Annotated in this window: 96 protein-coding genes, 2 tRNA genes, 1 other RNA gene and 1 riboswitch (1 of these 100 cut by a window edge); of the genes, 66 read left to right on the top strand and 33 right to left on the bottom strand. The window is 71.3% G+C overall.

Annotated features, from left to right (window positions below):
• On the bottom strand, positions 1-185 hold the start of the coding sequence (locus ACIQM4_RS32875) for a GNAT family N-acetyltransferase (protein WP_401598974.1). The gene continues 427 nt to the left of window position 1, outside the view; 185 of the gene's 612 nt are visible here — the first part of the coding sequence; the start codon lies at positions 183-185; its stop codon lies beyond the left edge, outside the window.
• 303 nt (positions 186-488) lie between these two features.
• Here ACIQM4_RS32875 and secA point away from each other — a divergent pair, with 303 nt between their 5' ends.
• Positions 489-3308 (top strand): preprotein translocase subunit SecA, encoded by a 2820-nt coding sequence (secA, locus tag ACIQM4_RS32870; RefSeq protein WP_401598972.1) that lies wholly within the window; start codon positions 489-491, stop codon positions 3306-3308.
• 216 nt (positions 3309-3524) lie between these two features.
• Here secA and ACIQM4_RS32865 read toward each other — a convergent pair whose 3' ends face one another.
• Positions 3525-3956 (bottom strand): Rv3235 family protein, encoded by a 432-nt coding sequence (locus ACIQM4_RS32865; protein WP_401598970.1) that lies wholly within the window; start codon positions 3954-3956, stop codon positions 3525-3527.
• Positions 3957-4304: 348 nt separating this feature from the next.
• Between ACIQM4_RS32865 and ACIQM4_RS32860 the strand changes: the two genes are divergently transcribed.
• The 3 genes from ACIQM4_RS32860 (at position 4305) to ACIQM4_RS32850 (ending at position 11424) form a co-directional block, all read left to right on the top strand.
• Entirely contained in the window at positions 4305-4814 is a 510-nt protein-coding gene (locus ACIQM4_RS32860; RefSeq protein ID WP_401598968.1) for a DUF6912 family protein, read from the top strand.
• 86 nt (positions 4815-4900) lie between these two features.
• Positions 4901-5557, top strand: coding sequence for an HAD family hydrolase (locus ACIQM4_RS32855; protein WP_401598966.1), 657 nt, complete (start codon positions 4901-4903; stop codon positions 5555-5557).
• Positions 5558-6489: 932 nt separating this feature from the next.
• Entirely contained in the window at positions 6490-11424 is a 4935-nt protein-coding gene (locus ACIQM4_RS32850) for an NAD-glutamate dehydrogenase (protein WP_401598965.1), read from the top strand.
• Between the two features lie 88 nt (positions 11425-11512).
• Here the strand turns inward: ACIQM4_RS32850 and ACIQM4_RS32845 are convergent, their stop codons facing one another.
• Together ACIQM4_RS32845 and ACIQM4_RS32840 are read right to left on the bottom strand one after the other, a co-directional pair.
• The gene (locus ACIQM4_RS32845) at positions 11513-12301 is read right to left on the bottom strand and encodes an ABC transporter ATP-binding protein (RefSeq protein ID WP_401598964.1); all 789 of its coding nucleotides are present in this window, start codon (positions 12299-12301) and stop codon (positions 11513-11515) included.
• On the bottom strand, positions 12294-13310 hold the full coding sequence (locus ACIQM4_RS32840) for an ABC transporter permease (protein ID WP_401598962.1): 1017 nt from the start codon (positions 13308-13310) through the stop codon (positions 12294-12296). The genes ACIQM4_RS32845 and ACIQM4_RS32840 overlap by 8 nt, the downstream gene beginning before the upstream one ends.
• 126 nt (positions 13311-13436) lie before the next feature.
• Between ACIQM4_RS32840 and ACIQM4_RS32835 the strand changes: the two genes are divergently transcribed.
• From ACIQM4_RS32835 to ACIQM4_RS32825, 3 genes are all read left to right on the top strand, one after another.
• Positions 13437-14162 (top strand): TetR/AcrR family transcriptional regulator, encoded by a 726-nt coding sequence (locus ACIQM4_RS32835; RefSeq protein WP_401598960.1) that lies wholly within the window; start codon positions 13437-13439, stop codon positions 14160-14162.
• 95 nt (positions 14163-14257) lie between these two features.
• Complete coding sequence (locus ACIQM4_RS32830) at positions 14258-14983, top strand: methyltransferase domain-containing protein (RefSeq protein ID WP_401598959.1); 726 nt, start codon at positions 14258-14260, stop codon at positions 14981-14983.
• A gap of 211 nt (positions 14984-15194) precedes the next feature.
• Positions 15195-16031, top strand: coding sequence for a TylF/MycF/NovP-related O-methyltransferase (locus tag ACIQM4_RS32825; RefSeq protein WP_401598958.1), 837 nt, complete (start codon positions 15195-15197; stop codon positions 16029-16031).
• Here ACIQM4_RS32825 and ACIQM4_RS32820 read toward each other — a convergent pair.
• From ACIQM4_RS32820 to ACIQM4_RS32800, 5 genes are all read right to left on the bottom strand, one after another.
• The gene (locus tag ACIQM4_RS32820; protein WP_401598956.1) at positions 16021-18540 is read right to left on the bottom strand and encodes a CDP-glycerol glycerophosphotransferase family protein; all 2520 of its coding nucleotides are present in this window, start codon (positions 18538-18540) and stop codon (positions 16021-16023) included. The genes ACIQM4_RS32825 and ACIQM4_RS32820 overlap by 11 nt on opposite strands.
• A gap of 227 nt (positions 18541-18767) precedes the next feature.
• On the bottom strand, positions 18768-19649 hold the full coding sequence (locus tag ACIQM4_RS32815; RefSeq protein WP_401598954.1) for a carbohydrate ABC transporter permease: 882 nt from the start codon (positions 19647-19649) through the stop codon (positions 18768-18770).
• Positions 19646-21001 (bottom strand): carbohydrate ABC transporter permease, encoded by a 1356-nt coding sequence (locus ACIQM4_RS32810; RefSeq protein ID WP_401598953.1) that lies wholly within the window; start codon positions 20999-21001, stop codon positions 19646-19648. Before ACIQM4_RS32810 ends, ACIQM4_RS32815 begins: the two co-directional genes overlap by 4 nt.
• Before the next feature lie 4 nt (positions 21002-21005).
• Positions 21006-22424 (bottom strand): ABC transporter substrate-binding protein, encoded by a 1419-nt coding sequence (locus ACIQM4_RS32805; RefSeq protein WP_401598951.1) that lies wholly within the window; start codon positions 22422-22424, stop codon positions 21006-21008.
• A 232-nt stretch (positions 22425-22656) separates the two neighbouring features.
• A complete protein-coding gene (locus ACIQM4_RS32800; protein ID WP_401598949.1) occupies positions 22657-26652 on the bottom strand; it encodes an FtsK/SpoIIIE domain-containing protein in 3996 nt (1331 codons plus the stop codon).
• Positions 26653-27236: 584 nt separating this feature from the next.
• Here ACIQM4_RS32800 and ACIQM4_RS32795 point away from each other — a divergent pair.
• The 4 genes from ACIQM4_RS32795 (at position 27237) to ACIQM4_RS32780 (ending at position 32985) form a co-directional block, all read left to right on the top strand.
• The gene (locus tag ACIQM4_RS32795) at positions 27237-28934 is read left to right on the top strand and encodes a serine/threonine-protein kinase (RefSeq protein ID WP_401598948.1); all 1698 of its coding nucleotides are present in this window, start codon (positions 27237-27239) and stop codon (positions 28932-28934) included.
• Positions 28935-29166: 232 nt separating this feature from the next.
• The gene (locus tag ACIQM4_RS32790; protein ID WP_401598946.1) at positions 29167-30420 is read left to right on the top strand and encodes a serine/threonine-protein kinase; all 1254 of its coding nucleotides are present in this window, start codon (positions 29167-29169) and stop codon (positions 30418-30420) included.
• Between the two features lie 140 nt (positions 30421-30560).
• Positions 30561-31667 (top strand): peptide chain release factor 2, encoded by a 1107-nt coding sequence (prfB, locus tag ACIQM4_RS32785; RefSeq protein WP_401598944.1) that lies wholly within the window; start codon positions 30561-30563, stop codon positions 31665-31667.
• A gap of 340 nt (positions 31668-32007) precedes the next feature.
• Positions 32008-32985, top strand: coding sequence for a hypothetical protein (locus tag ACIQM4_RS32780; RefSeq protein WP_401598943.1), 978 nt, complete (start codon positions 32008-32010; stop codon positions 32983-32985).
• Between the two features lie 196 nt (positions 32986-33181).
• Here ACIQM4_RS32780 and ACIQM4_RS32775 read toward each other — a convergent pair whose 3' ends face one another.
• Positions 33182-33376 (bottom strand): hypothetical protein, encoded by a 195-nt coding sequence (locus ACIQM4_RS32775; RefSeq protein ID WP_401598942.1) that lies wholly within the window; start codon positions 33374-33376, stop codon positions 33182-33184.
• A 267-nt stretch (positions 33377-33643) separates the two neighbouring features.
• On the opposite strand from ACIQM4_RS32775, the gene ftsE reads away from it, so the two are divergent.
• From ftsE to ACIQM4_RS32700, 15 genes are all read left to right on the top strand, one after another.
• A complete protein-coding gene (ftsE, locus tag ACIQM4_RS32770) occupies positions 33644-34333 on the top strand; it encodes a cell division ATP-binding protein FtsE (protein WP_401598941.1) in 690 nt (229 codons plus the stop codon).
• A 10-nt stretch (positions 34334-34343) separates the two neighbouring features.
• On the top strand, positions 34344-35264 hold the full coding sequence (ftsX, locus tag ACIQM4_RS32765; RefSeq protein WP_401598940.1) for a permease-like cell division protein FtsX: 921 nt from the start codon (positions 34344-34346) through the stop codon (positions 35262-35264).
• 98 nt (positions 35265-35362) lie between these two features.
• Positions 35363-36532, top strand: a complete 1170-nt coding sequence (locus tag ACIQM4_RS32760) for a S41 family peptidase (protein WP_401598939.1) — start codon at positions 35363-35365, stop codon at positions 36530-36532.
• An 18-nt stretch (positions 36533-36550) separates the two neighbouring features.
• Positions 36551-37042 (top strand): SsrA-binding protein SmpB, encoded by a 492-nt coding sequence (smpB, locus tag ACIQM4_RS32755; RefSeq protein ID WP_401598938.1) that lies wholly within the window; start codon positions 36551-36553, stop codon positions 37040-37042.
• 187 nt (positions 37043-37229) lie between these two features.
• Positions 37230-37599: a transfer-messenger RNA gene (gene ssrA, locus ACIQM4_RS32750) on the top strand.
• Between the two features lie 358 nt (positions 37600-37957).
• The gene (locus ACIQM4_RS32745) at positions 37958-38860 is read left to right on the top strand and encodes a hypothetical protein (RefSeq protein WP_401598937.1); all 903 of its coding nucleotides are present in this window, start codon (positions 37958-37960) and stop codon (positions 38858-38860) included.
• A 100-nt stretch (positions 38861-38960) separates the two neighbouring features.
• A complete protein-coding gene (locus ACIQM4_RS32740; protein WP_401598999.1) occupies positions 38961-41087 on the top strand; it encodes a bifunctional polysaccharide deacetylase/glycosyltransferase family 2 protein in 2127 nt (708 codons plus the stop codon).
• Complete coding sequence (locus ACIQM4_RS32735) at positions 41084-43027, top strand: acyltransferase family protein (RefSeq protein WP_401598936.1); 1944 nt, start codon at positions 41084-41086, stop codon at positions 43025-43027. The genes ACIQM4_RS32740 and ACIQM4_RS32735 overlap by 4 nt, the downstream gene beginning before the upstream one ends.
• Before the next feature lie 149 nt (positions 43028-43176).
• Positions 43177-43806, top strand: coding sequence for a CGNR zinc finger domain-containing protein (locus ACIQM4_RS32730; RefSeq protein WP_401598934.1), 630 nt, complete (start codon positions 43177-43179; stop codon positions 43804-43806).
• A gap of 233 nt (positions 43807-44039) precedes the next feature.
• Complete coding sequence (locus tag ACIQM4_RS32725; RefSeq protein WP_401598933.1) at positions 44040-44633, top strand: sigma-70 family RNA polymerase sigma factor; 594 nt, start codon at positions 44040-44042, stop codon at positions 44631-44633.
• Positions 44630-45394: an anti-sigma factor family protein gene (locus tag ACIQM4_RS32720; RefSeq protein ID WP_401598931.1), complete on the top strand. Its 765-nt coding sequence runs from the start codon at positions 44630-44632 to the stop codon at positions 45392-45394. Before ACIQM4_RS32725 ends, ACIQM4_RS32720 begins: the two co-directional genes overlap by 4 nt.
• A gap of 107 nt (positions 45395-45501) precedes the next feature.
• Positions 45502-47907, top strand: coding sequence for a HelD family protein (locus ACIQM4_RS32715; protein WP_401598929.1), 2406 nt, complete (start codon positions 45502-45504; stop codon positions 47905-47907).
• A gap of 390 nt (positions 47908-48297) precedes the next feature.
• A complete protein-coding gene (locus tag ACIQM4_RS32710; protein ID WP_401598927.1) occupies positions 48298-49743 on the top strand; it encodes an NAD-dependent malic enzyme in 1446 nt (481 codons plus the stop codon).
• Positions 49744-50106: 363 nt separating this feature from the next.
• Complete coding sequence (locus ACIQM4_RS32705; RefSeq protein WP_003954777.1) at positions 50107-50388, top strand: HU family DNA-binding protein; 282 nt, start codon at positions 50107-50109, stop codon at positions 50386-50388.
• 429 nt (positions 50389-50817) lie between these two features.
• Positions 50818-52455 carry a hypothetical protein gene (locus ACIQM4_RS32700; RefSeq protein ID WP_401598926.1) on the top strand — a complete coding sequence of 546 codons (1638 nt, stop codon included), beginning with the start codon at positions 50818-50820 and terminating at the stop codon, positions 52453-52455.
• Positions 52456-52557: 102 nt separating this feature from the next.
• Here the strand turns inward: ACIQM4_RS32700 and murA are convergent, their stop codons facing one another.
• Positions 52558-53898 (bottom strand): UDP-N-acetylglucosamine 1-carboxyvinyltransferase, encoded by a 1341-nt coding sequence (gene murA / locus ACIQM4_RS32695; RefSeq protein ID WP_401598924.1) that lies wholly within the window; start codon positions 53896-53898, stop codon positions 52558-52560.
• A 266-nt stretch (positions 53899-54164) separates the two neighbouring features.
• On the opposite strand from murA, the gene ACIQM4_RS32690 reads away from it, so the two are divergent.
• The 10 genes from ACIQM4_RS32690 to ACIQM4_RS32645 all read left to right on the top strand — a co-directional run bounded on the left by ACIQM4_RS32690 (position 54165) and on the right by ACIQM4_RS32645 (position 67160).
• Positions 54165-54779: a YqgE/AlgH family protein gene (locus tag ACIQM4_RS32690; protein WP_401598922.1), complete on the top strand. Its 615-nt coding sequence runs from the start codon at positions 54165-54167 to the stop codon at positions 54777-54779.
• Between the two features lie 29 nt (positions 54780-54808).
• Positions 54809-55111, top strand: a complete 303-nt coding sequence (locus ACIQM4_RS32685; protein WP_399442716.1) for a DUF3039 domain-containing protein — start codon at positions 54809-54811, stop codon at positions 55109-55111.
• Between the two features lie 331 nt (positions 55112-55442).
• Positions 55443-56753 carry an extracellular solute-binding protein gene (locus ACIQM4_RS32680; RefSeq protein ID WP_401598920.1) on the top strand — a complete coding sequence of 437 codons (1311 nt, stop codon included), beginning with the start codon at positions 55443-55445 and terminating at the stop codon, positions 56751-56753.
• A 58-nt stretch (positions 56754-56811) separates the two neighbouring features.
• A complete protein-coding gene (locus ACIQM4_RS32675) occupies positions 56812-57786 on the top strand; it encodes a carbohydrate ABC transporter permease (RefSeq protein ID WP_401598918.1) in 975 nt (324 codons plus the stop codon).
• Positions 57783-58640 carry a carbohydrate ABC transporter permease gene (locus tag ACIQM4_RS32670; RefSeq protein WP_401598916.1) on the top strand — a complete coding sequence of 286 codons (858 nt, stop codon included), beginning with the start codon at positions 57783-57785 and terminating at the stop codon, positions 58638-58640. Before ACIQM4_RS32675 ends, ACIQM4_RS32670 begins: the two co-directional genes overlap by 4 nt.
• Positions 58641-58648: 8 nt before the next feature.
• The gene (locus ACIQM4_RS32665) at positions 58649-60280 is read left to right on the top strand and encodes a beta-N-acetylhexosaminidase (protein WP_401598915.1); all 1632 of its coding nucleotides are present in this window, start codon (positions 58649-58651) and stop codon (positions 60278-60280) included.
• Between the two features lie 278 nt (positions 60281-60558).
• The gene (locus tag ACIQM4_RS32660; protein ID WP_401598913.1) at positions 60559-61452 is read left to right on the top strand and encodes an FAD binding domain-containing protein; all 894 of its coding nucleotides are present in this window, start codon (positions 60559-60561) and stop codon (positions 61450-61452) included.
• Positions 61449-63557 carry a 2Fe-2S iron-sulfur cluster-binding protein gene (locus ACIQM4_RS32655; protein ID WP_401598912.1) on the top strand — a complete coding sequence of 703 codons (2109 nt, stop codon included), beginning with the start codon at positions 61449-61451 and terminating at the stop codon, positions 63555-63557. The genes ACIQM4_RS32660 and ACIQM4_RS32655 overlap by 4 nt, the downstream gene beginning before the upstream one ends.
• On the top strand, positions 63554-65857 hold the full coding sequence (locus ACIQM4_RS32650; RefSeq protein ID WP_401598910.1) for a xanthine dehydrogenase family protein molybdopterin-binding subunit: 2304 nt from the start codon (positions 63554-63556) through the stop codon (positions 65855-65857). Before ACIQM4_RS32655 ends, ACIQM4_RS32650 begins: the two co-directional genes overlap by 4 nt.
• A gap of 97 nt (positions 65858-65954) precedes the next feature.
• Positions 65955-67160, top strand: coding sequence for a lactonase family protein (locus ACIQM4_RS32645; RefSeq protein WP_401598908.1), 1206 nt, complete (start codon positions 65955-65957; stop codon positions 67158-67160).
• Between the two features lie 55 nt (positions 67161-67215).
• On the opposite strand, the gene ACIQM4_RS32640 is transcribed toward ACIQM4_RS32645, so the two are convergent.
• Positions 67216-67290 (bottom strand) — tRNA-Cys (locus ACIQM4_RS32640).
• 170 nt (positions 67291-67460) lie between these two features.
• Positions 67461-68057 (bottom strand): alpha/beta fold hydrolase, encoded by a 597-nt coding sequence (locus ACIQM4_RS32635; protein ID WP_401598907.1) that lies wholly within the window; start codon positions 68055-68057, stop codon positions 67461-67463.
• Positions 68058-68205: 148 nt separating this feature from the next.
• On the opposite strand from ACIQM4_RS32635, the gene ACIQM4_RS32630 reads away from it, so the two are divergent.
• The 6 genes from ACIQM4_RS32630 (at position 68206) to ACIQM4_RS32605 (ending at position 74300) form a co-directional block, all read left to right on the top strand.
• Positions 68206-69669 (top strand): MFS transporter, encoded by a 1464-nt coding sequence (locus ACIQM4_RS32630; protein WP_401598906.1) that lies wholly within the window; start codon positions 68206-68208, stop codon positions 69667-69669.
• A gap of 45 nt (positions 69670-69714) precedes the next feature.
• Positions 69715-69915 carry a CopG family transcriptional regulator gene (locus ACIQM4_RS32625; RefSeq protein WP_401598904.1) on the top strand — a complete coding sequence of 67 codons (201 nt, stop codon included), beginning with the start codon at positions 69715-69717 and terminating at the stop codon, positions 69913-69915.
• A complete protein-coding gene (locus ACIQM4_RS32620) occupies positions 69912-70298 on the top strand; it encodes a type II toxin-antitoxin system death-on-curing family toxin (RefSeq protein WP_401598902.1) in 387 nt (128 codons plus the stop codon). Before ACIQM4_RS32625 ends, ACIQM4_RS32620 begins: the two co-directional genes overlap by 4 nt.
• A gap of 151 nt (positions 70299-70449) precedes the next feature.
• On the top strand, positions 70450-72231 hold the full coding sequence (locus tag ACIQM4_RS32615; RefSeq protein ID WP_401598900.1) for a DEAD/DEAH box helicase: 1782 nt from the start codon (positions 70450-70452) through the stop codon (positions 72229-72231).
• Between the two features lie 535 nt (positions 72232-72766).
• Positions 72767-73408 carry an IclR family transcriptional regulator gene (locus ACIQM4_RS32610; protein ID WP_401598898.1) on the top strand — a complete coding sequence of 214 codons (642 nt, stop codon included), beginning with the start codon at positions 72767-72769 and terminating at the stop codon, positions 73406-73408.
• An 82-nt stretch (positions 73409-73490) separates the two neighbouring features.
• A complete protein-coding gene (locus tag ACIQM4_RS32605) occupies positions 73491-74300 on the top strand; it encodes a hypothetical protein (protein WP_401598896.1) in 810 nt (269 codons plus the stop codon).
• 1 nt (position 74301) lies between these two features.
• On the opposite strand, the gene ACIQM4_RS32600 is transcribed toward ACIQM4_RS32605, so the two are convergent.
• The 7 genes from ACIQM4_RS32600 to ACIQM4_RS32570 form a co-directional block, all read right to left on the bottom strand.
• Positions 74302-74529: a hypothetical protein gene (locus tag ACIQM4_RS32600; protein ID WP_401598895.1), complete on the bottom strand. Its 228-nt coding sequence runs from the start codon at positions 74527-74529 to the stop codon at positions 74302-74304.
• A gap of 110 nt (positions 74530-74639) precedes the next feature.
• Positions 74640-75260: an ArsR/SmtB family transcription factor gene (locus ACIQM4_RS32595; protein ID WP_401598891.1), complete on the bottom strand. Its 621-nt coding sequence runs from the start codon at positions 75258-75260 to the stop codon at positions 74640-74642.
• 103 nt (positions 75261-75363) lie between these two features.
• Positions 75364-76341 carry a glycine betaine ABC transporter substrate-binding protein gene (locus tag ACIQM4_RS32590; RefSeq protein WP_401598889.1) on the bottom strand — a complete coding sequence of 326 codons (978 nt, stop codon included), beginning with the start codon at positions 76339-76341 and terminating at the stop codon, positions 75364-75366.
• Entirely contained in the window at positions 76338-77213 is an 876-nt protein-coding gene (locus ACIQM4_RS32585) for an ABC transporter permease (protein ID WP_401598888.1), read from the bottom strand. The genes ACIQM4_RS32590 and ACIQM4_RS32585 overlap by 4 nt, the downstream gene beginning before the upstream one ends.
• Positions 77210-78406, bottom strand: coding sequence for a betaine/proline/choline family ABC transporter ATP-binding protein (locus ACIQM4_RS32580; RefSeq protein WP_401598886.1), 1197 nt, complete (start codon positions 78404-78406; stop codon positions 77210-77212). The genes ACIQM4_RS32585 and ACIQM4_RS32580 overlap by 4 nt, the downstream gene beginning before the upstream one ends.
• On the bottom strand, positions 78399-79046 hold the full coding sequence (locus ACIQM4_RS32575; RefSeq protein WP_401598884.1) for an ABC transporter permease: 648 nt from the start codon (positions 79044-79046) through the stop codon (positions 78399-78401). The genes ACIQM4_RS32580 and ACIQM4_RS32575 overlap by 8 nt, the downstream gene beginning before the upstream one ends.
• A gap of 62 nt (positions 79047-79108) precedes the next feature.
• Positions 79109-79579 carry an Lrp/AsnC family transcriptional regulator gene (locus tag ACIQM4_RS32570; protein WP_401598998.1) on the bottom strand — a complete coding sequence of 157 codons (471 nt, stop codon included), beginning with the start codon at positions 79577-79579 and terminating at the stop codon, positions 79109-79111.
• A gap of 124 nt (positions 79580-79703) precedes the next feature.
• On the opposite strand from ACIQM4_RS32570, the gene hppD reads away from it, so the two are divergent.
• Positions 79704-80852: a 4-hydroxyphenylpyruvate dioxygenase gene (gene hppD, locus ACIQM4_RS32565; RefSeq protein WP_401598882.1), complete on the top strand. Its 1149-nt coding sequence runs from the start codon at positions 79704-79706 to the stop codon at positions 80850-80852.
• Positions 80853-81014: 162 nt separating this feature from the next.
• Here hppD and ACIQM4_RS32560 read toward each other — a convergent pair whose 3' ends face one another.
• On the bottom strand, positions 81015-82643 hold the full coding sequence (locus ACIQM4_RS32560; protein ID WP_401598881.1) for a tetratricopeptide repeat protein: 1629 nt from the start codon (positions 82641-82643) through the stop codon (positions 81015-81017).
• A gap of 100 nt (positions 82644-82743) precedes the next feature.
• Between ACIQM4_RS32560 and ACIQM4_RS32555 the strand changes: the two genes are divergently transcribed.
• Both ACIQM4_RS32555 and ACIQM4_RS32550 read left to right on the top strand, forming a co-directional pair.
• Complete coding sequence (locus tag ACIQM4_RS32555) at positions 82744-84120, top strand: FAD-binding oxidoreductase (RefSeq protein WP_401598879.1); 1377 nt, start codon at positions 82744-82746, stop codon at positions 84118-84120.
• A gap of 237 nt (positions 84121-84357) precedes the next feature.
• Positions 84358-84765 (top strand): VOC family protein, encoded by a 408-nt coding sequence (locus ACIQM4_RS32550; protein ID WP_401598878.1) that lies wholly within the window; start codon positions 84358-84360, stop codon positions 84763-84765.
• Here the strand turns inward: ACIQM4_RS32550 and ACIQM4_RS32545 are convergent.
• Complete coding sequence (locus ACIQM4_RS32545; RefSeq protein WP_401598876.1) at positions 84762-85193, bottom strand: SsgA family sporulation/cell division regulator; 432 nt, start codon at positions 85191-85193, stop codon at positions 84762-84764. The two genes, ACIQM4_RS32550 and ACIQM4_RS32545, sit on opposite strands and share 4 nt — an antisense overlap.
• Positions 85194-85418: 225 nt before the next feature.
• On the opposite strand from ACIQM4_RS32545, the gene ACIQM4_RS32540 reads away from it, so the two are divergent.
• Positions 85419-87221 (top strand): RDD family protein, encoded by a 1803-nt coding sequence (locus ACIQM4_RS32540; protein ID WP_401598874.1) that lies wholly within the window; start codon positions 85419-85421, stop codon positions 87219-87221.
• A gap of 101 nt (positions 87222-87322) precedes the next feature.
• Entirely contained in the window at positions 87323-88042 is a 720-nt protein-coding gene (locus ACIQM4_RS32535; protein ID WP_401598872.1) for an RDD family protein, read from the top strand.
• Between the two features lie 29 nt (positions 88043-88071).
• On the opposite strand, the gene ACIQM4_RS32530 is transcribed toward ACIQM4_RS32535, so the two are convergent.
• Positions 88072-88425: a hypothetical protein gene (locus tag ACIQM4_RS32530; protein ID WP_401598871.1), complete on the bottom strand. Its 354-nt coding sequence runs from the start codon at positions 88423-88425 to the stop codon at positions 88072-88074.
• 436 nt (positions 88426-88861) lie between these two features.
• On the opposite strand from ACIQM4_RS32530, the gene ACIQM4_RS32525 reads away from it, so the two are divergent.
• Entirely contained in the window at positions 88862-91261 is a 2400-nt protein-coding gene (locus tag ACIQM4_RS32525; RefSeq protein WP_401598996.1) for an immune inhibitor A domain-containing protein, read from the top strand.
• A 154-nt stretch (positions 91262-91415) separates the two neighbouring features.
• A complete protein-coding gene (locus ACIQM4_RS32520) occupies positions 91416-91721 on the top strand; it encodes a hypothetical protein (protein WP_401598870.1) in 306 nt (101 codons plus the stop codon).
• Between the two features lie 42 nt (positions 91722-91763).
• Here the strand turns inward: ACIQM4_RS32520 and ACIQM4_RS32515 are convergent, their stop codons facing one another.
• Together ACIQM4_RS32515 and ACIQM4_RS32510 are read right to left on the bottom strand one after the other, a co-directional pair.
• Positions 91764-92348: an isochorismatase family protein gene (locus ACIQM4_RS32515; RefSeq protein WP_401598868.1), complete on the bottom strand. Its 585-nt coding sequence runs from the start codon at positions 92346-92348 to the stop codon at positions 91764-91766.
• A 121-nt stretch (positions 92349-92469) separates the two neighbouring features.
• The gene (locus ACIQM4_RS32510; RefSeq protein ID WP_401598866.1) at positions 92470-93798 is read right to left on the bottom strand and encodes a nicotinate phosphoribosyltransferase; all 1329 of its coding nucleotides are present in this window, start codon (positions 93796-93798) and stop codon (positions 92470-92472) included.
• 99 nt (positions 93799-93897) lie between these two features.
• On the opposite strand from ACIQM4_RS32510, the gene clpS reads away from it, so the two are divergent.
• The 10 genes from clpS to ACIQM4_RS32460 all read left to right on the top strand — a co-directional run bounded on the left by clpS (position 93898) and on the right by ACIQM4_RS32460 (position 101872).
• Entirely contained in the window at positions 93898-94212 is a 315-nt protein-coding gene (gene clpS / locus ACIQM4_RS32505; RefSeq protein WP_401598864.1) for an ATP-dependent Clp protease adapter ClpS, read from the top strand.
• The gene (locus tag ACIQM4_RS32500) at positions 94212-94811 is read left to right on the top strand and encodes a DUF2017 domain-containing protein (protein ID WP_401598862.1); all 600 of its coding nucleotides are present in this window, start codon (positions 94212-94214) and stop codon (positions 94809-94811) included. Before clpS ends, ACIQM4_RS32500 begins: the two co-directional genes overlap by 1 nt.
• 360 nt (positions 94812-95171) lie before the next feature.
• Positions 95172-96626: an amino acid permease gene (locus ACIQM4_RS32495; RefSeq protein WP_401598860.1), complete on the top strand. Its 1455-nt coding sequence runs from the start codon at positions 95172-95174 to the stop codon at positions 96624-96626.
• A gap of 144 nt (positions 96627-96770) precedes the next feature.
• Entirely contained in the window at positions 96771-97187 is a 417-nt protein-coding gene (locus ACIQM4_RS32490; protein ID WP_401598858.1) for a Mov34/MPN/PAD-1 family protein, read from the top strand.
• Between the two features lie 47 nt (positions 97188-97234).
• Positions 97235-97382: riboswitch (cobalamin riboswitch) on the top strand.
• Between the two features lie 38 nt (positions 97383-97420).
• A complete protein-coding gene (locus ACIQM4_RS32485; protein ID WP_401598856.1) occupies positions 97421-98413 on the top strand; it encodes an ABC transporter substrate-binding protein in 993 nt (330 codons plus the stop codon).
• 7 nt (positions 98414-98420) lie between these two features.
• Complete coding sequence (locus tag ACIQM4_RS32480; protein ID WP_401598855.1) at positions 98421-99467, top strand: FecCD family ABC transporter permease; 1047 nt, start codon at positions 98421-98423, stop codon at positions 99465-99467.
• A gap of 109 nt (positions 99468-99576) precedes the next feature.
• A complete protein-coding gene (locus ACIQM4_RS32475; RefSeq protein ID WP_401598854.1) occupies positions 99577-100350 on the top strand; it encodes an ABC transporter ATP-binding protein in 774 nt (257 codons plus the stop codon).
• Positions 100351-100419: 69 nt separating this feature from the next.
• The gene (locus ACIQM4_RS32470; protein WP_401598852.1) at positions 100420-100521 is read left to right on the top strand and encodes a putative leader peptide; all 102 of its coding nucleotides are present in this window, start codon (positions 100420-100422) and stop codon (positions 100519-100521) included.
• A 114-nt stretch (positions 100522-100635) separates the two neighbouring features.
• Positions 100636-100920, top strand: coding sequence for a MoaD/ThiS family protein (locus tag ACIQM4_RS32465; RefSeq protein ID WP_401598851.1), 285 nt, complete (start codon positions 100636-100638; stop codon positions 100918-100920).
• A gap of 1 nt (position 100921) precedes the next feature.
• Positions 100922-101872 (top strand): PLP-dependent cysteine synthase family protein, encoded by a 951-nt coding sequence (locus ACIQM4_RS32460; RefSeq protein ID WP_401598849.1) that lies wholly within the window; start codon positions 100922-100924, stop codon positions 101870-101872.
• Positions 101873-101959: 87 nt separating this feature from the next.
• Here the strand turns inward: ACIQM4_RS32460 and ACIQM4_RS32455 are convergent, their stop codons facing one another.
• The 3 genes from ACIQM4_RS32455 to ACIQM4_RS32445 all read right to left on the bottom strand — a co-directional run bounded on the left by ACIQM4_RS32455 (position 101960) and on the right by ACIQM4_RS32445 (position 105458).
• The gene (locus tag ACIQM4_RS32455; protein ID WP_401598847.1) at positions 101960-103159 is read right to left on the bottom strand and encodes a glycosyltransferase; all 1200 of its coding nucleotides are present in this window, start codon (positions 103157-103159) and stop codon (positions 101960-101962) included.
• 200 nt (positions 103160-103359) lie between these two features.
• On the bottom strand, positions 103360-104538 hold the full coding sequence (locus ACIQM4_RS32450) for an acyltransferase family protein (RefSeq protein ID WP_401598845.1): 1179 nt from the start codon (positions 104536-104538) through the stop codon (positions 103360-103362).
• A 434-nt stretch (positions 104539-104972) separates the two neighbouring features.
• Positions 104973-105458, bottom strand: a complete 486-nt coding sequence (locus tag ACIQM4_RS32445; RefSeq protein WP_401598843.1) for a type II toxin-antitoxin system PemK/MazF family toxin — start codon at positions 105456-105458, stop codon at positions 104973-104975.
• 397 nt (positions 105459-105855) lie between these two features.
• Here ACIQM4_RS32445 and ACIQM4_RS32440 point away from each other — a divergent pair, with 397 nt between their 5' ends.
• Entirely contained in the window at positions 105856-106608 is a 753-nt protein-coding gene (locus ACIQM4_RS32440; RefSeq protein WP_401598841.1) for an MBL fold metallo-hydrolase, read from the top strand.
• Between the two features lie 96 nt (positions 106609-106704).
• Here the strand turns inward: ACIQM4_RS32440 and ACIQM4_RS32435 are convergent, their stop codons facing one another.
• Together ACIQM4_RS32435 and ACIQM4_RS32430 are read right to left on the bottom strand one after the other, a co-directional pair.
• Positions 106705-107976: a PTS transporter subunit EIIC gene (locus ACIQM4_RS32435; protein WP_401598839.1), complete on the bottom strand. Its 1272-nt coding sequence runs from the start codon at positions 107974-107976 to the stop codon at positions 106705-106707.
• A 291-nt stretch (positions 107977-108267) separates the two neighbouring features.
• Complete coding sequence (locus tag ACIQM4_RS32430; RefSeq protein WP_401598837.1) at positions 108268-109563, bottom strand: PTS transporter subunit EIIC; 1296 nt, start codon at positions 109561-109563, stop codon at positions 108268-108270.
• Positions 109564-109797: 234 nt separating this feature from the next.
• Here ACIQM4_RS32430 and ACIQM4_RS32425 point away from each other — a divergent pair, with 234 nt between their 5' ends.
• From ACIQM4_RS32425 to rdgB, 4 genes are all read left to right on the top strand, one after another.
• Positions 109798-110031 (top strand): glucose PTS transporter subunit EIIB, encoded by a 234-nt coding sequence (locus tag ACIQM4_RS32425; RefSeq protein WP_401598835.1) that lies wholly within the window; start codon positions 109798-109800, stop codon positions 110029-110031.
• Between the two features lie 123 nt (positions 110032-110154).
• Complete coding sequence (rph, locus tag ACIQM4_RS32420) at positions 110155-110907, top strand: ribonuclease PH (RefSeq protein WP_401598834.1); 753 nt, start codon at positions 110155-110157, stop codon at positions 110905-110907.
• Positions 110908-110980: 73 nt separating this feature from the next.
• Positions 110981-111370 (top strand): hypothetical protein, encoded by a 390-nt coding sequence (locus ACIQM4_RS32415; RefSeq protein WP_401598832.1) that lies wholly within the window; start codon positions 110981-110983, stop codon positions 111368-111370.
• A gap of 10 nt (positions 111371-111380) precedes the next feature.
• A complete protein-coding gene (rdgB, locus tag ACIQM4_RS32410) occupies positions 111381-111986 on the top strand; it encodes an RdgB/HAM1 family non-canonical purine NTP pyrophosphatase (RefSeq protein WP_401598831.1) in 606 nt (201 codons plus the stop codon).
• A gap of 62 nt (positions 111987-112048) precedes the next feature.
• On the opposite strand, the gene ACIQM4_RS32405 is transcribed toward rdgB, so the two are convergent.
• The 3 genes from ACIQM4_RS32405 to bcp all read right to left on the bottom strand — a co-directional run bounded on the left by ACIQM4_RS32405 (position 112049) and on the right by bcp (position 114337).
• Positions 112049-112132 (bottom strand) — tRNA-Leu (locus tag ACIQM4_RS32405).
• Positions 112133-112181: 49 nt separating this feature from the next.
• On the bottom strand, positions 112182-113678 hold the full coding sequence (gene proP / locus ACIQM4_RS32400) for a glycine betaine/L-proline transporter ProP (protein WP_401598829.1): 1497 nt from the start codon (positions 113676-113678) through the stop codon (positions 112182-112184).
• A 191-nt stretch (positions 113679-113869) separates the two neighbouring features.
• Positions 113870-114337, bottom strand: coding sequence for a thioredoxin-dependent thiol peroxidase (bcp, locus tag ACIQM4_RS32395; protein WP_401598827.1), 468 nt, complete (start codon positions 114335-114337; stop codon positions 113870-113872).
• 130 nt (positions 114338-114467) lie between these two features.
• On the opposite strand from bcp, the gene ACIQM4_RS32390 reads away from it, so the two are divergent.
• Both ACIQM4_RS32390 and ACIQM4_RS32385 read left to right on the top strand, forming a co-directional pair.
• Positions 114468-114788 (top strand): DUF3618 domain-containing protein, encoded by a 321-nt coding sequence (locus ACIQM4_RS32390; protein ID WP_401598825.1) that lies wholly within the window; start codon positions 114468-114470, stop codon positions 114786-114788.
• A 103-nt stretch (positions 114789-114891) separates the two neighbouring features.
• Positions 114892-115188 carry a GroES family chaperonin gene (locus ACIQM4_RS32385; protein WP_401598995.1) on the top strand — a complete coding sequence of 99 codons (297 nt, stop codon included), beginning with the start codon at positions 114892-114894 and terminating at the stop codon, positions 115186-115188.
• The last annotated feature ends 155 nt before the right edge of the window (positions 115189-115343 follow it).

The raw sequence follows: 115343 nt of genomic DNA, 5'->3' as shown, positions 1-115343 counted from the left end.
GTGCGCAGGCCCTCGCCCGAGATCTGCTCGACGAAGAAGACGGCGTCCTCGCGCGCGTAGGGCGAGGGAATCGTCGTCCAGCGGAGGATGTCCGGGTCCTGGACGGCGTGCAGGACCTCGTCCGTGTCGTCGGTGGCGAAGGGCCGCAGTTCGAGGCGCCCGGTGGTCAGCACGAAGGGTTCCATGAACAGATTGTGGTCGGGGCGGCGGCCGCGGGCGAACACTTTTCGAGAAGCTCCGGCACCTTCGGCACGTGCCGTGCGTTGACGGGACACGTGCACCGCGCGTGCACGTGGTGCGGGCGCCGCGCGTGCACCTCGGGAGCGCGGGTGCGCCTTCGTGGTGACGGACCTCCCGAGGCGGCCGGGTCCTCGCTTACGATGGCCGTTGCGGTGGGGCCCGCCTGCCGTGCCCGCGCCGAAGTCAGTACCGACCAGCAGTCACACCGACCCAGTGCACAGGCCCGACCGGCAAGGAGACCAGCCTCAGTGTCCGTCTTCAACAAGCTCATGCGTGCAGGCGAAGGCAAGATCCTGCGCAAACTGCACCGCATCGCGGACCAGGTCAACTCCATCGAAGAGGACTTCGTCAACCTCTCCGACGCCGAGTTGCGCGCCCTGACCGACGAGTACAAGCAGAGGTACGCCGACGGCGAGAGCCTCGACGACCTGATGCCCGAGGCCTTCGCGACCGTGCGGGAGGCCGCCAAGCGCGTCCTCGGTCAGCGGCACTACGACGTCCAGATGATGGGCGGCGCCGCCCTCCACCTCGGGTTCGTCGCCGAGATGAAGACCGGTGAGGGCAAGACCCTCGTCGGCACGCTGCCCGCCTACCTCAACGCCCTTTCGGGCAAGGGCGTGCACCTGATCACGACCAACGACTACCTGGCCGAGCGTGACTCCGAGCTGATGGGCCGGGTGCACAAGTTCCTCGGTCTTGAGGTCGGCTGCATCATCGCCAACATGTCGCCCGCCGAGCGCCGCGCGCAGTACGCCTGCGACATCACGTACGGCACGAACAACGAGTTCGGCTTCGACTACCTCCGCGACAACATGGCGTGGTCCAAGGACGAGCTCGTCCAGCGCGGCCACAATTTCGCGATCGTCGACGAGGTCGACTCGATCCTGGTCGACGAGGCCCGTACGCCGCTGATCATCTCGGGACCCGCCGACCAGGCCACCAAGTGGTACGGCGACTTCGCCAAGCTGGTCGTCCGGCTCAAGAAGGGCGAGCCGGGCAACCCGCTGAAGGGCATCGAGGAGACCGGCGACTACGAGGTCGACGAGAAGAAGCGCACCGTCGCCATCCACGAGCCCGGCGTCGCCAAGGTCGAGGACTGGCTCGGCATCGACAACCTCTACGAGGCCGTCAACACGCCGCTCGTCGGTTACCTCAACAACGCCATCAAGGCCAAGGAACTCTTCAAGAAGGACAAGGACTACGTCGTCATCGACGGCGAAGTCATGATCGTCGACGAGCACACCGGCCGTGTGCTGGCCGGCCGCCGCTACAACGAGGGCATGCACCAGGCGATCGAGGCGAAGGAAGGGGTGGACATCAAGGACGAGAACCAGACCCTCGCCACGATCACCCTGCAGAACTTCTTCCGCCTCTACGAAGGCCTGTCCGGCATGACCGGTACGGCGATGACCGAGGCCGCCGAGTTCCACCAGATCTACAAACTGGGCGTCGTGCCGATCCCGACCAACCGGGACATGGTCCGCATCGACCAGTCGGACCTGATCTACCGCACCGAGGTCGCCAAGTTCGCGGCGGTCGTCGACGACATCGTCGAGAAGCACGAGAAGGGGCAGCCGATCCTGGTCGGCACCACCTCGGTCGAGAAGTCCGAGTACCTCTCGCAGCAGCTCGCCAAGCGCGGCGTGCAGCACGAGGTGCTCAACGCCAAGCAGCACGACCGTGAGGCGCCGATCATCGCCCAGGCCGGCCGCAAGGGCGCCGTCACCGTCGCCACGAACATGGCGGGACGCGGTACGGACATCAAGCTCGGCGGCAACCCCGACGACCTCGCCGAGGCGGAGCTGCGCCAGCACGGCCTCGACCCCGAGGAGCACATCGAGGAGTGGGCGGCCGCGCTGCCCGCCGCCCTGGAGAAGGCCGAGCTCGCCGTCAAGGCGGAGCACGACGAGGTCAAGGCGCTCGGCGGGCTGTACGTACTGGGCACCGAGCGGCACGAGTCCCGCCGTATCGACAACCAGCTGCGCGGTCGTTCCGGCCGTCAGGGCGACCCGGGCGAGTCCCGGTTCTACCTGTCGCTCGGCGACGACCTCATGCGGCTGTTCAAGGCGGCGATGGTCGAGCGCGTCATGGCGATGGCCAACGTTCCCGACGACGTGCCGATCGAGAACAAGATGGTGACCCGGGCGATCGCGTCCGCGCAGTCGCAGGTCGAGCAGCAGAACTTCGAGACGCGTAAGAACGTCCTGAAGTACGACGAGGTGCTCAACCGCCAGCGCGAGGTCATCTACGGCGAGCGCCGCCGCGTCCTGGAGGGCGAGGACCTGCACGAGCAGATCCGGCACTTCATGGACGACACGATCGACGCGTACATCCAGGCGGAGACCGTCGAGGGCTTCTCCGAGGAGTGGGACCTGGACCGGCTGTGGAGCGCGTTCAAGCAGCTCTACCCGGTGAAGATCACCGTCGAGGACCTGGAGGACGCGGCCGGGGACCGCGCCGGGATCACCGCGGAGTTCATCTCGGAGTCCGTCAAGGACGACATCTACGAGCAGTACGAGGACCGCGAGAAGCAGCTCGGCTCGGAGATCATGCGTGAGCTGGAGCGGCGCGTGGTGCTGTCCGTGCTGGACCGCAAGTGGCGCGAGCACCTCTACGAGATGGACTACCTCCAGGAGGGCATCGGCCTCCGTGCCATGGCGCAGAAGGACCCGCTGGTCGAGTACCAGCGCGAGGGCTTCGACATGTTCAACGCCATGATGGACGGCATCAAGGAGGAGTCCGTCGGCTACCTGTTCAACCTGGAGGTCCAGGTCGAGCAGCAGGTCGAGGAGGTGCCGGTGCAGGACGCGGGCCCCTCGCTGACCAAGGAGGACGCGGTGCCGGCGGGTGCCGGGCGCCCGGAGATCCGCGCCAAGGGCCTCGAAGCGCCGCAGCGGCCCGACCGGCTGCACTTCTCCGCGCCCACCGTGGACGGTGAGGGCGGGGTCGTCGAGGGCGACTTCGAGAACACGGCGGACGGGCCGACCCGCTCCGAGTCGGACGGGATGACCCGGGCCGAGCGCCGCAAGGCGCAGAAGACGACGGGTGGGCGTCGCCGGAAGAAGTAGTTCCGCCGGTTCCGGTGTGACTGTGGACGGCACCGGCCGGACGTCTGTCCGCAAGCGGTACCGGCCGGGCGTGCATCCCTTGGGGTGCGCGCCCGGCCGTGTCTCTGGGGCGTATGTGCTCTCGGCGTGTCCGTCGTACTTGGCGTGCCCGTCGTGCTCGGCGTGTTTCCGAGGGTTCGCCCGGCCGGATGTCCGACGAGGTGTGTCAGGGCCGCCTCAGACGCCCGTCGGTACGCGTTCCCCGCCCAGTTCGATGGCTGTGCAGCGCCAGCGCTGGTCGGCGCTCTGCTCAAGGCGGAATGCCATGGCGCGGAGCTGTTCACCCGCACCGATCCTGGCGAAGGCCTCGATGACGTCTGGCCGTGGACGGAAGCCGCCGCAGTTGCGTACGACGGGGCGGCTGCCCCTGGTGCGGAACGGGGTCCGCGGCGCCAGTTCCAGCAGCTGGTCGTAGGCCCCCCTGAACATCAGGTTGAGCATGCTGTGCGCGGGGCGCTCGCCGGTCAGTACGGCGAGCAGTCGCTCGGCGAACTGGTGCTGGGGAGTCGCCGGGACACGGGGTCTGCGCACGGCCGTGGCGGAGCCTCGGCGGGCGGGCCCGACCGCGTCGCGTCGGGTGGTGCCGGGCCGGGTCGTCGTCCTGGTCATGCTGTTCGCCCCGCTCTGCCTGGCCGGTGGAGTACCGGACGGTAACTTGTCGCTGGAGATCTTGTACGGGGCCGCGGGGAGGCCTCGCAAGGGGCGCGCGTGCCAGTGCCGCGGGGGCCGGGGAATCACCTATCAGAGTGGTCCCGGCCCCGGGCCCGGCTGCCGGCCCGGGGGGCGCGCGGCGCGAGGTGGACGCCGTTACGGGGGGAGCGCGGCCCCGATGGGGGACCCGGAAGTACCCTTGAGGCCCTGTCGGGAGGCACTTCGGCCGGCGGGGCCCCGGCCCCGAAGACCTCCACGATCCGTCGACCCCGACCTCTCGATGCACCCGACGAAAGAGCGGCAGTCATGCGCGTCTACGTACCCCTGACCCTTCCCGGCCTCGCAGCGGCGTACAAGGCCGGCGAGCTGGCTCCCGGCCCGCTCGTCGCGTACGCCGTCACTCCCGGGCTGCGCGAGTGGTACGTCTCGGACGACATCGAGGAGCTGGAGTACGCGGCGCTCGGCCGGGCGGCGGCGGCCTCGCTGCGGCTGGTGGCGGGTGACCCGGCCGTCGAGCGCCGCCGGGTGGTCCTGGCCGTCGACGTGGCTGACGGGGCGGTGACCTCGGATCCGGACGGGCGCGGGATGGACGCGGGGGCGATCGGTGAGGTGCGGATCGAGGGTTCCGTACCGGCGAAGAGGTTCGCGGCGGTGCACGCGGACGCCGACGACGCCAAGGACGACGTGACGGCTGCCGCGGCGGCGCTGGGGGCGGCGGACCTCGGGGACGACGACGCGCAGTTCACGGTGGACGGGGCGGAGGACCACGAGCTGCTGTGGTTCGGGGTGCAGGAGATTCCCGGCCTGGTCGGCTGACCTCTGCTCGACCCGGGCACAACCCCCTGAGCAGGGAACTTCGCCCGCCCGGCCGCGTTGTCAGACCCGGTGGGTACCGTGCTGCCATGAGGACGCACCTGGTGTGGGACTGGAACGGCACGCTGCTCGACGACAACCACGCGGTCATCGGGGCGAGCAACGCAGCCTTCGCGGAGATCGGGCTGCCGGCCATCACCCTGGAGCGGTATCGCGAGCTCTACTGCATACCCGTCCCGCGCTTCTACGAGCGGCTGATGGGCCGGATGCCGACGGACGCCGAGTGGCTGCGGATGGACGCCGCCTTCCACCGGCACTACGTCTCGCTGCGCGCGGCCTGCGGACTGACCGAGGGCGTCGAGGAGCTGCTCACCGAGTGGGCCGCGGCAGGGCGCAGCCAGTCGCTGCTCAGCATGTACGGGCACGACGAACTGCTGCCGGTGGTGCGGGGGTACGGCATCGAGCGGCACTTCGTGCGGGTCGACGGCAGGACCGGGCCGTCGGGCGGCACCAAGGCGGCACACATGGTGCGCCACATCGCGGCACTTGAGGGCGTCGACCCCCGACGGGTCGTGGTGATCGGCGACGCCGTCGACGACGCACTGGCCGCCGCGCACGTGGGAGCGAGCGCGGTGCTGTACACCGGCGGATCACACAGCCGGGCGGCCCTGGCGGCGGCGGGAGTGCCGGTGGTGGACTCCCTCACGGACGCGGTACGGGTCGCCGAGGAGATATCGGAGGCCTGAGCGGAGGGCCGGCCGGACGGGTACGGGCCGTGCGGGTACGGGCCGGGCGGGTACAGGCCGGGCGGATACGGGGAGCGACTTGGGCGGGGCCACCTTCGGGACGTCCTGAGCGGGCCGTCCCTGGGGCCGTCCGCAGGTGGGGCGTCCCTGGGCCCGTCCGTAAATGGGTCGGCCACCCCCTGGGGCCCGTCCGTAGGTGGGGCGTCCCCGGGCCCGTCCGTACGCGGGTCGCCCCCCGGCCCGTCCGTACGCGGGTCGGCCGCCTCTGGGCCCGTCCGTAAGCGGGTCTGCCATTCCCGGGCCCCACCTGGAGTGGGCCGAGACCGCGCAGCGCGCGCCCGGGTGGAAGGCGGTCCGGGACCGCGTAGCGCCGGCGGACAGCTGTCCTGCGGACGTGCCACCGACTGCGGGCGGACGCCGGTCCGGCCGACGTGCCACCCGGACGCCGGTCCGGCCGACGTGCCACCCGGACGCCGGTCCGGCCGACGTGCCACCCGGACGCGACCCCCGCCCGGGGGCGTGCGAGGGGACTGTGCGCCCCCCCGGTGCCCCGGCACGACCGCCGAGGCACCCGTGCACCACGACGGCCCCACGCCCCGGGGTGGACAAAGCGTCGAACTTCTCCCCGAGATGTCCAACGGCCGGCGAATAACGCCACCAGGGCCAGGGGGGATAGCCTGGACCCGTGATCAGCGCGATACGCCTCGGGGGCGGTGCAGCCCCCGGCCCTCGCCCGGCGCACCACCGTGCCCGGGTCCTCGCTGGTTTTCCGAAGCCGGACGCGACGCCGAATATGCCGAAAATCGTCATGGGTGTCACCGGTATCTCTCATCGCGGCATAACGTCGTCCTCGACCGGAAACCCCGCGTCGTGGCGTTGTGTCTCCTTCTTCACCTACGTCACGCAACGGCGCGCGACAGGAGCCAGAGGACATGCAGACCAAGCTGGACGAAGCCAAGGCCGAGCTGCTCGCACGGGCCGCCCGGGTAGCTGAGAACAGCCCGGCGGGGGGACTAACTCCGACTGGGTCCGAGAGTGAAGGGGCGCCCGACCGGGACGCCCTACTCGCGTACCTCCAGCGCTACTACCTGCACACCGCCCCCGAGGACCTCGGCGACCGCGATCCGGTCGACGTCTTCGGTGCGGCGCTCTCGCACTACCGCCTCGCGGCCAACCGCCCGCAGGGCACGGCGAACGTACGGGTGCACACGCCGACGGTCGAGGAGAACGGGTGGACGTGCAGCCACTCCGTCGTCGAGGTGGTCACCGACGACATGCCCTTCCTCGTCGACTCGGTGACCAACGAACTCTCCCGGCAGGGCCGCGGCATCCACGTCGTGATCCACCCCCAGGTGCTGGTGCGCCGCGACGTGACCGGCAAGCTCATCGAGGTGCTCGCCAAGCAGATCACCGGCGAACTGCCGCACGACGCGATCGTCGAGTCCTGGATCCACGTCGAGATGGACCGCGAGACCGACCGCGCCGACCTCAAGCAGATCACCGCCGACCTGCTGCGCGTCCTGTCCGACGTCCGCGAGGCCGTCGAGGACTGGGAGAAGATGCGCGACTCCGCGCTGCGCATCGCCGACGAGCTGCCGAACGAGCCCAAGGCCGCCGACCTGCCCGACCAGGAGGTCGAGGAGGCCCGCGAGCTGCTGCGCTGGCTGGCCGCCGACCACTTCACCTTCCTCGGCTACCGCGAGTACGAGCTGACCGGCGAGGACTCGCTGGGCGCGGTGCCCGGCACCGGCCTCGGCGTCCTGCGCTCCGACCCGCAGCACCACGAGGACGACGAGACGCACCCCGTCTCGCCCTCGTTCAGCCGGCTGCCCGCCGACGCCCGCGCGAAGGCCCGGGAGCACAAGCTCCTCGTCCTCACGAAGGCCAACAGCCGCGCGACCGTGCACCGCCCCTCGTACCTCGACTACGTGGGCGTGAAGAAGTTCGACGCCGAGGGCAACGTGGTGGGTGAGCGCCGCTTCCTCGGTCTGTTCTCCTCCGCCGCGTACACCGAGTCCGTGCGCCGGGTGCCCGTGATCCGGCGCAAGGTCGCCGAGGTCCTGGAAGGCGCCGGCTTCACCGCCAACAGCCACGACGGCCGCGACCTGCTGCAGATCCTGGAGACCTACCCGCGCGACGAGCTCTTCCAGACGCCCGTCGACCAGCTGCGCTCCGTCGTCACCTCCGTGCTGTACCTCCAGGAGCGCCGCCGGCTGCGGCTGTACCTGCGTCAGGACGAGTACGGGCGCTACTACTCGGCGATCGTCTACCTGCCCCGCGACCGCTACACCACCGGCGTGCGGCTGCGGCTCATCGACATCCTCAAGGAGGAGCTCGGCGGCACCAGCGTCGACTTCACCGCGTGGAACACCGAGTCGATCCTCTCCCGGCTGCACTTCGTCGTCCGGGTCGAGACGGGCACGGAGCTCACCGTCCTCACCGAGGCCGACGTCGAGCGCATCGAGGCCAGGCTCGCCGAGGCGGCCCGGTCCTGGTCCGACGGCTTCTCCGAGGCCCTCAACGCCGAACTGGGCGAGGAGCGCGCCGCCGAACTGCTGCGCCGCTACGGTCACGCCTTCCCCGAGGGGTACAAGGCCGACCACTCGCCGCGCTCCGCGGTCGCCGACCTGGTCCACCTGGAGCAGCTCGGCGCGGGCACCAAGGACTTCGCCCTCAGCCTCTACGAGCCCGTCGGCGCCGGCCCCGGCGAGCGCCGCTTCAAGATCTACCGGACCGGCGAGCAGGTCTCCCTCTCCGCCGTCCTCCCGGTCCTCCAGCTGCTCGGCGTCGAGGTCGTCGACGAGCGCCCCTACGAGCTGCGCTGCGCGGACCGCGCGCACGCGTGGATCTACGACTTCGGGCTGCGGCTGCCGCAGCACCTGATCGGCGGCGACTACCTCGCCGACGACGCCCGCGAACGCTTCCAGGACGCCTTCGCGGCCGTCTGGACGGGCGCCGCCGAGAACGACGGATTCAACTCCCTGGTGCTGCGCGCCGGGCTGAGCTGGCGTCAGGCGGTGGTGCTGCGCGCGTACGCGAAGTACCTGCGGCAGGCGAAGTCGACCTTCAGCCAGGACTACATGGAGGACACCCTCCGCAACAACGTCCACACCACCCGGCTGCTGGTCTCCCTGTTCGAGGCGCGCATGTCGCCCGAGCGGCAGAAGGCGGGCACCGAGCTCATCGACGGGCTGCTGGAGGAGCTCGACGGCGCGCTGGAACAGGTCGCGTCCCTCGACGAGGACCGCATCCTGCGCTCCTTCCTCACCGTCATCAAGGCGACGCTGCGGACGAACTTCTTCCAGCGGGCGCAGGACGGCAAGCCGCACGCGTACGTCTCGATGAAGTTCGATCCGCAGGCGATCCCGGACCTCCCCGCCCCCCGCCCCGCGTACGAGATCTGGGTGTACTCGCCGCGCGTCGAGGGCGTGCACCTGCGCTTCGGCAAGGTCGCACGCGGCGGCCTGCGCTGGTCGGACCGGCGCGAGGACTTCCGTACCGAGGTGCTCGGTCTGGTCAAGGCGCAGATGGTGAAGAACACCGTCATCGTGCCCGTCGGCGCCAAGGGCGGCTTCGTCGCGAAGAACCTCCCGGACCCGTCGGCCGACCGCGACGCGTGGCTGGCCGAGGGCATCGCCTCGTACCGGACGTTCATCTCGGCGCTGCTCGACATCACCGACAACATGGTGGCCGGCGAGGTCGTGCCGCCGAAGGACGTCGTACGGCACGACGAGGACGACACGTACCTCGTGGTCGCCGCGGACAAGGGCACCGCGACCTTCTCCGACATCGCCAACGAGATCGCCGTGGCGTACGACTTCTGGCTCGGGGACGCCTTCGCGTCCGGCGGCTCGGTCGGCTACGACCACAAGGGCATGGGCATCACGGCCCGCGGCGCCTGGGAGTCGGTGAAGCGGCACTTCCGCGAGCTCGGCCACGACAGCCAGAGCGAGGACTTCACCGTCGTCGGCGTCGGCGACATGTCGGGCGACGTCTTCGGCAACGGCATGCTGCTCTCCGAGCACATCCGGCTCGTCGCGGCCTTCGACCACCGGCACATCTTCATCGACCCGAACCCGGACGCGGCCCTCTCGTACGCCGAGCGCCGCCGCCTGTTCGAGCTGCCCCGCAGCTCCTGGGCCGACTACAACAAGGAACTGCTGTCGCAGGGCGGCGGCATCCACTCGCGCGGCGCCAAGTCCATCCCGGTGAACGCGGCGATGCGCGGGGCGCTGGGGCTGCCGGCGGGCGTCTCCAAGATGACCCCCGCCGACCTGATGCAGGCCATCCTCAAGGCGCCGGTGGACCTGCTGTGGAACGGCGGCATCGGTACGTACGTGAAGTCGTCCGTCGAGTCCAACGCGGACGTCGGCGACAAGGCCAACGACTCGATCCGCGTCAACGGCGAGGACCTGCGGGTCAAGGTCGTGGGCGAGGGCGGCAACCTGGGTGCGACGCAGCTGGGACGCATCGAGTTCGCCCGCACCGGCGGCCGGATCAACACCGACGCCATCGACAACAGCGCCGGCGTGGACACCTCCGACCACGAGGTGAACATCAAGATCCTGCTCAACGCCCTCGTCACGGACGGGGACATGACCGTCAAGCAGCGCAACAAGCTGCTCGCCGCCATGACCGACGAGGTCGGCACCCTGGTGCTGCGCAACAACTACGCGCAGAACACCGCCCTGGCGAACGCGGTCGCCCAGTCGCCTTCGCTGCTGCACGCGCACCAGCGCTTCATGCGGCGCCTCACCCGGGACGGCCACCTGGACAGGGCCCTGGAGTTCCTGCCCAACGACCGTCAGATCAGGGAGCTCCTGAACAACGGCAGGGGCCTCTCGCAGCCCGAGCTGGCCGTGCTCCTCGCGTACACGAAGATCACCGTCGCGGACGAGCTGATCTCCACCGGTCTGCCGGACGACCCGCACCTGCGGGTGCTGCTGCACGAGTACTTCCCCGCCGCGCTCCGCGAGAAGTTCGCCGCGCAGATCGACGCGCACGCGCTGCGCCGCGAGATCATCACGACGGTGCTGGTCAACGACACCGTCAACACCGGTGGCTCGACCTTCCTGCACCGGCTCAGGGAGGAGACCGGCGCCTCCATCGAGGAGGTCGTACGGGCGCAGTTCGCGGCCCGCGCGATCTTCGGTCTCAGCGACGTCTGGGACGCCGTGGAGGCCCTCGACAACAAGGTCTCCGCGGACGTCCAGACCCGGATCAGGCTGCACTCGCGGCGCCTGGTGGAGCGCGGTACCCGCTGGCTGCTCGGCAACCGCCCGCAGCCGCTGGAGATCGGCACGACCATCGAGTTCTTCCGCGCGGGCGTCGCGCAGGTCTGGGCGGACCTGCCGAAGCTCCTGCGCGGCGCCGACCTGGAGTGGTACCAGGGCATCCTGGCGGAACTCACCGAGGCCGGCGTGCCGGAGGACCTGGCGCTGCGCGTGGCGGGCTTCTCCTCGGCCTTCCCGATCCTCGACGTCGTGGCGATCGCGGACCGCGTCCAGAAGGACCCGATGGACGTCGCCGAGGTGTACTTCGACCTCGGGGACCGGCTCGGCATCACGCAGCTGATGGACCGCATCATCGAGCTGCCGCGCGCCGACCGCTGGCAGTCCATGGCCCGCGCCTCCATTCGCGAGGACCTGTACGCCGCCCACGCGGGGCTGACCCAGGACGTCCTGTCCACCGGGAACGGCGGCTCCACGCCGGAGCAGCGCTACAAGGCGTGGGAGAGCAAGAACGCGGCCCTGCTGGGACGTGCGCGCACCACCCTGGAGGAGATCCAGGGCTCGGACGCCTTCGACCTGGCGAACCTGTCGGTCGCAATGCGCACGATGCGCACCCTGCTGCGCAACAGGGTCTGACCCCGGCCGCCGGGTGCGGAACCCGGCCGGAGCATGACACGCAGGGCCCCACCGCGACAGCGGCGGGGCCCTGCGCCGTACGGACGTGTCAGGGACTGCCTCCGGTGGTTTCCTCGTAGGCGGCCACCACCTCCTTGGCGGGCCCGTCCATCCGCAGCGTGCCCGCCTCCAGCCACAGGGCCCGGTCGCAGGTGTCGGTGATCGTCCTGTTGTTGTGGCTGACGAGGAAGACCGTGCCCGCCTCCTCGCGCAGCGCGGTGATCCGCTCCCGGCTGCGCCGCTGGAAACTGGCGTCGCCCGTGGACAGCGCCTCGTCGATCATAAGTACCTCGTGCGACTTGGCCGCGGCGATGGCGAACTTGAGCCGGGCCGCCATGCCGGAGGAGTACGTCCGCATGGGCAGCGACACGAAGTCGCCCTTCTCGTTGATGCCGGAGAAGTCCACGATCGAGTCGTAGCGCTCCCTGACCTCCCGGCGCGTCATGCCCATGGCGAGGCCGCCCAGGACGACGTTCCGCTCGCCCGTCAGATCGTTCAGCAGGGCGGCGTTGACGCCGAGCAGTGAGGGCTGGCCCTGGGTGAAGACGCGTCCGCCGTCCGCGGGCAGGAGCCCGGCAACGGCCTTGAGGAGGGTGGATTTGCCGGACCCGTTCGAGCCGATCAGCCCGATCGCCTCGCCCCGGTGCGCGACGAAGCTGACGCCCTTGACGGCGTGCACCTCGACCACGGACGGCGCAGGCGCCCGGGAGGCGAGCCGGCGGAACGCGGAGAGCGCGCTGCCGCGTCCCGTGCTCGCGGTGTGCACCCGGTAGACGACATGGAGGCCGTCGACGACGACGGTGGGGGACTCCTGCGAGGACTCGCTCCGCTCAGCCACGTCCGTACCTCTCCTCGGCCGCCCAGAAGTAGACGAACCCGCCGACGCCCGCGACGAGGGCCCAGCCGGCGGCGAGCGCCCAGACGTGCGGCGGGAGCGCGCCGGCGTCGTAACTGTCGATCAGGGCGTAGCGCATCAAGGAGATGTAGACGGCCGCCGGGTTGCACTCCAGGAGGAGCCGCACGGCCGCGGGGATGCTGTCGTCCCTGAGCACGTTCGCCATGCTCCACATCACCCCCGATGCGTACATCCAGGTCCGCAGCAGGAACGGCAGCAGTTGCGCCAGGTCCGGGGTCCTGGCCGCGAGCCGGGCCAGTACGAGCGACAGACCGGTGCTGAAGAGGGTCTGGAGCAACAGCACGGGCGCCGCCAGCAGCCAGGAGGGCTGCGGGAACTGGCCGCAGCACACGAGGATCGTGGCCAGCACGGCGAGCGAGAACAGCAGCTGCTGGAGCTGGAGCAGGGCGTACGAGACGGGCAGCGCGGCGCGCGGGAAGTGCAGGGCGCGCACCAGTCCGAGGTTGCCGCTGATCGCCCGGGTTCCCGCCGTCAGGGTGTTCTGCGTGAACGTCCAGACGAAGACGCCGGTGACCAGGTACGGGACGAAGTCCGCGACGTGGTCCTTGGTGTGCATCAGCTCGCCGAAGACGAAGTAGTACACGGCCGCGTTGAGCAGCGGGGTCAGCACCTGCCAGAGCTGGCCGAGCCGGGCCTGGCTGTACTGCGAGGTCAGCCGGGCGGTGGCGAAGGCCGTCACGAAGTGGCGGCGGGACCACAGCCCCCGGAGGTACTCACCGAGCGGGGGGCGGGCGCCGCTCACGGTGAGCCCGTGCCGGACGGCGTACGCGTGCAGGTCGGGCGGCAGGGCCCCGGGTCGGACGGCGTACGCGTGGGGGTCGGGCGGGAGGGCCCCGGACCGCGCCGTGCGCGTGACGGGCGGGCCCGGGTGCACGTCGGGTGGGCCCGTACGGCGGGGCGGCGGGCTCGTACGCGTGACTGGCGGGCTCATACGTGCTGCTTTCTCCGGGGCAGAGGCAGAGACGACGTCGGGACGGGCCCGTATCATCGTGGCGACGACAGTAGGACGACCGGACGTCGAAACGCAACCGTTGCGTCGTGACGCTAGGATGCGGACATGACGACCGACCGACCCGGCCCGCCGCCGCCTCACACCGCTCCGGGTCCCGGCCCGGCCAGGCCGCCCGCCCCCCACTCCGGCCCGGCCCGGCCGCCCGCCTCCGGAGCGGACCCGGCGCCGCCGGCCGTCGCCAGGAGGGCGCCCGCGGGGGCCGCGGTGCTGCGGGAGGACGTGACCGACGCCATCCGTACCGCCGTCTTCGACGAACTGGCCGCGGTCGGGTACGCGCGGATGTCCATCGAGGGCATCGCCCGCCGCGCGGGGGTCGGCAAGACCGCCGTCTACCGGCGCTGGCGTTCCAAGCTGCATCTCGTGCTCGACCTGGTGCAGGCCTTCGCCGCGCAGGGGCTCCCCGCCCCCGCCACCGGCTCGCTCCAGGGCGATGTACGCGCGCTGCTCGAAGTGGCCTCGCACGCGCTGCGTCACCCTGTCGCCTCCCAGGTCATCCCCGACCTCCTGGTCGAGGCCGTACGCAACCCGGAGATCGCCCAGGCCATCAGAGCGGCCCTGCTCGACCCCCAGCACGGGGTCGCGGCCACGGTCGTCCGGGACGCCGTCGCACGCGGGGAACTGCCCGAGAGGGCAGACGTGGACCGGGCTCTGGACCTCATCGTGGGACCGCTCTACTGGCGACTGGTGGTCGTCCGCACCGAGCCGGCCGAAGGGCACGCCGCCTACCTGGACGGCCTCGCCGCCGCCGCCGTCGCCGCACTCACCACCTGAACGGGTGCGATGTCCGGCAATACGTTGACAACTGGGGTGAAGAAGCCGCCCTGTTGCGGGATCCTCCTTGGGCCGACGTCACAGGGAGAGAAACCATGCACCAGTCCGCTTACGACCAGATGGCCCTCTGCGTGAAGGAGTACATGCCCGCATCGAAGCGACACCGGGTGGTGGACCTCGGTTCGCGCATCTCGCCCGGCCAGAGCCTCACCCACCGCACCCTGCTGGCCGACCACAAGGTCGACTACGTCGGGATCGACGTCCTCGACGGGCCGAACGTGAACCGCGTGATGGAGGACCCGTACCGGATCCCGCTCAGGTCGCGCAGTGCCGACATCGTCCTCTCCGGCCAGGCCTTCGAGCACATCCCGTTCTTCTGGGCCACGATCATGGAGATCGGCCGCGTGCTGCGCCCCGGCGGGCACGCCTTCATCACCGCCCCCTCGCGCGGCAACGCGCACGACGCACAGGACTGCTGGCGTTACTACCCGGACGGTTTCCGGGCGATGGCCGCGTACTGCGGACTCGAACTGCGCGAGGCTTTCACGGACTTCCCGCCCGCCAAGGGCATCCGGCACGACTACCGGGCCATCGACGCCAAGCACGCCTACTGGGGCGACTCGGTGGGCGTCTTCCGCAAGCCCGACCGCGCGCCCCACCTGTCGTACCGCGTCTCGCGCGCGATCGTGCGCGAGGTGACGATCCGCTGGGCCAACCACATCGGCGGCGTCGAAGGGATCCCGGCCCCCGGCTCGATCGCCGGACGCGAACTGGCGGGCAGGCCCAAGCAGGTGCCGGCCCCGGCCGAAGCGACCAAGTAGGCACCGGCGGGCAGGCGCCAGGCAGTCGCGAGGCGCGGCCGGTCCCACGGCCGCGCGTCCCACGGTCGGCCACCCCACGGCCGACCGGTCACGGCAGGAACGCGCCGCGTCCGGCGCGGTCCCCACGGGCGGTCGACGACCCGCGAAACCAGTGGCCAGATGTTGACGAGATGCGGGCAGACCGCCTCATTTGCGCGTACTGTCCGTGCGCATGGTGTGGCGTAACGCCGTGAACGGCGTCCTTCAGCAACTGACCGGGTACCAGCTGCGACGCGTCCCGGTACCAGGGCAACGTCCCCGACGGGCGGCGCGTCCGGTGCCGGTGATCCCGGCACCCGCGGCCAGGCCGAAGCCGAGCCCGAGCCCCGGAATCAAGTTCCCCGCCGACTACGACGACGGTGCGAAGGACATCATCCGGGCGGTGAAGCCGTATTCGATGACCTCTCCCGAGCGGCTCAACGCCTTCATCCTGGCGACCAGGCACATCGTCAAGCACAGCATTCCCGGCGCGATCGTCGAGTGCGGCGTGTGGCGCGGCGGCAGCATGCAGGCCTGCGCGAAGACCCTGCTGGCAGCCGGTGTCGAGGACCGTGAGCTGTACCTCTTCGACACCTTCGAGGGGATGACGCCGCCCACCGACGAGGACAGGCGCCTCGACGGGAGGTCGGCGCAGGAACTCCTCGACATCCAGGGCAAGGACCGGCCGATCTGGGCCGTCGCGACGCTGGAGGACGTCAAGTCCGGCTTCGAGAAGGTGCCTTACCCGGAAGAGCGCATCCACTACGTGCAGGGCAAGGTCGAGGACACCGTCCCGGGCGAGGCTCCCGAGCAGATCTCCATCCTGCGCCTGGACACCGACTGGTACGCCTCGACCAAGCACGAGCTGCAGCACCTCTACTCGCGCCTGGTGAGCGGCGGCGTGCTGCTCATCGACGACTACGGCTACTGGCAGGGCTCCCGCCAGGCCGTCGACGAGTTCCTGGAGGAGACGGGGGAGCAGTTGCTGCTGCTGCGCATGGACGAGGGGCGCATCGCGATCAAGCCGTGAGACGGGACGCGGGCTGCGCGCTCGCGTCCGTACCCGCGTGCACCGGTGTCCGGGCGTCCTGCTGGCCCGGCAGTACGGACGGGGGCCCGGCCGGGCAGGCCGCCGGGGCAGGGGTGCGCTCCGCCGGCGGGACGAACCCGGGCAGGTCCTCCGTCTGGCCCAGGAAGACCCGGCGTACGACACGCTCCGCCGCGAACCCGTCGTCGTACGGGCAGAACCTGGCGCGGAACGCCGCGCGCAGCTGGGCCGAGCGGGAGCCGCGCCAGTGGCCGGTCCGGAAGATGTCGATCAGCTCGTCGTCGTTGCGGGCGATCGCACCGGGCGGGAACTCGCGGATGTCGAAGTAGGTGCCCCGGGCGGCCTCGTACGCCTCCCAGTCGTCGATGTGCAGGACGATCGGCCGGTCGAGGTTGGCGTAGTCGAACATCAGGGACGAGTAGTCCGTGACCAGGGCGTCCGACGCCAGGCAGAGCGACTCGATCGAGTGATGTTCGCTGACGTCGACGATCTGGGCACTGCTGTGGGAACTCGGGCGGTGCAGCGGTCCGTTGGTGAAGTAGTGGGCACGGGTGAGGATCACGTGCCGGGGCCCGAGGGACCGGGCGATGCGTTCGAGGTCGAGCGTGAGGCGCTGGGTCCGCCGGTAGTCGCGGTGCGTCGGGGCGTAGAGGACGGCGGTGGTGCCTTCGGGGATGTTCAGCGACTCGCGGATCCGGGCGACGTCGTCGGCGGTGGCGCTCTGGAAGACGTCATTACGCGGACAGCCGAGTTCGAGGGTGGTGTAGGCGGAGGGGTAGGCCCTTCCCCAGACGAGGGAGGAGTGGCGGTTGGAGGAGAGCAGGTAGTCCCACTTGTCGGTGTTCGCGAGCAGCCGCTCGAAGTCCATGTCCGCGGCGGGGCGGTCCTGGAGGTCGAGGCCCATCGACTTCAGCGGGGTGCCGTGCTGGGTCTGCAGGAGGACCTGGCCGGGGCGCTTGACGAGTCGGTGGTCGAAGTTGACGTTGTTCACCAGGTACTTGGCGCGGGCCAGCGCGCTCCAGTAGGCGGCCGAGCCGGGTCGCAGCCGGCGGGTGGCGGTCGGGACGGTGTGGGCGTGCGCGGGGGAGGCGATCCACGACGTGCGGATGTGCGGGGCGAGTTCGCGGACCTTGGCCTCCAGCGCGGCCGGGTTGCAGGAGTAGCCACGGCTCCAGTACGCGGAGAACACCGCCTGGTCCTTGCGGACCGGAAGCCGCAGCTGGACGCGGTAGTGCAGCTGCATGGCGGCCGACCGGGCGATGCGCAGGACGGCGCGGGCCCGTCCGGTGACCGAGCGGCTCAGGAGCTGGCCGAGGGCCAGTGCCCGGTACGTGCGGTGGCGGCCCAGCCGGACCAGCGCCTGCCGGAGCCTGGTGCGGGACGAAGGGTCGGCGACGTGGGGAGCGACGGACACCCCGGTGCCGCCCGATCCGGCGACACCGGCGGCGTGCTCGGCGGCGAGCCGGAAGGCGGCTTCGTCCTCGGCGGGGGTGCCGGGGCGCTGCGCGGTGGCGTCCGGGCCGGCCGGGTGGGTACCGGTGACCGGTCCTGCAGTCGGGTGGGCTCCGGTGACGGGTCCTGCTGCCGGTCGGGCTCCGGTGGCCGGTCCTGCTGCCGGGGTGCGGTACTTGCGGCAGTGTGCGCGGGCCCGGCGGAAGAACTCGGCGCGGCAGCCCTTGGGCAGGCGGCCGGGCCGGGTGAAGACCGTGCCGAAGTGGTCGATCATGCGGCGGTAGATCACCGGCCGCCAGCCCGCCAGTTCCGGGTGGGCGTCGAGGAACGCGAAGACCCGGTCGTACTGGTCGAACAGGTCGAAGTGCTTGCGCGAGACGGTGGAGAGGATGTTGCCCTGGCGGCGCTGGCGGTAGTGGACGCAGACCTCGTCGAGGGTGGCGAGCGAGGACGCCGACATCAGGACCGGATAGGTCCAGGGGGTGTCCTCGTAGTAGCCCGGGGGGAAGCGGAAGCCTTGGGCCTCGATGAACTCGCGGCTGTACGCCTTGTTCCAGGCAACCATCAGGACCCGCAGCAAGCCGGGACGGTCGGCGAGGACGAAGGAGGCGGGGCCCTGCTCGTGCAGTTCGGCGCTGAACGCGTTGCGTTCGGCCTCGCCCGTCCAGAACGTACGGGCGTAGTCGAAGACCAGTACGTCGGGGGAGTCCGACTCCTTGAGGCGGTCGGAGATCGACTGGAGGGCGCCGGGGGTGAAGGTGTCGTCGCTGTCCAGGAAGAGCAGGTAGTCGCCGTGTGCGCGGTCGATGCCCATGTTGCGGGCGTTGCCCAGACCGGCGTTCTGCGTCAGGTGCACCGGAACGACCCGTGGGTCCCGGGCGGCGTACTCGTCGATGAGGTCGCCGCACGCGTCCGGCGAGCAGTCGTCCACCGCGATCAGCTCGAAGTCGTCGAAGGACTGGGCCAGTACCGAGTCCAGGCACTCCTCCAGGTATTCCTGGACCTGGTAGGCGGGCACGATCACGCTGAACCGGGGCACGGCACATCCATGGGGTCGACGCGGGCAGAACGGGCCGCGCCGACAGGCGGACGGGCCGTATGCCCGGCAACGGGCCCCGGACGGGGTCGGTTACGCCGGATGGGCCATACGGGGGAAGTTCCGAAAAGGGCTGACACGCAAGGGTGGTTCGGAGACAGATCTCCGAACCACCCATATCAGGCACTGAGTTGACACGGCCGAACCCACGGCCTGGGGTCGGTCGGCGGTTACTTCACCGCGCCCGCCATCACGCCCGACACGAACTGCTTCTGGAACGCGAAGAACACGATCAGCGGGATCACCATCGAGATGAACGCCCCGGGCGCCAGCACGTCGATGTTGTTGCCGAACTGACGGACCTGCTGCTGGAGTGCCACCGTGATCGGCGGGTTGGTGGCGTCGGCGAAGATCAGCGCGATCAGCATGTCGTTCCACACCCACAGGAACTGGAAGATGCCGAGCGAGGCGATCGCCGGGCCGCCCAGCGGCATGACGACCCGGGTGAACAGCCTTATCTCGCCCGCCCCGTCCAGCCGCGCCGCCTCCAGGAGTTCACGGGGGATCTCCGCGAAGAAGTTGCGGAGCAGGAAGATCGCGAAGGGCAGGCCGAAGGCGACGTGGAAGAGGACCACGCCCATCGTCGTCTCGAAGATGCCGATCACACCGAACAGCTTCGCCACCGGTACGAGTGCCACCTGCACCGGCACCACCAGCAGCCCCACGACCGCCATGAACCACCAGTCCCGGCCGGGGAACTCCATCCAGGCGAAGGCGTATCCGGCGAACGCGCCGATCACCACGACGAGCACCGTCGCGGGCACGGTGATCAGGGCCGTGCTGAGCAGCGAGTTGATGACGGTGTCGTTCTCAAGGATGGACGAGTAGTTCTTGAGGGTCAGCTCGGCGGGCGCGGTGAAGACCTTCCACCACCCGCTCGCGGCGATGTCGGACGCGTCGCGCAGTGACGAGATCATCAGCCCGACGGTCGGCATCAGCCAGAACAGCCCGACCAGGACCAGGAAGATCCGCATCAGACCGCCGCCGGCTCCGGCCGCGATCCGGGCCGGAAGGGACCGCTTCGCCTTCACGATGTCGGCGGTGACTGTCATCGGCCCTGCTCCTTCCGCATGCGCCGGATATTGAAGAGCATCACCGGGATCACCAGCAGCAGCAGCAACACCGCGATGGCGCTGCCGATACCGAGGTCCGCGTCGTCCCCGAACGACGACTGGTAGAGCTGGAGCGCGAGGACGTTCGCGTCGTCCAGCGAGTCACCCGGCGCGATGATGAAGACCAGGTCGAAGATCTTCAGGACGTTGATCATGAGCGTGACGGTGACGACCGCGAGAACGGGCGCCAGCAGGGGCACCGTGATGCGGCGGAACACCTGCCACTCGTTGGCCCCGTCCACCCGGGCCGCCTCCAGGAGTTCCCGGGGCAGACTCGCGAGGCCCGCCGCGATCAGCACCATCGCGAACCCGGCCCACATCCACACGTAACTGCCGATGATGGCGGGGGTCACCACGCTCGGTCCGAGCCAGTTGACGCCGTTGTACTGCTCGCGGAAGTTGCTTGCGGGCAGCCGGAGTTCGGCGCCCTCCGCCTTGGCGGACAGCGAGAAGGAACCGTCCGCGGCGGCCTCGGTGGAATCGACCACCTTGCCGTCCTTGACCGCCTCGATCTTGAGCCCCTTGAGGCCGGACTCCTTGCTGTCGATGACGTTCGGCTTGCCGCCGCCACCCTTGGTGAAGTCCAGCCACGCCGTCCCGGTGACGCGGTCGGGAGCCGTCGCCGGTGCCTTCGCGAGCCCCACGTCGGCCGGCATCTGGGCTGCGGCCACGCCGATCAGCGGCAGATTCACCTGCGTCCCGGCCCGTACCGGCTGCTTGGTGATGTACGCACCGCCGCCCGCCGCCTTCAGCGGGTGGACCGGCAGCGGCCGGGCCCTGGGGTAGACCGAGGACTCGGCGAACGTGTCGTGCACGCCCACCCAGACCGCGTTGGCCACCCCGCGGTCCGGGTCCTGCTCGTACACCAGCCGGAAGATGATGCCGGAGGCGAGCATCGAGATTGCCATCGGCATGAAGACGACCAGCTTGAACGCGGTGCCCCAGCGGATCCGCTCGGTGAGCACGGCGAAGATCAGGCCGAGCGCGGTGGAGACGGTCGGGGCGACGACCACCCAGATCAGGTTGTTCTTGATCGCGGTCAGGATGGTGTCGTCGGTGAAGAGGCTGACGTAGTTGTCGAAGCCGGCGAAGCCGGTGCCGGCCTTGTCGAAGAAGCTGCGGTAGACGGAGTACCCGATGGGGTAGACCACGAGCGCGCCCAGCAGGACCAGTGCGGGCAGCAGGAAGCCGACCGCGACCAGTTTGCGTGTGCCTGTCACGCTCTTGTGCTTGCCAGGGGTGGCGGGGGGCGGCGTCACGCTCGCCGCGCCCCCCGCTGTCGCGGATGTCATCGCGTCAGTTCTTGTACGCCGCGGCCGCGTCGGTCTCCAGCTTCGCCTGCGTGCCCGCGATGTCCTTCGGGTTGCGCAGGAAGTCCTGGAGGATCTTCCACTCGCCCTTGCCCGGCGTGCCGCCGAACGACTGCGGCGCCTGGTCCGACATGTCGAAGCGGAAGTCGTCGCCCGCCCCGATCAGGGCCTTGGCGATGTCGCGCAGCGTGTCGTTGGGGTAGGCGGACATGTCCACGGACTTGTTGGGGGAGATGAAACCGCCCGCGCCCGCCGAGATCTTCGCGGAGTCGGTGGAGGCCAGGAAGGTCATCAGCGCCTTCGCCGCCTTGGTGTCCTTCAGCGCCACCGCCACGTCACCGCCGGTCACCACCGGCGACTTGTCGCCGACCGCGGGGAACGGGAACACCTTGGCGTCGGTGCCGAGCTTGGCCTTCGTCTGGCCGATGTTGACCGCCACGAAGTCGCCCTCGAAGACCATCGCACCCTTGGGGGTGTCACCACCGGTGAAGGTCTGCTCCACCGACTTGGGGAACGGCGTGCCGACCGCGCCCTTGGCCCCGCCGACCAGGTAGTTCTCCTTGCCGAAAAGCTCGGCGAGGGTGGTCAGCGCGGCCTTGACGGACGGGTCCGTCCACTTGATCTTGTGCTGGGCGAGCTGGTCGTACTTCTCCGGGCCCGCCTGCGAGAGGTAGATGTTCTCGAACCAGTCGGTGAGGGTCCAGCCGTCGGAACCGCCGACCGAGACCGGGGTGACACCGGACTGGGAGATCGTCTCGGCGGTGGCGAGGAAGTCCTTCCAGGTCTTGGGCTCGGAGGCGCCCGCGTTCTCGAAGGCCTTGGCGTTGTACCAGATCAGGGACTTGTTGGCGGCCTTGTAGTACACCCCGTACTGGGTGCCGTCGACGGCCGCGATGTCCTTCCAGGCCTTGGAGTAGTTCTTGTCCAACTGGGCCTGGGTGCCGGCGTCGAGGGGCTTGAGCCACTTCTTCTCGACGGCCTGCTTGAGCGCCCCCGGTTGCTGGAGGAGGGCGACGTCCGGCGGGGTGCCGCCGGAGATCTTCGAGCCGAGGTACGTGAGCATGGCGTCCTGGGTCGGCACATAGCTGACCGTCGCCCCGGTGCGGTTCTCGAACTCCTTGAGCACCTTCTTGAAGTTCTCGCCCTCGGGACCGGTCCAGACCGCGATGACCTGGAGCTTCTCTCCGTCCAGCTTGGGCAGTTCCAGGGACTGGGCGGGGGGCTGGGCCGGTGTGCTCCCCCCGGTCTCCTTGGCGTCCCCCGGCTTGTCCTCGCCGCCGCAGCCGGTGAGCGCGAGAGCACCCACGGCGGCGAAGGCCACGGCGGCCCTGCGGGCCTGCCTGCCCGGCCTGCCGGCGGCCTTCCGCCGGACCTCTTGGTTTCGCTGGCGAGAAGTTGTGCGCATCACTGGCCCCGTCTCTCCTGTGCACGTCCGGCCGGCCCGACCGCCGTTGTGCACTGTCCCGTTCACGTGCTCGTGGGTCAGTCCTACGCCCGGCGATGGTGCCCCGCAATAGTGCCTTCGGTGTCAACTGGGCTTTTGTGATGGGCTCGTGACGTCAGGTCAGCGGACTTGTGGGGCAAGTCAGGGGTCTCGTGACATCACGGAGCCTGCCGGGCGGACCCGGCCGGCCGGGTCAGCGCACCTCCTGGGGAGCGTCCAGCGGGGGCAGTGGGGCCGCGTTGACCGTACGGGCCGCGCGGTCGAGGGCGCTGGCGAGCAGGGCGAGGTCGGTGGGGCCGTTGCCGAGCTCGCGCACCGGGCGGCGGGCCGGTGGATCGCCCATCCGCTCCCACTCCAGCGGCACCACGGTGGGCCGCTGGGTCGCCGTGCGCGGGATGCGACCGGTGACCCGGCCCCCCTGGAACGGGGTGACCGTGCCGTCGGCGTACAGCAGCCGGCCACGGCCGGGGGCCGGTTCCTCCGGTGCGGGCGCCGCGGGCGGCGGGTCCAGGACCACCCGCAACAGCCGCTCGCCCTTGGCCAGTTCGGTCTCGGACGTACGCTCGGGGCGGGCCGTGGCCGCCACCAGGTGCACACCGAGCCGCGCGCCGTGCCTGGCCACGGCCTCCAGCGCGCGGACGACGGAACCGGCGGACGGCCGTCCCGTGCTGCCGAGGGCGGGGGCCACCAGGGCGTCGAAGTCGTCCACCAGCACCACCAGCCTGGGCAGCGGCGAAGGACCGCCGCCGCCGGCCTGTGCCTGCCGCTCCCGCGTGGCGGCGGGGCGCAGTCGCAGGGTCCCGGTCGCGGCGGTCTCGACGTCGGCCGCGCGGGTGTCCGTGCGCTGGGCGCCGATGGAGGCGTACGGAAGGGGACCCCGGCCGAAGTCCTGTCCGCCGCCCCCGGGGGCGGCCTGCCCGGCGTCCGGGTAACCGCCGCCGCCCGCACGGGAGACGGTGCTACGGCTGTCGGAGGCATCCAGGTCGGCGCCGGCGGACGGTCCGGTGCCGGCGGACGGTCCGGTGCCGCCGGGCGGCGCGGTCTGTCCGGACGGCGCGGTCTGTCCGGGCGGTGCGGTACTTCCGGAGGGCTGACCGGTGCTTGCGGACGGTCCGGTACTGCTGGCCGGGCCGGTGCTTGCGGACGGTCCGGTACTGCTGAACGGGCCGGTGCTTGCGGAAGGTCCGGTACTGCTGAACGGGCCGGTACTTGCGGACGGCCCGGCACTCCCCGCCGGTCCCGATGTGCTGGTGCCGGTACGGGAAGACTCCGGGGCCCTGCGCTGGCCCACGAGATGGCCCGCGACGCTTCCCGGTTCCGGGGCGGGCGAGGGGAGGGGGGCCCTGCCCGCGTGCCAGTCGGCGAAGTCCAGGGGGCCCAGGAACTCGTCGCGGCGCTTCAGCTCGGCACCCAGCGCCTGCGCGAACTCGCGCATCCGCACCGGGTCCGAGGCCACCAGGTGCGTGGAGACGTGCGGGAGTTCGGTGCAGGCTCGCAGACCGTCGCCGCGCTCGCCGCCCGCACCGTCGACCAGGATCAGAGCGAGCCGGTCCGGCCTGGCCGCCGCCGCGAGCGAGGCCGCCGCCGAACGCAGCAGTTCCGTACGCCCACTGCCCGCCGGGCCCTCCACCAGCAGATGCGGTCCGTCGGTCGCCAGGTCCGCGCAGACCGGACCGCGCGGCCCCGCTCCCAGTACCGCCCAGGCACGCGTGGCGCCCGGGGCCTGCCCGTCGTCGGCAGCGGCGGCCCAGCGGGCCATCAGGGAGGCGGGAGTCGCCCTGGCCAGGCCCAGTTCGTCCAGCAGCCGTGCGGTCGGCGGCAGCGCGGCCGCCGTGAGCCGGCCTGTCCTGGCGCCGGCCGCCGGGCCGCCGGACCGGGGCCCCTGCCCCGCGGTGTCCGCCGCGTCCGAACGCAGCGGGGCCAGGGCGCGCGCGAAGCGCTCCGCCCACGGCGCCGACACCGCGTCCACGGAGGCGAGGGTGCCGTGCCCCGCGGGCTGCCCGCCGGCGGTGCGCAGCACCCGTACCGCCGTGGCGACGTCGCCGCTGAGCAGCGCCACCGCCCCGCACTCACGGAAGGCGGGCGCCGCCGCGCAGGCCGCGCCGTACGTCGCCTCGACCGGCGAGAGAGGGGATGCCGCGGCGGTCTCCGCCAGGCACAGCAGGTGGATGCCGTGCACATGGCCCCGCGCGGCGAGCCGGGCGGTCGCCTCCCGCAGACCGGCCGAACCGGGATCACCGTCGACGATCACCACCGTGCGCGGGCCGTCCGGGTCGAACGGGCCCTCCTCGGTGCGCCGTACGAGCTCGGCGACGCGGGCCGTGGCCTGATCGCGGTCGTAGGCGAGCAACAGCCGGCAGTCCTGGCCGTGCGCGGGACGCAGATGCGGCAGCCAGCCGAGCCAGCCCCACTCCTGGGAGCGCTGCCCGGCGGGGCGCGCACGGTCCGCGCTGATCAGGACGATCTCCAGGTCGGTCGGGGAGTGCAGCGCGGCGAGCTGAGCCACCACCGAACGCGCCAGTCCGGCCAGCCGGGCACGCGGCCCGGCCATTCCCAGCGAGCCCGCCTCCCGCAGTCCGACCGTGACCGGCACGGCGGGCAGGGTGCCCGCGCCGCCGGGCGCCGACCGGTCGGCGGTGCCGAGCCGCAGCACCAGGGACTCCGGGTGGGCGGGGCCGCGCTCCCAGAGCCGGGGCCCCGGCTGGAGCGCGGTGAGCAGCAGCGTCGCCGCGTCGGGCCAGGCGTCGGGGGCCACAGCGCCGGCGGGCCCGGAGGCGCTGTGGTGGGCGCCGACGGCCGCGGGGCCGGGCGAGGGCGCGAAGGAGAGCCCCCCGCCGGTGGCAGCGGTGCGCGGCGGCGGGCCGTCGGTGCTGTCGTCCGCGTATCCGTGGCCGCTCTCGCTGCGGCCTCCGGTGAGGCGCCGGGCCCAGCCTCCTATGCCCCCGCGCCGTCGGGGTTCACCGCCGCGGTCCTGGGCGCGGTCGCCGTCGCGGCCGTGCCCGCGGCCTTCGACAGGGGCGCTTGTGCCCCCGCGCTCGTCCTGGCGGCCTGCCGGGGCGCCGGGAACCGCGCCCTGGGCCGAGCCGAAGTCGTTGGACCCGATGACCCGTCCCGCTCCGTGCGTACGGTCGGGGTGCCCACCGAAGGCCCACTGCCCGCCGCCCGGGGCGGGGGAGGGGGCAGCCGGGTAACCACCGGGGGGCGGGACGGACGCGCCGGAGCCGTAGCCGCCGGTGCCGTAACCATCGGAGTCGTAACGACCGTCGCCGGAGCCGTCAGAGTCGGAGCCGTGACCACCGGAACCGTAGCCATCGGCACCCGCCCCCTGGGCCGGCGCCGCCCCGTGGCCCCCCTGGCGGGGGACGTCGGCGTGCTCCGCCGCCGCTCGGCCGCTCACCCTGTGGTGCGCCGCGCTGCCGCCGTACCGCCCCGCGGAGGGCGCGGGGGCAGCCGTGCCCGTCCTGGCCACCCGCAGATGGCCCTCGCCGTCCGGGGCGGTGGGCAGCGCCGGGCCGTGCGCGCCCGCGGGCGCGAGGCGCAGGGCGGATTCGCCGACCCGCAGCAGGGCGCCGGGGGCCAACCTGATCTCCCGGGCGCCGACGTCCACGCCGTCCAGCGTCGTGCCGTTCGTGGAGCCGAGGTCGGCGACCGTGATCCGGCCGTCGTCGGCGAGCGTCACCGTGCAGTGCAGCCGGGACACATCGGGGTCGTCCAGCGGCACGTCCGCCTCGTCGGAGCGGCCGATCCGGATCCGGCCGCCGTGCAACAGGTGCACGCCACCCGCGTCGGGGCCCGCCACCACCTGGAGCTGCGCCAGGTCGGACAGCTCGGGGGCCTCCTCGTCCGCCGGGGTCTGGAGCGAGAGGACCGCGCCGTCCACCAGCGGGGGCTCGCCCAGGGCGCAGCGCTGTGCGTCGAGGCGCTCGCGCCCGGCGTACACCACCACCGCGCCCGTCGTCTCCTGGCTGCCCTGGCCCTGCACCGCGGCGGCGAGCCCGGAGGCGACGGCTTCCAGCGCGGTCCCGGCGGGCGCGGTCACGAGCACGTCGCAGACCGCGGGGGCGCGTGTCGCGGAGCCGGGGGCGCCCGGCGCGACGGCGCCCGCAGCGGCCCCGGGCACCGGGGCCCCCGTGGTGGTCACTCTGCTCTGGCCGCTGCGCGGCGCGAGGACGGTCAGCCGGATCTGCATCGCGTCAGCGGTCCCTTCTGCGCGCGGTGCCCGGCGGCGGGGCCGAGAGGGAGCCGTCCAGCCGCCGCCCCCGCGAAGTCCCCCACCCGGCACGGACGCGTCGTCCGGTACAGGTCGGCACCCACCGCCGGGTGTTGAGGGACTTGTGCGCCCTCGCCTACCCCAGAGGTCTGTGCTGATGGCATCCTCGCACCTGCCACTGACAACCCGCCCGCCGCCCGTCACCAAGTGATCTTGAATGGTCGGCTGTGGGCGCAAAAGATCCTGTATGAGGCATGCTCGGACAGGGCGGCGCCGTGCACGGAGCGCTGCCGGGGCGGCCCGCCGAACGACAGTGACCCACCCCGCACGGGCGTGCGGCAACCATCCGCCCGGCGCACGCGTCTTCCCCGGGAACACGTGTGCGGTGCGTGCGGAACGCCGTCCGCCGCCCGCTGCCGGAACGCGGGACGCGGGCCCGGCCGGTGCTCCGTTCGGCGGCACTAGAGTTGGGCAACCGGAAAGAAGACCGGCGGCGCAACACCAGCAGTCCGATACGCGAACCACGATCAGGGTCAGTCACCGACCAGCAGGGAGTGCATGACGTGCGGCCGGTAGGCAGCAAGTACCTGCTTGAGCAGCCGCTCGGGCGCGGAGCCACAGGCACCGTCTGGCGGGCCCGCCAGCGGGAGACCGCAGGGGCCGAGGCGGCCGTCGCGGGCCAGCCCGGCGAGACCGTCGCCATCAAGGTCCTCAAGGAGGAGCTGGCGAACGACGCGGACGTGGTGATGCGCTTCCTGCGCGAACGCTCCGTACTCCTGCGCCTCACCCACCCCAACATCGTGCGCACCCGCGACCTCGTCGTCGAGGGCGATCTGCTCGCCCTCGTCATGGACCTGGTCGACGGGCCCGACCTGCACCGTTACCTCCGTGAGAACGGACCCCTCACGCCCGTCGCAGCCGCCCTGCTGACGGCACAGATCGCCGACGCCCTCGCCGCGAGCCACGCGGACGGAGTCGTGCACCGCGACCTCAAGCCCGCGAACGTACTGCTCGACGAGCGCGACGGTGCGATGCACCCGATGCTCACCGACTTCGGCATCGCCCGCCTCGCGGACTCCCCGGGGCTCACCCGCACCCACGAGTTCGTCGGCACGCCGGCGTACGTGGCGCCGGAGTCCGCCGAGGGCCGCCCGCAGACCTCCGCCGTCGACATCTACGGCGCGGGCATCCTGATGTACGAGCTGGTCACCGGCAGGCCCCCGTTCGCGGGCGGCACCGCCCTGGAGGTGCTGCACCGGCACCTCAGCGAGGAGCCGCGCCGTCCCACCACCGTCCCCGAACCCCTGTGGACGGTCATCGAGCGCTGCCTGCGCAAGGAGCCCGACGAGCGGCCGAGCGCCGAGAACCTGGGCCGCGCGCTGCGCACCGTCGCCGCCGGGATCGGTGTGCACTCCACGGCCGCGCAGGTCGAGGCGGCCATGGGGGTCGGCGCGCTGCTCGCACCCGACCCGGCGCCCGCCCCCGTGCCCGAGACCGGCGCCACGGGCGACGCGGACCCCACCCAGGTGCTGCCGAGCAACGCGGGATCGTACGACCCCCAGGGTGCGACGAGCGTGCTGCCCGCCACGGGCGCGGGCAACGGCCCGCGCGGCGCCGCCGACCCGACGGCCGTCATGCCGCCGGTGCCGCCGCGGCCCGGCGGTGCGCCCGCCGGCTCGCCCTCCGGGGCCGGGCCCGAGGACCCGCACCCCTGGCAGAACCAGCTGCGCGCGGCCCGTGACCGCAACGAGCAGACGTCCGTGCAGTACCTGGACCCCAGCCAGGACCCGCTGCGCCGCCGCCCGCAACGCCAGCAGCCCCAGCAGCCGCCCCAGCACCAGCAGAACCAGCAGCAGTACCAGCCGCAGCAGCAGCGCCCGCCCCAGCGGCAGCAGCGCCAGCAGCCGCCGCAGCAGAACTACGCCCCGCAGCAGCACCAGCCCCAGGCGCCGCCCCCGCAGCAGCGGTACGCGCCCCAGCCGCCGCAGCCCCAGCAGCCCCAGGCGCCCGCGCCGCGAGAGCCCCGCCCGCCGAGGGAACCGCGCCGCCGCAGCGCCAACCCGATGCGGATCCCCGGACTCGGCTGCCTCAAGGGCTGTCTGTTCACCGTCGTCCTGCTGTTCGTCGCGGCCTGGCTGATCTGGGAGCTGACGCCGCTCCAGGAGTGGATCGGCACCACCCAGGGCTTCTTCGCGCAGATCGGCGACCTGTGGAACAGCGCGGTGAAGTTCTTCGAGGACCTGGGCGGCTCCAAGCCGTGAGGAAACCGGCGGCTCCCCTCCGCGGAGGGCGTCGCGGAGGACGCCGGGGAAGCCGTCGGTCATCCCGCCGGTAGGCCCGCCCCGGGCACCGACTGAAGAGACATGTCGACTTCCGGGGGTGGATTTCACCCCCGGAAGTGCGGAGTGACACCGTTCAGGGGCCATCCTGGGCTCTCAACGCTTCGTCGGCGGCGTACTTTATGGGCCGACGCCAGCCGCTGAGGGAGCAGTCTTGGCACGGAAAATCGGCAGCCGGTACACCGCCCACCAGATCCTGGGGCGCGGCAGCGCGGGCACGGTATGGCTCGGCGAGGGGCCCGAGGGGCCCGTCGCCATCAAGATGCTGCGCGAGGACCTGGCGTCCGACCAGGAACTCGTCGGCCGCTTCGTCCAGGAGCGCACCGCGCTCCTCAAGCTCGACCACCCGCACGTGGTCGCCGTCCGCGACCTCGTCGTCGACGGCAACGACCTCGCGCTCGTCATGGACCTCGTACGGGGCACCGACCTGCGCACCCGCCTCGACCGCGAGCGCAGACTCGCCCCCGAGGCCGCGGTGGCCATCGCCATCGACATCGCGGACGGTCTCGCCGCCGCGCACGCGGCCCAGATCGTGCACCGCGACGTCAAGCCCGAGAACGTGCTCCTGGACATGCAGGGACCGCTCGGCCCCGGCGGGGCCCACCCCGCGCTGCTCACCGACTTCGGCGTCGCCAAGCTGATCGACACCCCGCGCCGCACCAAGGCCACGAAGATCATCGGTACGCCGGACTACCTGGCCCCCGAGATCGTCGAGGGCCTGCCGCCGCGCGCCGCCGTCGACATCTACGCACTGGCGACCGTGCTGTACGAGCTGCTGGCCGGGTTCACGCCGTTCGGCGGGGGGCACCCGGGCGCGGTCCTGCGCCGGCACGTGACCGAGACGGTCGTGCCGCTTCCGGGCATCCCCGAGGAGCTGTGGCAGCTGATGGTGCAGTGCCTCGCCAAGGCGCCCGCTTCGCGGCTGCGGGCCTCCGAGCTGGCGGCCGGGCTGCGCGAGCAGTTGCCCTCGCTGGCCGGGATGGCCCCGCTGGACGTGGACGAGCCCGACTCCGAGCCGGGCGCCCCGACCGGGCCGACGACGTACGAGACGCCGGCGCCGGGCCGCGAAGAGGCCCCGCGGCCACGCCGGGGAGCGGTTCCGCTCGTCCCCGGCACCCCGCTGGACTCCTCCAACAGGGACACGCACACCTCGATGCGGGTGCCGGGCCCCGACGAACTGGCGGGCGGTCCGCTGGGAACCGCACGGGTGCCACGGGCGACGGGCGACCGCCGGCCCGGCTCGGCCAGGCACCGGTCCGAGGTGCGCAAGCGACGGCTCATCATGACCACGGCGGCGGTCGCGCTGCTGGCCGCCGTGGGGGTCGGCGGCTGGCTGGCCGCCTCCTCGGGGGACGAGGAGAAGGCGCCGTCGCCGGGGACGAGCCGGACGGGGACGGCCCAGCCGTAACGCCGGGCGCCCGGCGGCACGGGCCGCGGGACGGGCGGGGTGAGTCGCGGGCAGGAGCATCGTGGCTGGTCGCGCGCTTCCCGGCGGCCCGTCCGGGGCGCACGGACGGGGGTCCGGCGCGTACCGGTTACGCTGGTGCGGTGGCAGTCGTCGATGTATCCGAAGAGCTGAAGTCCCTCTCCTCGACCATGGGGTCGATCGAGGCCGTCCTGGACCTCGACAGGATGAGGGCCGACATCGCCGTGCTCGAAGAGCAGGCCGCGGCGCCGTCCCTGTGGGACGACCCGGACGCCGCGCAGAAGATCACCAGCAAGCTCTCGCACCTCCAGGCGGAGCTCCGCAAGACCGAGGCCCTGCGCGGCCGGATCGACGACGTCGCGGTGATGTTCGAGCTGGCGGCCGACGAGGACGACGCGGACGCCCTCGCCGAGGCCGAGTCCGAGCTCGTCTCCGTACGCAAGGCGCTGGACGAGATGGAGGTCCGCACCCTCCTCTCCGGCGAGTACGACGAGCGCGAGGCCCTCGTCAACATCCGTGCGGAGGCGGGCGGCGTGGACGCCTCCGACTTCGCCGAGCGCCTTCAGCGGATGTACCTGCGCTGGGCCGAGCGGCACAACTACTCCACCGAGGTCTACGAGACGTCGTACGCGGAAGAGGCCGGCATCAAGTCGACCACCTTCGTCGTCAAGGCTCCGTACGCCTACGGCACGCTCTCGGTCGAGCAGGGCACGCACCGTCTGGTGCGCATCTCGCCGTTCGACAACCAGGGGCGCCGGCAGACCTCCTTCGCGGGCGTCGAGGTGCTCCCGGTCGTCGAGAAGACCGACCACATCGAGATCGACGAGACCGAGCTGCGGGTGGACGTGTACCGCGCGTCGGGCCCCGGCGGCCAGGGCGTCAACACGACCGACTCGGCGGTGCGCCTGACGCACATCCCGACCGGCATCGTCGTCTCCTGCCAGAACGAGCGCTCGCAGATCCAGAACAAGGCGAGCGCCATGAACGTCCTGCAGGCGAAGCTCCTTGAGCGCCGCCGCCAGGAGGAGCAGGCCGCGATGGACGCCCTCAAGGGCGACGGCGGCAACTCCTGGGGAAACCAGATGCGTTCCTACGTCCTGCACCCGTACCAGATGGTCAAGGACCTCCGTACGGAGTTCGAGGTCGGCAACCCGCAGTCGGTGCTCGACGGCGAGATCGACGGCTTCCTTGAGGCCGGCATCCGCTGGCGCAAGCAGCAGGAGAAGTAGCCGGGCGAGCAACGGGCAGGCGCCGGAATCCCCTTGGGGTTCCGGCGCTCTCGCGTTCCGGGGCGGGGACGGACATGTCAGGGTGCTGTGTACATCGTGCGGGCAAGTGTTCGTAAATCCGGCACAACGCCCGGAACGACCTTGACGTCATTCTTATGGCTGGGGGAGTGTGGCGGGCAGCATGCGTATGTCTGGGGCGGGTGTGAACGGGGGCGAGCGGGCGGCCTCTTGAGAGGCGGTCCCGTGAACTGACATCCCCGCCGAAGCCGTTGCCCCTGCATAGCTGCTCCATCGACTCGTTCTTCGAAGAGTTCAGCCAGCTACTGGGGGTAGCAACCAGATGACCAACAAGATGCGCGTCCGCGTCGCGCGGATCGCCGCGGGCGCCGTGATCGCCGCCGGCGCCTCGCTGACCGTCGCGGGCGTCGCCCAGGCCGCAGGCCCGGGTACGGACGCACAGGGCGGCATAGGCCTGGAGATCAACGCGGGTATCGACGCGGCGGACCCGGGCGACGACAGCGCAGGCCTGGTGGGCGGCGCCGACGCGGGCGGTGGCGACACCGGCGGCGAGGGCGCCGGGGGCGCCGACACCGGCGGCGAAGGTGCCGGGGGCGCGGACACGGGCGGTGAGGGCGCCGGGGGCGCGGACACCGGCGGCAACACGACCGGCACCCCGACCACGGGTGGCAACACCACCGGCAACCCGACCACGGGCGGCAACACCACGGGAAACCCCACCACGGGCGGGAACACCACCGGCAACCCGACCACGGGCGGCAACACGACCGGTGACCCGACCACGGGCGGGAACACCACCGGCAACCCGACCACGGGCGGCAACACGACCGGTGACCCGACCACGGGCGGGAACACCACCGGCAACCCCACCACCGGTGGCAACACGACCGGTGACCCGACCACGGGCGGGAACACCACCGGCAACCCCACCACCGGTGGCAACACCACGGGTGACGCGTCCACGGGTGGCGCGGCGAACGGCAGCGGGTCCGGCGGCGGCGAGACGGGCGGTGCCGCCACGGGTGGCGGCGACGACACCGCCCCGACGGTCCCGCCGGTCGAGTCCACGGCCGGCACCACCGGTTCCAGCGGCTCGGGCACGGGCGGCGTCTCGGACAACACCGACGTCGACTCGGTCGCCAACCGGCCCGTCGAGCAGGCCCAGGCCAAGGACGAGCTGGCCGCGACCGGCGCCGGCGACACCACGCTCCTCATGGTCGGCGCCGCGACGATGATCGCCGGTGGCATCGCCTTCCGCTTCCTGCCCCGCCTGAGCGGACGCGGCGGCAACGCGGCCTGATCCGCAGCCGCACCGCCGCAGCGCACGACGGCCGCAGCGCACGACAGCCGCGCCGCGGCAACGCAGCACGGCCGTCGCGGCGGCTGCACACAGGTGAGGGGCCCGGGACACATACGTGCCCCGGGCCCCTCTCACGTGCGATGCGACCCCCTGGGCCCGTGCGAACACGAACCCCCGGGGTCTGCGATACGAACCCCTAGGCGGCCTGGTGGGCCACCAGGGCCATGGCCGCCACCAGTATCAGCAGCAGCGCCACCAGCGACGCCGGGCTGAGCTGGGAGAACGGGTTCTGCTGCTGCTCCAGGCGCTGCCTGCTCGCCCGGCACGTCGGGCAGCGGCCCTCGGCCACCGGTCCCGCGCAGCTCGCGCACACCAACCGGTCATAGGTCATGCGCTCTCCTTCTCCGGTCACCGGCCGCACACTCCGAGCAACGTTCCTCGACACTTCGCGTTCTCTCCCCATAACGCCCGGGGAAACGCATCCGTTCCCCTCCACTGTGCCAGCTGGGCGTCCGATCGGCGCGGCCCGAGGCTCCCTGCGGGCTCCGCGCGACCGGCAAACCGGAGCAAAGGCCTCATCGCGGGGAAGCAGCCTGCGGGCGTACTGCCGGGTCGCGTATGGTCACGCTCACCTACTCCCGGCGACCGTGGTGCACCTGTGATCCGATTCGACAACGTGTCCAAGTCCTATCCGAAGCAGAACCGGCCCGCCCTGCGGGACGTCTCCCTGGAGGTCGAGAAGGGCGAGTTCGTCTTCCTGGTCGGTTCCTCCGGCTCCGGCAAGTCCACCTTCCTGCGGCTGCTGCTGCGCGAGGAGCGCGCCAGCCAGGGTCAGGTGCACGTCCTGGGCAAGGACCTCGCGCGCCTGACCAACTGGAAGGTGCCGCAGATGCGCCGCCAGCTCGGCTGCGTCTTCCAGGACTTCCGGCTGCTGCCCAACAAGACCGTCGCCGAGAACGTCGCCTTCGCGCAGGAGGTCATCGGCAAGCCCAAGGGCGAGATCCGCAAGGCCGTCCCGCAGGTGCTCGACCTGGTCGGCCTCGGCGGCAAGGAGACCCGGATGCCCGGCGAGCTCTCCGGCGGTGAGCAGCAGCGCGTGGCCATCGCGCGGGCCTTCGTCAACCGCCCGATGCTGCTGATCGCCGACGAGCCGACCGGCAACCTCGACCCGCAGACCTCCGTCGGCATCATGAAGCTGCTGGACCGCATCAACCGCACCGGCACCACTGTGGTGATGGCGACCCACGACCAGCAGATCGTCGACCAGATGCGCAAGCGCGTCATCGAACTTGAGAAGGGCCGTCTCGTACGCGACCAGTCTCGCGGCGTCTACGGCTACCAGCACTGAAAGGACGCCGATGCGCGCCCAGTTCGTCCTGTCGGAGATCGGTGTCGGTCTCCGCCGGAATCTCACGATGACCTTTGCCGTCATCGTCTCCGTCGCTCTCTCACTCGCCCTGTTCGGCGGGGCTCTGCTGATGCGCAACCAGGTCAGCGAGATGAAGAGTTTCTGGTACGACAAGGTCAACATCTCCATCTACTTCTGCAACAAGAACGACGCCGAGACGGGCGTGCCGCAGTGCGCCAAGGGTGCCGTCACCGCCGAGCAGAAGAAGCAGGTCGAGACCGACCTGAAGAAGATGGACGTCGTCGAGAGCGTCTTCTACGAGAACGCGGATCAGGCGTTCAAGCACTACAAGGAGCAGTTCGGCAACACCCCGATGGCGAACGTCATCACGCCGGACCAGATGCAGGAGTCCTTCCGCGTCAAGCTCAAGGACCCGCAGAAGTACAAGGTGGTGGCCACCGCCTTCGCGGGCCGTGCGGGGGTGCAGTCGGTCGAGGACCAACGCAGCATCCTGGACCAGCTCTTCGAGCTCATGAACGGCATGAACGTCGCGGCCCTGGTGCTGATGGGACTGATGCTCGTCATTGCGCTGATGCTGATCGTCAACACCGTGCGGGTGTCTGCGTTCAGCCGAAGGCGCGAGACCGGCATCATGCGGCTGGTCGGCGCGTCCAGCTTCTACATCCAGGCACCGTTCATCATGGAGGCCGCGGTCGCCGGTCTCATCGGTGGCGCCTTCGCCTGCGTACTGCTCGTGCTGGGCCGGTACTTCCTGATCGACCACGGCATCGCGCTCGCCGACAAGATGGAGCTGGTGCAGTTCATCGGCTGGGACGCGGTCCTCACCAAGCTGCCGCTGGTCCTCGCGATCAGCCTTCTGATGCCCGCACTTGCCGCGTTCTTCGCCCTGCGCAAGTACCTGAAGGTGTAGTCGGCCGCCTCTCGGTGTGACAACTGCCCCACCCGAACCCCGCGTTCCCTACGGCATCCCGCCGTACGGGGCGCGGGGTTTGTCCTAGACTCGTCGCCATGCCAGACCCGGAGTTCGGTATCCGGCCCCGCGGACTCTGCCGTGGGGCAGCCCTGACATTGGTCTTCGCGGGTGCGCTCGCCACCGTCTCGGCGACCGGTTCATGGAGCGACGAGGACCGGCCGCAGCCGGCTTCGGCCATCAGGCCCGCCGGCGCAGTCGCCACCCGCGAGGCGGTGACCCGGGCGGCGGCCGAGGCGGTCGCCGACGGGAAGTCGGGCAAGGAGGCCGCCCAGGAAGAGGTCAGCCGCAGCGGTGACCGGTGGGGCGCGGTCTACGACCCGGCGGAGTACCGGGAGTTCACGCGTTCGCTCGACGGCGAGTACACCGGCGTCGGCCTGGTGGCCGAGCGGTGCGCCGACGGCCAGGTCCAGGTCGCCAGGGTGCAGCCGGGCAGCCCGGCGGCCAGGGCGGGCGTACGGAAGGGCGACGAGCTCCGCACGGTCGACGGACACCGGGTCGACCGGCGGCCCGTCACGGAGGTCGTCGCCCTGCTGCGCGGTGACCGGGCGGGGGCGCCCGCGGGTACGCCGGTGACGGTCGGCCTCCAGCGAGGCAGGCGCACCTGGACCGAGGAGCTGCGCCGGGCCACCGTCGCCGCTGAGGCCGTCACCGTGCAGAAGCTGTCCGACGGGGCGGTGCTGATCAAGGTGGCCTCGTTCAGCAAGGGCTCGGGCGAGCGGGTACGGGAGGCGGTGCGCGGCGCCCCGGCGGGCAAGGGGGTCCTGCTGGACCTGCGGGGCAACGCGGGCGGGCTGGTCGGCGAGGCCGTCACCGCGGCCTCCGCGTTCCTCGACGGCGGACTCGTCGCCACGTACGACGACCGGGGAAGACAGCGGGCGCTGCACGCCAGGCCGGGCGGGGACACCGAGAGACCCGTGGTGGCGCTCGTCGACGGCGGCACCATGAGCGCGGCCGAGCTGGCGGTGGGCGCGCTCCAGGACCGGGGCCGGGCGCTGACCGTCGGCTCGCAGACCTTCGGCAAGGGCTCGGTGCAGAAGCCCAGCCGGCTGGCGGACGGCTCGGTCGCCGAGCTGACGGTCGGCCACTACCGCACTCCGGCGGGGCACAACCTGGACGGCCGGGGCATCCGGCCCGACCTCGCGGTCTCCGAGCGGGCCCAGGAGCGGGCCGAGACGGTATTGAGTGGCCTGCAGGGGGGCTCGTAGTGCGAAAATGACCGCACTATGGCTAAGGAAAAGGACCCCAAGCGCAAGATCATCGCGCAGAACAAGAAGGCCCGGCACGACTACACCATCATCGACACCATCGAGTGCGGGCTGGTGCTGATGGGCACCGAGGTGAAGTCCCTGCGGCTCGGCCGGGCGTCGCTGGTGGACGGCTTCGTGCAGATCGACGGCGGCGAGGCGTGGCTGCACAACATCCACGTACCGCTGTACTCGCAGGGCACCTGGACCAACCACGCGGCCAGGCGCAAGCGGAAGCTGCTGATGCACCGGGTCGAGATCGACAAGCTGGAGTCCAAGTCGAACGAGACGGGCCACACGGTCGTCCCGCTCGCCCTGTACTTCAAGGACGGCCGGGTGAAGTGCGAGATCGCGCTCGCCAAGGGCAAGAAGGAGTACGACAAGCGCCAGACCCTCCGCGAGAAGCAGGACACGCGGGAGACGAACCGCGCGATCGCCGCGGTCAAGCGCAAGGAACGCGGGCACCTGTAGGGCGCCGTAGCCCGCCCGCGGGCAGGTACGGACGGGCCGCGGACCGTCCGTCGGGGACCGCGCCGGAAATAGGGTTGGCACCCTCGGACGTTGGTCACGTACGATGGCTACTGCACCCCACATGGTGATGGGGCCAGCAGCGGTGAAGGTGGTGCGAGCCGCCGGACCCACCTTGAGAAATCAACATGGGGATGATCGGTTTCGACAGCGGATGTCGAAGCAGGGGAAGCGTGTCGAGGAAGCGGCAATGATCTCGTAAACCATATGTCGCAACCAATAATCGCCAACACCAAGCGCGATTCCTTCGCCCTCGCTGCCTAAGTAGCGACTTGCGAAGTGTCAGCCCGGGGGTGATCCCGACCCGGATCCTGGCATCATCAAGGGATCTAAACTCCTAGGCCCGGTCACGGGGCCTGGGAGGAAATCAAACAGTGACTGAGCCCGTCGGAGACTTGTCTGCGTGATCTCCGGGGCCGAGAAAATCGCAGCAGACTGCACACGGAGAAGCCCTGTTTTTGCACCGTTGGACGCGGGTTCGATTCCCGCCATCTCCACAAACCCCATGTTTGAGCACGACGACGAAGGCCCGGCTGCCACGGCAGCCGGGCCTTCGTCATGTCCGCCCCTTGGTCAGGTCGGCTGTCGTATGCGTCACGTGATGTCTTATCCGGCGATGAGATAGGGGGTAAATGGTTCGAATCGGACACGGAATGACTCATTCCGACCGTTGATATGTCATTGCTGTGTGACAAGAGGCCACTCCGGAGAACCGGCGTCACCCGCGTGCGTTACATTCATCCTCCGGGTGCAGTGTGATAGGGACGCTTGGACGGGTGGGGGCCCGAGCCAATACGTCATCCAGCTGGTCGCGCGCGCCCACCGATGAATCAGTCAGTGGGGGATGTGCGGACAGCTATGGACAACACGCAAAAGGGTGCCCAAACTGGGCAGACCCGTCAGATACGTCAGATACGTGACGCGGACGACCGGACGATGCAGCTCGACTCCGTCGGGTCCCACTTCGCGCGTCGCGAGCAGCCAGGACCCGTACTGCCCGAGCTGCCGGCGGACGGTGGCAACGGCCCGGTGTTCGTCGACGAGAGCGGTCGCCGCGGCAAGAAGTTCCGCAGGGTCGGCTGGCTCCTCGGCGCGATCTGCGCCTGCTATGCGGCGATGCTCGTCGCCTCCCTCATCGGCGGCAGCTCCCTGGCACCCGACCTCTTCCTTCCCGGCGGCGCAAGTGCCGAGGAGAAGTCCGAAAAGGTGAAGTCGGAGCCCGGCCCCTCCCCGTCCGTGCCCAAGCCGGACGACATCCCCCCGGTCACCGGGAACCAGCAGCCCGCGGGACAGGGCAGTCAGACGCCCCAGGACCCCGGCAAGGTCCCCGCCGGCGGTACGAAGAAGACCGAGACCAAGGACCCCGACCCCGGTAAGCAGGTCCCCCCGCCGGCCAACGGCGGCGCGGCCGCCGACGGTGGCGCCGCGGCGAACGGTGGCGCGGCTGCCAACGGCGGCGCGGCGAACGGTGGCGCGGCGAACGGCGGCGCGGCTGCCAACGGTGGCGCGGCCAACGGCGGCGCCGCGAACGGTGGCGCGGCGAACGGCGGCGCGGCCAACAACGGTGGCGCCGCAGCCAACGGCGGAGCCGCGGACGGTGGCGCCGCTGCCAACGGCGGAGCCGCGGACGGTGGCGCGGCCGACGGCGGCGCGGCCGACAACGGCGGCGTCGCGAACGGTGGCGCGGCCGACGGTGGCGCGGCCGACGGCGGCACGACCGACCCCATTCCTCCCGTGGACCCCGGCACCCCGGCTCAGTAGAAGGCACGGCACGTAGATGTCCAACCCCCGCAGGCGTTCCTCATCGGGCGCCCGCCGCTCCGCCGCGCGCAAGCGCAGCAGTCGGCGGCGCTGGTTCCCCATGCGTTACCTGTTGCCTTCGCTGCTCCTCGTCGCGCTCATGGCGATGCTGATGCTGCGCGGCTACGTCCACAGCGAGATCGAGTCCGACCAGCGGATCCGCGAGTCGATCGACCAGACGACGGTGCCCCAGAACATCCTCGACGGCGGTCCGGTCATCGACGCCACGAAGCCCAAGGAGAAGGAGCCGGAGGCGCGATACGTACGGGACAAGCACGTCGTCATCACCTTCGACGACGGTCCGGACCCGACCTGGACGCCGAGGGTCCTGGACAAGCTGAAGCAGTACGACGCCAAGGGCGTCTTCTTCGTCACGGGCACCATGGCCACCCGCTACCCGGACCTGGTCAAGCGGATCGTCGAGGAGGGCCACGAGCTCGGGCTGCACACCTTCAACCACCCCGACCTCTCGTACAAGACCCGCGACGGCATCGACTGGCAGTTCTCCCAGAACCAGCTCGCGATAGCCGGTGCGGCCGGGGTGCACACCTCGCTGTTCCGGCCGCCGTACTCCTCCACCTCCAGCGCGATGGACGACGCGAGCTGGCCGGTCGCCAAGTACGTCGGCGAACTCGGCTACCTGACCGTCGTCAACGACACGGACAGTGAGGACTGGAAGCGCCCCGGCGTCAAGGAGATCATCAAGCGCGCCACGCCCAAGACCACCAAGGGCACCATCGTCCTGATGCACGACTCGGGCGGTGACCGCTCGCAGACCGTGGCGGCGCTGGACAAGTTCCTGCCGGACATGCAGAAGCGCGGCTTCAAGTTCACCAACCTCACCGAGGCGCTCGGAGCCCCGTCCGCGCACACCGAGGTGACCGGGCTCGATCTGTGGAAGAGCAAGGCGTTCATCGCCGCGATCTACGTCTCCGACCACATCACCGACGTGCTGACCGTGGGCCTGGCCATCGTCGGCAGCCTCGTCATCGCCCGCTTCGGGCTGATGCTGATCCTTTCCTTCGCGCACGCCCGCAAGGTCCGCAAGCGCGGCTTCCGGTGGGGTCCGCAGGTCACCAGGCCGGTCACCGTGCTGGTACCCGCGTACAACGAGCGTGAGTGCATCGCCAACACCGTGCGCTCCCTGATGTCCAGCGACCACCCGATCGAGGTCATCGTCATCGACGACGGCTCGACCGACGGCACCGCTGACATCGTCGAACGGATGCGGATACCCAACGTCCGGGTGGTGCGCCAGCAGAACTCGGGCAAGCCCGCCGCGCTCAACAACGGCATCCGGCACGCCCGTTACGACATCATCGTGATGATGGACGGCGACACCGTCTTCGAGCCGTCCACCGTGCGCGAACTGGTCCAGCCGTTCGGCAACCCGCGCGTCGGCGCGGTCGCGGGCAACGCGAAGGTCGGCAACCGCGACTCCCTGATCGGCGCCTGGCAGCACATCGAGTACGTGATGGGCTTCAACCTGGACCGCAGGCTCTACGACATGCTCGGCATCATGCCGACCATTCCCGGCGCGATCGGCGCGTTCCGCGCGGACGCGCTGCACCGGGTCGGCGGCATGAGCGAGGACACCCTCGCCGAGGACACCGACATCACCATGGCGTTCCACCGCGACGGCTGGAAGGTCGTGTACGCGGAGGACGCGCGCGCCTGGACCGAGGCGCCGGAGTCCGTGCAGCAGCTGTGGTCGCAGCGCTACCGCTGGTCGTACGGCACCATGCAGGCGATCTGGAAGCACCGCAGGGCGTTCATCGAGAAGGGCCCCTCCGGCCGCTTCGGCCGGATCGGCCTGCCGGTCGTCTCGCTGTTCATGATCGTCTTCCCGCTGCTCGCCCCGCTGATCGACATCTTCCTGATCTACGGCCTGGTCTTCGGCCCGACGGGCAAGACGGTCGTCGCGTGGTTCGGCGTGCTGATGCTCCAAGTGGTCTGCGCGGCCTACGCGTTCCGGCTGGACAAGGAGAAGATGACCCATCTGATCTCCTTCCCGCTCCAGCAGATCCTGTACCGCCAGATCATGTACGTCGTCCTGCTCCAGTCCTGGATCACCGCCCTCACCGGCGGCCGGCTGCGCTGGCAGAAGCTGCGCCGGACCGGTGTGGTCGAGGCGCCGGGGGCCCTGCCGGGCCAGCGGCGCGAAGAGGAGAGGTGGCCGGTCGGATGAGCCACGGTTATCCGGGCGCAGGCGGCCACGGCGAGTACCCCGAGGAACCGGAGTACGACGCGGACGGCTTCCCACGACAGCTCGGCGGCCCCCAGGAGCCGTCGCCCCAGCAGGGCGGCGGCGGTGGCTGGCCGCAGGTGCGCAACAACCCCGGCCCCGCCATGTACGGGCAGGGGCAGGGCCGGCAGGGGAACGGCTACCCGCAGGCCTACCCGCAGGGCGGCAGCTACCCCCAGCAGCAGTCGCAGCCCCAGGGTGGCGGCTGGCCGCAGCAGAGCAACCACCGGCCGCAGCAGTCCCACCAACGGCCGCAGCAGACCAACAACCGGCGTCCGCAGGGCTCCCCGGGCGGTTACCCGCAGCAGGGCGCTCACGTCCCGCAGCAGGGCGGCCAGGCGCCGCAGCAGACCTCCGGCTACCCGGTCGCCGGTTACCCGGACGCCGGGCCCGCGCCCACCACGGGATACGCGAACCAGACCCATGCGGGCCAGGCCTACGCGGACCAGGGTTACGGGAACCAGGGTTACGCGGACCAGAGCTTCGCTGAGGGTGCCACCACGGCGTTTCCGGTGCAGGGCGGACCGGCGGAGGAGACTCCCGCGTTCGCACGGGCCGCGGTCGGCGCGCCGACCCGGCAGCAGCCCGCCTGGGGCCGTGACAGCGCCACAGGCCTCGCGGTGGACGATCCGTACGGTCCCAGCACCTCCGCCTGGCCCGAGGCGGCCGACCCGGCCCTGACGGCGGACGCCGAGGCGGACACCGGGGCGCCGGGCGCCGACGCTCCGGCGGCGGACGCCCCGGCAGCGGCCCCGAAGAAGCCCGGCCGGGACCGCTACCTCGACCTGCTGCGCTCCATCGCGCTGGTCCGCGTGGTGCTCTTCCACGTCTACGGCCAGGCGTGGATGACGATCATCTTCCCGTCCATGGGCGTGATGTTCGCGCTGGCGGGCTCGCTGATGGCGCGTTCGCTGGCCCGGCCCGCGTTCAGCGTCATCAAGAGCCGTGTGCGGCGACTGATGGTGCCGGTGTGGCTGTTCGCGATCGTCACCCTCGCGCTGATCTTCAACGGCGGCTGGAAGCCCACCGCGGGCGAGGACGGCGAGTCGATCATCTGGTGGTGGGTCAAGCTCGCATGGTGGTTCGTGCCCGTGGGCGCGGCCACCGGCCCTGACGAGATCGGCTCCCCCGGCGGCCTGCTGGACGTCAGCTGGGCGGCCCAGACCTCGGGGCCGCTCTGGTACATCCGGGCGTACCTGTGGTTCGTCATGCTCTCGCCGCTGATGCTCAAGGCGTTCCGCAAGCTGCCCTGGGTGACGCTGCTGGCTCCGCTGGGCATCTGCCTCGTGCTGGGGCTGAAGCTGGTCGAGATCCCCGGTGAGACCGGCAACGCGATCCAGGACTTCTCGACGTTCGCGGCCTGCTGGATCCTCGGCTTCGCGCACAACGACGGCACGCTGAAGAAGCTCAAGGCGTACATGATCCCGTCGTTCGCCGCGGTGCTGATGTGCCTCGGCCTCTGGTGGGCGGGCACGCACATCGGCGAGGCGGGCTGGAACTTCGACGAGATACCGATGGCCAACGCCCTGTGGTCCCTCGGCTTCTGCGCGATCCTGCTGCACTACTCGCCGTCCTGGCAGGAACTCCCGGACAAGCTCAAGGGGTTCGACACCCCGATCACCCTTGCCAACAACCGGGCCGTGACGATCTACCTCTGGCACGAGATGGCCATCATGCTGACCATCCCGCTGATCGACCAGATGTGGGGGCTGCCGGTGGTGGGCGATCTCATCAGTCCGTATCTGGGCAAGCTGTACCAGGTACTGATGTTCATCCTGGCCTGGCCGCTGATCGCTGCGGCGATCGCTTCGTTCGGCTGGGCGGAGGACGTGGCGGCCAAGCGCAGACCACGGCTGTGGCCCAACGGGGCCAAGAAGAAGTAGCGCGCGGGGGAGTGGCCGGGCCCTCGCGCCGCCGCTCCCCGGCCGGGCCCGGTACCAAGGGTTCCGGTGCGGGGTGGCGGCAGGCACTCTGGAGTCAGCGGTAGCCGCCGGAACGGCGGCGACCACCGGCGATCCCGGAGGGCATCGGTATGGGCTCGGGCGGCGCGGGCGGCACAGGTGCAGGCTCAGGTACCAGGACTCACGCGGGCGCGGGCCATTCCCCCGTGAGCTGGTGGTTCGACTCGGGTCGGGTGTGTCTCGACCTCCTCGCCACCCGGGCCGGGGAGGCGGAACTCCTCGTGGGCGCACGGGAGTTGGCCGAGTGGCTGCTCGGGGCGGGGCTCGTTCCCGGTGGCACACCGCTCGGCGCGGTGGACGAAGAGTGGGTGCGGGCGTTTCGCCAACTGCGCCAGTGCGTCGCGGACCTGGTGGAGGGCGGGGGCGCCGACGCCGCCCTGGAACCGGTCAACTCCCTTGCTGCCGTGCCTCCTCCGGCGCCGCGCGCGGTACGCGGCGCGGACGGGACGCTCGTGTACGTCCTGGCGGGTGAGCCCCGCTGCGAACAACTCCTCGCCGCCGTCGCCCGGGACACCGTGGGACTCCTCACCGACCCCGTCGCCCGCGCCGCCCTGCGCCGCTGCGAGGGCGACAACTGCCGCCGCCTGTACCTCGACACATCCCGCGGACACCGTCGCCGCTGGTGCTCCAGTGAGGTCTGCGGCAACCGCGAACGGGTCGCCCGGCACCGCAGGCGGGCGGCCGTCGCCGCCCAGGGGTGAGACGCGCCGCCTGGCCGGCCGTCCGCATCGAAGGTTTTGGCGCACCGTACGGAGGGTTCCGGTGCGCCGCCCGGAGGATCCGTACGGAGGGTTCCGGTGCGCCGCCCGGAGGATCCGTACGGAGGGTTCCGGTGCGCCGCCCGGAAAGATCTTGCGCGCGGTTGAGTCGCGCACACCCACGCGCCCGTACTCCACGTCGAGGAAATCCGAGAGTGGCTCGATCGGGAGGCACAGTGCGCGAGGATGCCGCCGTGGCCGATGACCGTCCGCAGCGCCGGGCGCGGCATCGCAGCGCGGGGAAGGGCTCAGGCCCGCCCGCTCCCGAGGAGGAGCTGATGCGCTCGCTCTACCGCGAACACGCCGGTCCGCTGCTCGCCTTCGTGCTGCGTCTCGTCGCCGGTGACCGCCAGCGCGCCGAGGACGTCGTGCAGGAGACGCTCATCCGTGCCTGGAAGAACGCCGGGCGGCTCGACCGGGCCACCGGATCGGTCCGCCCCTGGCTGGTGACGGTCGCACGCCGGATCGTCATCGACCTCCACCGCAGCCGGCAGGCCCGGCCGGTGGAGGTCGATCCGTCGCCGCTGGAGGTCCTGCCCGCGGAGGACGAGATCGACAAGGCGTTGTGGCTGATGACGATCGGCGATGCGCTCGACGACCTGACGCCCGCCCACCGCGAGGCGCTCGTCGAGACCTACTTCAAGGGACGTACGGTCGGTGAGGCGGCCGACGTCCTCGGCGTACCCACCGGGACCGTCAGGTCCCGGGTCTTCTACGCGCTCCGTTCGCTGAAGCTGGCCCTTGAGGAACGAGGAGTGACGACGGCATGAACGCACCCGGGAGCGGGTCGGTCCACGACGCCGTCGCCGCGTACTCCCTCGGCATTCTGGACGAGGCCGAGGCCGCCGCCTTCGAGACACACCTGGCCCTCTGCGCCCTCTGCGCCGGCCGGCTCGACGACCTCGCGGGTCTGGAACCGGTGCTCGCAGCCCTCCGTGAACCACCGGGCCCGCCGCGGGAGTCGACGCCGCCGCGGCCCGCGCTGCTCGAAGGCCTCCTCGCGGAGGTCGCCGCCGGGCGGGAGCTGAGCAAGCGGCGCAAGCGGCGCGGGACGTACCTGGCCGCGGCGGCGGCGCTGGTGGTCATCGGCGGCTCGGGCGCGGCCGTGGTGGCGGCGGACAGCGACCGGGGGGCCGTGCGGGCGGCTCCCGAGCCGCACCCCACCGGTCCGGCCGAGGACGCGTTCCTGCACCACATGGAGGAGAAACGGGCGGCCACCGATCCGCGCACGCACGTCGCAGCCGTCGTCGGCACCGAGAGGAAGGGCTGGGGGACCCACACCGTCCTGGAGCTCACCAACGTCAAGGGGCCCCTGCGGTGCAGCCTGGTCGCCGTGTCCAAGCAGGGCGAGGAGGAAGTCGTGTCCAGCTGGTCGGTCCCCCGGTGGGGGTACGGGATCGCGGACAGCCCCCGCGAGAGCGCCAGGGCCCCGCTGTACGTGCACGGCGGCGCGGCCATGTCCCGCAACGACATCGACCACTTCGAGGTCCGCACCTTCGACGGCAGGCGCCTCGTGCAGGTCGGGGCCTGAACCGCGCGCCACGACCTCCGGCCACTTACGAAAAGTCGACGCCTGACATAACGGTCCCCTTCGCGTACGGTTGACGGCTGCCCAGTGCACGTCAGAAGGGGGCCTCGGTGGCCGCGCAGGATGCCGCTGTCGATTCGGTCCGCGACCGAGAAATCGGCGCGGAGCAGGATCATCTGGATCAGGTGTACCGCCGTCTTGAGGAGAAGATCCACGAGGCCGAGTTCCTGATGAACGACGCCGCCAAGCGGGGTCAGGTCGGTACGCCCGGCGCGCTCGCCGAGCGTGACGCGCAGGTCTTCCGGGCGGGGGTGCACCTCAACCGTCTCAACAACGAGTTCGAGGACTTCCTCTTCGGCCGGATCGACCTGCTGCACGGCAAGGACGGCAAGAGGGGCCCGGACGGCGCGTTCACGTCGGTCGAGCCCGCCGACGACGCCGTGCGCGACGATCTGACCGCCGACATCGGCGAGACGCTCCACATCGGCCGGATCGGGGTCCTGGACTCCGACTACGCGCCGCTGGTCATCGACTGGCGCGCCCCGGCCGCCGCGCCGTTCTACCGTTCCACGCCCAAGGATCCCGGCCGGGTGGTGCGCCGCAGGGTGATCCGCTCCAAGGGCCGCCGGGTGCTCGGCGTCGAGGACGACCTGATGCGCCCGGAGCTGACCGCCCGCCTCGGCGGCGCGCGGCTGGCGGTGCTGGGTGACGGTGCGCTGATGGCCGCCCTCGGGCAGGCCCGCAGCCACACCATGCGCGACATCGTCTCCTCCATCCAGGCCGAGCAGGACCTGGTGATCAGGGCGCCGGCCGCCTCGGTCACCGAGGTCGCGGGCGGGCCGGGCACCGGCAAGACCGCCGTCGCCCTGCACCGGGCCGCCTACCTCCTCTACCAGGACCGCCGCCGGTACGCGGGCGGCATCCTGATCGTGTCGCCGACCCCGCTGCTCGTCTCGTACACCGAGGGCGTGCTGCCCTCGCTCGGCGAGGAGGGGCAGGTGGCGATCCGGGCGCTCGGCTCGCTGGTCGACGGCGCGGAGGCGAGCACGTACGACGAACCGAACATCGCCCGCATCAAGGGCTCCTCGCGGATGCTGAAGGTGCTGCGGAAGGTGGCCAGGGGGGCCCTGGAGAGTCCTGCGCCGTCCGCGCCGGGCCCGGCGGAGGCCGAGGAGGGCCAGCTGTCCTTCGGGGACTTCGGGGACCTCACGGGGGCCGCCGGGGCCGACGGGGCCGACGAGGAGGCCCGGCCCGCGGTGCGGACCGACCTGCTGCGGGTCGTCGCCTTCGGCGCCCGGCTGGAGCTGGAGGCCGGCGACCTCCAGCGGATCCGCAACAACGTGCTCAGCGGCACCGCCCCGGTCAACCTGCTGCGCCCGCGCGCCCGCAAGCTCCTGCTCGACGCGCTCTGGTCGAAGTCGGGCGGCCGCGGCCGGCACACCGACCCCGAGCTCGCCGCCGAACTGCGCTCCTCCTTCGACGAGGACGTGTCGTCGGAGGACTCCTTCCTGGCCTTCCTGGACGCCTGGTGGCCGGAACTCACCCCTCGCGCGGTGCTCGCCGCCATGTCCGACGAGCGGCGGCTCGGCCGGTGGGCCCGGCGCATCCTCAGCCCGCGCGAGATCCGCCAGCTGGCCCGCTCGCTGCGCCGCGAGGAGCTGTCCGTGCACGACGTGGCGCTCCTGGACGAGCTCCAGCTGCTGCTCGGCACGCCCGCCAAGCCCAGACGCAAGCGCGAGTACGACCCGCTGGACGCCCTCACCGGCCTTGAGGAGCTGATGCCGCAGCGCGAGGAGACCCAGTGGGAGCGCGCCGAGCGGCTGGCCGCCGAGCGCACCGAGTACGCGCACGTCATCGTCGACGAGGCGCAGGACCTCACGCCGATGCAGTGGCGGATGGTCGGCAGGCGCGGCCGCACCGCGACCTGGACGGTCGTCGGTGACGCGGCGCAGTCCTCCTGGACGGACCCCGAGGAGGCCGCGCAGGCGCGCGACGAGGCGCTGGGCTCGCGCCCGCGCCGCAAGTTCGAGCTGACGGTCAACTACCGCAACCCCGCGGAGATCGCCGAGCTGGCGGCGAAGGTGCTCGCGCTCGCCGCCCCGGGGATGCGCGCACCGCGCGCGGTGCGCTCCACGGGCGTGGTGCCCCGGTTCGTCGCCGCGGCGGGGGCGGGCCAGGACGCCCTGGAGGCCTCCGTACGGGAGGAGGCGCGCCGCCTGCTGGAGCAGGTGGACGGCACGGTGGGTGTCGTGGTGGCCATGAACCGGCGGGAGCAGGCCGGGCGTTGGCTGGCGGATCTCGGGGAGCGGGTGGTCGCGCTGGGCAGCCTGGAGGCCAAGGGGCTGGAGTACGACGCGACGGTGGTGGTTTCCCCCGCGGAGATCGCCGAGGAGTCGCCGGCCGGGCTGCGGGTGCTGTACGTGGCGCTGACGCGTGCGACGCAGCAGCTCACGGTCGTCGCGGGGAAGCGGGACGCCCCTGATGCGGACGGGGTCGCGGCACTGCTTCGGGACTGATTTCGAGTCAACAGGCCACACGGGAATGACTTCCCCGGAGGGTTTGTTAGTCTCGAATGTGACACCGGCTCGATCCAAGCCCCCGGGCCCAACCTTAGTCGCTTCGAGCGACCACTTGCCGCGAGGCGAGCATGGCGGGCCGGTGTCGTCAACGTAGGTGAAGAGGTCCGGAACGCTCCTGGAGCGTTTCGGACCTCTTTTCGTTGCACGGCTCCGTTTTTGGGGGGTTCCGTTGAGCCCTGTGTTTCTCGTATGGTGGAAAACAGTTTCCGAAACCGGAGCACTCATTACCCGCTACCCGCTGGTAGGTGCGACGATCGGACTGCGCCGCGCGGCCTGGAGCCGGGGCGGCGCAGCAATGAAGCCAGGAAAAAGCAGAGGAAGTCGGCCATGGCAACGGCGCCCAGCGTCTCGTACTCGATGACGGTCCGACTGGAGGTCCCCGCCAGCGGGACCTCGGTCAGCCAGCTCACCTCGGCCGTCGAGGCCTCCGGCGGCTCCGTGACCGGCCTCGACGTCACCGCGTCCGGACACGAGAAGCTGCGGATCGACGTCACGATCGCCGCCTCCTCGACCTCGCACGCCGACGAGATCGTCGAGAAGCTGCGCGGGGTCGAGGGTGTCGTGCTCGGGAAGGTCTCCGACCGTACGTTCCTGATGCACCTCGGCGGCAAGATCGAGATGGCGTCCAAGCACCCCATCCGTAACCGTGACGACCTCTCGATGATCTACACGCCCGGTGTCGCCCGGGTCTGCATGGCGATCGCCGAGAACCCCGAGGACGCCCGTCGCCTCACCATCAAGCGCAACACGGTGGCGGTCGTCACCGACGGCTCCGCCGTGCTCGGCCTGGGCAACATCGGCCCGATGGCGGCCATGCCGGTCATGGAGGGCAAGGCGGCCCTGTTCAAGCGGTTCGCCGACATCGACGCCTGGCCGATCTGCCTGGACACCCAGGACACCGACGCCATCGTCGAGATCGTCAAGGCCATCGCCCCGGGCTTCGCGGGCATCAACCTGGAGGACATCTCGGCGCCGCGCTGCTTCGAGATCGAGGCACGGCTGCGCGAGGCCCTGGACATTCCGGTCTTCCACGACGACCAGCACGGCACCGCGATTGTGGTTCTCGCCTCACTCACCAACGCGCTGCGGGTGGTGGGCAAGTCCATCGGCGACGTACGCGTCGTCATGTCGGGTGCGGGCGCGGCCGGTACGGCGATCCTGAAACTGCTCATCGCGGCCGGCGTCAAGCACGCCGTCGTCGCCGACATCCACGGCGTCGTGCACGCCGGCCGCGAGGACCTGGTCTCCGCCGACGCACCCGGTGCCGGCGGCGCCGCGCTGCGCTGGATCGCCGACAACACCAACCCCGAAGGGGTGACGGGCACCCTCAAGGAGGCCGTCGTCGGCGCCGACGTCTTCATCGGCGTGTCGGCCCCGAACGTCCTGAACGGCGACGACGTGGCGGCCATGGCGGAGGGCTCGATCGTCTTCGCGCTGGCCAACCCCGACCCCGAGGTGGAGCCCGCGATCGCCCGTCAGACGGCGGCAGTTGTGGCCACCGGCCGCTCGGACTTCCCGAACCAGATCAACAACGTGCTGGTCTTCCCCGGCGTCTTCCGCGGACTCCTGGACGCACAGTCCAGGACCGTCAACACGGAGATGATGCTGGCCGCGGCGACCGCCCTGGCGGACGTCGTCTCCGAGGACGAACTGAACCCGAACTACATCATCCCGTCGGTCTTCAACGACAAGGTCGCGGGCGCCGTCGCGGGCGCCGTCCGCACGGCGGCCAAGGCCGCCGGGGTGACTGTGACGGGTCCCACGTCCGCCTGACGCGCGGCGCGTCGTGGGTCGCGGCGTATCCGGGGCACCTCTAGGGTGGCGGGCAATGAGCACGCAGCCTTCGGACCAGGAGTGCTGCGGCCCGTAAACAGTCCGATACAGCGAGTTGACGGAGTGCCACCACGGCGAGGCAGTGGCACTCCCCATGGGACCTTCGGGTGACTCTGGGGGGTGCCGGATTCGCTTTCCCGCCGCTGGTGGGGGCAGGATGCGTAATCGGGCGCGAGGGTCTGGACAACAGACCCGGTCCGGGGACCGTCCGAAGGCCCTGGCAGCATCGGCTTCGCTGTGCCCAATCATGCGGCTCCGCCGCGTGGCACGCCTCACAGGCAAGAAGAACACGGGAGTAACAACATGAACCGCAGTGAGCTGGTGGCCGCCCTGGCCGACCGCGCCGAGGTGACCCGCAAGGACGCCGACGCCGTGCTGGCCGCGCTCGCCGAGACCGTCGGCGAGATCGTCGCCAAGGGCGACGAGAAGGTCACCATCCCCGGCTTCCTGACCTTCGAGCGCACCCACCGTGCCGCTCGTACCGCTCGTAACCCGCAGACCGGCGACCCGATCCAGATCCCGGCCGGCTACAGCGTGAAGGTCTCCGCGGGCTCCAAGCTCAAGGAAGCCGCCAAGGGCAAGTAACACCCCAAGGCAGCAACGCACCAAGGCAGACCCGAAGGGGGCGGCCGTCCGGAATACGCCGGACGGGCGCCCCCTTCGGCGTACCCGGGGGCCGTACGGCGCCCCTGTGCGCGTGTACGGGCTGTACGGGCCAAGGACCGCGCCCCCCGGCCCCTGCGGTGCGAACCGGGCTCCACGCCCCTCAGGGAGGCCACCACGACCGTCCTGGCCCCCGCGCCGGTGCCTGACGCCGTGTGCCGCGCGCGAAGAGGTCCGCGGCTGTCGAGGCCCCGGTACGCGGTTCTTGCCGCGAAGTAACGCTCAGGTGACCTGACGTCACAGCCGTTGACGGCCCCGGTGCGGTGCCGGATCGTGGGCGGGGCCGGGTGGGGGCGGGGCAGGTGGGGCCGGGGGCCTCGCCCGCACACCAGGCCTTGACGGGGGGCAGGCATGGGGGCAGAGGGCACACGCGACCCACGGGAGCCGCAGGACGGGCCGGGGCCGGCCGCGCCGCCCCCGCCGGCCCTGCCTCCGTACGTCCCGCCGCCGCCGGACCGGCCACCGGTCGTCGGGGCGGGGTCCGAGGCGGACCCGGTGCGGGCCGTCGGGGCGGGGCTGCTCAATCTGTCCGGGCTCGGGCTGGGGTACGTACTGCTGCGGCAGTGGGCGGGGGCCGCGATCTGCCTGGCGGCCACGGCGGTCCTGCTGTTCCTGGTACTGCCGGCGGACGTGGACGGCACCTCGGGGTGGCTGGTCGTCGGATATCTGGTGTTCCTCGTGGCGGCCGCTCTCGACGGGGCGCGGCGCGCTCTGCGGGCGAGCCGTCCGCTGCCGGTGCGGCCGTACGTGGCCGTGCTGCTCGGTGTCGTCCTGATCGCCGTACCGGCCGGCGGGGGGCTGGCGTACGGCGCGGCGCAGGACGAGGCCGTCGAGAAGATGCTGCTCGGGCGTCTCGCCGGGGCCGACCGGACCGTGGCGCGGGCGCGGACCGCCGGGTTCGCCGCGGGGGAGTCCGACTACCGGGCCGCTCTCGCCGAGTACGGCAGGCTCGCCGGTGACCACCCGGGCTCTCGGGCGGCGAAGCTCGTGCCCGACCGGCTCGACTCGTACTACAAGGCGGTCTCCGCCCCGTACGGACGGGGAGAACACTGCGCGGCGGTGGCCCCGTTGAAGTACCTGCGGACCGTGCCGGGCGCGATCGACAAGGGCGTGCTCGGCAAGCTGGCCGGCTGGCCCGACCGGCCGCTCGCGCTCTCCCTGTACGAGTGCGGGATGGGCGCACTCGGCGTGACGGCCGCCGCGGGCGGTGAACTCGGCGACCTGATGCGGACGTTTCCCGCGTCGGAGCAGGCCGCCAAGGTCGAACCCGGCATACGCGCCCGGATCACCGACCGTACGAAGGCGCTGGGCGGCGGCGACCCCTGCCCGGTCACCGACGAACTGCGGAAGATCGGCGCCACCGCGGGCGGACTGCCCGGCGCGGGGGCCGCAGCACTGCGCGGGGAGGCCGAAGGGGCGGTGGAGTCGGGTGTCTGGGCGTGCGGCCTCGACCAGTTCCGGGACCGGAAGTTCGCCGCGGCCCGCGCCACGCTGACCGGCTTCGCCGCCACGTACCGGGGGAGCGGCAACGCGGCCCGTGCCCGCACCATCGCCGTAGCGGCCGAGATCGCGGTGGAACGACCGGCCGCGGGCGACCGGCTGCCGCCGACGGGGGCGCCGGGCGGGGCCAGGATGCCGGTCGTCGTCAGCAACGACGCGCCGTCGCCGACCGTCATCCTCTACACCGGGCCGGTCACCGGGACCCTCACGATCCCCGGGTGCACGGGGTGCAGCCCGTACCCGAGCACACTGGCCGCGAAGGGCAAGGCGTGCAAGGACACCCGGCGCACGTACCCCAAGGGCAGGCTCATGCTCCCCGCGGGCGACTACCACCTGCTCTACAAGTCCGCCGAGGGCGCGGGCCGGATCAGCAACTCGGCCTACGGACAGCGGATCCAGCCGGGCTACACGTACACGGGTTGCAGCTACGAGACCCGCGGCGGGCTGCAACTGCCGGGCGCGGGGACGGACGTGGCGTACGCGCACTGAACGGGGGCGGCCACCGTGCAACACGGTGGCCGCCCCCGGGACGTGCCGGAGCCCTGGTCGTCGGACGGGCGCGCCGCCCGGCAGTTCGACCGGCCCTGGTCGTCAGACGAGCGCGCCGCCCGGCAGTTCGACCTTCGCGCCGAGCTTTTCGAGCTTCTCCATGAAGTTCTCGTAGCCGCGGTTGATCAGGTCGATGCCGTGCACCCGGCTCGTGCCCTGGGCGGCGAGGGCCGCGATCAGGTACGAGAAGCCGCCGCGCAGGTCGGGGATGACCAGGTCGGCCCCTTCCAGCTTGGTGGGGCCCGAGACGACCGCCGAGTGCAGGAAGTTGCGCTGCCCGAAGCGGCAGTCGGAGCCGCCCAGGCACTCGCGGTAGAGCTGGATCTGTGCGCCCATCTGGTTGAGCGCCGAGGTGAAGCCCAGCCGCGACTCGTACACGGTCTCGTGCACGATCGAGAGGCCGGTGGCCTGGGTGAGGGCCACCACCAGCGGCTGCTGCCAGTCGGTCTGGAAGCCGGGGTGGACGTCCGTCTCCAGCGCGATGGACTTGAGCGCGCCGCCCGGGTGCCAGAAGCGGATGCCCTCGTCGTCGATCTCGAAGGCACCGCCGACCTTGCGGTAGGTGTTCAGGAAGGTCATCATCGAGCGCTGCTGGGCGCCGCGCACGTAGATGTTGCCCTCGGTGGCCAGCGCGGCCGACGCCCAGGACGCCGCCTCAAGGCGGTCGGGGAGCGCGCGGTGCGTGTAGCCGTCCAGCTGGTCCACGCCGGTGACGCGGATGGTGCGGTCGGTGTCCATCGAGATGATCGCGCCCATTTTCTGCAGGACGCAGATGAGGTCCTCGATCTCGGGTTCGACCGCCGCGTTCGACAGCTCGGTGACGCCCTCGGCGAGGACGGCGGTGAGCAGTACCTGCTCCGTCGAGCCGACCGAGGGGTACGGGAGGCGGATCTTGCAGCCGCGGAGCCGCTGCGGGGCCTCCAGGTACTGGCCGTCGGCCCGCTTCTCGATGGTCGCGCCGAACTTGCGCAGCACCTCGAAGTGGAAGTCGATCGGCCGGCCGCCGATGTCACAGCCGCCGAGGCCGGGGATGAAGGCGTGGCCGAGGCGGTGCAGCAGGGGGCCGCAGAACAGGATCGGGATGCGCGAGGAGCCCGCGTGCGCGTCGATGTCGGCCACGTTCGCCGATTCGACGTGCGACGGGTCCATGATCAGCTCGCCCGGCTCGTCGCCGGGGCGGACCGTCACCCCGTGCAACTGGAGCAGCCCGCGTACGACGCGCACGTCGCGGATGTCGGGCACATTGCGCAGCCTGCTCGGACCGCTGCCGAGGAGCGCCGCGACCATCGCCTTGGGTACGAGGTTCTTGGCGCCGCGGACGCGGATCTCGCCCTCCAGCGGGGTGCCGCCGTGGACAAGCAGTACATCGTCTGTGCCGGTCATGTATCTCGCGTTCCGGAGTCGTCGGACAGGGGGCCAAGAGGAAAGGGTAATGGGCTGATGCCCCCGTTCCGTGTGGCCGAACGGGGTGGACGTACGTCATGAATTCGACACAACACGCTCTGTCCTGAGCACATCAGCGGAGGGTTACGGTCCGGTTGTGCCCGCCGCCGCGCGCTCCCACTGCTGCGGTGCGCCCTGAGCTGCGGACCTTTTACGGCTGTCCGGGCCCTGTCCGCAAGGGGTGGATCTGCGGGATCATGTGGCACATGACGGAGGTGTCCTCGCTCACAGGGCGGCTGCTGGTGGCGACACCGGCACTCGCGGACCCGAACTTCGACCGGGCTGTCGTACTGCTGATCGACCACGACGACCAGGGTTCACTCGGTGTGGTGCTGAACCGGCCGACGGCGGTCGACGTCGGCCAGATCCTCGCGCCGTGGGCACGACTGGCCGGCGCGCCGGGCGTGGTCTTCCGCGGCGGGCCGGTCTCGCAGGACTCGGCGCTGGGGGTCGCGGTGGTGCCGGGTGCGAACCCCGCCCCGGCCGTTAGTCCCGCCGCCCGCTCCCGGCAGCGGGCCGGCCGGGGGTGCCCGGTCGGGTGGCGGCGGGTGCACGGGGTGATCGGTCTGGTGGACCTGGACACGCCGCCCGAGCTGCTGGCCGCCGCCCTCGGTTCGCTGCGGATCTTCGCCGGCTACGCGGGCTGGGGCCCGGGGCAGCTGGAGGAGGAGCTGTCCGACGGGGCCTGGTACGTGGTGGAGTCGGAGCCGGGGGACGTGTCGTCGCCCGACCCCGAGGGGCTGTGGCGGGCGGTGCTGCGCAGACAGCGCAGCGGCCTCGCGATGATTGCGACGTATCCGGACGATCCTTCACTCAACTGAGGCGGCCCCCATGGGTACCCTTGGATGCCATGAGCACTCTTGAGCCCGAGCCCGAGCGCGGGGCAGGTACGGGGACACTTGTAGAGCCGGTTCCACAGACGTCGCGTGGCGACGGGGACCACGAGCGGTACGCCCATTACGTCCAGAAGGACAAGATCATGGCGAGTGCCCTGGAGGGCACTCCCGTCGTGGCGCTCTGCGGCAAGGTCTGGGTGCCGGGGCGCGACCCGAAGAAGTACCCGGTCTGCCCGATGTGCAAGGAGATCTTCGAGTCTCTCGGCGACAAGGGTGGCAAGGGCGGTAAGGACGGCAAGGGCGGCGACAAGAAGTAGTTCTTCACCGAACGGCCCCCGCGGTGCGCTCCGGCGCGCGGCGGGGGCCGTTCGCGTGTGCCGGTCCTCGCCGCCGGTCCTCGCCGCCCGCGTGCGCCGGGGGTCGCCCCGGTGTGCCGACGACTGCCTCCGTGGGGCGCGGGGTGTCCGCGGGAGGTGGTCGCGACGTGGGTCGCGGGGAGTCTGCGGGAGACGGTCGCGAACTGCTGTTTTGCGTCCGGGCCTTGTCCAGGGTGGGGTCGCGCTCTAGTCTCCTGCCTGTTGTGTTGTGCAGTACGAAACGTTCGTTGCGCATGGTGCAACGGACGCTCACCGACAGGGGTTCCCGTACATGAAGCGCATCTCCCGAACTTCCCTGCCCGTCGCGGCACTTGTCCTCTCCTCGGTGCTGGGCGCCGCCGCCTGTGCGCCGCAGACCTCCGGCGGGGGCGCCAAGGAGGACGAGAAGAGCGGCACTCTCCGCGTCTGGCTGTTCCAGGAGGTCGCCAACAAGCCCAAGGAGCAGGTCGTCGAGCGCACCGTCGCGGCCTTCGAAAGGGCCCACGCGGGCGCGAAGGTCGAGGTCGAGTACATACCCGTCGACACCCGCGCCCAGCGCATCAAGGCCGCCTTCAACGACCCGAAGAGTGCACCCGACGTCATCGAGTACGGCAACACCGACACCGCCGGATACGTCAAGGACGGTGGACTCGCCGACGTCAGCGCCGAGTTCGCGGCCTGGGCCGAGGCGAAGGACACCGACCCGACGGCCAAGCAGTCCGTCACGGTGGACGGCAAGGTGTACGGGGCGCCGCTCTTCGTCGGCGTGCGCGCGCTGTACTACCGCACCGACGTCCTGAAGGAGGCGGGGGTCCAGGTCCCCACCACCCAGGCCGAGTTGATCTCCGCGGCCAAGGCGCTGCACAAGGCGAGGCCGGAGATGTACGGGCTCGCGGTCGGCGGCGCCTACACCTACGGGGCGATGCCGTTCGTCTGGGCGGGCGGGGGCGAGCTCGCCACCGCGGAGGGCTCCTCGTACCGGTCGGCCATCAACAGCGAGGCCTCCCGCAAGGGCATCACCGCGTACACCTCGCTGTTCGGCGACGACAACTGCCCGGCCGCCAAGTGCGCGGAGATGGGCGGCAACGACACCGTGACGGCCTTCGCCTCCGGCAAGGCGGCGATGGCGATCGGCGGCGACTTCAGCCACGCGGCCGTCGAGGCGGGCAAGGCCAAGGGCAAGTACGCGGTGGTGCCGCTGCCCGGCGTCGAGAAGGGCTCGGTGGCACCCGCCTTCGCCGGCGGCAACAACATCGGGGTGCTGAAGAGCACCACGCACCGCACGCTCGCCGTCGACCTGATGAAGTCCCTGACGGCCAAGAAGACCCAGGGCGAACTCTTCGACGCGATGGGCTTCCTGCCGACGTTCGGGGACGTGCGCGCGACGGCGGCGAAGAAGCAGCCGTACGTGGCGCCGTTCGTGAAGACGCTCGACGCGGGCACCAAGTTCGTTCCCGCGTCGCCCGGCTGGGGCAAGATCGACGCCTCGCTGGTGCTGCCGACGATGTTCCAGCAGATCGTCAGCGGCAAGAAGGACGTGGTGGCCGCGTCCGACGAGGCGGCGAAGAAGATGGACGAGGCGTTCGGGGCGTCGGCGAAGTGAGCAACGTACCTGTCCGTCACGTGCCGACCCTTCCCCGGGCCGCCTGCGGAGCGGTGTCGTGAGCTCCGTACCCCTGAAGACGCGCCAGGACCCGCCGCGGGTGCGGGACGGCGCCGTCGCGAGGCCGCCGCGGCGCGGCAAGGGGGTCTCGCCGCGTGCGCGGGCCGGCTGGACGCCCTGGCTCTACCTCGCCCCCGCGCTCGTCGTACTGGCCGGGCTGCTGCTCTACCCGATCTACCAGCTCGGTCTGATCTCCTTCCTGGAGTACACCCAGGCCCAGGTCAGCGGCGGTGAACCGACCTCCTTCCGGGGGCTCGGCAACTACACCGACCTCTTCGCCGACGAGCAGTTCTGGCAGGTGCTCGCCGCGACCGTCGGCTTCGCCGCGGCCTGCGTCGTCACCACGCTCGCGGTCGGCTGCGCGCTGGCCGTGCTGCTGACGCGGGTGAGGGCGCTGCCCCGGCTCGCCCTGATGCTCGCCGCGCTCGGCGCGTGGGCGACGCCCGCGGTCACCGGCTCCACCGTCTGGGTGTTCCTCTTCGACCCCGACTTCGGCCCGGTCAACCGGCTGCTGGGACTCGGCGACTTCTCCTGGACCTACGGCCGCTTCAGTGCCTTCGCGCTCGTACTGCTCGAAGTGGTCTGGTGCTCCTTCCCGTTCGTGATGGTCACGGTGTACGCCGGGATCCGGGCGATCCCCGGGGAGGTGCTGGAGGCCGCGTCGCTGGACGGCGCCTCCCAGTGGCGGATCTGGCGGTCCGTCATGGCGCCGATGCTGCGGCCGATCCTGGTGGTCGTCACCATCCAGTCGATCATCTGGGACTTCAAGGTGTTCACCCAGATCTACGTGATGACCAACGGCGGCGGCATCGCCGGACAGAACCTGGTGCTGAACGTGTACGCCTACCAACAGGCCTTCGCCTCCTCGCAGTACAGCCTCGGCTCGGCGATCGGGGTGGTGATGCTGCTGATCCTGCTGGCGGTGACGCTCGTGTACCTGCGGCTGATGCGACGTCAGGGGGAAGAACTGTGAGCACCCTCGACACACCCCGCCGCTTGCGGATACGCAGGCCGTGGCGGCTCGCCGCGGAGGCGTCCGCGCTGCTGATCGCCGTCGCGGTGGCCTTCCCGCTCTACTGGATGGTGCTCTCCGCCTTCAAGCCGGCCGGGGAGATCCAGTCCACCGAGGCCAGGCCGTGGACCCTGGCCCCCTCCCTGGACTCCTTCCGGCGGGTCTTCGAACAGCAGGACTTCGGGCGGTACTTCCTCAACAGCCTGCTGGTCGCCGGGTCCGTGGTGGTGCTCTCGGCGCTGATCGCGTTCCTCGCGGCGACTGCGGTGACCCGCTTCCGGTTCAGGTTCCGCACCACGCTGCTGATCATGTTCCTGGTGGCGCAGATGGTGCCCGTCGAGGCGCTGAGCATCCCGCTGTTCTTCCTGATGCGCGACTTCGGGCAGCTCAACACGCTGGGCGCGCTGATCCTGCCGCACCTCGCCTTCTCGCTGCCGTTCGCGGTGTGGATGCTGCGCGGCTTCGTGAAGGCGGTGCCGGAGGCGCTGGAGGAGGCGGCGTACATCGACGGGGCGAGCCGCACCCGGTTCCTGTGGCAGATCCTCTTCCCGCTGGTGTTCCCCGGTCTTGTCGCGACGAGCGTGTTCTCGTTCATCTCGACCTGGAACGACTTCCTGTTCGCGAAGACCTTCATCATCAGCGACACCTCGCAGTCGACGCTGCCGATGGCGCTGCTGGTCTTCTTCAAACCCGACGAGAACGACTGGGGCGGGATCATGGCAGCGTCGACGGTGATGACCATCCCGGTGCTGGTCTTCTTCGTACTCGTACAACGCCGCCTGGTCTCGGGACTGGGCGGGGCGGTCAAGGACTGATGGGACTGATGGACGTGACCAACCTGATTCCGGCCCCGGTGGCCGTGGACGGACCCCACCCGGGCACCGAGTGGCTGGACGGGACGTCAGGCGTGCACGCGGAGCCGGGCACGGAGTCCACCGCACGGTGGCTGAGCGGCACGCTGGGCCCGGCGCTCGGCCTGCCGCTGGCGCCCGTCGCGCAGGCGGACGACGCGGCGGTGAGGCTGCGGCTCGACGGGTCGCTGGCGGCCGAGGCGTACCGGATCAGCGTCACCGAAGGCCGGGGGATCGAACTGCGGGGCGGCAGCGGGGCGGGCGTCTTCTGGGCCGCCCAGACGCTGCGTCAGCTGCTCGGCCCCGCGGCGTTCCGCAGCGCACCCCTGACGGCCGGCGCCCCGCGCTGGGGCGTCGCGCACCAGGTGATCGACGACGCCCCCCGCTTCGGCTGGCGCGGCACGATGCTCGACGTCGCCCGGCACTTCCTGCCCAAGCACGACATCCTGCGCCACCTCGACCTGCTCGCCGCGCACAAGCTCAACGTCTTCCACTTCCACCTCACCGACGACCAGGGCTGGCGCGTCGAGATCGAGCGCCACCCCCGCCTCACCGAGGTGGGCTCCTGGCGGCCCCGCTCCAAGTGGGGGCACCGGGCGTCCGAGCTGTGGAACGAGACCCCGCACGGCGGTTTCTACACCCAGGACGACATCCGCGAGATCGTCGCCTACGCGGCGGCCCGGCACATCACCGTGGTCCCCGAGATCGACATCCCCGGCCACTCCCAGGCCGCCATCGCCGCCTACCCGGAGCTCGGCAACTCCGACGTCGTCGACACCGGTTCGCTCGGCGTCTGGGACACCTGGGGCATCAACCCCAACATCCTCGCGCCCACCGACCACGTACTGCGCTTCTACGAGGGGGTCTTCACCGAGATCCTGGAACTCTTCCCGTCGCGTTTCGTGCACATCGGCGGGGACGAGGCCCCCAAGGACCAGTGGAAGCAGTCCCCGACGGCCCAGGCCCGCATCGCCGAACTCGGCCTCGCCGACGAGCACGAACTCCAGTCCTGGTTCGTCCGGCACTTCGACAGCTGGCTCGCCGACCGGGGCCGCCGCCTGATCGGCTGGGACGAGATCCTGGAGGGCGGACTCGCCCCCGGCGCCGCGGTGTCCTCCTGGCGGGGCTACGCGGGCGGCATCGCGGCAGCCAAGGCGGGGCACGACGTCGTCATGTGCCCCGAGCAGCAGGTGTACCTGGACCACCGTCAGCACGCGGGCCCCGACGAGCCGGTGCCCATCGGCTACGTCCGCACCCTGGAGGACGTCTACCGGTTCGAGCCCGTACCGCCGGAGCTCGACGAGGACGAGGCGCGGCACGTCCTGGGCGCCCAGGCCAACCTCTGGACCGAGGTCCTGGAGAACCGCAGCCGGGTCGACTACCAGCTGTTCCCCCGGCTCGCCGCCTTCGCCGAGGTCGCCTGGTCGGCGCTGGAAGCCCCGGCGGAACGGGACTTCGCGGCTTTCGAGTCGCGAATGACCACGCACTACGCCAGGCTCGACGCGCTCGGCGTCGACTACCGCCCGCCGGGCGGCCCGTTGCCACGCCAGCAGCGCCCCGGGGTGATCGGACGCCCGATCGAGGGGGCGCCCCCAAACGTGTGAGCCGCGCCGTGAGATCCGCACGCCGCCGCCCCGGGCCTGGGACCGTTCCCTGGGGCCGGGGCGGTGGCACGTCCGGGCATTCGAGGCTTACCGGAAGGCTTCAGGACACTTCGGCGATGACCGGCAAAAGCGGATCCTCGGCTCGGCAGGGGGGAGGAAGTCCCATGGCGGACCCTCGCGTCGGGCGGATCCGAAGATGTGCCAGAGTTGCCACGTCCGGGCCGGGAGCACGTACCGTACGGCGCAACAAGGCGGGACACCGGGAAGGGGCAGCTGGGTTGACCACGCACGCACCGCAGGCGGCGCAGTCCGTGACGCTGCCTGCCTCGCTCGACGAGGCCGTCGCGGCACTGACCGCCATGCCCGCCGCCGTGCCCGTCGCGGGCGGCACCGACCTGATGGCCGCCGTGAACGCCGGGCACCTCAGGCCCTCCGGACTGGTCGGCCTCGGCCGGATCAGCGAGATCCGCGGCTGGCAGTACCAGGACGGGCACGCCCTCCTCGGCGCCGGCCTCACCCACGCCAGGATGGGCCGCCCCGACTTCGCCGCGCTCATCCCGGCCCTCGCCGCGGCAGCACGCGCGGCGGGCCCGCCGCAGATCCGCAACGCGGGAACACTCGGCGGCAACATCGTCACCGCGGCCCCGACCGGCGACTCCCTGCCGGTACTGGCCGCCCTTGAGGCGACCCTGGTCGTCGCGGGCCCCGGCGGTCAGCGCGACCTGCCGGTCTCCCACCTCCTCGCGGGGCGCGCGATGCTGGAACCCGGCGAGCTCATCGCCTTCGTCCGGGTGCCGCTGCTGCACGCGCCGCAGGTCTTCTTCAAGGCCACCGGCCGCACCGGGCCCGGCCGTGCGACCGCGTCCGTGGCGCTGGTCCTCGACCCGGCCAGGCGCGGGGTGCGCTGCGCGGTGGGCGCCATCGCGCAGATGCCGCTGCGACCGCTGGAGGCCGAGGCCTGGATCGCTTCCCTCATCGACTGGGACGGCGAGCGCCGGCTCGCCCCGGAAGCCTGCGAGGCCTTCGGCGAGTACGTCGCCGCCGCCTGCATCCCGGACCCGCCCCGGCCGGACGACGGGGGAGAGCCGCAGCCGCTGGCCCCCGCCGTACTGCACCTGCGGCGCACGGTCGCCGCGCTGGCCCGACGAGCACTGGGGAGGGCACTGTCGTGACCGACAACACCGAGCACCCCGACCGCACCGAGCACCCCGACCGCACCGGCGACCCCGGGCGCGGGGGGAACGCCGAGCACGCAGGCGCCGGCCCCGGCGGGACATTCGGCCACGGCCGCGACGCCGGGCACACCGGTCCGGGGTACGGGAGCGGCCCGGCCGCCGGGTCCGTCCCCTCGGGCTGGCAGCCGACGCCGCAGGGCGGTGAGTACGACGCCGACGCCACGGCGTTCGTCCAGCTGCCCGAGGGCATGGACTTCTCCGGGACCGGCGACCCGCTCGCGGCGCCAGGCCACGACTACGTACCGCCGCACATCACGGCCCCGCTGGAGACCGGGACGTGGAACGTCCACCTCCACCAGGACCCGCAGGCCTTCCAGCCGCAGTACCAGGAGCAGGACCGGCAGGCACCGCTGCCGCCGCAGGCCCACGAGCCGTACGATCCCCACGGATCGCGGTTCCCCGGGCCGTACGCACCGGAGCCGCACCAGCCGCAGTCCCCGCCCTTCGGAGCTCCGGCGGACGAGCCGCAGGGGCCGGCCGCCGGTTGGCCGGCCGCGGGCCACGACGCGGACGCCACCGGCCGGTGGAACCTCACCCAGACCTTCGACGCCGCACCGGCGGACCCGGCGCCCGCCCCGTCCGCCCAGCCGGCGGACATCCCCGGCCTGCCCACCGGGCAGTGGCGGATTCCGGCCGCGGGCGAGGAAACCCCGGAGGACTCCGGGGAGTTCACCGCCGCGCAGGCCGCGCCCTGGCACGCGCCGGGAGCTCCGGCGACGCTGCCGGGCGGCGCCCCGGCGCCCTGGGCGATCCCCGGCATGCGACCGGCCGCCGAGCAGGACGCGGGCGCAGTGCCGCACGGTGCCGCCGCTGCGGGTACGGACACCACCGAGCATGCGGGCAGCACCCAGAACACGGACAGCACCCAGCACGCGGGCGCCGCGCCGGACACCGACGCACCGTGGGAGCCGGCCGCCGGACCGGAGCCCGAGATCGAGGGTGCGTCCGGGGCTCCCGCCACGGCACCCGGCCCCGCCCCGGACGGAACGGCCCCCGCCGACCCCGGCCAGGCACCCGTGTCGACCGACGCGGCAGGCGACTCCGGCACGGCAGGGGAGGCCGGCACCGCCCCCTCGGACACCCCGGCGCAGGGCGACAGCGCCTCCGCGGAGACCGACGCCACGACGGGGCCCGGCTCCGGGCCCGCAGCCGAGGCCGACTCGCACTCCACGGCCGGGACCGACGCCGACGCCGCAACCGACGCCCTCCCCGCCACCGCGTCCGACCCCGCGCAGGGCGCCAAAGGACCGGCGCGAGAAGCGGCGGACGACGGCGCACCGGCGGCGACCGACGCCGTCGCCGGCCCGGAAGTCCACGCCGGCTCCGGTCCCGCGGCCCACGACGCCACCGCGCCCGCCGCCGCGCACCTCCCGGAAGCCGGCATCGAGCCGTCCTACGCCGCCCCGCACGAGCCCGCCCACTTCTTCCACAACGAACCCAGCGAACACCCGCACGCCTCCTACGTGTTGCGGGTCAACGGCGCCGACCGGCCGGTCACCGAGGCCTGGATCGGCGAGTCGCTCCTCTACGTGCTGCGCGAGCGCCTCGGCCTCGCGGGTGCCAAGGACGGCTGCTCGCAGGGCGAGTGCGGCGCCTGCGCCGTCCAGGTGGACGGCCGGCTCGTCGCCTCCTGCCTGGTGCCCGCCGCCACGACCGCCGGCTCCGAGGTCCGTACCGTCGAAGGCCTGGCCACCGACGGCGAACCCTCCGACGTCCAGCGCGCCCTGGCGGGCTGCGGTGCCGTCCAGTGCGGCTTCTGCATCCCCGGCATGGCGATGACCGTCCACGACCTCCTCGAAGGCAACCACGCGCCCACCGAGCTGGAGACCAGGCAGGCCCTGTGCGGCAACCTCTGCCGCTGCTCCGGCTACCGCGGCGTCCTCGAAGCCGTACGTGACGTCGTCGCCGGGCGCGCGGCGAGCGCGGAGGCCGCGGCCACCGGACACACCACCGACGAGGCCCGTATCCCGCACCAGGCGCCGCCCGGCGCGGGCGGCGCCCAGCACACCCCTCACCACCCGCACGACGGAGGCATGGCGTGAGCAACGACGCGGCCACCGCGACCGCAGCGGTCGGCGGCACGCAGCAGGAACCGCCCGCGCACGGAATCGGTGCCTCGCTCCCCGCATCGGACGCGCGCGCCAAGACCGAGGGCACCTTCCCGTACGCGGCCGACCTGTGGGCCGAGGGCCTGCTGTGGGCCGCGATCCTGCGCTCCCCGCACGCGCACGCCCGCATCCTCTCCGTGGACACCTCGGCCGCGGCCGCCATGCCCGGCGTACGGGCCGTGGTGACGCACGCCGACGTCCCCGGCGACCCGCACCACGGCCGCAAGGTCGTCGACCGCCCGGTGTTCGCCTCCGAGCTGGTCCGCCACCACGGGGAGCCGATCGCCGCCGTCGCGGCCGACCACCCCGACACCGCCCGCCTCGCGGCCGCCGCGATCGCCGTCGAGTACGAGGTCCTGGAACCGGTCACCGACCCGGAGAAGGCCTTCACCGCCGAACCGCTGCACCCCGACGGCAACCTCATCCGGCACATCCCGCTCAGCTTCGGCGACCCCGCGGTCACCGGTGACGTCGTCGTGGAGGGCCTGTACCGGATCGGCCGCCAGGACCCCGCCCCGATCGGCGCCGAGGCCGGCCTGGCCGTGCCCCGCCCGGACGGCGGGGTGGAGATCTACACCGCGTCCACCGACCCGCACACCGACCGCGACCTGGCCGCCGCCAGCTTCGGCCTGGAACGCGAACGGGTGAAGATCGTCGTCACCGGTGTGCCGGGCGCCACCGGCGACCGCGAGGACGCGGGCTTCCAACTCCCCCTCGGACTTCTGGCGTTGCGCACCGGCTGCCCGGTCAAGCTCACCGCGACCCGCGAGGAGTCCTTCCTCGGCCACGCCCACCGCCACCCGTCCCTGCTGCGCTACCGCCACCACGCGGACGCCGAGGGCCGGCTGGTCAAGGTGGAGGCGCAGATCCTGCTCGACGCGGGCGCGTACGCCGACGCCTCGTCCGAGTCCCTCGCCGCCGCCGTCTCCTTCGCCTGCGGCCCCTACGTCGTCCCGCACGCCTTCATCGAGGGCTGGGCCGTCCGTACCAACAACCCCCCCTCTGGGCACGTCAGGGGCGAGGGGGCGCTCCAGGTCTGCGCCGCGTACGAGGGCCAGATGGACAAGCTCGCCGCCAAGCTCGGCCTGGAACCCGCCGAGCTGCGGATGCGCAACGTGCTGGCCACCGGCGACCTGCTGCCCACCGGACAGACCGTGACCTGCCCCGCCCCGGTCGCCGAACTCCTGCGCGCCGTACGGGACTTCCCGCTGCCCACGCTGCCCAAGGACTCGCCGGAGGACGGCTGGCTGCTGCCCGGCGGGCCCGAGGGCGCCGGTGAGCCCGGCGCGGTGCGCCGCGGTGTCGGCTACGCCCTGGGCATGGTGCACATGCTCGGCGCCGAAGGCACCGACGAGGTCTCCACCGCGACCGTCAAGGTCCACGACGGCGTCGCCACCGTCATCTGCGCCGCCGTCGAGACCGGCCAGGGCTTCACCACCCTCGCCCGGCAGATCGTCCAGGAGACCCTGGGCATCGACGAGGTGCACGTCGCATCCGTCGACACCGACCAGCCCCCGGCGGGGCCCGCCACCCACGGCCGGCACACCTGGGTCTCCGGCGGCGCCGTCGAGCGGGCGGCGAAGATGGTCCGCACCCAGCTCCTGCAGCCCCTCGCGCACAAGTTCGGCATGTCCACCGAGCTGCTCTCCATCGCCGACGGCAAGATCACCTCGTACGACGGGGTATTGAGCACCACCGTCACCGAGGCCATGGACGGCAAGGAACTCTGGGCCACCGCCCAGTGCCGCCCGCACCCCACCGAGCCGCTGGACGCCAGCGGCCAGGGCGACGCCTTCGTCGGCCTCGCCTTCTGCGCCGTGCGCGCGGTCGTCGACGTCGACATCGAACTCGGCTCGATCCGGGTCGTGGAGATGGCGGTCGCCCAGGACGTCGGCCGGATCCTGAACCCGGCCCAGCTCGCCGCCCGCATCGAGGCGGGCGTCACCCAGGGCGTGGGCGCCGCGCTGACCGAGAACCTCCGCACCCCCAGAGGCCTCGTCCGCCACCCCAACCTGACGCACTACGCCCTGCCGACGGCCCTGGACGCCCCGGACATCCGGATCGTCAAGCTCGTCGAGGAGCGCGACGTGGTCGCTCCCTTCGGCGCCAAGCCGGCGAGCGCGGTCCCGGTCGTCACCTCGCCGGCCGCGGTGGCCTCCGCCGTACGGGCGGCCACCGGGCGTCCGGTCAACCGGCTGCCGATCAGACCGCAGGCCGCCGCCCGTACCTCCTGACGCCGAGGCGCGCCCCCTTGCCCTCGCACGGTGGTCCGGGCCACCATGCGGGCGCGACACGACCGGCGGGCGGGACTCTAGAGGCGTGAGGGACTTCATGGACGACGCAGCACGCGAGGCACTCGGCGCGGACGGGCCACGGGAGCCGGCGCCGGACGGCCCGAGCCGACGCACCCTCGGCGTCCTCGCGGGCGCGGGGATCGCCGCCCTGGCGCTGCCCGGCGGCCCGGCCGCGGCGGCGCCCGCCACCGGTCCGCGGCCCGCCTTCCTGGGCACGTACACCACGCAGCCCGGCGGTGGCACCGGCATCGGCCTCGCGTCCTACCGGCCGGACAGCGGCGGGCTCACCGCCACCGGTGTGCTGACCGGGGTGGCCAACCCCTCCTTCCTCACCCTCTCGCCCGACCGGCGGACGCTGTACGCGGTCGACGAGCAGGCCGAAGGGGCCGTCACCGCAGTCCGGTTGCGGGCGGGCGCGCCGCCGCAGGTGCTCGGCAGCCGGTCCACCGGCGGGGCGGACCCGTGTCATGTGTCGGTGCACCCCGGCGGCAGGTTCCTGCTGAGCGCCAACTACACGGGCGGCAGCGTCGCGGTGCACCCCATCGGGGCCGACGGCGCCCTGGGCGAGGCCTGCGACGTGGTCAGGCACACCGGTTCGGGGCCCGACCCCGAGCGGCAGGAGGGCCCGCACGCGCACATGGTGGTCACGGACCCGGCCGGCCGCCACGTGCTCGCCGTCGACCTCGGCACCGACACCGTGCACACCTACCGGCTGGACGGGCGTACGGGGCGGCTGCGGGAGGTCGCACGGGCGGCGACGCGCCCCGGCGCCGGACCGCGGCACCTGGCCTTCCACCCCTCGGGGCGGTACGCCTACCTCGTGGGCGAACTCGACAACACGGTGGTGGTCTGCGCCTACGACCCGCGCACCGGTACGCTGCGGCCCGGCGAGCCGCAGCCGACCCTCCCGCCGGGCACGGAGCCCGTCGAGCGCAACTACCCGGCAGGCGTGGTCACATCGGCCGACGGCCGCCACGTCTACGTCTCCAACCGCGGCCACGACAGCATCGCGCTCTTCTCGGTCCGCGACGCGGGAGGCGGGCTGCGGCTGCGGTCGGTGACGCCGTCGGGCGGCTCGTACCCGCGGCACATCACGCTCGACCCCTCGGGCACGCTGCTGTTCGCGGCGAACCAGAAGGCGGGCTCGGTGGCGGCGTTCCGCGTGGACGGGGCGACGGGACGGCTCACCTCGGCGGGACCGCTGCTGCGGGCGCCGCTCCCGGTGTGCGTACTGCCCCTCTGAGGGGCGGCCGGAGGCGGACACCTGCGGGAACGCGCGTCCCGGTGGGACGTGCTGGTGGAGGCCGTGATCGGAATTGAACCGACGTAACTCGCTTTGCAGGCGAGCCCCTGAGCCACTCGGGCACACGGCCGTGCGCTGAACTTCTCTGCGACTCCTGCACGTTAAGGCGGCGCGAGGGGGCGGCTCAAGGCATTCCGGCGGGCCGCAACGCGACCGCCATACGCCGTTCACAGTCGGGAGGCCGCCCGCGGTGCACAGCTCTCTCAGGCCCACCGTTCACAGCTCTCTCAGCCCCGCCGTTCACAGCTCGCCCAGGAACGACCCCACCGCAGCCCGGAAGATCTCGGGGTCGTCCACCCACGGGTGGTGGCCCACCCCCGAGAGCCGCCGCCACTCGCCCCGCGGAAAGGAGGCGGCGAGCGGCTGCCCGATCCGTACACCCGAGATCGTGTCCTGTTCACCCGTCACGACGAGGACCGGACAGGTCACCTCCCGCGACTCCACCGGGACCGTGCGGCGGTCGCGGTCCTCGGGGCAGACGAGCACCAGATGGCTCAGGCGCTCGGGGTGCGCGGCGGCGTACGACTGCGCGGTGGCCGCCGCCGCGCCGTGCGCCAGCAGGGCGAACCGCTCCAGGCGGAGGTGCGAGCGCAGCGCCTCCAGGTCCTGGGGGAGCGGGGGGAGGGAGGGCCGGCCGGGGCCGGCGGCCTGCGGCGAACCGCCCGCGGGGCGGGGGCCCGGGACCAGCAGGCGGTAGGCGCGGTCGAGCCCGCCGAGGTCGCCGAGGTGCGCGGCGTCGCGCCCCGGGCCACCGGAGAGACAGACGAGCGGCAGGCCGGCGGGGCCCAGTACCCGGTAGGAGAGTGCGGTGTCGTCGTACGAGCGGTATTGCGGCATGGCGCTATCACTGCCCCGCTCCGGCCCGGACTACGGTTTCCCCGTGCGTCGATCGTGCGGCGGCCCGCTCGGTCGTACGACCAAGGGCGGAGATCGGTACGGTCCTGAGACAGGGTCCAAACGTCGATTCGGCCCTTACCCTGAGCTCATGACCGCCCTGGGACCCCGCGACGCCGACGTCGCACCGACCGACAGGCCCGCCGACCCCGCCGCCGCCCCGGAAGGGGTGCTGGGCAAACGGCACCGGGCGCTGAGCATCGGCATCGTCTCGGTGGTCCTCCTGATCGCCTTCGAGGCGACGGCGGTGGGTACGGCGATGCCGGTCGCCGCCCGTGAGCTGCACGGCATCGCGCTCTACGCGTTCGCGTTCTCCGCGTACTTCACCACCAGCCTCTTCGCGATGGTGCTGTCCGGCCAGTGGGCCGACCGGCGGGGCCCGCTCGCGCCGCTGACCACGGGGATCGCGGCCTTCGCCGCCGGGCTGCTGCTGTCCGGCACGGCGTCCACGATGCTGCTGTTCATCCTGGGCCGGGCCGTCCAGGGCCTCGGCGGCGGACTGGTGATCGTCGCGCTGTACGTGGTGATCAGCCGGGCCTACCCGGAGCGGCTGCGGCCGGCCATCCTGGCGGCGTTCGCGGCGAGCTGGGTGGTCCCCTCGGTGGTCGGGCCGCTCGCCTCCGGGGCGGTCACCGAGCACCTCGGCTGGCGCTGGGTGTTCGTCGGCATCCCGGTGCTCGTGGTCTTCCCGCTGGCGCTCGCGCTGCCCGCGATCCGGCGGATGGCCGCAGGGCCCGCGGACCCGGAGGCGCCGGTGCCGCCGTTCGACCGCAGGCGGATCCGGCTGGCGCTGGGGATCTCGCTGGGCGCGGGGCTGCTCCAGTTCGCCGGCCAGGACCTGCGCTGGCTCTCCCTGCTGCCCGCGGCGGTGGGCGTGGCGCTGCTGGTGCCCGCGGTGCTCGGGCTGCTGCCCAGGGGTACGTACCGGGCGGCGCGCGGACTGCCGTCGGTGGTGCTGCTGCGCGGCATCGCGGCGGGGTCGTTCGTCGCGGCGGAGTCGTTCGTACCGCTGATGCTGGTCACCGAGCGGGGCCTCTCGGTGACCATGGCGGGGCTCTCGCTGGCGGTCGGCGGCGGCACCTGGGCGTTCGGCTCGTTCGTCCAGTCGAGGCCCCGGATGGATCCCTACCGGGAGCGTCTGGTCTCCCTGGGCATGGTGCTGGTCGCGGCGGCCATCGCGACGGTGCCGACCGTGCTGAACCCGGCGGTGCCGGTGTGGGTGGTGGGGGTCGCCTGGGCCTTCGGCTGCTTCGGGATGGGCATGGTCATCGCCTCCACCAGCGTCCTGCTGCTGAAGCTCTCCGCCCCCGAGGAGGCGGGCACCAACTCGGCGGCGCTCCAGATCTCCGACGGCCTCGCCAACGTGATGCTGCTGGCGGTCGGCGGCGCGGTCTTCGCGGCCCTCGGCGGCGGCTCGGTGGCGGGCCACCCGCCGGTCGCGGGGGCGGCGACGGGCTCGCACCCGGCGGCGTTCGCGGCGGTGTTCCTGCCGATGGCGTGCGTGGCGCTGGTGGGGGCGTGGGTGGCGACGAGGTTGCACGGGCGGGAGGGCTGAGGAGCTCGGTACCATTTTGGCCCCACTCGGTGGTACCGTTTTGGTATGGCTATGAACCTGCGTCTCCGCGACGACCAGACCGAGGCCCTCAAGCAGCGCGCCGAGCAGGAGGGCACCAGCATGCACGCCATACTGCTCAAGGCCGTGGACGAGTACCTGGCACGGACCGCGCACCAGGAGCTGGTCAAGAGGTCCGCCAAGGACCAGGTGGCCAAGTGGTCCGAGCTGCTGGAACGGCTCAAGTGACCTATACGTATCTGGACTCCGAGGATGTCCTGGCCATCGCGGAGAAGGCCGTTGACGACCAGGTGGTCGTGGTGCGTGACGCAGGCCTGCTGGTGGCTGCGGCGCACCGGCCCTCCGCTTCGATGTTCGGCCAGGAGGCGTACGCGGACCTGCTCGACAAGGCTGCCGCGCTTGTCCAGTCCCTCGTCGTCAACCGCCCCTTCGTCGACGGGAACAAGCGCACCGCGTGGGTGTCCTGCATGGTCTTCCTGGCCGTCAACGACGTGCAGCTGCGCCCCGACATCGACGCGGCCGAACGGCTGGTGATCTCCGTGGCGACAGGGAAGCTGGAGGACGTGAAGGCCATCGCGGAACTCCTGCGGGAGCTGGCCGAGCAGCTGTGACCTGAGTCGCACCGGAGCCACCGAGGGGCGTGCGCGCCACGTGTTCCGGCCGGGGCGCCGGTAAGGTGGCCCGGTTGTCGTACGGGGCCGGGCCGTGACCCGGTCACACTCCGCGACAGCCGCCACGTACCCGACGCTGCGACCGGAGACCGTGACTACCACCACCTCCCACCACCTCTCACCCGCCTTCCCAGGCCGTGCCCCCTGGGGCACCGCCAACAAGCTGCGAGCCTGGCAGCAGGGGGCGCTGGAGGCGTACCTCCAGGACCAGCCGCGCGACTTCCTCGCGGTGGCGACGCCCGGCGCCGGAAAGACGACCTTCGCGCTGACGCTCGCCTCGTGGCTGCTGCACCACCACGTGGTTCAGCAGGTCACCGTGGTCGCACCCACCGAGCACCTCAAGAAGCAGTGGGCGGAGGCCGCCGCCCGGATAGGGATCAAGCTCGACCCGGAATACAGCGCGGGACCGCTCAGCAAGGAGTACCAGGGCGTCGCGGTGACGTATGCCGGTGTCGGCGTGCGGCCGATGCTGCACCGCAACCGGTGCGAGCAGCGCAAGACGCTGGTGATCCTCGACGAGATCCACCACGCCGGTGACTCCAAGTCGTGGGGCGAGGCCTGCCAGGAGGCGTTCGACCCGGCCACCCGCCGCCTCGCGCTGACCGGCACGCCCTTCCGCTCGGACACCAACCCGATCCCGTTCGTGGAGTACGCGGAGGGCAACGACGGCATCCGTCGCTCCTCCGCCGACTACACCTACGGCTACGGCAACGCCCTCGCTGACGGCGTCGTCCGCCCGGTGATCTTCCTCAGCTACAGCGGCAACATGCGCTGGCGCACCAAGGCGGGGGACGAGATCGCGGCCCGGCTCGGCGAGCCGATGACCAAGGACGCGATCGGACAGGCCTGGCGCACCGCCCTCGCGCCGACCGGCGAGTGGATCCCCAACGTGCTGGCCGCAGCCGACAAGCGGCTCACCGAGGTCAGGAAGGGCATCCCGGACGCCGGCGGACTCGTCATCGCCACCGACCAGGACTCGGCCCGCGAGTACGCCAAGATCCTCAAGAGGGTGACCGGGCAGAAGGCCACCGTCGTCCTCTCCGACGAGAAGGCGGCGTCGAAGAAGATCGACCAGTTCGCGGCGGACGACTCCCGCTGGATGGTCGCGGTGCGCATGGTGTCCGAGGGCGTCGACGTGCCGCGCCTCGCGGTCGGCGTGTACGCGACGACGATCTCGACCCCGCTGTTCTTCGCGCAGGCCGTCGGGCGTTTCGTACGGTCGCGGCGCAGGGGCGAGACGGCGTCGGTGTTCGTGCCGACCATCCCGATGCTGCTCGACTTCGCGAACGAGATGGAGGTCGAGCGCGACCACGTGCTCGACAAGCCGAAGAAGGGCAGCGAGGAGGAGAATCCGTTCTCCGAGGAGGACAAGCTGCTCGCCGACGCGGAGCGGCTGGAGGACGAGGAGACCGAGGACCAGCTGCCGTTCGAGGCGCTGGAGTCCGACGCGGTCTTCGACCGGGTCCTCTACGACGGCGCCGAGTTCGGCATGCAGGCGCACCCGGGCAGCGAGGAGGAGCAGGACTACCTGGGGATTCCCGGGCTGCTCGAACCCGACCAGGTGCAGCTGCTGCTCCAGAAGCGGCAGACCCGGCAGATCGCGCACAGCCGCCAGAAGCCGGCGTCCGAGGCCGACCTGCTGGAGAAGGCCGCCGACGCCAGGCCGGTCGTCACCCACAAGCAGCTGCTCGAACTGCGCAAGTCGCTGAACACGATGGTCGGCGCGTACGTCCACCAGAGCGGCAAGCCGCACGGTGTCATCCACACCGAACTGCGGAGGGTCTGCGGCGGACCGCCGAGCGCGGAGGCGACGGCGGGACAGCTCCAGGAGCGGATCAAGAAGGTCCAGGAGTGGGCCACCCGGATGCGCTGAGCGCGGTCCGGATGCGCTGAGCGTGGTGAGGAGCGGGAGCCGGTACGACCGCGTGTAGCCCCGGTGCGACCGAGTGCCGGAGCCGGTGCGACCGCGTGCGGGCCCCGGTACGACTGAGGGCGGGAGCCGGATCTGTGCGTGATCCGGGTCCCGCCCTTCCGTCCGCCACGGACGGAATCGCTCCGGGAGGCGGCCCCCACGGTCGGCCCCCGGTGTGTCTGCCAGCGTAGGGCGCCCGCCGGCGCGGGCATATGCGCAAAAGTCCCGCCTCGCGATGACTTAGGTCCCGGAGGGCCGCCGAGGCGCCCCCGAGAGGGCAACTCCCGGCCCGCGCCCGGATTCTGGACGAGGTCTTCCGCTGAGCGGAGTGGATCGCTACCTTTCCCGCAACGCATAACGCCCCGTGGCAGTGCCGCCGCGGAGCGCAGCCGGTGCCATGGCCTGCCGGCGGCCTCTGCGCGCGTCGCCGACGGGACCGGTGATGTGCACGATGCGCAGGAGGACCGCCCGCACTCACCACAGAGGAGTGGGCGTCGTGACCGCGGAGACTTCCCAGACGCTCGACAGAGGACTGCGGGTCCTCAAACTGCTCGCCGATACCGACCACGGTCTGACGGTCACCGAGTTGTCCAACAAACTTGGCGTCAACCGCACCGTCGTCTACCGGCTGCTCGCCACGCTGGAACAGCACGCGCTCGTACGCCGGGACCTGGGCGGCCGTGCCCGGGTCGGGCTCGGGGTGCTGCGGCTGGGACGGCAGGTCCACCCCTTGGTACGGGAGGCGGCGCTGCCCGCACTCAGGTCGCTCGCCGAGGACATCGGGGCGACGGCCCACCTCACGCTGGTGGACGGGGCGGAGGCGCTCGCCGTCGCCGTGGTCGAGCCGACCTGGACGGACTACCACGTGGCCTACCGGGCGGGCTTCCGCCATCCGCTGGACCGGGGCGCGGCGGGCCGGGCGATACTGGCCGCACGCCAGAGCGCGCTGACCGAGCCGGGCTACACCCTCACCCACGGCGAGCTGGAGGCCGGTGCGAGCGGGGCGGCGGCTCCGCTGATGGGCGTCACCGGGGTGGAGGGCAGCGTGGGCGTCGTCATGCTGTCGGACTCGGTCCCGGAGCGGGTGGGCCCCCGGGTGGTCGACGCGGCCAAGGAGGTCGCCGACGCGCTGCGCTAGGGCGCGCTCCGGCGGGCGGCGACCTGCCCCTGGCAGCTCCGGCGGGCGTGAGGTGTCAGGGGGCGGCCGTTAGATTGGGGGAGTGCTCCCTCTTCTCTCGCGGCTCTCCCGCAACAGCCGTCTCGCCGTCTGCGCCCTGCCCGTCGTCGCACTGCTCGGGGTGGCCGCCCTGGTGCCGCTGCCGTTCGCGGTGGCACAGCCCGGTACGGCCACCGACGTCCTGGGCAAGGACAGCGAGGGCCGGCCGGTCATCAGCGTGTCCGGCGTGCCGACCCGGGAGACCACCGGGAAGCTGCGGATGACGACCATCGTGGCGACGGGGCCCTCGATCGACCACCGGGTCGGCGAGCTCGCCGACGCCTGGTTCAGGGAGGACCGGGCCGTCATGCCGCACGACGTCGTCTACCCGACCGGCGGCAACGACGAGGAGATCGCCGAGCACAACAAGGGCGAGATGCTGAAGTCACAGAACAGCGCCGTCTCGGCCGCACTCGGCTACCTCGGCGACAAGGGCAGGGGCGCCAAGGTCGACCTCCACCTCGCCGACGTCGGCGGCCCGAGCGCGGGTCTCCTCTTCACGCTCGGCATCATCGACAAGATCGACGGCAACGGCGCGGGCCGCGACCTCACCGGCGGCCGTGACATCGCCGGTACGGGAACCATCGACGCGGACGGGACGGTGGGCCAGGTCGGCGGCGTCCCCCTGAAGATCAAGGGCGCCAGGAAGGACGGCGCGACCGTCTTCCTCGTACCGAAGGCCGAGTGCTCGCAGGCGAAGACCGATCTGCCGGCCGGGATGCGGCTGGTGCCGGTGAGCACCCTCGACGGCGCCGTGTCCGCGCTCACCGAACTGGCGAGTCCGGGCGGCGCGGGGCGCGTCCCGAGCTGCTGACTCAGGCGCTGCCCGCCGTACGGAACCGGTTCTCGGCCGCGGCGCCCCCGGCGGTCGTACGGACGAGGCGCAGGCCCAGTTCGACGAGCGCCCAGCCGAGTTGGCCGCGTACGTCGTGACCGTGCGAGCGCGCGCGTGCCGCGGAGCGGGCCAGGCGCTCCGCGGCGGCCTCGCGCCGTAGATCGGCGGAGCGGACGGCGTGCAGATGGAGGAACGAGTCGACGTGCATGGCGGGTCTTCCTCTCGGATCTCGGGTCTCGGGTCTCGGGTCTCGGGTCCGCGGTCTCGGACCTGCGATCCCGGGTCCCGGGTCCCGTGGCTCGGAACCCGGACCGGCTCTCAGTCCTTGGGCAGGGGGAAACCGTGCAGATGGAAGCGGAACTTCTCGGTGTTCGTCGCGTCCTTGGCCCTGGGGCGGTAACTCTCGATCAACTCGTGCAGTTTCGCCGCGAGTTCGCCCGCGAGCTCCGGCGTCACCGACAGGGTGTACTCGCTCAGCAGGGCGGGCCGGCGCCACTCCTCCGGCCAGTCGCGCGAGGTGCCGAGCCAGGTGCTCAGATCCCTGGTGTGACTGTTGGCGATCTCGTGCAGGAACAGGTCGGACGCGCCGCGCAGCGCCGGATCGGGGCTGTCCGCCAGTGAGCCGTCGTAGTTGGTTCCCTGGTGGGTGGAGCGCCACCACCGCTCGCGGCCCTTGCCGCGTTCCGGGGCGTCCTCCACGAAGCCGTACGTGTCCAGTTGGCGCAGGTGATAGCTGGTGGCGCCGCTGGACTCACCCAGTCGGTCCGCCAGCTGGGAGGCGGTGGCGGGCCCGAAGTCACGCAGGGCGCGCAGGAGTTGGATGCGGAGCGGGTGGGCGAGTCCGCGCAGGGTGCGTGCGTCGAGGTGGTGCACCTTGCGTGCCGCGCCGGGCGGGTCCTGTCGGTTCGACGGGTGTACGGGGGCGTCGTCTTCGGGCATGGCCCCACCGTAAAGTTGCAAAGAGTCGGTTGCAAGAGGTTGTTTGCAACTACTTCTTTGCAGTTACTTCTTTGCATGGATGAGGAGGCCAACTCCCTCTCCCTCAGCCTTCCTTGATGAACCCCTCCGCCACCAGCCAGTCCTTCGCCACCGCATGCGGATCGTCGCCGTTCACATCCACCTTGGCGCTCAGCTCCTGTGCCACCTCGTTGCTGAGCTTCGCCGTGACCGGGGCCAGCAGGCCGGTGATGGCCGGGTACTTCGCCAGCGTCTCGCTGTTGACCTCGGGGGCGGCGTTGTAGTTGGGGAAGAAGCGCTTGTCGTCCTCCATCACCACCAGGTCCATCGCCTTGATCCGGCCGTCCGTCGTGAAGACCTCGCCGTAGGTGCACGACGAACCCCCGGACACCTGGGTGTAGATGATTCCGCTGTCCATCTTCGCGACGTTCGCCGAGGGGATGTTCATCCCGTACGCCTTCTGCATCCCCGGCGCCCCGTCGTCCCGCGACGCGAACTCGGGGGCCACGCACAGCGTCACCGCCGACGGGTCCTTCTTCGACAGGGCCGCCACGTCGGACAGGGTCCTGGTGCCGTACTTCTTCTGGTTGGCCCGGCTCATGGCCAGCGCGTACGTGTTGTTGAGGGTGGCGGGCGGCAGCCAGCTGACGCCGTTCGCCCGGTCCGCGTCGCGTACCGCCCGCCACTGTCCGGCCGGGTCGTTGATCGGCTCGGCATGGCCGAGGTAGGTGATCCAGGCGGTGCCCGTGTACTCGTACATCGCGTCCGCGTCGCCGCCCTTGACCGCCTCGCGCGCCCCGATGGAGCCCTGGATGCCGGTGCGGTCCAGCACCTGCGCGCCGGCCGCCTCAAGGACGAGGCCCAGGATCTGACCCAGCACCAGCTGTTCGGTGAACTCCTTGGAGGTGACGGTGAGCTGCGCCCCCTTGAGGGGGAGCCCCGCGCCGACCGTGCCCGGCCGTACGTCGTCCACCATCGGACTGCCGCTGGTCAGCCCGCACCCGGAGATCAGCGCGCCACAGGCCAGGAGAGCCGCCGCGGTCGCCGCGGCAGTGGCCCTCATGTCCCGACCTCCAGGCCGCGCGGCCGCAGCAGCAGTTCGACCAGCGACGCCAGCCAGTCCACGAACAGCGCGAGCGCCACCGTCAGCAGCGAGCCCAGCACCAGCACCGGCATCCGCTGCGTCGTGATCCCCGTCGTGATCAGGTCGCCGAGTCCGCCACCGCCGCCGAAGGCCGCGAGCGTCGCCGTGCCCACGTTCAGCACCAGGGCGGTCCGTACCCCCGCCAGGATCAGCGGCACGGCGAGCGGCAACTCCACCTTCGTCAGGACCCCTGTCCTCGACATGCCGATGCCGCGGGCCGCCTCCAGGAGCGTGGGGTCGTTGGCACGCAGCCCCGCTACGGTGTTGGAGAGCACCGGCAGCACCGCGTAGATGATCATGCCGATGAGTGCGGCCTTCTTGCCGATGCCCAGCCAGATCACCAGCAGGGCCAGCAGCCCGATCGCCGGGGTCGCCTGCCCGATGTTGGCGAGCGTCGTCGCCACCGGGGCCGCCCTGCGCAGCCCCGGCCTGGTCAGCGCGATCCCCAGCGGAATGGCGATCAGCAGGACGAAGAAGGTGGAGATCGCCGTCAGCTCGACGTGCTCCTGGAAGCGCAGCCGCACGTTGCCGTCCGCCAGCGCGTTGCGCGCAATCGAGTCGAGGTCCGCGGACCGGAACCACAGCCAGGTCACCAGCAGCACCACCGCCAGCACCGCCGGCATCAACACCACCTTCAGCCAGGTCACCCGACGCGGCAGCCGCTCCCGCGCCACCACCGGGCCGACCCCGGCGGCCTCCGGCGCCCCGGCGCCGTCGTCCAGGAAGGCGACCCCCTTGACCTCGTGCTCCCCCTGGGGCCGCTCCCGCTCCGCGCCGCCCGCCGGACTCATGAACGCTCCTCGGCGGGGGCGGGGCGGACCCGGTGCTCCGCCGCCTCCCGGCGGTCCGCCTCCAGCATCTCCTGCACCGAGTTCATCAGCGTCGCCATGTCGACGACCCCGGTGTACTCACCGCGCCGTCCGGTCACCGCGACCCGGCCCGCGTTGTCGATCAGTACCGCCTCCAGCGCGTCGCGCAGCGTCGCGTCCCGGGTCACCGTGTCGTGCACCAGCGTCCCCGCGCGCGCCAGCGAGCCCTTCGCCCGCATCAGGTCCCCCCGCCGCAGCCACTTGTAGGGCCGCCGGTGCCGGTCGAGCAGCAGCAGTTCGTTGGCCTGGGCGTCCCGCAGCTTGTCGAAGATCTCCTGGAGCGGGTCCTCGACGGTCACCGTCGGGAAGTCGGCGATCTCCACGTCCCGTACCCGCGTCAGGTTCAGCCGCTTCAGTGCGGCGCCCGCGCCCACGAACCCGGACACGAAGTCGTCCGCCGGGTTGGTGAGGATCGCCTCGGGGGTGTCGAACTGGGCGATGTGCGACCGGTCCCGCAGCACCGCGATCCGGTCCCCGAGCTTGATCGCCTCGTCGAAGTCGTGGGTGACGAAGACGATCGTCTTGTGCAGCTCGTGCTGGAGCCGGATCAACTCGTCCTGGAGGTGGTCGCGGGTGATCGGGTCCACCGCGCCGAACGGCTCGTCCATCAGCAGGACCGGCGGGTCGGCCGCCAACGCCCTGGCCACGCCCACGCGTTGCTGCTGTCCGCCCGACAGCTGACGCGGGTAGCGGCCCCGGAACTGGCCCGCGTCGAGACCCACCAGATCCAGCATCTCCTCCACCCGGGACGCCACCCGCGCCTTGCTCCAGCCCACCATCTTCGGTACGAGCGCGATGTTCTGCGCGACCGTCATGTGCGGGAAGAGGCCCGAGGACTGGATCGCGTACCCCACCTGCCGGCGCAGCTTCACCGGGTCCATGTCCGTGACGTCCTCGCCGTCGATCCGGATCCGCCCGGACGTCGGCTCGATCAGCCGGTTGATCATCTTCAGCAGGGTCGTCTTGCCGCCGCCGGACGGGCCGACGAAGACGACCGTCTCCCCGGCCCGGATGTCCATGCTGACGTTGTCCACCGAGGGGTACGGATTCCCCGCGTACTGCTTGGTCAGCTTCTCCAGCTGGATGGCTGCGCCACTCGCGGCCTGCTCAGGCACGGATCCCCCTCGGGATGGTCAGACGCCCCACCAGGACGTACACGGCATCGAAGACCAGCGCGAGCAGGACGATTCCCAGCGTCCCCGCCAGCACCTGGTTGAGCGCGTTCCTGCTGCCCAGCGAGGCGATCCCGCGGAAGATCTCGTTGCCGAGGCCGGGCCCCGACGCGTACGCGGCGATGGCGGCGATCCCCATCAGCATCTGCGTCGCGACCCGGATCCCGGTGAGGATCGGCGGCCACGCCAACGGCAGCTCCACCCGTACGAGCCGCGCCGCCCGGGACATCCCGATGCCGCGCGCCGCGTCCACCAGCGTCGGGTCCACGCCCCGCAGCCCGACGATCGAGTTGCGCACCACCGGCAGCAGCCCGTACAGCACCAGCGCGATCACGGTCGGCGCCACCCCGAGCCCCACCACCGGGATCAGCAGACCGATCAGAGCCAGCGACGGCACGGTGAGGATCCCGGACGCGGCCGTGGTCGCCAGGTTCCCGGCCCACTCGCTGCGGTAGGTGAGGACACCGATCAGCACCCCGAGCACGGTCGCCACGACCATGCACTGGAACACGGCACTGGCGTGCTGGAAGGCGTCCGCCAGCAACTGCTGGTACCTGCTGCCGAGGTACTGCCAGAAATCCACGGGCCACTCCTCGGCGACGGCGGGCGAAGCTCCGCACCACGGGCGGCGCGGACCACGGGCGGTCAGGACAGGCCGGACGCCTGTTCCACCAGCGGGATGATCCGCAGCGGAACGGGATTCTCCATGACGATCGCCGTGGAGGCCCGGACGATGCCATCAAAACCCACAACCCGGTCGATCACACGTTGAAGATCGGCGTTCGAGCGGGCGACGAGCCGGCACAGCATGTCGCCGTGCCCGGTCGTGGTGTGCAGCTCCAGCACCTCGGGCACCGAGGTGAGGTGTGCCCGTACGTCCGCGCCCTGCCCCTGCTTGATCTCCAGCGTCGCGAACGCCGTCACCGGATATCCCAGCGCCGCCGGGTCCACGTCGGGTCCGAACCCCCGGATGACGCCATTCGACTGAAGCCGGTCCATCCGGGCCTGCACGGTCCCGCGCGCCACCCCGAGCCGGCGGGACGCCTCCAGCACCCCTATCCGGGGCTCCCTGGCCAGCAGCACGATCAGCCGCCCGTCCAGCTCGTCCACCGCCACAAGAGCCTCCCACCGCTGGTCATCCTGTACAGATCGCCCGCTCATCCTCGCCTCCCGCTGCACAGATTGACCAGCTTTTACGTAAACTATTGCGCACCTTGCGATGTGGGGCGACGCTCCACACATGACTGAGACCACTGAACACGTCACCCCCACCACCGCGCGCGAGGCCGACCCCTTCCCGGTCAAGGGAATGGACGCGGTCGTCTTCGCCGTCGGCAACGCCAAGCAGGCCGCCCACTACTACTCGACCGCCTTCGGCATGAAGCTGGTCGCGTACTCCGGACCGGAGAACGGCAGCCGCGAGACCGCCAGTTACGTCCTCACGAACGGTTCCGCCCGCTTCGTGTTCACCTCCGTCATCAGGGCCTCCAGCGACCACGGCCGCTTCATCGACGCACACGTCGCCGAGCACGGCGACGGCGTGATCGACCTCGCCATCGAGGTGCCGGACGCCCGCGCCGCGTACGCCTACGCCACCGCGCAGGGCGCCACCGGACTCACCGAGCCGCACGAGGTCAAGGACGAGCACGGCACCGTGGTGCTGGCCGCCATCGCCACCTACGGCAAGACCCGCCACACCCTCGTCGAGCGCAAGGACTACACGGGCGCCTACCTGCCCGGCTTCGTCGCCGCCGCGCCCATCGTCGAGCCCCCGGCCAAGCGGACCTTCCAGGCCATCGACCACTGCGTCGGCAACGTCGAGCTCGGCAAGATGAACGAGTGGGTCAGCTTCTACAACAACGTCATGGGCTTCACCAACATGAAGGAGTTCGTCGGCGACGACATCGCCACCGAGTACTCCGCCCTGATGTCGAAGGTCGTCGCGGACGGCACGCTCAAGGTCAAGTTCCCGATCAACGAGCCGGCCATCGCGAAGAAGAAGTCGCAGATCGACGAGTACCTGGAGTTCTACGGCAGCGCAGGCGTCCAGCACATCGCGCTCGCCACGAACGACATCGTCGCCTCGGTGCGCGCGATGCGGGCTGCCGGTGTCCAGTTCCTCGACACCCCCGACTCGTACTACGACACCCTCGGCGAGTGGGCGGGCGAGACCCGCGTGCCCGTCGAGATCCTCCGCGAGGAGAAGATCCTCGTCGACCGCGACGAGGACGGCTACCTCCTGCAGATCTTCACCAAGCCGGTCCAGGACCGCCCGACCGTCTTCTTCGAGATGATCGAGCGGCACGGCTCCATGGGCTTCGGCAAGGGCAACTTCAAGGCCCTCTTCGAGGCGATCGAGCGCGAGCAGGAGAAGCGCGGAAACCTCTAGGCGGACCGGCGTCCCGCGTCTCAAGGGGGATCGGCGTCCCCCCCCGCCTCAAGGGGGATCGGCGCCCCCCGCCTTCCAGGGGATCGGCGCCCCTCCCCGCCTCAAGGGGGATCGGCGTCCCCCCCCGCCTCCAGGGGGATCGCCGTCCCCCCGCCCGAGGCGTCAGCGCTTCTTGCGGGGGGAGGGCTCTGCCGTGCGCGGTTCCTGGCTGCGCCCGGCCGGGCCCTGTGCGGGCGGGCTCACCGGCCGCGACGGCCACATGCTGGCCGGTCCGCCCTCCGGCGGGTCGCCCAGCCGGGTCAGGGAGGCCTGGGCGCGCGGGGCCCACAGCGGGGAGAACACCGGGTTCACGCGCAGCGCCTCCTCCAGGTGCCTGCGGGCCGCCCCGTAGTCGCCCACGGCCCGCTCGATCTCACCGCGGTGGTAGGAGAACAGGGCACTGCGCACCCCCGCCTTCGTCGCCTTGCGCGCGTACTCCAGCGCCGCCTCGTCGTCGCCCGCACGGTGCAGCGCCCAGCCCAGCGCGTCCGCGACCTCGGGCCCGTGCCGCCGCGACCACTCCTCGCGCAGCAGCTCCACCGCCGTGTCCGCGTCGCCGTGATCGGCCTCCAGGCGCCCGAGCACCAGGTTTCCGCGCACGCCCTGCCTGCTGTCATAGGCGACCTGGGCGCGCGCGACCCCGTACTGGGGCTCGCCGTTCCCGCCGTCGGCCTCCGTCAACTCGCCCAGCTCCAGCGCGTACTCGGGGCGCGGCGTGAGCGCGAGGGCGGTCCGGTACGCCTTCACCGCCTCCGGTGTGCGCCCCAGCCCCGCCAGCACCCGGGCCCGGCCCGCGACCGCGGCGCCCTGCCTGCGGTCCAGGGCGAGCGCCGAGTCGTAGAAGCCGAGCGACTCGGACAGATCGCCCCGCTCCCAGGCGAGCTCGGCCGCCCGCAGCAGCTCGTCCGCCTTCTCCCGGGGGGTGCCGGCCAACGCCACCGCCTGTGACGTCAGAGCCGCGGCGTCCTCCCGCCAGCCCTTGTCGCGGTAGGTCTGCGCCGTCCAGCCCAGCGCCGTGGCCCCGCCCCGCTTCTCCATCAGCTCCTCGGCCGTCCTGGCCGCCGCCTTCGGGTCACCGAGCCGCCCGTAGGCGTCGATCAGCAGCGGATACGCCGCCCACGACCCGGGCGACTGCATCCGCACACTCTCGCCCCACCGCTTGGTCGCCGCGAAGTCCCCCCGTTGGTGGGCGAGTTGCGCCATCGCGGTCATTCCGGCGACGTTGCCCCGCGCCGCGGGCCGTACGGCCAGGGAGCGCTTCAGCGCCGCCTCCGCCTTCGGGTAGAAGGCGGCGTCCGCCCCCCGCGCGCCCCGCTCCACCAGTGCACCGCCGAGCGCCGACCACGCGCCGTGGTCCAGGGGGTTCGTGCGCACCCGGGCGTTCAGGGCGGCGAGCGAACTCGCGACGCCCGGCGCGCCGGCGGCGGGGCGCGCGGCCGGCTTCTGCTCCTCACCCGACCGGGGGAGTGCCACGAGGACGCCGCCGGCGACCGCTGCCGCCACCACCGAGGCGATGGCGGCCCGGCGCACCGGCTTCGACAGCTTGCGCACCCCCCTGCCCCTCGGCAGCCGCGAAAGGTCCAGCAGCTTCGACGCCGGCCGGAGCGGCACCGCCTTGTCCGGCGGCGGCAGGGGGAGGGAGAGCGACTGCCCCTGTTCCTGCGTTCGCTCGGGCCTCCGCCCGGTCTCCGGTGACTCTGCGGCGGTTTCCGTGACGAGATCCGTGGCGGGCTCCGGCTCCATGGCGTCCATGCCGCTCACTGTGCGCCAGTACGACGAGCACACCCGTGCGCCGCGAACACAGACGCAGACGGGTTCACACCGATGGCCCCGGGGTGCCAGGCTGGACAGCATGGATGATCTTCAGAGGTTGCACGCCCTGCTGCGCGAGGGCCTGCCGGACGAAGCCCTGATCACCGACCCCGACGTCATGGACTCCTACGCCAGGGACATGGCCAGCTTCTGCGCGGCGGGGCTGCCCGCGGCAGTCGTCCTGCCCCGCACCGTCGAGCAGGTCCAGCACGTCATGCGCGCCGCCACCGCCTGCCGTGTCCCCGTCGTCCCGCAGGGCGCCCGCACCGGGCTGTCCGGCGCGGCCAACGCCTCCGACGGCTGCATCGTGCTCTCCCTGGTCAAGATGGACCGCATCCTGGAGATCAGCCCCGTCGACCGCATCGCCGTCGTCGAACCCGGCGTCATCAACGCCGTCCTGTCCCGCGAGGTCGCAGCCCAAGGCCTCTACTACCCGCCGGACCCCTCCAGTTGGGAGATGTGCACCATCGGCGGGAACATCGGCACCGCGTCCGGCGGGCTGTGCTGCGTCAAGTACGGCGTGACGGCGGAGTACGTGCTCGGCCTCGACGTCGTCCTCGCCGACGGACGGCTGCTCACCACCGGGCGCCGTACGGCCAAGGGCGTCGCCGGGTACGACCTCACCCGGCTGTTCGTCGGCTCCGAGGGCAGCCTCGGCATCGTCGTCCGCGCGGTGCTCGCGCTCAAGCCCGCCCCGCCCCAACAGCTCGCCCTGGCAGCCGAGTTCGGCTCGGCGAAGGCCGCCTGTGACGCCGTGTGCGAGATCATGGCACGCGGCCACGCGCCCTCGCTGCTCGAACTCATGGACCGTACGACACTGCGCGCGGTCAACGCGATGGCCCACATGGGCCTGCCCGAGTCCACCGAGGCGCTGCTCCTGGCCGCCTTCGACACCCCCGACCCGGCCGCCGACCTCGCGGCGGTGGGGGAGATCTGCACCGCCTTCGGAGCCACCGGGGTGGTACCGGCTGAGGACTTCGCAGAGTCCGAACTGCTGCTCCAAGCAAGGCGGTTGTCGCTCACCGCGCTCGAAGCGGTCAAGACCGCCACCATGATCGACGACGTGTGCGTACCCCGTTCGAAGCTCGGCGCGATGATCGAGGGCACCGCCGCCATCGCGGACAGGTACGACCTGACCATCGGCGTCTGCGCGCACGCCGGCGACGGCAACACCCACCCCGTGGTCTGCTTCGACGCCGCCGACGAGGACGAGTCGCGGCGCGCCCGTGAGTCCTTCGACGAGATCATGGCGCTGGGCCTCGAACTGGGTGGCACGATCACCGGCGAACACGGTGTCGGCGTACTCAAGAAGGAATGGCTCGCGCGCGAACTGGGGCCCGTCGGTGTGGAGTTGCAACGCGGCATCAAGGCCGCCTTCGACCCGCTCGGACTGCTCAACCCGGGAAAGCTGTTCTGATCGCTTCAGGACATGTGCTCGTCGCTTGAGGACGCGTGTTCGTCGCTTGAGGAAACGCGCTCGGCTGCGCCCTCGCGGTGCACCGTGCCCGCCCGCGGCCTTCGGCGCGCGGTCCGCGGGGCTCCTCGGGGCGTAGGTCCAGCGGCGGGCCCCCGCCGGGCCGAACGTCCGATGTGCGTCCGGTGCGTCCCGCATAGCGTGCTCGGAGTACAGCCGACCGTCCGACGAGGAGGAATCGTGCCCGCACGACTCGACCACACCATCGTCCACAGCCGCGACCGCTTCGCCTCCGCCCGCTTCCTGACGGAACTCATGGGCGCACCCGACCCCAAACCCTTCGGCCCGTTCGCCACCGTCCCGCTGGAGAACGGCGTCTCCATCGACTACGCCGACGCGCGGGGTGAGCACCACGGCGAGGAGGGCGACGCCCCCATCGTGTCGCAGCACCTGGCGTTCCTCGTCAACGACGAGGAGTTCGACGTCATCCTCGGCCGCGTCCAGGAGCGCGAAATCCCGTACTGGGCCGACCCGTACAGCAGGAAGCCCCAGCAGATCAACCACGACCACCAGGGCCGCGGCTTCTACTTCCGCGACCCGGACAACCACTTCTTCGAGTTCCTCACCCACACCTACGTGACCGACTAGCTCTCTCCCTCCTGCGAGGTGGCCAGCAGCTCGGCCAGCGCGTCGTCGAGACCGAGCTGCCCGCCCTCGCTTCCCGGCGGCACCACGGTCAACGTCCGCTCCAGCCAGGCCGACACGATCGGTGCGGACCCCTCCAGCAGCGCGTCCCCCTCGGGCGAGGTCAACGCCACACACACGACCGAACGCCCGTCGACCGTTGTCGGCCAGATCCGGACATCTCCGTGGCCGCAGGGCCGGAACACCCCGTCCACGAGCAGTTCGCGCGCAAACGTCCAGTTGACCGGGTAGTCCGATCCGATGTGGAAGGTGATGTGTACGGCATACGGGTCGTTCGTCCGGTACATCAGCCGGGCCGGTACGGGGATGGCACGCTCGGGGGAGAGGACGAGGTCGAGCTCCAGCTCGCGCTCCACGACGGTGTGCTGCACGGGTGCACTTCCTTTCCGGTACGGGGCCCCCACTCGGGCCGTACCGGAGGAGAGCGCGCTGTCCGCCGTTCATTACGCGACTTCCGCCGAAGTTTTGCCGTGGGACCGGCATTGACCGAAAAGTGGTGCATCCGGGCGGACGGGCCCGGTGGTGGGTGGCGGTCTGGTAGATGTGGACCCCGGAATTCAAGACAACGAGGCCTCTAGCAGATACGGGACACGGTGATGAGCGCCCCCACACCGGCCGACGGCGGACACGCACCCGGCCACGGCTTCTATCCCGATCCGTCCATCCCCGGCTACGTCCGCTACTGGAACGGCGCTTCCTGGGTGCCGGGAACCAGCAGGCCGGCCCCCGCCCCGGGCGAGCCGATGCCGGCCCCGCCGCCGGGGGCCGCCCCCGCTCCCCCGCCCGCCCCGCACGCCGGCCTGCCGAACCTGGCGTCCGTCCCGGCCCCGGGTCCTGCCGGCCCGTCCGTCCCCTCGGTGGAAGAGACCGGCCCGTTCTTCTTCGACGAGGAGGAGCCGGAAGCGGCGGCCCCCGGTGGGCCCGCCGGCCAGGAGGTGGAGGTACGGCGAGCCGCCGAACCCGCCGTCGCCTGGCAGGCCGACACCGCCCGCCAGAACGGCTTCGACACCGCCCGCGACCGCCGAGTCTCCTGGGGCTCCCCCGACTCCCCGAACCCCGCGTCCCCCACCTCCCACTCCCCGCACGCCCCCGGTACTCATGGCGCCCCCGGCGCCCATGGTGTTCCCGGCACTCATGGCGCTTCCGGTAACCACGGGGCTTCCGGTAACCACGGCGCTTCCGGTACCCGCGTCGCTCCCGGCACGCATGGCGCTCCTGGCACCCCCGGCACCCATAGCGCCCCCGGCGCCCCTGGGACCCCCGGCGCCCCTGGGACCCCCAGCGCCCATGGGGCCCCTGGCGTCCACGGGACCCCTGGCACCCCCGGCCCCTCCACCGCCGACCCCCGCATTCCCCGCCCTTCGCACACCTCGCGGGCCTCGCACACCTCCCCCGCCCTCCCCGCCCGTGCCGAGCGCCCCGCCCTGGAGGCCCAGGGCGGGGCCGCGAGGGCGGGCAAGGGGTCGGCCCCCGGCGGGGCCGCGCCCCTCGCCGCCGCCGCGCCCCGCATCGGCCCCGCCACCCCGGCCCCGGCCGCCACCTCCGGCGCAACCTCCGCGGACACGTACACCCCGCGCACGACGGCCCCCCGCGCCCCCGCCCCCCGCACGCCCGACGGCACCCTGTCCATCCGCGCCGTCAGCCCCCCGGACCGGCGACGGCCCGACCCCCGCCCCGTACCCCCGCAGTCGTCGGCCCCGCAGGGGCAACTCCCCTCGCAGGGAAGCCAGTCGTCCGCAAGGCCCGCCTCCTGGGCCCAGCGGGGCGACCAGCCGGCCACCGCCCGCAGCACCCCGTCACCCGCTCCCGCGCCCGCAGCCACTCCCGCGTCCGACGCCGACGCCCCTCCGGTGGTCCCCTGGAAGCCCCCCGTCGAGGACGTCTTCGCGAAGGCGGCCCGTGAGCAGGCCGCCGCCCGGCCCGCCGGTCTCGGCCGCCGCCTCGCGGCCCGCCTCCTGGACACGGTCGTGCTCGGCGCCGCCGTGGCCGCCGTCGGCGTGCCCCTGGCGGCACAGGCCGTCGAGCACATCGACGAGAAGATCCGCGAGGCCAAGCTGTCCGGCACGACCGTCACGGTCTACCTGCTCGACGGCACCACGGTCGGCCTCCTCGGCATCGTCCTCGGCGCGTTCCTGGTGCTGGGTGTCCTCTACGAGGCGGTGCCCACCGCGAAGTGGGGCCGCACGCTCGGCAAGAAGGTGTTCGGACTCCAGGTCCGCGACATCGAGGAGCACCAGCCGCCGCGCTTCGGCGGAGCGCTGCGCCGCTGGCTGGTGTACGGGGTGCTGGGCATGCTCGGCGTCGGCGTGCTGAACGTGCTCTGGTGCCTTGTCGACCGGCCGTGGCGCCAGTGCTGGCACGACAAGGCGGCCCGTACCTTCGTCGCGGGCAGGAACTGACCCCCGCGCATCTGATTGCCTGTCACCGGCTTGGCCCCCCACGTCCCCCATACGGCGTCCGAGCCCTTGCGGGCACTGGGGGCCGGGGGTCGACTGCCGGTATGACCACCGACCAGCCGCCGCCCGGCGTGCCGCCTGAGAACGACCCGTTCCGGAAGTACCCGCCGCCCCCGCCCCCGCAGGGCGGCGGCGCCGGCAACCCCTACGACCGGCCGCCGGGCGACACGGGCGGCTCACTGCCGCCGTACGGCGGAGGCCCGTACGGGGGTGACGGCGGACCCGGCGGCGGCCACGGCGGCTTCGGCGGCGGTTACGGCGGTGGCCCCGGGGCCGACCCGCTGAGCGGCATGCCCCCACTGGCCTCGCTCGGCAAGCGGTTCCTGGCCAGGTTCCTCGACCTGCTCATCGTCGGCATCCCGCTCGCGATCATCGGCATCCCGTTCGGCACCTACGAGCGGATCAACAAGACCACCGACGACCTGGGGGACACCATCACCCAGGTCAGTACCGGCAAGAGCATGGTCTTCCAGCTGATCTCGATCCTCGTGTACCTCGCCTACGACACGTACCTGACCAAGAAGAACGGGCAGACGCTCGGCAAGCGCATCATGGGCCTGCGCGTCGCGATGCTCAACGACGGCAGCACCCCGCAGACGAACTCCGCCCTGGTGCGCGCCGCGGTGCTGCTGCTGCCCGCGCTGATCTGCTGCCCCTGCCTGTGGTGGCTCATCACGCTGGTGATGATCGCCGTCGACAAGCCGTACAAGCAGGGCCTGCACGACAAGGCGGCGAAGACCGTGGTCGTCACGGTCGCCCCGTGACGGGCGCCCGGCCGCGGGCCGCCGGGACCCTAGCCGGGCAGTGAGTGCTCGCCCACCGAGGAGCGTGCGCGGGGACCCGGCACCCGGACCCCGTCGTACGCCCCCGGCCGGGCGGGCGCGGCCGGTGCGGGGACGGCGGCGGGCTCGCCCGCGGAGCTGCGCGCCGTCCGCCTGGTGTGCGAGATCGGCACGGTCATCGCGACCAGCAGTCCGAGCCCCAGTGCCGCGCAGGCGATCACCGCGATCCAGGCGCCCGACGTGGTCTGCGACAGCAGGATCATCGCGAGGGTGGAGAGGACCGCGGTCATCGCACCGTACGTGCACTGGGCGACCGACGGGGTCGGGAGCTGGATCCGGATCGGAGTCTGGCGCGTCCGCTGCATGGCAGTTCCGTCCTCGGAGCACGGGGGTGGGGTCGCGGGTCTGGGCTGACCCTACGACCATGAGCTTCCCACGCGGAACGGCCGGTAAGCGTGACCTAACCCACGGTGCCGATGCATGGGGGGCGCACGGCGTCACGGGGTCGTCCGCCCCTTGAGACGCGAGCGCCCGCAGGGGGAGGCCCGGCGGGCACTTCCGGCGCTCCGTGAGGAAGTTGTTACCTACAAGAAGTCCGGATAGCGGAGTTCGTGAACTGCTTAGCGTGCGCGGTGAGTTCATGTCAAGGTCTGTCTTTTCTTCCACAACTCCGGTCGAATGTCGTCACTTGTGACGCGCGCCGCGCACGGAACCCCTCACCCTTCGGGCCGGCCGGCCCGCGGGGGAGGACACCACCAAGTGACAGTCAAGAGACGTGCCCTGCGAGGCACCGCCGTGCTCGTGGCGCTGGCAGCGACCGCGGCCACCGCCTCCACCTTCGCCACCGCGCAGGCCGCTGCGCCGGTGCGGCTCCCGGCGGCCGTGGGCCACCAGGACCCGGCGCAGCCGGACTCGGGCGGGGCCGCAGGCAAGGGCGACAAGGGCCACGTCATCGACGGCCCGTACAGCGCCCAGCAGGCCCAGCAGCGCGAGACCGCCCTGGAGGAGGTCCTCAGGGGGACCAAGAAGGCGGAGAAGCGAGGCAGTTCCAGCGTCGTCAAGCTCGACGACAAGAAGTACGTGGAGCTCGGCCGTGAGCGCACCGACCAGATCTTCACGATCCTGGTCGAGTTCGGCGACAAGGTCGACAACACCACGATGTACGACCCGGACGGCAGCGGTCCGAAGCCGCCGATCAAGAAGTACGGCGGCACCCCGGGACCGCTGCACAACCAGATAGCGGAGCCCGACCGCAAGAAGGACAACTCCACCGCCTGGCAGCAGGACTACAACTCGGCCCACTTCCAGAACCTGTACTTCGGTACCGGCAAGGGCCCCGACGGCAAGCCCGTCGAGTCCCTCAAGACGTACTACGAGAAGACCTCATCGGGCCGCTACTCGGTCGAGGGCAGGGTCTCCGACTGGGTCAAGGTCGAGGCGAACGAGGCCCGTTACGGCTCGGACTACTGCGGCAGCAACAACTGCCCCAACGTCGAGGACCTGGTCCGCGACGGCGTCAACGCCTGGGTGGCCAAGGAGAAGGCGGCCGGCCGCACCGACGCACAGATCAAGGCCGACCTCACGAAGTACGACGCGTGGGACCGCACGGACCACGACAACGACGGCAACTTCAACGAGCCCGACGGCTACATCGACCACTTCCAGGTCGTGCACGCCGGTGAGGACGGCTCGGCGGGCGGCGGCGCCCAGGGCACCGACGCCGTGTGGGCACACCGCGGTTACGCGTTCGGCCGCGACGACGGCGAGACGGGCCCCGCGGGCTTCAAGGCCGGCGGCACCCCGATCGGCGACACCGGCATCTGGGTCGGCGACTACACCGCGCAGCCCGAGAACGGCGGCCTGGGCGTCTTCGCCCACGAGTACGCCCACGACCTGGGCCTGCCCGACCTCTACGACACGACCAACACCGCCGAGAACTCGGTCGGCTTCTGGTCGCTGATGTCGGCGGGCTCCTGGCTCGGCACCGGCAAGAACGAGATCGGTGACCTCCCCGGCGACATGACCGCCTGGGACAAGCTCCAGCTCGGCTGGCTCGACTACGACAAGGCCAAGGCCGCCAAGACGTCCCTGCACAAGCTGGGCGTCTCGGAGTACAACACGAAGAACCCGCAGGCCGTCGTCGTCGAACTGCCCAAGAAGAACGTCACCACCGAGGTGGTCAAGCCCGCCGAGGGCGCCAAGCAGTGGTGGTCGGACTACGGCGACGACCTCAACAACACGCTCACCCGCGACGTCGACCTGACGGGCAAGGCGAAGGCGTCCCTCGAACTCACCGGCTGGTGGGACATCGAGGCCGACTACGACTACCTCTACACCCAGGTCTCCACCGACGGCGGCGCCAGCTGGCAGTCCATCGACGGCACCGCCGACGGTGAGCCGATCACCCGCGACGGCGGCGACAAGCCCGCCATCACCGGTGTCTCGCAGACCCACAAGAAGCTGGTCTTCCCGCTCGACGCGTACGCGGGCAAGAAGATCGGTGTCCGGTTCCGCTACAAGACCGACGGCGGCGCGGGCGGCAAGGGCTTCACGGCCGACAACATCACCGTGCAGGCCGACGGCGCCCCCGTATTCACCGACAACGCCGAGGGCGACGACAACGGCTGGACCGTCCGCGGTTTCTCCCGCGTCGGCGATTCCGTCAACGGCGACTTCGAGCAGTACTACATCGCCGAGAACCGCCAGTACGTCAGCTACGACAAGACCCTCAGCTCCGGCCCGTACAACTTCGGCTTCCAGAAGACGGACCGCCCCGACTGGGTCGAGCACTACGCCTACCGCCCCGGTCTCGTGATCTGGCAGTGGGACACCTCGCAGCGCAACAACAACGTCAGCGAGCACCCGGGCAAGGGCCTGCTCCTGCCGGTCGACGCCCACCACAAGCCCTTGAAGTGGCAGAACACCGGCAAGCTGATCTCCAACAAGATCCAGCCGTACGACGCCGCCTTCAGCTGGTTCCCGAACCCCGGTTTCACCCTCCACAAGGAGGGCGTCGCCACCCGCGTCCCGGCCCAGCTCGGCGTCCCGTACTTCGACGACCACAAGAACACCTACTGGTCCGAGGAGAACCCCACGGGAAGCGTCAAGACAACTGACACCAACACCCGGATCTCGATCGTCGGACAGCCGCTGGACGGCCGGACGATGTCCATCCTGGTCAGCAAGGCCGCCGGCCGGTAATCACTTTTAGGCCATTTCCCCAGGTCAGAGCATGATCGGCCGCCGCCCCTCTAGCGGGCGGCGGCCGATCGCGTTTAGATGCCTCTTACCTACTCGCTATTGACGCGACGTCTCACGGGGCAGTTCCCCGATGTCGCACGGGGGAGTGACAGGCATGTCCGCAGGAGGTTTCAACAGACTCCCGAACGGGAGCGTGGTGGTGGCACTGACCCTGCCGCGCCCCGGCCCGACGAACACCAAGGTCCGCATACTCGTCCACGCGGCCAACCGCGCCAGGGCCCTGACCAGGCTCCGCAACCTGGGCCTGCGCGCGGTCTATCTGCGCGGCAACGCGGAGCCGCCCACCCTGGACGAGATCACCGCCGTCCTGCACCACCCGGACGGCCTGCTGTGGCGCACCGCCCCGCAGTCCCGCGAGGAGCTCTGGCACCCGATCCGCGCCCTGCTGCGGCCGGCCTGAGAGGTCCGGGAGGCCTGCCGGACAGCGGATCGGACCAGGTGGTCAGACCACCGGCTTGCCGGTCAGGTCCACGCCCGCGGCACGGAGCTCCTCCAGGGCGGCTTCCGTCGTCGGCGCGGCCACCCCGGCCGTCAGATCCAGCAGCACCTGCGTGGTGAAGCCCTCCTGGGCCGCGTCCAAGGCGGTGGCGCGCACGCAGTGGTCGGTGGCGATGCCGACCACGTCGACCTCGGTGACGTGATGGGCGCGCAGCCACTCGGCGAGGGTCGCGCCGTTCTCGTCCGTACCTTCGAAGCCGCTGTACGCCGCGGAGTGCGCGCCCTTGTCGAAGACCGCGGCGATGGCGCCCGACGCGACCGCGGGGGCGAAGTTGGGGTGGAAGCCGACGCCCTCGGTGCCCGCGACGCAGTGCACCGGCCAGGAGTTCACGTAGTCGGGGTTCGGAGAGAAGTGGTCGCCGGGGTCGATGTGGTGGTCACGGGTGGCGACCACGTGGCGGTAACCGGCCTGGGACTCGCCGATCAGCTCGGTGATCGCGGCGGCGACGTCCGCGCCGCCCGCGACCGCGAGGCTGCCGCCCTCGCAGAAGTCGTTCTGCACGTCGACGACGATCAAGGCGCGGTGCATGGCATGCCCTTCAGCGCGGGAGTGGGGTGGGCGGTCGTGCTCCTGAGAGTAGAGACTCAGGCGGCCGTGGGGGAGTGGGCGTGGTGCGGGCGTAGGCGCGATCCGCGCTGCGGCGGGCGGCTCACAGGTACTCGGTGGGGATCACGGGCTCGCCGCGGGAGAGCTGGACCGAGGACATCGGCAGCGCGCCGCGGGCGGCCTTGTGCCGGTCGCGGGCCGCGTCCAGGGGTTCGCGGGCGACGACCTCGCCCGACTTCACGAGTTCCACCTGGAGCTGGTGGCCGGCGAGGTCGGCGGGGACCGGTCCGGTGCCGATGACCTCGGCCTCGGCGATCCCGTACGCGTCCGGGCGGCGGGCCGCCCACTTGCGTCCGCCGCGCGAGGACTTCGCGCCCATGGACTTCTTGGCGACCGGGACCAGCGGCGCCTTCGGGCTGGCCGACTCGGCGCGGGCGACCAGCTTGTAGACCATCGAGCAGGTGGGGTGCCCGCTGCCGGTGACCAGCTGGGTGCCGACGCCGTACGCGTCCACCGGGGCCGCGGCGAGCGAGGCGATGGCGTACTCGTCCAGGTCGGAGGTGACGACGATCTTGGTGCGGGTGGCGCCCAGCTCGTCGAGCTGCTGGCGGACGCGGTGGGCGACCAGCAGCAGGTCGCCCGAGTCGATGCGCACGGCGCCCAGGTCGGGACCGGCGACCTCGACGGCCGTGCGGACCGCCTCGGTCACGTCGTACGTGTCGACCAGGAGGGTGGTGCCGCTGCCGAGCGAGTTCACCTGCGCCTGGAAGGCGTCGCGCTCGTTGTCGTGGAGCAGGGTGAAGGCGTGCGCGGAGGTGCCGACGGTGGGAATGCCGTAGCGGAAGCCCGCCGCCAGGTCCGAGGTCGAGGTGAAGCCGCCGACGTACGCGGCGCGGGCCGAGGCGACCGCGGAGAGCTCGTGGGTGCGGCGGGCGCCCATCTCGATGAGCGGGCGCTCACCGGCCGACGCGGCCATCCGCGAGGCGGCGGCGGCGATCGCCGAGTCGTGGTTGAGGATCGAGAGGATGACGGTCTCCAGCAGCACGCACTCGGCGAAGCTGCCCTCCACCCGCAGGATCGGCGAGCCGGGGAAGTAGACCTCGCCCTCCGGGTAGCCCCAGATGTCGCCGTTGAAGCGGTACGAGGCGAGCCATTCAAGGGTGGGCCCGTCGACGATGTCCTGCTCCTCCAGGAAGGCGAGGACGTCGGCGTCGAAGCGGAAGTTCTCGACGGCGTCCAGGACGCGGCCCGTACCGGCGACGACGCCGTAGCGGCGGCCGGAGGGGAGCCTTCGGGTGAAGGCCTCGAAGACGGAACGCCGGTCGGCGGTGCCGGCGCGCAGCGCTGCCTGGAGCATCGTCAGCTCGTACTGGTCGGTGAAGAGCGCTGTCGAGGGAACATCCACCGGCAGGCCGAGATCCGCTGTGTTCATACGAGGGATGCTACCCCCGATCTCGTCAGAGTGACGAAATGGGGTGCGCCGAACGGGCGGCGGGGGTCGTTTGTGCGCCTGCTCCCCCGCGGTGGCAGCATGGGAAGGGTGAGTGTCGCCCCCGTAGAGATCGAACGCCCCGAGTCGGCCGAGGAGACGTCCGTCGTCCCCGAGCCGGACACCCCCTGGGTGACCCTGGTCCACAACGACCCGGTCAATCTGATGAGTTATGTGTCGTACGTCTTCCAGACGTACTTCGGGTATTCCAAGGAGAAGGCGAACAAGCTGATGCTCGACGTCCACCACAAGGGCCGGGCGGTCGTGTCCGCGGGCAGCCGCGAGGAGATGGAGCGCGACGTGCAGGCCATGCACGGGTACGGACTGTGGGCGACCCTCTCCCAGGACCGGAACTGATGCCGGGCTACTTCGAGGCGGTCCCCGGTGACGGCGCCGCCGTCGCCCTGGACCCCGTCGAGACGTCCATCCTGCGCTCCCTCGCCGTGCAGCTGCTCGAACTGATCGGGCCGGGCGACGAGCCGGTGGAGGGCGAGGACCCGCTCGCCGCGCTCTTCGCCGAGGGGCCGAGCGAGGCCCCCACCGATCCGGCGCTGGCCCGGCTCTTCCCCGAGGCGTACGCCGATCCGCGCAGTGAGCCCGACAAGGAGCAGCGGGCCGCGTCCGCGGAATTCCGGCGCTTCACCGAGAACGACCTGCGCACCCGCAAGCGCGAGGACGCGCTGTCCGTCGTACGGAGCCTGGACGCGCTGACCTCGGCGGCGGACGAGGGTGAGAGCGGCCTCGTGCTCAAGCTGGCGCCCGAGGAGTCCAGGCGCTGGCTCGGCACCCTCAACGACCTGCGCCTCACCATCGCCTCCCGGCTGGAGATCACCGAGGAGGACGAGGGCGACATGCTTCTCCACCTGCCGGACGAGGACCCGCGCAAACCGATGGTGATGGCCTATCTGTGGCTGGGCGGGTTGCAGGAGACCCTGGTCGAGACCCTGATGCCGTGACCCGCGCCGCACGGCGCGTATCACCCCTCGAAACCCCGGCGTTCGCTCATCGGACGCTCAAATCCGAATAACGATCGGGTTACCTCCCCTGTGTGCTTTGCTGCCGCAGGGGAGTTTTGTCTGCTTTTCCCTGTGCAATAGGGCACAAACCATCAGTCGATCAACGCGCCGGGCGTGATAGATCTGCACGACCGCCCACGGACGCCACCCCTGTCCGTGGGGGCGCTGTCGCCGGACGAACCCGGCGATGCACTCCATCCACATCCGGGGGCGGACGCCCCGAGCAAGGATCGTCACAGTCGGTCCGAGCCGCGCACCTTGAGCGATACGGCCGGATCGCATGGAGAAAGGCGCACCACCATGACCTCAGTGCAGGTCGACAACCAAACGGGCGACGGCAGTGAGGCCGAGAACGCGCAGGGCGAGTCCGGCGAGGGCTACCAGCGAGGACTGGGTGCCCGCCAGATCCAGATGATCGCCATCGGTGGCGCCATCGGCACCGGCCTCTTCCTCGGCGCGGGCAAGGGCATCTCCAAGGCGGGCCCCAGCCTGATCCTCGCGTACGCCGTCGCGGGCCTGGTCATCTTCTTCATCATGCGGGCGCTCGGCGAGCTGCTGATGTACCGCCCGGTCTCCGGCTCCTTCTCGGAGTACGCACGGGAGTTCCTCGGCCCGTTCTTCGGATTCGTGACCGGCTGGACCTACTGGCTCTTCTGGGTCGTCACCGGCATCACGGAAGTCACCGCCGCCTCCGAGTACATGCAGTACTGGACGAAGGACGCCACCGGCTGGATCAACCAGCCGCAGTGGGTCTTCGCGCTGATCTTCACGGTCGTCCTCTTCGGCGCCAACCTGATCTCGGTGAAGCTCTTCGGCGAGCTCGAGTTCTGGTTCTCGATGGTCAAGGTGACCGCCATCATCGGCATGATCCTGATCTGCGCCGGCATCCTGACCGTCGGCTTCTCCGACGCCGGTGACACCGCGTCCGTCTCGCTGCTGTGGTCCGAGGGCGGGTTCTTCCCCAAGGGCATCGGCTCGACGCTGATGACGCTCCAGATGGTCATGTTCGCCTTCCTCGCCGTCGAGCTGGTCGGTGTGACCGCGGGCGAGTCCAAGGACCCGAAGACCGTGCTGCCGAAGGCCATCAACACCGTGCCGTGGCGCATCGCCGTCTTCTACGTCGGCGCGCTGATCATGATCCTCTCGGTGGTGCCCTGGACGCACTTCCAGCCCGGCATCTCGCCGTTCGTCGCGGCCTTCGAGAAGATGGGCCTGGGCGTCGGCGCCGCCATCGTCAACTTCGTCGTCCTCACCGCGGCGCTGTCCTCCTGCAACTCCGGCATGTACTCCACCGGCCGGATGCTGCGCGACCTCGCGCTCAACGGACAGGCGCCGAAGTTCTTCACCAAGCTGACGGCACGCGGGCTGCCGCTGGCCGGCACCTCGTTCTCCGCCGCACTCATGCTGGTCGGCGTGTGGATCAACTACCAGTGGCCGGGCGAGGCGTTCAACTACGTCGTCTCCTTCGCGACCATCTCCGGCATGTGGGCCTGGATCATGATCCTCTGCTCGCAGATCCGCTACCGGAAGCTCTCCGACGCGGGCGTGCTCCCGAAGTCCTCGTTCCGGGCCCCGGGCGCGCCCTGGACCAGCTGGTTCGCGCTGGCGTTCATCGCGATGGTGATCGTGCTGATGGGCATCGACAAGGACGCCAGGATCTCGCTGTACTGCGCGCCGGTGTGGGCGCTGCTGCTGGGCGTCTCCTACCTGGTGATGAAGGCCAGGAACCCGGAGAAGTTCGCGGCCAAGAAGTAACACCGTCGGGCGGGTCGTCCGGCGGGTCGTCCAGCAGATCGTCCGGCGGGTCGTCCCGCAGGTAGTCCGCCAGGTCGTCCAGCATTCGGTCCCGCCCGTACCACTCCTCGGTACGGGCGGGGCCTTCTGCATATCCTGGGCCGCATGCTGACCATTTCCCGGACCGTTTACGACCAGATCGTGGCCCATGCGCGCGCCGACCACCCCGACGAGGCGTGCGGCGTGGTGGCGGGGCCGGAGGGGACGGGCCGCCCCGAGCGCTTCGTGCCGATGCTGAACGCGGCGCGCTCGCCCACCTTCTACGAGTTCGACTCGGGCGACCTGCTGAAGCTGTACCGGGAGATGGACGACCGGGACGAGGAACCGGTGATCGTCTACCACTCGCACACGGCCACCGAGGCCTACCCGTCCCGCACGGACGTCACCTACGCCAACGAGCCGGGCGCCCACTACGTCCTGGTGTCGACGGCCGACGCGGACGGCCTCGGTGAGTTCCAGTTCCGGTCCTACCGGATCGTGGACGGCGTGATCACGGAGGAAGAGGTACAGGTGGCCGGCTAGCCGGGGCCGCCGCCGGCAGTGGTGACGTGCCTGGACGTGCCTGGGAGGACGGCCGCTTCCTCCCAGGTGAGAGACTGTGCGCGACCTGGGCGGCAGAACCCAGGAAGCCGGTGTGAATCCGGCACGGTCCCGCCACTGTGACCAGGCCCTCGCAGGCCCGGAAGCCAGGAACTGACCTGCCGCCTCCCATCCGTACGAGGGGACGAGGACATCCCCCGAGGAGGCCCACCGTCATGCCCGCGTTCCGCCGCACGCTCGTCATAGCCGCCGCCGCAGCCACCCTGCTCCCGCTCACCGCCTGCGCGGGCGAGCCGCAGGACACCGGGGCGAGGGACCGGGCGAAGGCCGCCCCCGGCTTCCCGTACACCGTCGAGAACTGCGGCGTGCGGACCACGTACACCAAGCCCCCCGAGCGCGCCCTGGCGATGAACCAGCACGCCACCGAGGTCCTCCTGGAACTCGGCCTGGCGAAGTCCGTCACCGGCACCGCCTACCTCGACGACAAGATCCTCCCGAAGTACGCGGCCGACTACGCGAAGATCCCCGTCGTCGCCAAGGAGTACCCCTCCAAGGAGAAGCTCCTCGCCGCCGACCCCGACTTCGTCTACGGCGGTTACGCCTCCGCCTTCGACCCCAAGCAGGGCACCGGCCGCGCGGACCTCAAGAAGTCCGGCATCGACTCCCGGCTCAACATCGAGTACTGCACCGAGGGCAGCAGCGCCGTCGACGACATCTACCGGGAAGTCACCGAGACCGGCCGCACCTTCGGCGTCGGCGCGCGCGCCGACGCCTGGGTCGCCGGCGCGAAGAAGACGGTCAAGGACACCGCGGCCCGGCTGGCCGGTGTCGAGCCGGTCAGCGTCTTCGCGTACGACAGTGGCGACAAGACCGCCTCCACCGCGGGCGGCAAGGGCATCGCCAACGAGATGATCACCCGGGCCGGCGGCAGGAACGTCATGGCGGACGTCCCGAAGTCCTTCACCGACGCCTCCTGGGAACAGGTCGTCACCCGCAGGCCCGAGGTCATCATGATCATCGACTACGGCGCGACCACCGTCGAGCAGAAGAAGAAGCGGCTGCTCGACGACCCGGCGCTGAAGGACGTGCCCGCGGTGAAGAACAAGAGGTTCGCGGTGCTGCCGCTCTCCGAGCTGGTGGTCGGCGTCCGGGCCCCCGCCGCGATCGAACGCCTCGCCACCCAGCTCCACCCCGAGCTGAAGAAGTAGCCCCGCCGTGAGCTGCCGCACACCGCCCGCCCGCGGGCCGCTCCGCTACACCCTCGTCCTCACCGTCCTCGCCGCCGCACTCGCGGCGGCGACGGTCGCGGGCCTCGCCCTCGGACAGGTCCGCATCCCCGCCTCCCAGGTCCTCGACATCGTCACGGGCGGCGCGGAGCCGAGCCCCTTCCGCACGATCGTCCTGGACGTACGGATGCCGCGCGTCCTGCTCGGCGCGATCGTCGGCGCGGGCCTGGCCGTGGTCGGCACGGTGCTCCAGGCGCTCGTACGCAACCCGCTGGCCGACCCGTACCTGCTCGGCATCTCCTCCGGGGCGTCGGCGGGCGTCGTCCTGGTCATCGTCTTCGGGATCGGCAGCGGGCTGGGCCTCGCGACGACCGTCACCATGCCGGCGGGCGCGTTCGCCGGCTCGCTGCTCGCGCTGGTCCTCGTCTACAGCCTCGCCAGGCGCGGCGGCCGGATGACCGGCACCCGGCTCGTCCTCGCCGGGGTCGCCGTCGCGTACATCCTGTCCGCGCTGACCAGCCTGGTCATGGTCACCTCGGCGAAGCGCGAGCACTTCCAGGAAGCCATGTACTGGACGCTCGGCGGCCTCGGCAGCGCCCGGTGGGACATGCTCCTGCTGCCGGCCGTCGTCCTCGCGGCGGGTACCGCGCTGCTCGTCGCCCTCGCCAGGCCGCTCGACCTGATGCTGGTGGGGGAGGAGGGAGCGACCGTCCTCGGGCTCGACACCTCGCGCTTCCGGGCGGGCGTATTCGTCCTGTCCTCCCTCGTCACCGGCGTCCTGGTCTCCGTCTCCGGGGCGATCGGCTTCATCGGCCTGCTCGTCCCGCACGCCGCCCGGATGCTGGTCGGGGCCTCGCACCGGACACTGCTGCCGGTCGTCGCGCTCGCCGGGGCCGCCTTCCTGGTCCTCGCCGACCTCGGCGCCCGCGTCATCGCCGAACCCCAGGACATCCCGGTCGGCATCCTCACCGCCCTCATCGGCGGCCCCTTCTTCCTGTGGCTGCTGCGCCGCAGACCCGAGGAGGCGCCGTCATGAGCCGACGCCAGGGCGGGGCAGGCCCTCACGCCCGGCCCTTCGTCCCGCCCGCCCCCGCCCGCCCCGCACCGTCCCCGCCCGCCCCGCACCGTCCCCGAGGAGTCCCGGCATGACCACACTGCGGACAGAGGGGCTCTCGTACGGGACCGACGGCCGCCACCTCGTCGACTCCGTCGACATCGAGGCCCGCGCGGGCGAGACCGTCGGTCTCGTCGGCCCCAACGGCAGCGGCAAGACCACCCTCCTGCGCTGCGTCTACGGCACCCTGGCCCCCACCCACGGCCGCGCCCTCCTGGACGGCGAGGACCTGCACACCATGGGTGCCAAGGAGCGCGCCCGGCGCCTGGCCACCGTCCCGCAGGACGGCCAGGCCGTCTTCGAGCTGTCCGTCCGCGAGGTCGTCGCGATGGGCCGCTCCCCGCACAAGAGGTTCTGGGAGGCCGACACCGCGGCCGACGCCGCTCTGGTGCGGGCCGCGCTGGGGCGCGTCGGCATCGACGCCCTCGCCGACCGCCCGTTCCCCTCCCTCTCCGGCGGCGAGCGCCAACGCGCCCTCGTGGCACGCGCGTTGGTCCAGGAGCCCGCCGTTGTCGTCCTGGACGAGCCCACCAACCACCTGGACATCCGCTACCAGCTCGAAGTGCTCTCCCTGGTGCGCGACTTGGGCACCACGAACCTGCTGGCCCTGCACGACCTCAACCTCGCCGCGTACTACTGCGACCGCCTCTACGTCCTCGACGCGGGTCGCATCGTCGCCGAGGGCACCCCCGCGGAGGTCCTCACTCCCGACCTCCTCAAGCGGGTCTACGGGGTGAACGCCGAGGTCAGTGAGCATCCGACGACCGGGGCGCCGACCGTGGTCTACCTCCCCGCGTCCATCTGACGGACGCATTCGTCTTGCCTGCTGAGATCACATACCTGGATCCGGGCCGGGAATCTATACGATGACCGCATGGTTGCCCATGACGTGAGAGAGACGCCGAGCCCCGTCATGCTCGTTGCGCGCCTGCACGTCGACCTGTGCAGGCTCGACAGCGCCATCTGTACGGCCTGACGCGCGTACGTCCGCGCACCAGCAACGCCCCCTCGCGCGGGGGAGGAACTGCCGCGCGCGCCCTTCCCACGCACGTGCCTCCCACGCACGTACTCCCTGACTGGAGCCCACGCCATGGCCATCGAGGTCCGCATCCCCACCATCCTCCGCACCCACACCGACGGCGCGAAGGCCGTCGAGGGCAGCGGCGCCACCATCGCCGACCTCTTCGCCGACCTGGAGACCCGGCACGCGGGCATCCAGGAGCGCATCGTCGAGAAGGACAAGGGCGAACTGCGCCGCTTCGTCAACGTCTACCTCAACGACGAGGACGTCCGCTTCCTCGACGGCATCTCCACCAAGCTCGCCGACGGCGACAGCGTGACGATCCTGCCCGCCGTCGCGGGCGGCTCCCGCTGACATGCGGTACGACTCCCCGCTCTCCGCCGTCGGCAACACCCCGCTCGTCCGGCTGCCGCGCCTCTCGCCCTCCGAGGACGTACGCGTCTGGGCCAAGCTGGAGGACCGCAACCCGACCGGCTCGATCAAGGACCGCCCCGCGCTCCACATGGTCGAACAGGCCGAGAAGGACGGCCGGCTCACCCCCGGCTGCACCATCCTGGAACCCACCAGCGGCAACACCGGCATCTCGCTGGCCATGGCGGCGAAGCTCAAGGGCTACCGCATCGTCTGCGTGATGCCCGAGAACACCTCGCAGGAACGCCGGGACCTGCTCGCCATGTGGGGCGCCGAGATCGTGCCCTCCCCGGCGGCCGGCGGCTCCAACACGGCCGTCCGCGTCGCCAAGGAGCTCGCCGCCCAGCACCCGGACTGGGTGATGCTCTACCAGTACGGCAACCCGGACAACGCCGGCGCGCACTACGCCACCACCGGCCCCGAGGTCCTCGCCGACCTCCCCTCCATCACCCACTTCGTGGCGGGTCTCGGCACCACCGGCACCCTGATGGGCGTCGGCCGCTACCTCCGCGAGCACCGGCCCGGCATCCAGATCGTCGCCGCCGAACCCCGCTACGACGACCTCGTCTACGGTCTGCGCAACCTCGACGAGGGCTTCGTACCCGAGCTGTACGACGCCTCCGTCCTCACCACCCGCTTCTCCGTGGGCTCCGCCGACGCGGTCACCCGGACCCGCGAACTCCTCCAGCAGGAGGGCATCTTCGCGGGCGTCTCCACCGGCGCCGCACTGCACGCGGCGATCGGGGTCGGCAAGAAGGCGGTCAAGGCGGGCGAGAGCGCCGACATCGTCTTCGTCGTCGCCGACGGCGGCTGGAAGTACCTCTCGACGGGCGTCTACACCGCCCCGACGACGGAAGCCGCCATCGAGACACTGCACGGGCAGCTCTGGGCCTGAGCAGCCGCGGTACGACGAGCAGGGGCCCCGGCGACGTCCGCCGGGGCCCCTGCTCGTGCCACGGGCCCGGGGCCCGCAGCCGTACGGCTAGCGCTCCAGGAAGGCGAAGAGGTCCTCCCAGCGGGCGGTGATCTTGTCGGTCGAGAAGCGCTGGATGTTCGCCCGGCCCGCCTCACCCATGCTGTCGCGCAGATCCTTGTCGGTCATCAGCGCGTCCAGCTGCTCGGCGAACAGCGTGGTGTTGCCCGGCTTCACGACGAAACCGTCCACACCGTCGGTGACGATCTCCCGGATGCCCGGCGCCATGTCGAAGGACACACACGGCACCGCCGACGCCATCGCCTCCATGGGCGCCAGCGGAAACCCCTCGTGGCGCGAGGTCAGCGTGAAGACCGAGCTGTCCCGCAGCGCCCCCGGCACATCGTTGGTGCGGCCCATCCACTCCACCGACGACGCGATGCCCAGCTCGGCCGCCAGCTTGTGCAGCTTGCGCTCGTCCTGACCGGCGCCGAAGATCCGCAGCTTCCAGTCCGGATGGCGGCCACAGACCTGCGCCCAGACGTCGAGCAGCAGGTCGATGCCCTTCTCGTGGGACAGCCGGCCGACGCTGACCACCGTCTTCGCCTCGCGCCGCGAGGGCTCCTCGGGGAAGAAGGGCAGCGGGTTGGGCATGAAGCCCACATTGTTCAGGTGCTGGCGGATCCACAGGTCCGCGTCCTCACGCGTGAGGACGAGCAGCCGGTCCACATCCCGGTAGAACTGCTTGACCCGGCGGAACCGCGAGGACTTCCGCGACGCCTCGAAGGACTCGTGGCTCATGCCGATCACGGTCACCCCGGCCGTCTCCGCGAGAGCCACCCACTCCATCGCCCACACCTGCGTGACGATGACGATGCTGCCCGGTCGCGCGGCCCCGAACAGCAGCGACAGCTTCGCGGCCTGCTCCTCCATGCCCGCCTGCCGCGCCGCCTGCTTGCGCTGCTCCGCCACGTTCAGCCGGCCCTTGAGCCCCTTGAGGACGCGGGCGCCCGGCGGGTGCGCGTCGTACAGCGTCGTCGTGCCGTACGGGAGGCCCTCGGGCAGCTCCGCCCGGCGGCCGTCGGGCGCCGGGGTGATGCCTACGACGTGCACGGCGTGACCGCGGTCGCTGAACAGCCGAGCCATGTGGTGGGACCAGCTGGTGACCCCGCCGAGCTCGTCCACGCTGTTGTTGACGAAGAAGATGTCCCTCGGAGTGTTCGTCCGACTGGATATTCGATCGTTCGTGGGAGCGGACAGGAGAGCCATGGGCAAGTCCTCAGCGTGGGGGAACCGCTCGTGGAAGAGCACGGAGATGCGGCCCCGTGCAGAGCGGACATGTCAACGCCAGGCTAACGCGAGGGACGGCGGCCCCGCCTGTTGCCGACCGCCGGGCCCGCGTCCCTGCACGACCCCTCCACGCCTACACCCCTAAACCCTTGACTCCCTGTACTCCCCGCGTCCGGCACTCAGGGGCGCACCGACCGCCAGCGCCTCGGCACCCGCCGGTTCAGCCACCGCGCCGCGGGGTCCTCCACGTACCGGTACACCGCCCAGGACAGCGTCAGCGAGACGACCGCGACCCCGAGCAGGTCGATCAGCACGCTGTTGTCGTCCCCGCCGCGCCCCCACCGCTCGATCAGCAGCCGGTTCACCGAGTGGTGGACGAGATAGAAGGAGTACGACCACACGCCGAGCAGCACCATCGCCCGCGACTGCAGCACCCCGCGGTGCCCCGCCGCCTCCCGCTGCGCGAACGCCACCACGATCAGCACGGCCAGCACCGCCAGCACCGGCCGCACCGCCGCGTCGAGGTACGCCACGACCTCCGGCGCACAGCGCGCCTTGCCCTGGTAGTAGCCGTACGTGCCCAGCGCGAGCAGCACCAGCGGCACGGCAGGCCGCAGCGGCACCCGCCAGCCGCGGCGCAGGGCCAGTGCGAAGGTCAGCCCCAGTACGAACTGCGGGAAGAAGAACACCGGGTGCCGTTGCACCCAGCTCGCCGTCGGCCCGTCGAGCAGCGCGTCGGCGGCCGTGCTCACCACGAACATGCCCGCGAGGCCGAGCCCGCTCAGGACCAGCAGCACCCCCGTCCTGGTCCGCCGCGCCCAGCTGATGACCAGCGGGAACAGCGCGTAGAAGAACAGCTCCGCGCCCAGCGTCCAGGTGGGCCCGTTGCCCGGCAGGTTCGGGGTGACGCCGGGAAACCACGACTGCACCAGGAACAGCGACGCCAGCAGGCTGCTCACGTCGATGTCCTTCTGCGGCAGCACGAAGAACGCGTACACGGCGAGCGGCGCGGCAGCCAGCGTGGCCGGCCAGATGCGCGCCGCGCGCCGCCAGTAGAACGCCCCGAGGTGCTGCCCTGGCCGGTGGCCCCAGGAGAGCAGGAACCCGGACAGCACGAAGAAGAAGGTGACGCCGTGCCCGCCGATCAGCGAGTACGGGAAGATCAGCGGCGCGGTGCCGTAGCCGGAGTGGTTGCCGAGCCCCGTGAAGTGATGGGTGAACACGGCGAACGCGGCGAAGAAGCGCAGGCTGGTGAGACAGTCCAGCCGGTCGGGCAGGGCCGGACGCAGCGGACGCAGGACGGGGCGGGGGAGGAGGGCCGGGCGCGAGCGGGGGACGGGAATCGTGGTCGCAGACACGGAGACAGGCACAGGCATCTCTTCGGCTCTTCGGGAAGGGCCGGCGGCCGCAGTACGACGAACAGACCCAGGTCGAGGTGCCTAACCTGCCAGACCCGAACCCGGTCACGGCCTCCCCCTGTGTTCGGCCCCGCCCGCCTCGGATCCCACGGCGGGCCGCGCCCGGGGGAAGGGGTCGGCGCCAGCACGGGCTCTCGTCCCGCCGTGGGCGGCAGGGAAGGGGCCGGCGCCAGCACGGGCCCTCGTCCCGCCGTGGGCCGAAGGGAGGAGGTCGGCTTCACGCGGCCCCTCGTCCCACCGCGAGCCGTGCCGGAAGGGGGCTGCTTCAGCACGGGCCCTCGCCCCACCGCGGGCCGCACGGAGGGGTTCGTCTCCAGCACCGGCCCACGTCCCGGCGGCGCCGGTCCCCGCCCCCGTCCCCCGACGACCCGTCCTCAGTGGGCGAGGTGGCGGACCTGTTGCCAGATCTCGGGGTCCGCGTCGCCGACCCGGCGGCGGAACTCCCGCACCGGCACGTCCCGCAGCTCGTCCGTCTCCAGGAAGCTCTGGCGCCCCTCGGCGTCGCCGACGGACCCCGGCGGCAGCGCGAGCACGCCGGGGCGGTCCTGGTGCGGCTTGCTCGTGATCTTCGCGACGCGCGCGCTCCCACCCCGTACGGACAGCACCAGACACGGCCGGTCCTTGGACCCAGGCCCGTCCTCGTACGGCACGTCGGCCCACCAGATCTCCCCGGCCTGCGGCGTCCGCTGCGGCCGGCCGGCCGGTTTCCGCCGGGGGCCGGTGGGCCGGCCAGGCGGCCGGGTCCGCCCGCCGGGCCGCTGCCGCCTCGCCCGCTGCCCGCGGCCCCACCCGTCACTGAGGGCGGCGATCAGCGCCAGCACCACCACGCCGACCAGCGCCCACCACCACGAGATGTCCATGCGCCCGACGGTACCGGGCGGGCCGGACCCCGGCACCGCGCGGCCTGCTCACGACCGGCGGCCGGGCCGTGGCGGGCGCGTCCAACACCCCGGCGGGGAAAGTGTGTTCCCGCGGCACGGCCGTCCACGGCACGGCGCGTGCCCGCGCCCCCGCGCGCTCCCCCCGAACCGGTGACAGCACAGGTGAGTTCCCCCACAACGGCACACCACCGAGGAGCGGGCGCTCCCGACGCGACTTACGCTCGATCCATCCGTGCGCTCGCCGCCCGCGCACAGTCCGCCCCTTCCCGAACGGGCTCCCGGACCCCACCACAGCGGAGAGCTCGGGACCCCGCCCCGTACCCCGGCACCCGGCCCCCTCCTCATTCCCACACCCGCACCCGGAGGTTCCCGCTCCATGAAGCTCACCGTCGTCGGCTGCTCGGGCTCGTTCCCCTCCACGGAATCGCCCTGCTCGAGCTACCTCGTAGAGGCCGACGGCTTCCGGCTGCTCCTCGACATGGGCAACGGCGCCCTCGGCGAGCTGCAGCGCCACACCGGTCTGTACGACCTGGACGCGATCTTCCTCAGCCACCTGCACGCCGACCACTGCATCGACATGACGGCGTACTTCGTCACCCGCTACTACCGGCACGACGGCGGCATGGCCCCCTCGATCCCGGTGTACGCGCCCGACGGCGCCCAGGAACGGCTGACCACGGCGCACGGTGCCACCCCGTCCCCGGACTCGATGAGCAAGGTCTTCGACTTCCACACCCTGAAGCCGGGCACCTTCGAGATCGGCCCCTTCACCGTCCGCACGGAGAAGATGCGCCACCCCGTCGAGACGTACGGCATCCGTCTGGAACACGGCGGGCGCGCGCTCACGTACTCCGGGGACACCGGCCCCTGCGAGGCGCTGGACGAGCTCGCGTCGGGCGCCGACCTCTTCCTCTGCGAGGCATCGTTCCTGCACGGCAAGGAGGACATCCCGGACCTGCACCTGAACGGCCGCGAGACGGGCGAGTACGCCCAGAGGGCGGGCGTCGGCCGCCTCGTCCTCACCCACATCCCGCCGTGGACCGACGCCGAACGCAACCTGAGCGACGCCCGCCAGACCTACCGGGGCCCCGCAGAGGTGGCGACCAGGGGCGCGGTGTACGAGGTCTAGCCGTACCGCAGGCCGTACGTATGACAAGGAGGCAGGGCCCCGGAACCGACTGGTTCCGGGGCCCTGCCTCCTACTGCGTACCTCGGGCCGGGCCGACTACTTGGCCTCAGCCTTCTGCAGCTCCGCCAGCTCCTCGTCGGACTCGCGGCCCGGCGTGGGGATGTTGAACTTCGTGATCGCGAAGCGGAAGACGAAGTAGTAGACGACCGCGAAGCAGAGGCCGACCAGGACCAGCATCCACGGCTTGGTCGCGATGCCCAGGTTCAGCAGGAAGTCGATCGCACCGGCCGAGAAGCCGAAGCCGTCCTTCATGCCGAGCGCCCAGGTCAGGGCCATCGAGACACCGGTCAGCACCGCGTGGACGCCGTAGAGCACCGGCGCCAGGAACATGAAGGTGAACTCGATGGGCTCGGTCACACCGGTCACGAAGGCGGTGAGCGCCAGCGAGAACATCATGCCGCCGACGATCTTGCGACGCTCGGGGCGGGCGCAGTGGACGATCGCGAGGCAGGCCGCCGGGAGGGCGAACATCATGATCGGGAAGAAGCCGGTCATGAACTGACCCGCGGTCGGGTCGCCCGCCAGGAAGCGGGAGATGTCGCCGTGCTTGCCCTCGAACTCACCGGCCTGGAACCACGGGAAGGAGTTCAGCAGGTGGTGCATGCCGACCGGGATCAGCGCACGGTTGGCGACACCGAAGATGCCGGCGCCGACCGCGCCCGAGCCGACCAGCCACTCACCGAAGTTGTGCAGACCGGTGCCGAGGACCGGCCAGATGTAGCCGAAGATGACGCCGATGAACAGACCCGCGAAGGCGGAGAGGATCGGGACCAGACGACGGCCGCCGAAGAAGCCGGCCCAGTCGGGCAGCTTCGTACGGTAGAAGCGCTGGTAGAGCAGCGCGACGACGATGCCCATCACGACACCGCCGAGGACACCCGCGTTGACCGGGGCCTCGGCCATGACGATCTTGCCTTCGACGACCGAGGCGACCTTCGGGAGGTTGCCGTCGGTGAAGGTGGCGAGCACCTTCTGGAAGACCAGGTAGCCGGTGACCGCGGCGAGGGCGGTCGAGCCGTCCGACTTCTTGGCGAAGCCGATCGCGATGCCGACGGCGAAGAGGATCGCCATGTTGTCGATGATCGCGCTGCCGCCGGCCGCCATGAACGTGGCGATCTTGTTGATGAACGCCCCGAAGGACTCGCGGCCCAGCATGTCGGGCTGGCCGAGGCGGATCAGCAGCGCGCCCGCCGGCAGCACGGCGACCGGCAGCATCAGGCTGCGGCCGATGCGCTGCATGACAGCCATCACGCCCGCGCCCTTCTTCTTCTTGTCGGCCGCGGGTGCGGCGGCGCTGGCCTTGGACATCTGATCCTCCATGGGGGCAAGGCGCCGCCGGGGACATGGGAAAAGATGGTGACGGCGGCGTCTCCGGGGTTCACGCGGACCGAACCGGTCGGACGCGTGGTCTACACCACTCAGTGGTGTAGACCAGTTGTAACACGGTGAGGGTGAGATAAGGAACCCCCGATTCCGGTGGTCCGGGACACAGCCCCGCACAACAGACAAAGGCCCCCGGACCGCGAGGGTCCGAGGGCCTTGGGGTAGGGGGCGTAAGCCCCGAACCCATTGCCGTATACAGCTACTTGTCGTCCGGGACTACTTCGTGTTCGCCTGCTCGATCTCCTCCTCCAGCTCCTCCGGCTCACGGCCCGGGGTCTGGAGGTTGAACTTGGTGATCGCGAAGCGGAACAGCGCGTAGTACACCGCCGCGAAGCACAGCCCGATGGGGATGATCATCCAGGGCTTGGTCGCGAGCCCCCAGTTGATGACGTAGTCGATCAGACCGGCCGAGAAGCTGAAGCCGTCCTTGACCCCCAGGCCCCACGTCACCGCCATCGACACACCCGTCAGCACCGCGTGGATCGCGTACAGCAGCGGCGCGATGAACAGGAACGAGTACTCCAACGGCTCCGTGATGCCGGTGACGAACGACGTCAGACCCACCGACAGCATCAGACCGCCGACGGCCTTGCGCCGGTGCGGCTTGGCGCAGTGCGTGATGGCGAGCGCCGCGGCCGGCAGCGCGAACATCATGATCGGGAAGAAACCGGTGGTGAACTGGCCCGCCGTCGGGTCGCCTGCCAGGAACCGGTTGATGTCACCGTGCACCACCGAACCGTCCGGCTTGGTGTAGCTGCCGAACTGGAACCAGATCGGCACGTTCAGGAACTGGTGCAGCCCGATCACCAGCAACCCGCGGTTGGCGACGCCGAAGATGCCCGCACCGAGCGCGCCCAGTCCGATCAGCCAGTCACTGAAGCTCTCCAGCGCGTCACCCACCGGCGGCCACACCCACAGGCACAGCGCGGCGAAGACGATCGCCACGAACGACATGATGATCGGCACCAGCCGCCGGCCGTTGAAGAAGCCGAGCCAGTCGACCAGCTTGGTCCGGTGGTACTTCTGCCAGAAGTACGCCGCCAGCAACCCCATCACGATGCCGCCGAACACCCCCGGATTCTGGTACTCGAACGCCGTCACGGCCCCGTCCGCCGCCTGGCACCCCGTCGCCGCGGCCTTGGCGCCGCCCGTGCAGTCCTTCGGGAACTGGTGCAGCACGTTGTAGTACACGAGGAAGCCCGCCACCGCGGCGAGCGCCGTGGACCCGTCCGCCTTCTTGGCCATGCCGATCGCGACACCCACGCAGAACAGCAGCGGAAGCCCGATGTTGGCGTCCAGCAGCGCGCCGCCGGCCCCCATCATCACCTTGGCGACGTTCTCCCAGCCGAGGCCGTCCGCGCCGAACACGTCCGGCTGGCCCAGCCGGTTCAGGATGCCCGCCGCCGGCAGCACCGCGATGGGCAGCTGAAGGCTCCGACCCATCTTCTGCAGGCCCTGGAAGAGGCCGTTCCACCACTTCGGCGACGGCGGAGCCGCGCTCTGCACACTCATGGACGTCCTCCCGGAACAAGCCATCCCTCGCGGATGTTGCACACTGGTGTAGACCAGTCGCGATACGGTCCCGGAAGTGCGTCTGACCACGCACCACCGGTGATCGTCATCTTTCGTCACGGCAGCCCCGTGCGCCCGAGAAGTTGGGCCAAGCGTGGGTTAACGTGACGAAGCGGCCAACGCTGGGCCGACGCGGCGTGATGCAGCGACCTTTGACCACTCAAGGAGAAACACATGGCCACCAAGGCTGAGAAGATCGTCGCCGGGCTCGGCGGGCTCGACAACATCGAAGAGGTCGAGGGCTGCATCACGCGCCTGCGCACCGAGGTCGTCAACGCGGACCTCGTCAACGAGGCCGCGCTGAAGGCCGCCGGCGCCCACGGCGTCGTCCGCATGGGCACCGCCATCCAGGTCGTCATCGGCACCGACGCCGACCCGATCGCCGGCGAGATCGAAGACATGATGTGAGCCACTGAGCTCACCGCCCCACGGCACCCCGAAGGCCCTGTTCCAGCCACATCAACCGGCCGGAACAGGGCCTTCGCGCAATCCGGAACCAGCGGTTCGCAGCCACCGACTAGGCTCCTCACCATGTCTCGAATCGACGGCCGCACCCCCGAACAGCTCCGCCCGGTCACCATCGAACGCGGATGGAGCAAGCACGCCGAGGGCTCCGTCCTCGTCTCCTTCGGCGACACGAAGGTCTTCTGCACCGCCTCCTTCACCGAAGGCGTCCCGCGCTGGCGCAAGGGCAGCGGCGAAGGCTGGGTCACCGGCGAGTACTCGATGCTCCCGCGCGCCACCAACACCCGCGGCGACCGCGAATCCGTCCGCGGCAAGATCGGCGGACGCACCCACGAGATCAGCCGCCTCATCGGCCGCTCGCTGCGCGCAGTCATCGACTACAAGGCCCTCGGCGAGAACACCGTCGTGCTGGACTGCGACGTCCTGCAGGCCGACGGCGGCACCCGCACCGCCGCCATCACCGGCGCCTACGTCGCCCTCGCCGACGCCATCGCCTGGGGCAAGGCCAAGAAGCTCATCAAGCACAACCGCGAACCCCTCACCGGCACGGTCTCCGCCGTCTCCGTCGGCATCGTCGACGGAAAGCCGCTCCTCGACCTCTGCTACGAGGAAGACGTCCGCGCCGACACCGACATGAACGTCGTCTGCACCGGCGACGGCCGCTTCGTCGAGGTCCAGGGCACCGCCGAGGCCGAGCCCTTCGACCGCGCCGAACTCAACGCCCTGCTCGACCTGGCCGCCGGCGGCTGCGCCGACCTCGCGGCCCTCCAGGCCCGCGCCCTGACCGCGGCAACCACGGACGCCCCTGCCGCGTCGTAACGGATACGGGCGTACGGACTGAACCCCGTACGCCCGTCCAGCCGTCGTCGTTCCTCGGGGGAGGACCCGCTCCATGCAGTCGTACGTACGCCGCCGCACCGCCCTGGCCCTCGCGGCCACCGCCCTCGCGCTGCCGCTCGCCGTCGGCTGCGGAGCCCTCGACAAGGCCATGGACTGCGCGAGCACGGCCACCACCATCGCCGCGAGCGTCGACAGGCTCAGCACGGCGATCGCCTCCGCCTCCGAGAACCCGCTCCAGTCCCAGCAGGCGCTGAACGACATCGACCGCGAACTGAAGTCCCTCGGCGACAGGACCGACAACGCGGACCTCGCCAAGGCGGTCACGGACCTGGGCGCCGGCGTGGACAACGTCCGCAAGGCCATCGACTCGGGCGACACCACCCCCGACCTCAAGCCGGTCACCGACGCGGCAGGCGAAATCGGCAAGGTCTGCACGCCGTAACTTGGAGGGCATGACCTCCCGCCTCATCCTCGCCACCCGCAACGCCGGCAAGATCACCGAGCTCCGCACGATCCTCGCCGACGCCGATCTCCCCTACGACCTGATCGGCACGGACGCCTACCCGGAGATCCCCGACGTCAAGGAGACCGGCGTCACCTTCTCGGAGAACGCCCTCCTCAAGGCCCACGCCATGGCCCAGGCGACCGGCCTGCCCGCCGTCGCCGACGACTCCGGCCTCGCGGTGGACGTCCTGCACGGCGCCCCCGGCATCTTCTCCGCCCGCTGGTCCGGCACCCACGGCGAGGACCGGGCCAACCTGGACCTCCTCCTCGCCCAGCTCGCCGACATCGGCCCGGAGCACCGCGCCGCCCACTTCGTCTGCGCGGCGGCCCTCGCCCTCCCGGACGGCACGGAACGCGTCGTCTTCGGCACCATGCCCGGCACCCTGCGCACGGCCCCCGCCGGCACCAACGGCTTCGGCTACGACCCGATCCTCCAGCCGGAGGGGTACGACATCACCTGCGCGGAACTCACCCCGGCGCAGAAGAACGCGATCTCCCACCGCGGCAAGGCATTCAGGGCGCTGGTGCCGGTGCTGCGGGAGGTGTTGGGCTGAAGTCCCGTCGGCAGGTACGCGGAAGGGCCGCCCGTCTCGGACGGGCGGCCCTTCTTGCTGTGTGCGGCCGGGGGGACTCGAACCCCCACGGGTTTTACCCCACTGGGACCTAAACCCAGCGTGACTGCCAATTCCACCACGGCCGCCGACGCGCACCCATCGTAAGGTGCGCGCGCCGCCGGGCGGAGCGCGCGGTCAGAACTTCGGTTCGCGGGCCTGGGCCTCGACCAGTTCTGCGGCCTCTTCCTTTGTCTCGACCGACGGCGGGGAGCCGGCCAGCGGCTTCTGGGCGGTCTCCTTCATGCAGGCGACCGCGATGATGCCGATCAGGGCCGCCGCCATCGAGTAGTACGCCGGCATCAGGTTGTTGCCGGTCCAGGCGATCAGGCCGGTGATCACCAGCGGGGTCGTACCGCCGAAGATCGACGCGGAGAGGTTGTAGCCGACCGAGAGGGAGCCGTAGCGCACCGAGGTCGGGAAGAGGGCCGGGAGGGCGGCCGACATCGTGCCGAGCAGGCAGACCAGCGACAGGCCCAGCATCAGCATGCCGATGATGATCGCGGGGATGCTGCCCTGGCCGATCAGCAGGAACGCCGGCAGGGAGAGGACGAAGAAGCCGACCATGCCCGCCATCAGCAGCGGCTTGCGGCCGAAGCGGTCGCTGAGCTTGCCGACCTGGTTGATGATCAACATCAGGAAGGCCATGACGCCCAGCAGGATGAGCAGGCCGTGGGTCTCCGAGTAGCCGAGCTCGTCCGAGAGATAGGTCGGCATGTACGAGAGCAGCATGTAGTCAGTGACGTTGTACGCGCCGACCAGGCAGATGCAGAGGATCAGGGTCGGCCAGTACGTGCGGAAGATCTTCGCCAGGTCGCCCTTGGTGGTCTTCTCGACGGCGTCCGCGGCCTCGGACGCGCGGGCGTTCTCCGACTCCAGCTTCTGGAAGGCGGGGGTCTCGTCCAGCTTCAGCCGCAGGTAGAGGCCGATCAGGCCCATCGGCGCGGCGACGAGGAAGGGGATGCGCCAGCCCCACTCGCGCATCACGTCGTTGCCGAGGATCGCGGTGAGGGCGGTGACCAGGCCGGCCGCGCCGACGTAACCGGCCAGCGTGCCGAATTCGAGGAAGCTGCCGAAGTAGCCGCGGCGCTTGTCGGGCGCGTACTCGGCGATGAAGGTGGAGGCACCGCCGTACTCGCCGCCGGTGGAGAAGCCCTGGACCATCCGGAAGAAGATCAGCAGGATCGGTGCCCAGATGCCGATGGAGTCCCAGGACGGGATGAGGCCGATGGCGAGGGTGCCGATCGACATCAGGATCATCGTGAGCGCGAGGACCTTCTTGCGGCCGATCTTGTCGCCCATGGGGCCGAAGAACATGCCGCCCAGCGGGCGCACCAGGAAGGCGACGGCGAAGGTCGCGAAGGAGGAGAGGAGCTGCGCGGTGTCGTTCCCGGACGGGAAGAAGACCTGACCGATGGTGACGGCGAGATAACTGTAGATGCCGAAGTCGAACCATTCCATGGCGTTGCCGAGGGAGGCTGCCTTGGTGGCGCGCTTGACCGCTGCCTCGTCCGTGACGGTGATGTCGGAGCGCCGCAGCGGCGGGTTCTTGCGTCGCTTGATGGTGCGGAAGAGGTTCCGGTGACGCTTGACCGCCTCGGGATCCTCAGCTCTCTCGGGGCCGCTGAGCGCCATGGTGCAGATTCCTTTCCTCGGACACGTATCCAAGGGTTACTTCTGCACAATCGCGACGGTTGCAAACGGAAGTCCCAGGGATCTGGGACTTCCGTCACGCAAATCGACGGCCGAACGGCCCAGCCACGGCAGAGCGCGGGCGCGCCGGCGGTGGCGGGCCCCGGGCAGGCCCGGGGCGGGCCGCGCGTGGCTCAGATCTTCAGGTCCTTGATGATCTTCGCGACGTGGCCGGTCGCCTTGACGTTGTAGAAGGCGTGCTCGACCTTGCCCTCCTCGTCGACGACGACCGTGGAGCGGATGACGCCCGTCACCGTTTTGCCGTACAGCTTCTTCTCGCCGAAGGCGCCGTAGGAGGTGAGCACCGACTTGTCGGGGTCGCCGACCAGCGTGACCTTCAGGGACTCCTTCTCGCGGAACTTCGCGAGCTTCTCCGGCTTGTCGGGGGAGACGCCGATGACGTCGTACCCGGCGGCGGCCAGCACGTCCAGGTTGTCGGTGAAGTCGCAGGCCTGCTTGGTGCAGCCGGGGGTCAGGGCGGCCGGGTAGAAGTAGACGATGACCTTGCGGCCCTTGTGGGAGGCGAGGGAGACGTCGTTGCCGTCGGCGTCGGGCAGCGTGAAGAGGGGGGCGGTGTCGCCGGGCGCCAGGCGCTCGCTCATGGGGACTCCCAGGTGAGGGTGGAGGGCGGGTTACGGGTTGAGCGTAATGGGGGTGCCGATGGGTGTACGGGCGCGGGAGCTGACAGACTGCTCACGACGGATTACCGGACCGGACCACGGAGGCGGCGCAGTGTCGGAAGCCAGGACCCCTGCGCAGATCGAGGCGGACATCGTCCGCAGGCGCGACCAGCTCGCGGTGACGCTCGACGAGATCGGCGTGCGGCTGCATCCCAAGACGATCGTGGGCGACGCGAAGGCCAAGGCGAGGTCGGCCGTCGACGAGACCGCGGGGCGTGCCTTCGTCGCGGTCAACCGCAAGGTGACGGACGTGCGCGCACGGTTCGTGGACGCCGAGGGCGCGCCGCGGCTCGACCGGCTGGTGCCGGTGGGCGTGGTCGCCGTGGCGGTCGTGGGGCTGCTCGTCCTGTCCACCCGCCGCCGCAGGGCCTGACGCCCCCCTGTCTCGGCCCGTGCGGGTGGGGGCGGGTAGGTTGCGTGGCGTGAGCGAGAAGACCCGTCCCCGCGACGCCAACGACGACAAGCTGCCCATCCGGATGCTGCACGACCGGGTGCTGGTGAGGTCGGACTCGCCCGAGGGCGAACGCCGTTCGGGCGGCGGCATCCTGATTCCGGCGACGGCGGCCGTCGGCAAGCGGCTGGCCTGGGCCGAGGTGGTCGCGGTCGGCCAGAACGTACGGTCCGTGGTGCCCGGTGACCGGGTGCTGTACGACCCGGAGGACCGCGCCGAGGTCGAGGTGCGCGGCACCGCCTACGTACTGATGCGGGAGCGCGACCTGCACGCGGTCGCCTCCGAGCGGGTGTCCGAGGACTCGACCGGCCTCTATCTGTAGGCCTGCGGCGGGCGGTTGGGTGCGGGTGGGGGGGGGGGGGCCAGGGGGCCCCCCCCCCCCCCCCCCAGTTTTTAACATGGTAGGGCCCCCCCCCCAACCCCCCGGCCCGGGGCGGCCAAAACCACCCCCCCCCGCGTATTACCGGTTTTAGTTTA

It is taken from the genome of Streptomyces sp. NPDC091272 (assembly GCF_044757485.1).
GTDB lineage: Bacteria > Actinomycetota > Actinomycetes > Streptomycetales > Streptomycetaceae > Streptomyces.
This window is presented reverse-complemented; position numbering and strand designations above follow the sequence as displayed.

Excerpts from the sequence above, each read along its gene's own strand:
- ACIQM4_RS32700 (WP_401598926.1), top strand. The coding sequence starts at position 50,818 with ATGGGGGCAGAGGGCACACGCGACCCACGGGAGCCGCAGGACGGGCCG.
- ACIQM4_RS32465 (WP_401598851.1), top strand. The coding sequence starts at position 100,636 with ATGGCCATCGAGGTCCGCATCCCCACCATCCTCCGCACCCACACCGAC.
- ACIQM4_RS32515 (WP_401598868.1), bottom strand. The coding sequence starts at position 92,348 with ATGCACCGCGCCTTGATCGTCGTCGACGTGCAGAACGACTTCTGCGAG.
- ACIQM4_RS32625 (WP_401598904.1), top strand. The coding sequence starts at position 69,715 with ATGGCTATGAACCTGCGTCTCCGCGACGACCAGACCGAGGCCCTCAAG.
- ACIQM4_RS32780 (WP_401598943.1), top strand. The coding sequence starts at position 32,008 with ATGACCAACAAGATGCGCGTCCGCGTCGCGCGGATCGCCGCGGGCGCC.
- proP (WP_401598829.1), bottom strand. The coding sequence starts at position 113,678 with ATGGCGCTCAGCGGCCCCGAGAGAGCTGAGGATCCCGAGGCGGTCAAG.
- ACIQM4_RS32470 (WP_401598852.1), top strand. The coding sequence starts at position 100,420 with ATGGTTGCCCATGACGTGAGAGAGACGCCGAGCCCCGTCATGCTCGTT.
- ACIQM4_RS32600 (WP_401598895.1), bottom strand. The coding sequence starts at position 74,529 with ATGCACGTCGACTCGTTCCTCCATCTGCACGCCGTCCGCTCCGCCGAT.
- ACIQM4_RS32510 (WP_401598866.1), bottom strand. The coding sequence starts at position 93,798 with ATGAACACAGCGGATCTCGGCCTGCCGGTGGATGTTCCCTCGACAGCG.
- ACIQM4_RS32680 (WP_401598920.1), top strand. The coding sequence starts at position 55,443 with ATGAAGCGCATCTCCCGAACTTCCCTGCCCGTCGCGGCACTTGTCCTC.
- ACIQM4_RS32440 (WP_401598841.1), top strand. The coding sequence starts at position 105,856 with ATGAAGCTCACCGTCGTCGGCTGCTCGGGCTCGTTCCCCTCCACGGAA.
- ACIQM4_RS32535 (WP_401598872.1), top strand. The coding sequence starts at position 87,323 with ATGACCACCGACCAGCCGCCGCCCGGCGTGCCGCCTGAGAACGACCCG.
- rdgB (WP_401598831.1), top strand. The coding sequence starts at position 111,381 with ATGACCTCCCGCCTCATCCTCGCCACCCGCAACGCCGGCAAGATCACC.
- ACIQM4_RS32825 (WP_401598958.1), top strand. The coding sequence starts at position 15,195 with ATGGTGTGGCGTAACGCCGTGAACGGCGTCCTTCAGCAACTGACCGGG.
- ACIQM4_RS32690 (WP_401598922.1), top strand. The coding sequence starts at position 54,165 with ATGACGGAGGTGTCCTCGCTCACAGGGCGGCTGCTGGTGGCGACACCG.
- ACIQM4_RS32555 (WP_401598879.1), top strand. The coding sequence starts at position 82,744 with ATGGATGATCTTCAGAGGTTGCACGCCCTGCTGCGCGAGGGCCTGCCG.
- ACIQM4_RS32430 (WP_401598837.1), bottom strand. The coding sequence starts at position 109,563 with ATGAGTGTGCAGAGCGCGGCTCCGCCGTCGCCGAAGTGGTGGAACGGC.
- ACIQM4_RS32415 (WP_401598832.1), top strand. The coding sequence starts at position 110,981 with ATGCAGTCGTACGTACGCCGCCGCACCGCCCTGGCCCTCGCGGCCACC.
- ACIQM4_RS32645 (WP_401598908.1), top strand. The coding sequence starts at position 65,955 with ATGGACGACGCAGCACGCGAGGCACTCGGCGCGGACGGGCCACGGGAG.
- murA (WP_401598924.1), bottom strand. The coding sequence starts at position 53,898 with ATGACCGGCACAGACGATGTACTGCTTGTCCACGGCGGCACCCCGCTG.
- hppD (WP_401598882.1), top strand. The coding sequence starts at position 79,704 with ATGACTGAGACCACTGAACACGTCACCCCCACCACCGCGCGCGAGGCC.
- ACIQM4_RS32855 (WP_401598966.1), top strand. The coding sequence starts at position 4,901 with ATGAGGACGCACCTGGTGTGGGACTGGAACGGCACGCTGCTCGACGAC.
- ACIQM4_RS32635 (WP_401598907.1), bottom strand. The coding sequence starts at position 68,057 with ATGCCGCAATACCGCTCGTACGACGACACCGCACTCTCCTACCGGGTA.
- ACIQM4_RS32435 (WP_401598839.1), bottom strand. The coding sequence starts at position 107,976 with ATGTCCAAGGCCAGCGCCGCCGCACCCGCGGCCGACAAGAAGAAGAAG.
- ACIQM4_RS32830 (WP_401598959.1), top strand. The coding sequence starts at position 14,258 with ATGCACCAGTCCGCTTACGACCAGATGGCCCTCTGCGTGAAGGAGTAC.
- ACIQM4_RS32560 (WP_401598881.1), bottom strand. The coding sequence starts at position 82,643 with ATGGACGCCATGGAGCCGGAGCCCGCCACGGATCTCGTCACGGAAACC.
- ACIQM4_RS32495 (WP_401598860.1), top strand. The coding sequence starts at position 95,172 with ATGACCTCAGTGCAGGTCGACAACCAAACGGGCGACGGCAGTGAGGCC.
- ACIQM4_RS32720 (WP_401598931.1), top strand. The coding sequence starts at position 44,630 with ATGAACGCACCCGGGAGCGGGTCGGTCCACGACGCCGTCGCCGCGTAC.
- ACIQM4_RS32585 (WP_401598888.1), bottom strand. The coding sequence starts at position 77,213 with ATGAGTCCGGCGGGCGGCGCGGAGCGGGAGCGGCCCCAGGGGGAGCAC.
- ACIQM4_RS32800 (WP_401598949.1), bottom strand. The coding sequence starts at position 26,652 with ATGCAGATCCGGCTGACCGTCCTCGCGCCGCGCAGCGGCCAGAGCAGA.
- ACIQM4_RS32630 (WP_401598906.1), top strand. The coding sequence starts at position 68,206 with ATGACCGCCCTGGGACCCCGCGACGCCGACGTCGCACCGACCGACAGG.
- ACIQM4_RS32735 (WP_401598936.1), top strand. The coding sequence starts at position 41,084 with ATGAGCCACGGTTATCCGGGCGCAGGCGGCCACGGCGAGTACCCCGAG.
- ACIQM4_RS32455 (WP_401598847.1), bottom strand. The coding sequence starts at position 103,159 with ATGGCTCTCCTGTCCGCTCCCACGAACGATCGAATATCCAGTCGGACG.
- ACIQM4_RS32730 (WP_401598934.1), top strand. The coding sequence starts at position 43,177 with ATGGGCTCGGGCGGCGCGGGCGGCACAGGTGCAGGCTCAGGTACCAGG.
- ACIQM4_RS32490 (WP_401598858.1), top strand. The coding sequence starts at position 96,771 with ATGCTGACCATTTCCCGGACCGTTTACGACCAGATCGTGGCCCATGCG.
- ACIQM4_RS32460 (WP_401598849.1), top strand. The coding sequence starts at position 100,922 with ATGCGGTACGACTCCCCGCTCTCCGCCGTCGGCAACACCCCGCTCGTC.
- ACIQM4_RS32590 (WP_401598889.1), bottom strand. The coding sequence starts at position 76,341 with ATGAGGGCCACTGCCGCGGCGACCGCGGCGGCTCTCCTGGCCTGTGGC.
- ACIQM4_RS32540 (WP_401598874.1), top strand. The coding sequence starts at position 85,419 with ATGAGCGCCCCCACACCGGCCGACGGCGGACACGCACCCGGCCACGGC.
- ACIQM4_RS32860 (WP_401598968.1), top strand. The coding sequence starts at position 4,305 with ATGCGCGTCTACGTACCCCTGACCCTTCCCGGCCTCGCAGCGGCGTAC.
- ACIQM4_RS32520 (WP_401598870.1), top strand. The coding sequence starts at position 91,416 with ATGTCCGCAGGAGGTTTCAACAGACTCCCGAACGGGAGCGTGGTGGTG.
- ACIQM4_RS32740 (WP_401598999.1), top strand. The coding sequence starts at position 38,961 with ATGCGTTACCTGTTGCCTTCGCTGCTCCTCGTCGCGCTCATGGCGATG.
- ACIQM4_RS32850 (WP_401598965.1), top strand. The coding sequence starts at position 6,490 with ATGCAGACCAAGCTGGACGAAGCCAAGGCCGAGCTGCTCGCACGGGCC.
- ACIQM4_RS32745 (WP_401598937.1), top strand. The coding sequence starts at position 37,958 with ATGGACAACACGCAAAAGGGTGCCCAAACTGGGCAGACCCGTCAGATA.
- ACIQM4_RS32835 (WP_401598960.1), top strand. The coding sequence starts at position 13,437 with ATGACGACCGACCGACCCGGCCCGCCGCCGCCTCACACCGCTCCGGGT.
- bcp (WP_401598827.1), bottom strand. The coding sequence starts at position 114,337 with ATGAGCGAGCGCCTGGCGCCCGGCGACACCGCCCCCCTCTTCACGCTG.
- ACIQM4_RS32530 (WP_401598871.1), bottom strand. The coding sequence starts at position 88,425 with ATGCAGCGGACGCGCCAGACTCCGATCCGGATCCAGCTCCCGACCCCG.
- ACIQM4_RS32685 (WP_399442716.1), top strand. The coding sequence starts at position 54,809 with ATGAGCACTCTTGAGCCCGAGCCCGAGCGCGGGGCAGGTACGGGGACA.
- ACIQM4_RS32760 (WP_401598939.1), top strand. The coding sequence starts at position 35,363 with ATGCCAGACCCGGAGTTCGGTATCCGGCCCCGCGGACTCTGCCGTGGG.
- ACIQM4_RS32865 (WP_401598970.1), bottom strand. The coding sequence starts at position 3,956 with ATGACCAGGACGACGACCCGGCCCGGCACCACCCGACGCGACGCGGTC.
- ACIQM4_RS32475 (WP_401598854.1), top strand. The coding sequence starts at position 99,577 with ATGACCACACTGCGGACAGAGGGGCTCTCGTACGGGACCGACGGCCGC.
- ftsX (WP_401598940.1), top strand. The coding sequence starts at position 34,344 with ATGCGCGCCCAGTTCGTCCTGTCGGAGATCGGTGTCGGTCTCCGCCGG.
- ACIQM4_RS32710 (WP_401598927.1), top strand. The coding sequence starts at position 48,298 with ATGGCAACGGCGCCCAGCGTCTCGTACTCGATGACGGTCCGACTGGAG.
- ACIQM4_RS32840 (WP_401598962.1), bottom strand. The coding sequence starts at position 13,310 with ATGAGCCCGCCAGTCACGCGTACGAGCCCGCCGCCCCGCCGTACGGGC.
- ACIQM4_RS32500 (WP_401598862.1), top strand. The coding sequence starts at position 94,212 with ATGCCGGGCTACTTCGAGGCGGTCCCCGGTGACGGCGCCGCCGTCGCC.
- ACIQM4_RS32485 (WP_401598856.1), top strand. The coding sequence starts at position 97,421 with ATGCCCGCGTTCCGCCGCACGCTCGTCATAGCCGCCGCCGCAGCCACC.
- ACIQM4_RS32665 (WP_401598915.1), top strand. The coding sequence starts at position 58,649 with ATGGACGTGACCAACCTGATTCCGGCCCCGGTGGCCGTGGACGGACCC.
- ACIQM4_RS32805 (WP_401598951.1), bottom strand. The coding sequence starts at position 22,424 with ATGCGCACAACTTCTCGCCAGCGAAACCAAGAGGTCCGGCGGAAGGCC.
- ACIQM4_RS32425 (WP_401598835.1), top strand. The coding sequence starts at position 109,798 with ATGGCCACCAAGGCTGAGAAGATCGTCGCCGGGCTCGGCGGGCTCGAC.
- rph (WP_401598834.1), top strand. The coding sequence starts at position 110,155 with ATGTCTCGAATCGACGGCCGCACCCCCGAACAGCTCCGCCCGGTCACC.
- ACIQM4_RS32595 (WP_401598891.1), bottom strand. The coding sequence starts at position 75,260 with ATGCCCGAAGACGACGCCCCCGTACACCCGTCGAACCGACAGGACCCG.
- ACIQM4_RS32775 (WP_401598942.1), bottom strand. The coding sequence starts at position 33,376 with ATGACCTATGACCGGTTGGTGTGCGCGAGCTGCGCGGGACCGGTGGCC.
- ACIQM4_RS32385 (WP_401598995.1), top strand. The coding sequence starts at position 114,892 with ATGCTGCACGACCGGGTGCTGGTGAGGTCGGACTCGCCCGAGGGCGAA.
- smpB (WP_401598938.1), top strand. The coding sequence starts at position 36,551 with ATGGCTAAGGAAAAGGACCCCAAGCGCAAGATCATCGCGCAGAACAAG.
- ACIQM4_RS32810 (WP_401598953.1), bottom strand. The coding sequence starts at position 21,001 with ATGACATCCGCGACAGCGGGGGGCGCGGCGAGCGTGACGCCGCCCCCC.
- ACIQM4_RS32815 (WP_401598954.1), bottom strand. The coding sequence starts at position 19,649 with ATGACAGTCACCGCCGACATCGTGAAGGCGAAGCGGTCCCTTCCGGCC.
- ACIQM4_RS32705 (WP_003954777.1), top strand. The coding sequence starts at position 50,107 with ATGAACCGCAGTGAGCTGGTGGCCGCCCTGGCCGACCGCGCCGAGGTG.
- clpS (WP_401598864.1), top strand. The coding sequence starts at position 93,898 with ATGGGAAGGGTGAGTGTCGCCCCCGTAGAGATCGAACGCCCCGAGTCG.
- ACIQM4_RS32445 (WP_401598843.1), bottom strand. The coding sequence starts at position 105,458 with ATGGACATCTCGTGGTGGTGGGCGCTGGTCGGCGTGGTGGTGCTGGCG.